General features: G+C 55.8%; 104 protein-coding genes, 1 pseudogene and 3 riboswitches (1 of these 108 only partly in view). Of the genes and pseudogenes, 77 read left to right on the top strand and 28 right to left on the bottom strand.

The features are described 5' to 3' along the window. Positions 1 to 54 precede the first annotated feature (54 nt). Positions 55 to 1,467, top strand: a complete 1,413-nt coding sequence (ltrA, locus tag JD108_RS16090) for a group II intron reverse transcriptase/maturase (RefSeq protein ID WP_198826346.1) — start codon at positions 55 to 57, stop codon at positions 1,465 to 1,467. 113 nt (positions 1,468 to 1,580) lie between these two features. On the opposite strand, the pseudogene JD108_RS16085 reads toward ltrA (JD108_RS16090), so the two are convergent. From JD108_RS16085 to csaB, 3 genes and pseudogenes are all read right to left on the bottom strand, one after another. Beyond that, positions 1,581 to 2,090: pseudogene (locus tag JD108_RS16085) on the bottom strand (GyrI-like domain-containing protein); the annotation flags it as partial. A 186-nt stretch (positions 2,091 to 2,276) separates the two neighbouring features. Continuing rightward, entirely contained in the window at positions 2,277 to 3,128 is an 852-nt protein-coding gene (locus JD108_RS16080; protein WP_198827031.1) for a class I SAM-dependent methyltransferase, read from the bottom strand. A gap of 72 nt (positions 3,129 to 3,200) precedes the next feature. Beyond that, positions 3,201 to 4,304: a polysaccharide pyruvyl transferase CsaB gene (gene csaB / locus JD108_RS16075; protein WP_198827030.1), complete on the bottom strand. Its 1,104-nt coding sequence runs from the start codon at positions 4,302 to 4,304 to the stop codon at positions 3,201 to 3,203. A 317-nt stretch (positions 4,305 to 4,621) separates the two neighbouring features. On the opposite strand from csaB, the gene JD108_RS16070 reads away from it, so the two are divergent. The 12 genes from JD108_RS16070 to JD108_RS16015 all read left to right on the top strand — a co-directional run bounded on the left by JD108_RS16070 (position 4,622) and on the right by JD108_RS16015 (position 18,107). Continuing rightward, positions 4,622 to 5,554 (top strand): 50S ribosomal protein L11 methyltransferase, encoded by a 933-nt coding sequence (locus tag JD108_RS16070; RefSeq protein WP_198827029.1) that lies wholly within the window; start codon positions 4,622 to 4,624, stop codon positions 5,552 to 5,554. An 84-nt stretch (positions 5,555 to 5,638) separates the two neighbouring features. Continuing rightward, complete coding sequence (locus JD108_RS16065; RefSeq protein WP_198827028.1) at positions 5,639 to 6,814, top strand: thiolase family protein; 1,176 nt, start codon at positions 5,639 to 5,641, stop codon at positions 6,812 to 6,814. Between the two features lie 116 nt (positions 6,815 to 6,930). Continuing rightward, positions 6,931 to 7,932, top strand: coding sequence for an LCP family protein (locus JD108_RS16060; protein ID WP_198827027.1), 1,002 nt, complete (start codon positions 6,931 to 6,933; stop codon positions 7,930 to 7,932). Positions 7,933 to 8,137: 205 nt separating this feature from the next. Further along, positions 8,138 to 9,853, top strand: a complete 1,716-nt coding sequence (locus tag JD108_RS16055; protein ID WP_198827026.1) for a long-chain-fatty-acid--CoA ligase — start codon at positions 8,138 to 8,140, stop codon at positions 9,851 to 9,853. A 152-nt stretch (positions 9,854 to 10,005) separates the two neighbouring features. Then, positions 10,006 to 10,593 (top strand): fatty acid metabolism transcriptional regulator FadR, encoded by a 588-nt coding sequence (locus tag JD108_RS16050; protein ID WP_198827025.1) that lies wholly within the window; start codon positions 10,006 to 10,008, stop codon positions 10,591 to 10,593. A gap of 116 nt (positions 10,594 to 10,709) precedes the next feature. Beyond that, positions 10,710 to 11,483, top strand: coding sequence for an enoyl-CoA hydratase (locus tag JD108_RS16045; RefSeq protein WP_198827024.1), 774 nt, complete (start codon positions 10,710 to 10,712; stop codon positions 11,481 to 11,483). Positions 11,484 to 11,531: 48 nt separating this feature from the next. Further along, positions 11,532 to 12,299: an electron transfer flavoprotein subunit beta/FixA family protein gene (locus JD108_RS16040; RefSeq protein ID WP_198827023.1), complete on the top strand. Its 768-nt coding sequence runs from the start codon at positions 11,532 to 11,534 to the stop codon at positions 12,297 to 12,299. Between the two features lie 19 nt (positions 12,300 to 12,318). Next, a complete protein-coding gene (locus JD108_RS16035; protein WP_198827022.1) occupies positions 12,319 to 13,278 on the top strand; it encodes an electron transfer flavoprotein subunit alpha/FixB family protein in 960 nt (319 codons plus the stop codon). A gap of 192 nt (positions 13,279 to 13,470) precedes the next feature. Beyond that, complete coding sequence (trxA, locus tag JD108_RS16030; RefSeq protein ID WP_267459280.1) at positions 13,471 to 13,920, top strand: thioredoxin; 450 nt, start codon at positions 13,471 to 13,473, stop codon at positions 13,918 to 13,920. A 359-nt stretch (positions 13,921 to 14,279) separates the two neighbouring features. Beyond that, positions 14,280 to 14,540, top strand: coding sequence for a DUF2164 domain-containing protein (locus JD108_RS16025; protein WP_198827021.1), 261 nt, complete (start codon positions 14,280 to 14,282; stop codon positions 14,538 to 14,540). A gap of 30 nt (positions 14,541 to 14,570) precedes the next feature. Beyond that, positions 14,571 to 16,352, top strand: a complete 1,782-nt coding sequence (gene uvrC / locus JD108_RS16020; protein WP_198827020.1) for an excinuclease ABC subunit UvrC — start codon at positions 14,571 to 14,573, stop codon at positions 16,350 to 16,352. 110 nt (positions 16,353 to 16,462) lie between these two features. Continuing rightward, positions 16,463 to 16,650, top strand: a riboswitch (Lysine riboswitch). A 215-nt stretch (positions 16,651 to 16,865) separates the two neighbouring features. Further along, a complete protein-coding gene (locus JD108_RS16015; protein WP_198827019.1) occupies positions 16,866 to 18,107 on the top strand; it encodes an aspartate kinase in 1,242 nt (413 codons plus the stop codon). A 209-nt stretch (positions 18,108 to 18,316) separates the two neighbouring features. Here the strand turns inward: JD108_RS16015 and JD108_RS16010 are convergent, their stop codons facing one another. Further along, on the bottom strand, positions 18,317 to 18,760 hold the full coding sequence (locus JD108_RS16010; protein WP_198827018.1) for a DUF2507 domain-containing protein: 444 nt from the start codon (positions 18,758 to 18,760) through the stop codon (positions 18,317 to 18,319). A 398-nt stretch (positions 18,761 to 19,158) separates the two neighbouring features. Between JD108_RS16010 and JD108_RS16005 the strand changes: the two genes are divergently transcribed. The 9 genes from JD108_RS16005 to JD108_RS15965 all read left to right on the top strand — a co-directional run bounded on the left by JD108_RS16005 (position 19,159) and on the right by JD108_RS15965 (position 29,826). Further along, complete coding sequence (locus tag JD108_RS16005) at positions 19,159 to 19,770, top strand: succinate dehydrogenase cytochrome b558 subunit (protein WP_198827017.1); 612 nt, start codon at positions 19,159 to 19,161, stop codon at positions 19,768 to 19,770. 18 nt (positions 19,771 to 19,788) lie between these two features. Further along, positions 19,789 to 21,549: a succinate dehydrogenase flavoprotein subunit gene (sdhA, locus tag JD108_RS16000; protein ID WP_198827016.1), complete on the top strand. Its 1,761-nt coding sequence runs from the start codon at positions 19,789 to 19,791 to the stop codon at positions 21,547 to 21,549. A gap of 18 nt (positions 21,550 to 21,567) precedes the next feature. Then, entirely contained in the window at positions 21,568 to 22,317 is a 750-nt protein-coding gene (gene sdhB, locus JD108_RS15995) for a succinate dehydrogenase iron-sulfur subunit (protein ID WP_198827015.1), read from the top strand. A 321-nt stretch (positions 22,318 to 22,638) separates the two neighbouring features. Then, complete coding sequence (locus JD108_RS22705) at positions 22,639 to 26,403, top strand: S8 family serine peptidase (protein WP_198827014.1); 3,765 nt, start codon at positions 22,639 to 22,641, stop codon at positions 26,401 to 26,403. 158 nt (positions 26,404 to 26,561) lie between these two features. Further along, positions 26,562 to 26,840, top strand: coding sequence for a hypothetical protein (locus JD108_RS15985; protein ID WP_228728441.1), 279 nt, complete (start codon positions 26,562 to 26,564; stop codon positions 26,838 to 26,840). 88 nt (positions 26,841 to 26,928) lie between these two features. After that, on the top strand, positions 26,929 to 27,387 hold the full coding sequence (locus JD108_RS15980) for a chemotaxis protein CheX (protein ID WP_198827013.1): 459 nt from the start codon (positions 26,929 to 26,931) through the stop codon (positions 27,385 to 27,387). Between the two features lie 215 nt (positions 27,388 to 27,602). After that, on the top strand, positions 27,603 to 28,466 hold the full coding sequence (locus JD108_RS15975) for an ABC transporter permease subunit (RefSeq protein WP_228728170.1): 864 nt from the start codon (positions 27,603 to 27,605) through the stop codon (positions 28,464 to 28,466). Between the two features lie 36 nt (positions 28,467 to 28,502). Then, positions 28,503 to 29,429, top strand: a complete 927-nt coding sequence (locus tag JD108_RS15970) for an ABC transporter permease (RefSeq protein WP_198827012.1) — start codon at positions 28,503 to 28,505, stop codon at positions 29,427 to 29,429. Positions 29,430 to 29,604: 175 nt separating this feature from the next. Then, positions 29,605 to 29,826, top strand: a complete 222-nt coding sequence (locus tag JD108_RS15965) for a helix-turn-helix domain-containing protein (RefSeq protein ID WP_003387736.1) — start codon at positions 29,605 to 29,607, stop codon at positions 29,824 to 29,826. A gap of 65 nt (positions 29,827 to 29,891) precedes the next feature. Here the strand turns inward: JD108_RS15965 and JD108_RS22700 are convergent, their stop codons facing one another. Both JD108_RS22700 and JD108_RS15955 read right to left on the bottom strand, forming a co-directional pair. After that, positions 29,892 to 30,386, bottom strand: a complete 495-nt coding sequence (locus JD108_RS22700; RefSeq protein ID WP_323958379.1) for a hypothetical protein — start codon at positions 30,384 to 30,386, stop codon at positions 29,892 to 29,894. 224 nt (positions 30,387 to 30,610) lie between these two features. Continuing rightward, positions 30,611 to 30,967, bottom strand: a complete 357-nt coding sequence (locus JD108_RS15955) for a group I truncated hemoglobin (RefSeq protein ID WP_198827011.1) — start codon at positions 30,965 to 30,967, stop codon at positions 30,611 to 30,613. Between the two features lie 512 nt (positions 30,968 to 31,479). Then, a riboswitch (cyclic di-GMP riboswitch) is annotated at positions 31,480 to 31,572 on the top strand. Positions 31,573 to 31,675: 103 nt separating this feature from the next. Here JD108_RS15955 and JD108_RS15950 point away from each other — a divergent pair. Both JD108_RS15950 and JD108_RS15945 read left to right on the top strand, forming a co-directional pair. Further along, the gene (locus tag JD108_RS15950) at positions 31,676 to 33,328 is read left to right on the top strand and encodes a methyl-accepting chemotaxis protein (RefSeq protein ID WP_198827010.1); all 1,653 of its coding nucleotides are present in this window, start codon (positions 31,676 to 31,678) and stop codon (positions 33,326 to 33,328) included. 50 nt (positions 33,329 to 33,378) lie between these two features. Continuing rightward, positions 33,379 to 34,362, top strand: coding sequence for an HD-GYP domain-containing protein (locus JD108_RS15945; RefSeq protein WP_198827009.1), 984 nt, complete (start codon positions 33,379 to 33,381; stop codon positions 34,360 to 34,362). 54 nt (positions 34,363 to 34,416) lie between these two features. On the opposite strand, the gene JD108_RS15940 is transcribed toward JD108_RS15945, so the two are convergent. The 3 genes from JD108_RS15940 to JD108_RS15930 all read right to left on the bottom strand — a co-directional run bounded on the left by JD108_RS15940 (position 34,417) and on the right by JD108_RS15930 (position 35,571). Then, positions 34,417 to 34,626 (bottom strand): hypothetical protein, encoded by a 210-nt coding sequence (locus JD108_RS15940; RefSeq protein ID WP_198827008.1) that lies wholly within the window; start codon positions 34,624 to 34,626, stop codon positions 34,417 to 34,419. Between the two features lie 40 nt (positions 34,627 to 34,666). Beyond that, the gene (locus JD108_RS15935) at positions 34,667 to 35,260 is read right to left on the bottom strand and encodes a DUF421 domain-containing protein (protein WP_198827007.1); all 594 of its coding nucleotides are present in this window, start codon (positions 35,258 to 35,260) and stop codon (positions 34,667 to 34,669) included. A gap of 143 nt (positions 35,261 to 35,403) precedes the next feature. After that, the gene (locus JD108_RS15930) at positions 35,404 to 35,571 is read right to left on the bottom strand and encodes a hypothetical protein (protein ID WP_198827006.1); all 168 of its coding nucleotides are present in this window, start codon (positions 35,569 to 35,571) and stop codon (positions 35,404 to 35,406) included. A gap of 170 nt (positions 35,572 to 35,741) precedes the next feature. Between JD108_RS15930 and cysK the strand changes: the two genes are divergently transcribed. The 3 genes from cysK to JD108_RS15915 all read left to right on the top strand — a co-directional run bounded on the left by cysK (position 35,742) and on the right by JD108_RS15915 (position 39,984). Beyond that, positions 35,742 to 36,656 carry a cysteine synthase A gene (cysK, locus tag JD108_RS15925; RefSeq protein WP_198827005.1) on the top strand — a complete coding sequence of 305 codons (915 nt, stop codon included), beginning with the start codon at positions 35,742 to 35,744 and terminating at the stop codon, positions 36,654 to 36,656. Positions 36,657 to 36,862: 206 nt separating this feature from the next. After that, positions 36,863 to 38,518 (top strand): M20/M25/M40 family metallo-hydrolase, encoded by a 1,656-nt coding sequence (locus JD108_RS15920; RefSeq protein WP_198827004.1) that lies wholly within the window; start codon positions 36,863 to 36,865, stop codon positions 38,516 to 38,518. Between the two features lie 161 nt (positions 38,519 to 38,679). Then, complete coding sequence (locus JD108_RS15915; RefSeq protein WP_198827003.1) at positions 38,680 to 39,984, top strand: IS91 family transposase; 1,305 nt, start codon at positions 38,680 to 38,682, stop codon at positions 39,982 to 39,984. Positions 39,985 to 40,266: 282 nt separating this feature from the next. On the opposite strand, the gene gerQ is transcribed toward JD108_RS15915, so the two are convergent. From gerQ to JD108_RS15900, 3 genes are all read right to left on the bottom strand, one after another. Then, positions 40,267 to 40,704, bottom strand: coding sequence for a spore coat protein GerQ (gerQ, locus tag JD108_RS15910; RefSeq protein WP_198827002.1), 438 nt, complete (start codon positions 40,702 to 40,704; stop codon positions 40,267 to 40,269). A gap of 53 nt (positions 40,705 to 40,757) precedes the next feature. Beyond that, the gene (locus JD108_RS15905; RefSeq protein WP_198827001.1) at positions 40,758 to 41,180 is read right to left on the bottom strand and encodes a cell wall hydrolase; all 423 of its coding nucleotides are present in this window, start codon (positions 41,178 to 41,180) and stop codon (positions 40,758 to 40,760) included. A 131-nt stretch (positions 41,181 to 41,311) separates the two neighbouring features. Further along, positions 41,312 to 41,881 (bottom strand): YqaA family protein, encoded by a 570-nt coding sequence (locus JD108_RS15900; RefSeq protein WP_198827000.1) that lies wholly within the window; start codon positions 41,879 to 41,881, stop codon positions 41,312 to 41,314. Positions 41,882 to 42,107: 226 nt separating this feature from the next. Between JD108_RS15900 and JD108_RS15895 the strand changes: the two genes are divergently transcribed. The 5 genes from JD108_RS15895 to thrS all read left to right on the top strand — a co-directional run bounded on the left by JD108_RS15895 (position 42,108) and on the right by thrS (position 48,101). Next, entirely contained in the window at positions 42,108 to 43,172 is a 1,065-nt protein-coding gene (locus JD108_RS15895) for a spore coat protein (RefSeq protein WP_198826999.1), read from the top strand. 78 nt (positions 43,173 to 43,250) lie between these two features. Continuing rightward, the gene (locus JD108_RS15890) at positions 43,251 to 43,472 is read left to right on the top strand and encodes a hypothetical protein (RefSeq protein ID WP_198826998.1); all 222 of its coding nucleotides are present in this window, start codon (positions 43,251 to 43,253) and stop codon (positions 43,470 to 43,472) included. 139 nt (positions 43,473 to 43,611) lie between these two features. Next, positions 43,612 to 44,718 carry a cyclic dehypoxanthinyl futalosine synthase gene (mqnC, locus tag JD108_RS15885; RefSeq protein ID WP_198826997.1) on the top strand — a complete coding sequence of 369 codons (1,107 nt, stop codon included), beginning with the start codon at positions 43,612 to 43,614 and terminating at the stop codon, positions 44,716 to 44,718. Between the two features lie 164 nt (positions 44,719 to 44,882). Next, the gene (ytxC, locus tag JD108_RS15880; protein ID WP_198826996.1) at positions 44,883 to 45,800 is read left to right on the top strand and encodes a putative sporulation protein YtxC; all 918 of its coding nucleotides are present in this window, start codon (positions 44,883 to 44,885) and stop codon (positions 45,798 to 45,800) included. Positions 45,801 to 46,187: 387 nt separating this feature from the next. Continuing rightward, complete coding sequence (gene thrS, locus JD108_RS15875) at positions 46,188 to 48,101, top strand: threonine--tRNA ligase (protein WP_198826995.1); 1,914 nt, start codon at positions 46,188 to 46,190, stop codon at positions 48,099 to 48,101. Positions 48,102 to 48,222: 121 nt separating this feature from the next. On the opposite strand, the gene JD108_RS15870 is transcribed toward thrS, so the two are convergent. From JD108_RS15870 to JD108_RS15850, 5 genes are read right to left on the bottom strand one after another with little or no spacing between them, the layout of a single operon-like run. Then, on the bottom strand, positions 48,223 to 49,260 hold the full coding sequence (locus tag JD108_RS15870) for a ThiF family adenylyltransferase (RefSeq protein ID WP_198826994.1): 1,038 nt from the start codon (positions 49,258 to 49,260) through the stop codon (positions 48,223 to 48,225). Positions 49,261 to 49,313: 53 nt separating this feature from the next. Next, on the bottom strand, positions 49,314 to 50,054 hold the full coding sequence (locus JD108_RS15865) for an ABC transporter ATP-binding protein (protein WP_198826993.1): 741 nt from the start codon (positions 50,052 to 50,054) through the stop codon (positions 49,314 to 49,316). A 4-nt stretch (positions 50,055 to 50,058) separates the two neighbouring features. Further along, a complete protein-coding gene (locus JD108_RS15860) occupies positions 50,059 to 50,724 on the bottom strand; it encodes an ABC transporter permease (protein WP_198826992.1) in 666 nt (221 codons plus the stop codon). Between the two features lie 12 nt (positions 50,725 to 50,736). After that, on the bottom strand, positions 50,737 to 51,672 hold the full coding sequence (locus JD108_RS15855) for an ABC transporter substrate-binding protein (protein ID WP_228728169.1): 936 nt from the start codon (positions 51,670 to 51,672) through the stop codon (positions 50,737 to 50,739). 40 nt (positions 51,673 to 51,712) lie between these two features. Continuing rightward, entirely contained in the window at positions 51,713 to 52,642 is a 930-nt protein-coding gene (locus JD108_RS15850; protein WP_198826991.1) for a helix-turn-helix transcriptional regulator, read from the bottom strand. 251 nt (positions 52,643 to 52,893) lie between these two features. Between JD108_RS15850 and JD108_RS15845 the strand changes: the two genes are divergently transcribed. Beyond that, positions 52,894 to 54,702 (top strand): aldehyde ferredoxin oxidoreductase family protein, encoded by a 1,809-nt coding sequence (locus JD108_RS15845; RefSeq protein WP_198826990.1) that lies wholly within the window; start codon positions 52,894 to 52,896, stop codon positions 54,700 to 54,702. Between the two features lie 94 nt (positions 54,703 to 54,796). On the opposite strand, the gene JD108_RS15840 is transcribed toward JD108_RS15845, so the two are convergent. Both JD108_RS15840 and JD108_RS15835 read right to left on the bottom strand, forming a co-directional pair. Further along, positions 54,797 to 55,105, bottom strand: coding sequence for a MoaD-like domain-containing protein (locus tag JD108_RS15840; RefSeq protein WP_198826989.1), 309 nt, complete (start codon positions 55,103 to 55,105; stop codon positions 54,797 to 54,799). Position 55,106: 1 nt separating this feature from the next. After that, the gene (locus tag JD108_RS15835; protein ID WP_198826988.1) at positions 55,107 to 55,382 is read right to left on the bottom strand and encodes a ubiquitin-like small modifier protein 1; all 276 of its coding nucleotides are present in this window, start codon (positions 55,380 to 55,382) and stop codon (positions 55,107 to 55,109) included. A gap of 79 nt (positions 55,383 to 55,461) precedes the next feature. On the opposite strand from JD108_RS15835, the gene JD108_RS15830 reads away from it, so the two are divergent. From JD108_RS15830 to moaA, 3 genes are read left to right on the top strand one after another with little or no spacing between them, the layout of a single operon-like run. Further along, positions 55,462 to 56,694 (top strand): molybdopterin molybdotransferase MoeA, encoded by a 1,233-nt coding sequence (locus tag JD108_RS15830; protein WP_198826987.1) that lies wholly within the window; start codon positions 55,462 to 55,464, stop codon positions 56,692 to 56,694. Between the two features lie 58 nt (positions 56,695 to 56,752). Next, positions 56,753 to 58,675, top strand: a complete 1,923-nt coding sequence (locus JD108_RS15825; protein WP_198826986.1) for a molybdopterin biosynthesis protein — start codon at positions 56,753 to 56,755, stop codon at positions 58,673 to 58,675. 45 nt (positions 58,676 to 58,720) lie between these two features. After that, positions 58,721 to 59,689 carry a GTP 3',8-cyclase MoaA gene (moaA, locus tag JD108_RS15820; RefSeq protein ID WP_323958378.1) on the top strand — a complete coding sequence of 323 codons (969 nt, stop codon included), beginning with the start codon at positions 58,721 to 58,723 and terminating at the stop codon, positions 59,687 to 59,689. Here moaA and JD108_RS15815 read toward each other — a convergent pair. Both JD108_RS15815 and JD108_RS15810 read right to left on the bottom strand, forming a co-directional pair. Then, positions 59,595 to 60,776, bottom strand: a complete 1,182-nt coding sequence (locus tag JD108_RS15815; protein WP_198826985.1) for an MFS transporter — start codon at positions 60,774 to 60,776, stop codon at positions 59,595 to 59,597. The genes moaA and JD108_RS15815 overlap by 95 nt on opposite strands. Positions 60,777 to 60,889: 113 nt before the next feature. Continuing rightward, positions 60,890 to 61,648: a TrmB family transcriptional regulator gene (locus tag JD108_RS15810; protein WP_198826984.1), complete on the bottom strand. Its 759-nt coding sequence runs from the start codon at positions 61,646 to 61,648 to the stop codon at positions 60,890 to 60,892. Positions 61,649 to 61,965: 317 nt separating this feature from the next. Between JD108_RS15810 and JD108_RS15805 the strand changes: the two genes are divergently transcribed. Further along, positions 61,966 to 63,018, top strand: a complete 1,053-nt coding sequence (locus tag JD108_RS15805) for a phosphodiester glycosidase family protein (protein WP_198826983.1) — start codon at positions 61,966 to 61,968, stop codon at positions 63,016 to 63,018. Positions 63,019 to 63,292: 274 nt separating this feature from the next. On the opposite strand, the gene JD108_RS15800 is transcribed toward JD108_RS15805, so the two are convergent. Beyond that, a complete protein-coding gene (locus JD108_RS15800; RefSeq protein WP_198826982.1) occupies positions 63,293 to 64,642 on the bottom strand; it encodes an alanine/glycine:cation symporter family protein in 1,350 nt (449 codons plus the stop codon). 172 nt (positions 64,643 to 64,814) lie between these two features. Further along, positions 64,815 to 64,927: riboswitch (glycine riboswitch) on the bottom strand. A gap of 324 nt (positions 64,928 to 65,251) precedes the next feature. Here JD108_RS15800 and JD108_RS15795 point away from each other — a divergent pair. From JD108_RS15795 to JD108_RS15735, 13 genes are all read left to right on the top strand, one after another. Continuing rightward, positions 65,252 to 66,082 carry an electron transfer flavoprotein subunit beta/FixA family protein gene (locus JD108_RS15795; protein ID WP_198826981.1) on the top strand — a complete coding sequence of 277 codons (831 nt, stop codon included), beginning with the start codon at positions 65,252 to 65,254 and terminating at the stop codon, positions 66,080 to 66,082. Then, a complete protein-coding gene (locus tag JD108_RS15790; RefSeq protein ID WP_198826980.1) occupies positions 66,079 to 67,110 on the top strand; it encodes an electron transfer flavoprotein subunit alpha/FixB family protein in 1,032 nt (343 codons plus the stop codon). The genes JD108_RS15795 and JD108_RS15790 overlap by 4 nt, the downstream gene beginning before the upstream one ends. Continuing rightward, positions 67,094 to 68,389, top strand: coding sequence for an FAD-dependent oxidoreductase (locus JD108_RS15785; RefSeq protein WP_198826979.1), 1,296 nt, complete (start codon positions 67,094 to 67,096; stop codon positions 68,387 to 68,389). The genes JD108_RS15790 and JD108_RS15785 overlap by 17 nt, the downstream gene beginning before the upstream one ends. Further along, positions 68,371 to 68,697, top strand: a complete 327-nt coding sequence (locus JD108_RS15780) for a ferredoxin family protein (RefSeq protein WP_198826978.1) — start codon at positions 68,371 to 68,373, stop codon at positions 68,695 to 68,697. The genes JD108_RS15785 and JD108_RS15780 overlap by 19 nt, the downstream gene beginning before the upstream one ends. Positions 68,698 to 68,710: 13 nt before the next feature. Continuing rightward, on the top strand, positions 68,711 to 68,857 hold the full coding sequence (locus JD108_RS15775) for a hypothetical protein (protein WP_198826977.1): 147 nt from the start codon (positions 68,711 to 68,713) through the stop codon (positions 68,855 to 68,857). 272 nt (positions 68,858 to 69,129) lie between these two features. Then, the gene (locus JD108_RS15770; RefSeq protein WP_198826976.1) at positions 69,130 to 70,155 is read left to right on the top strand and encodes an asparaginase; all 1,026 of its coding nucleotides are present in this window, start codon (positions 69,130 to 69,132) and stop codon (positions 70,153 to 70,155) included. A 69-nt stretch (positions 70,156 to 70,224) separates the two neighbouring features. After that, positions 70,225 to 71,883, top strand: coding sequence for a peptide ABC transporter substrate-binding protein (locus JD108_RS15765; protein WP_198826975.1), 1,659 nt, complete (start codon positions 70,225 to 70,227; stop codon positions 71,881 to 71,883). Positions 71,884 to 71,954: 71 nt separating this feature from the next. Continuing rightward, positions 71,955 to 74,033, top strand: a complete 2,079-nt coding sequence (locus JD108_RS15760) for a sigma-54 interaction domain-containing protein (RefSeq protein ID WP_198826974.1) — start codon at positions 71,955 to 71,957, stop codon at positions 74,031 to 74,033. Continuing rightward, on the top strand, positions 74,030 to 75,463 hold the full coding sequence (gene pepV, locus JD108_RS15755) for a dipeptidase PepV (protein WP_198826973.1): 1,434 nt from the start codon (positions 74,030 to 74,032) through the stop codon (positions 75,461 to 75,463). The genes JD108_RS15760 and pepV overlap by 4 nt, the downstream gene beginning before the upstream one ends. Before the next feature lie 18 nt (positions 75,464 to 75,481). After that, positions 75,482 to 76,414, top strand: a complete 933-nt coding sequence (locus tag JD108_RS15750; protein ID WP_198826972.1) for an ABC transporter permease — start codon at positions 75,482 to 75,484, stop codon at positions 76,412 to 76,414. A gap of 3 nt (positions 76,415 to 76,417) precedes the next feature. Beyond that, positions 76,418 to 77,362: an ABC transporter permease gene (locus tag JD108_RS15745; RefSeq protein WP_198826971.1), complete on the top strand. Its 945-nt coding sequence runs from the start codon at positions 76,418 to 76,420 to the stop codon at positions 77,360 to 77,362. A gap of 20 nt (positions 77,363 to 77,382) precedes the next feature. Further along, a complete protein-coding gene (locus JD108_RS15740; RefSeq protein ID WP_198826970.1) occupies positions 77,383 to 78,405 on the top strand; it encodes an ABC transporter ATP-binding protein in 1,023 nt (340 codons plus the stop codon). Continuing rightward, positions 78,402 to 79,349, top strand: a complete 948-nt coding sequence (locus tag JD108_RS15735) for an ABC transporter ATP-binding protein (protein ID WP_198826969.1) — start codon at positions 78,402 to 78,404, stop codon at positions 79,347 to 79,349. The genes JD108_RS15740 and JD108_RS15735 overlap by 4 nt, the downstream gene beginning before the upstream one ends. Here JD108_RS15735 and JD108_RS15730 read toward each other — a convergent pair. Continuing rightward, entirely contained in the window at positions 79,340 to 79,723 is a 384-nt protein-coding gene (locus JD108_RS15730; protein ID WP_198826968.1) for a DUF3899 domain-containing protein, read from the bottom strand. The two genes, JD108_RS15735 and JD108_RS15730, sit on opposite strands and share 10 nt — an antisense overlap. A gap of 156 nt (positions 79,724 to 79,879) precedes the next feature. Next, positions 79,880 to 80,866 (bottom strand): superoxide dismutase, encoded by a 987-nt coding sequence (locus tag JD108_RS15725; protein ID WP_198826967.1) that lies wholly within the window; start codon positions 80,864 to 80,866, stop codon positions 79,880 to 79,882. A gap of 237 nt (positions 80,867 to 81,103) precedes the next feature. Here JD108_RS15725 and murI point away from each other — a divergent pair, with 237 nt between their 5' ends. The 12 genes from murI to JD108_RS15665 all read left to right on the top strand — a co-directional run bounded on the left by murI (position 81,104) and on the right by JD108_RS15665 (position 95,329). Further along, positions 81,104 to 81,916 (top strand): glutamate racemase, encoded by an 813-nt coding sequence (gene murI / locus JD108_RS15720; RefSeq protein ID WP_198826966.1) that lies wholly within the window; start codon positions 81,104 to 81,106, stop codon positions 81,914 to 81,916. Between the two features lie 135 nt (positions 81,917 to 82,051). Further along, a complete protein-coding gene (locus tag JD108_RS15715) occupies positions 82,052 to 83,107 on the top strand; it encodes a GerMN domain-containing protein (protein WP_198826965.1) in 1,056 nt (351 codons plus the stop codon). Between the two features lie 200 nt (positions 83,108 to 83,307). Further along, positions 83,308 to 84,084, top strand: a complete 777-nt coding sequence (gene rph / locus JD108_RS15710) for a ribonuclease PH (protein WP_198826964.1) — start codon at positions 83,308 to 83,310, stop codon at positions 84,082 to 84,084. Then, on the top strand, positions 84,077 to 84,679 hold the full coding sequence (locus tag JD108_RS15705; RefSeq protein ID WP_198826963.1) for an XTP/dITP diphosphatase: 603 nt from the start codon (positions 84,077 to 84,079) through the stop codon (positions 84,677 to 84,679). Before rph ends, JD108_RS15705 begins: the two co-directional genes overlap by 8 nt. Positions 84,680 to 84,715: 36 nt before the next feature. Then, positions 84,716 to 85,240, top strand: a complete 525-nt coding sequence (locus JD108_RS15700) for a YfcE family phosphodiesterase (RefSeq protein ID WP_198826962.1) — start codon at positions 84,716 to 84,718, stop codon at positions 85,238 to 85,240. A 134-nt stretch (positions 85,241 to 85,374) separates the two neighbouring features. Continuing rightward, positions 85,375 to 86,667 carry a trigger factor gene (gene tig, locus JD108_RS15695; protein ID WP_198826961.1) on the top strand — a complete coding sequence of 431 codons (1,293 nt, stop codon included), beginning with the start codon at positions 85,375 to 85,377 and terminating at the stop codon, positions 86,665 to 86,667. A 158-nt stretch (positions 86,668 to 86,825) separates the two neighbouring features. Continuing rightward, positions 86,826 to 87,401: an ATP-dependent Clp endopeptidase proteolytic subunit ClpP gene (gene clpP, locus JD108_RS15690; protein ID WP_198826960.1), complete on the top strand. Its 576-nt coding sequence runs from the start codon at positions 86,826 to 86,828 to the stop codon at positions 87,399 to 87,401. 28 nt (positions 87,402 to 87,429) lie between these two features. Next, the gene (gene clpX / locus JD108_RS15685) at positions 87,430 to 88,695 is read left to right on the top strand and encodes an ATP-dependent protease ATP-binding subunit ClpX (RefSeq protein WP_198826959.1); all 1,266 of its coding nucleotides are present in this window, start codon (positions 87,430 to 87,432) and stop codon (positions 88,693 to 88,695) included. Positions 88,696 to 88,976: 281 nt separating this feature from the next. Next, positions 88,977 to 90,674: an ATP-dependent protease LonB gene (gene lonB / locus JD108_RS15680; protein WP_198826958.1), complete on the top strand. Its 1,698-nt coding sequence runs from the start codon at positions 88,977 to 88,979 to the stop codon at positions 90,672 to 90,674. A 267-nt stretch (positions 90,675 to 90,941) separates the two neighbouring features. Next, positions 90,942 to 93,278: an endopeptidase La gene (gene lon / locus JD108_RS15675; protein ID WP_198826957.1), complete on the top strand. Its 2,337-nt coding sequence runs from the start codon at positions 90,942 to 90,944 to the stop codon at positions 93,276 to 93,278. Continuing rightward, positions 93,275 to 93,925, top strand: coding sequence for a ribosome biogenesis GTP-binding protein YihA/YsxC (yihA, locus tag JD108_RS15670; RefSeq protein WP_198826956.1), 651 nt, complete (start codon positions 93,275 to 93,277; stop codon positions 93,923 to 93,925). Before lon ends, yihA begins: the two co-directional genes overlap by 4 nt. 51 nt (positions 93,926 to 93,976) lie before the next feature. Continuing rightward, positions 93,977 to 95,329, top strand: coding sequence for a protein O-GlcNAcase (locus tag JD108_RS15665; RefSeq protein WP_198826955.1), 1,353 nt, complete (start codon positions 93,977 to 93,979; stop codon positions 95,327 to 95,329). Positions 95,330 to 95,519: 190 nt separating this feature from the next. Here JD108_RS15665 and JD108_RS15660 read toward each other — a convergent pair whose 3' ends face one another. Beyond that, positions 95,520 to 96,461, bottom strand: coding sequence for a DMT family transporter (locus JD108_RS15660; protein WP_323958377.1), 942 nt, complete (start codon positions 96,459 to 96,461; stop codon positions 95,520 to 95,522). 221 nt (positions 96,462 to 96,682) lie between these two features. On the opposite strand from JD108_RS15660, the gene JD108_RS15655 reads away from it, so the two are divergent. The 7 genes from JD108_RS15655 (at position 96,683) to hemL (ending at position 104,712) form a co-directional block, all read left to right on the top strand. Next, complete coding sequence (locus JD108_RS15655; RefSeq protein WP_198826954.1) at positions 96,683 to 98,299, top strand: methyl-accepting chemotaxis protein; 1,617 nt, start codon at positions 96,683 to 96,685, stop codon at positions 98,297 to 98,299. Positions 98,300 to 98,461: 162 nt separating this feature from the next. Further along, on the top strand, positions 98,462 to 99,823 hold the full coding sequence (hemA, locus tag JD108_RS15650; RefSeq protein WP_198826953.1) for a glutamyl-tRNA reductase: 1,362 nt from the start codon (positions 98,462 to 98,464) through the stop codon (positions 99,821 to 99,823). A gap of 30 nt (positions 99,824 to 99,853) precedes the next feature. Next, positions 99,854 to 100,672: a cytochrome C assembly family protein gene (locus tag JD108_RS15645; protein ID WP_198826952.1), complete on the top strand. Its 819-nt coding sequence runs from the start codon at positions 99,854 to 99,856 to the stop codon at positions 100,670 to 100,672. Between the two features lie 25 nt (positions 100,673 to 100,697). Then, positions 100,698 to 101,642, top strand: a complete 945-nt coding sequence (hemC, locus tag JD108_RS15640; protein ID WP_198826951.1) for a hydroxymethylbilane synthase — start codon at positions 100,698 to 100,700, stop codon at positions 101,640 to 101,642. Then, positions 101,639 to 102,460: a uroporphyrinogen-III synthase gene (locus JD108_RS15635; RefSeq protein ID WP_198826950.1), complete on the top strand. Its 822-nt coding sequence runs from the start codon at positions 101,639 to 101,641 to the stop codon at positions 102,458 to 102,460. Before hemC ends, JD108_RS15635 begins: the two co-directional genes overlap by 4 nt. Further along, a complete protein-coding gene (gene hemB, locus JD108_RS15630) occupies positions 102,444 to 103,421 on the top strand; it encodes a porphobilinogen synthase (RefSeq protein WP_198826949.1) in 978 nt (325 codons plus the stop codon). The genes JD108_RS15635 and hemB overlap by 17 nt, the downstream gene beginning before the upstream one ends. 4 nt (positions 103,422 to 103,425) lie before the next feature. Beyond that, positions 103,426 to 104,712: a glutamate-1-semialdehyde 2,1-aminomutase gene (gene hemL, locus JD108_RS15625; RefSeq protein ID WP_198826948.1), complete on the top strand. Its 1,287-nt coding sequence runs from the start codon at positions 103,426 to 103,428 to the stop codon at positions 104,710 to 104,712. 121 nt (positions 104,713 to 104,833) lie between these two features. On the opposite strand, the gene JD108_RS15620 is transcribed toward hemL, so the two are convergent. Then, positions 104,834 to 105,754, bottom strand: coding sequence for a DMT family transporter (locus tag JD108_RS15620; RefSeq protein ID WP_198826947.1), 921 nt, complete (start codon positions 105,752 to 105,754; stop codon positions 104,834 to 104,836). Positions 105,755 to 105,867: 113 nt separating this feature from the next. Here JD108_RS15620 and JD108_RS15615 point away from each other — a divergent pair, with 113 nt between their 5' ends. Further along, the gene (locus tag JD108_RS15615) at positions 105,868 to 107,298 is read left to right on the top strand and encodes an aminotransferase-like domain-containing protein (RefSeq protein ID WP_198826946.1); all 1,431 of its coding nucleotides are present in this window, start codon (positions 105,868 to 105,870) and stop codon (positions 107,296 to 107,298) included. Positions 107,299 to 107,387: 89 nt separating this feature from the next. Here JD108_RS15615 and ltrA (JD108_RS15610) read toward each other — a convergent pair whose 3' ends face one another. Beyond that, positions 107,388 to 108,731, bottom strand: a complete 1,344-nt coding sequence (ltrA, locus tag JD108_RS15610) for a group II intron reverse transcriptase/maturase (RefSeq protein WP_198826945.1) — start codon at positions 108,729 to 108,731, stop codon at positions 107,388 to 107,390. Positions 108,732 to 109,299: 568 nt separating this feature from the next. After that, positions 109,300 to 110,181 (bottom strand): hypothetical protein, encoded by an 882-nt coding sequence (locus JD108_RS15605; protein ID WP_198826944.1) that lies wholly within the window; start codon positions 110,179 to 110,181, stop codon positions 109,300 to 109,302. Positions 110,182 to 110,505: 324 nt separating this feature from the next. On the opposite strand from JD108_RS15605, the gene JD108_RS15600 reads away from it, so the two are divergent. The 7 genes from JD108_RS15600 to JD108_RS15575 all read left to right on the top strand — a co-directional run. Then, complete coding sequence (locus JD108_RS15600) at positions 110,506 to 110,988, top strand: GyrI-like domain-containing protein (RefSeq protein WP_198826943.1); 483 nt, start codon at positions 110,506 to 110,508, stop codon at positions 110,986 to 110,988. 95 nt (positions 110,989 to 111,083) lie between these two features. Continuing rightward, the gene (locus tag JD108_RS22395) at positions 111,084 to 111,614 is read left to right on the top strand and encodes an alpha/beta fold hydrolase (protein WP_228728168.1); all 531 of its coding nucleotides are present in this window, start codon (positions 111,084 to 111,086) and stop codon (positions 111,612 to 111,614) included. Further along, positions 111,611 to 111,889 (top strand): alpha/beta fold hydrolase, encoded by a 279-nt coding sequence (locus JD108_RS22390; RefSeq protein ID WP_228728167.1) that lies wholly within the window; start codon positions 111,611 to 111,613, stop codon positions 111,887 to 111,889. Before JD108_RS22395 ends, JD108_RS22390 begins: the two co-directional genes overlap by 4 nt. 86 nt (positions 111,890 to 111,975) lie before the next feature. Beyond that, positions 111,976 to 113,853, top strand: coding sequence for a bifunctional metallophosphatase/5'-nucleotidase (locus tag JD108_RS15590; RefSeq protein ID WP_198826942.1), 1,878 nt, complete (start codon positions 111,976 to 111,978; stop codon positions 113,851 to 113,853). A 166-nt stretch (positions 113,854 to 114,019) separates the two neighbouring features. Next, the gene (locus JD108_RS15585; RefSeq protein WP_198826941.1) at positions 114,020 to 114,340 is read left to right on the top strand and encodes a PadR family transcriptional regulator; all 321 of its coding nucleotides are present in this window, start codon (positions 114,020 to 114,022) and stop codon (positions 114,338 to 114,340) included. Then, positions 114,337 to 114,888, top strand: coding sequence for an HAAS signaling domain-containing protein (locus JD108_RS15580; RefSeq protein WP_198826940.1), 552 nt, complete (start codon positions 114,337 to 114,339; stop codon positions 114,886 to 114,888). The genes JD108_RS15585 and JD108_RS15580 overlap by 4 nt, the downstream gene beginning before the upstream one ends. A gap of 1 nt (position 114,889) precedes the next feature. Beyond that, a protein-coding gene (locus tag JD108_RS15575; protein ID WP_198826939.1) for a DUF4097 family beta strand repeat-containing protein crosses the window boundary here: on the top strand, positions 114,890 to 115,343 show its 5' portion. The gene runs 419 nt beyond the window's last position; only the first 454 of its 873 coding nucleotides appear in the window; its start codon is at positions 114,890 to 114,892; its stop codon lies off the right edge, out of view.

Below are 115,343 nucleotides of genomic sequence, written 5' to 3'. Positions count from 1 at the left end.
CCTCGAGCAGTCGACGGCTTGAGGGAAGGGCTGAACCTTAGGAGGTGGTCGTCAATGAATGTTACCGAAACAGGAGATAAGGGCAGCCAACTTCCAACGGAAGGCTCACCGCAAAAGAATAGTGCGGAACACGAAGGATATGCGGGAGTGCACGTTCCTGAGAGGATAGCTGAAACCGACGACACCAACGCAAACGAGTCGAAGGAAAGGTTACTTGAGAAAATCATAAGCAGAGACAATTTGAACGAAGCGTTCAAAAGAGTCAAAGCGAATAAAGGTTCACACGGAATCGACGGGATGGGCGTAGATGAACTTCTACAATATCTCAAAGAAAACGGTGAAACCATCAAGGAACAAATCCTGGCGGGCAGATATCGCCCAAATCCCGTTCGAAGGGTAGAAATCCCAAAAGAGAACGGAAAGAAAAGAAACCTGGGCATCCCAACGGTGGTTGATCGAGTAATCCAGCAGGCAATTGCACAAATGCTCACGCCGATCTATGAGCAACAGTTCTCGGACAACAGCTTCGGGTTCCGACCCAAACGAAGTGCCCACCAAGCCATAAGGCGCAGCCAGCAATATATTCAGGAAGGCTACCGCTATGTTGTGGATATGGATCTAGAGAAATACTTTGACACCGTCAACCAAAGCAAGCTCATTGAAGTACTCTCAAGAACGATTAAGGACGGACGAGTCATTTCACTAATTCATAAATATCTTCGGGCAGGAGTTGTCGTGAAGCACAAGTTTGAGGAAACAGAAGTCGGCGTACCGCAGGGCGGGAATCTGAGTCCAATTCTCAGTAATATCATGCTGAATGAGTTGGACAAGGAGCTGGAGAAGAGAGGACACAAGTTTGTGCGATACGCAGATGATTTACTCATCTTCTGCAAGAGCAGACGAAGTGCCGAACGGACACTAACCAACATTCTCCCCTACATTGAAAAGAAGCTGTTCCTAAAAGTAAATCGGGAGAAAACCGTGGTGGACCTAGCCATTCGAGTGAAGTTTCTGGGATTCTCATTCTACAACCAACGAGGGCAAGTGAAAGTCCGCATCCATCCCAAATCCATCGCCAAAATGAAAACAAGAGTGAAGGAACTAACCGCAAGAAGCAATGGCATGGGAAATGAAGAGAGAGCCGAAAGGCTCAGACGCTATATCATGGGATGGGTCAACTACTTCAAGATTGCGGATATGAAGAACCTGCTCCAAACAACGGATGAATGGATGAGAAGAAGGATTCGAATGATCTACTGGAAACAATGGAAACGAATAAGGACAAAATTCGAAAAGCTGATCTCGTTTGGAATCCCAAAGTTCAAGGCATGGGAATACGCAAATACAAGAAAGAGCTACTGGAGAATCTCCAATAGCCCCATCCTCGCGAAAGCCCTCGATAACAACACCATTAAAGGCCTCGGATTTCTTTTCTTCTCAGATTATTATCGACAAGTGACTGCGTGAACTAAGGAACCGCCGTATACCGAACGGTACGTACGGTGGTGTGGGAGGTCGGCTACTCAACTAATGGGTAGCCCCCTACCCGATTTTTCTTGGTCTGTCCTGCGCCTGGCTGCCTACGCGCCTTTTCGCTTCGTGACCGGTATCCAGATTTCGCTCGCAAACGTCGGCGAGCTGATGTCTTTCTGTTCATTCCACAAGATTTCCGGCCCGTCCGCCAGCTCGTAGCCAAAGGAGGGGAACCATTCGGCGAAGATGCGTCCCCAGATGTTTTGCAGCGTGTCCGGAAACGGTCCGACCGCTGTGAATACAGCCCAGGTAGAGGCCCGGACCTCGAGCGATGCCAGATGATCGGGGCATGCCTTGGTTGTCGCCGCTCCGATGTAATGATCGAGCTGGCCATTGTCCAGCCGGCCCTCGGAAAAGTTGACGGACGCACTGATCAGTCCGCGCGGCTCCACATTCGAAAGCTGCTTGAACTCGCGGATCGCCTCTTCATTCAATCCTTGCCACATCTTCGCAATCTCGGGATTGACCCCATGGTAAATCAAAGGGACCCTTTTCATGATCCCCACGATCCGAAAAGCCTCTTTTTCCACGATCCGATAATTCATTTCCTGACCTCCCGTCTGTTTACAACATAGCAGAAAGGAAATGTCTCCATCCGACAATGCTTGCACGTTTTTGCAGGGTGAGCGCATCCTGCCCGGAAGCCTGCAGCTCTCTTTTGTTCGTGCGGCGATCCGATAAAAAAGTCTCCCGCTTCTCATGGAAAAGGGGGAGACTGCTGCATACGCTGACGTGGAATATCCTTATGCTCTTTTTTGATACACGCAGACCACCATTTTGACGAAAAACTCGCGCAGGATCGGCAGCTTGGCGAGTCCCGCGGTGATCTCCCGCAGCGGCACCTCGCGCTGGTAGACGGCGGGATGCTGGACGCCTTGCTGAATGCGCCGGAAGCGCTTGATCGTCATCTGATTGATATAGGCGATCGTGTCGCGGCCATCCGGGGTTTTGCCAAAGCGGAAGGAGATCCGGTCCTGGCCGTCCGGCAGGTCGCGAACCAGCTCCTTGTAGGCGTCGATCAATGCCTGTTCGGAGAAAAAGGCATGCACCCACGGAATCCCGATTGCATCCGAGAGATGGGCCCCGTAGGGATGGTAGTAGGGCGGAAAATTGATGTAGAGATGGCCGCCGGGCTTCAGGACGCGGAAGCATTCTTCCAGGGTCTTCTCCGGCCGATCCACATGCTCCATCGCATCATTCATGATGATCGTGTCAAACATGTCGTCGGCAAATGGCAGCTCGGCAGAGTCGGCTGTCAGGAAGCGGACGCGGTCCGCCAGGCCTTTTTCGCGGGCAAAGGCATTGCCTTCCTCCGCGTAGTGCGGCACGATGTCGATCCCGATCATTTCCTTCGGGCCGTAGGTGCCGTAGTAGCACGTCTTTCCGCCGCCGCCGCAGCCGATGTCCAGCACCGTTTTGTCACGGAACATCTGCTCCTGGGTGTGGTAATCCAGAAAAAACTGAATCGTCTGCTCCCCTTTTTGAAACTGCCACTCCGTGTAGCTCATCCGGCCGTCATTAGCCAGGTTGAAAGGGTGCACCGGCAGCGGAAAAAAACGGTTGAGACGGAGCAAAAGTTGAGAGGATAGAGACATGGGAGAGTCCTCCTTTCGGGCATTCGGACAAAAGGAGCCCTGCTGTGACCATACATCCCGGCAGGGCTCTTCTTATTTCTTTCGATGCAGAGCCTGAAGCACCAGCTCGCTGCTTTTCGCAGCTTCCCGGGACAGGGTGAGCGAGTGCTCCCGGATAATCGCTTTCTCCTGATTCAGCCGGGCGATGCGTTCCTCCAGCAATGGAAGCAGGCGCGACTCCTCCAGCTGCGTGATGTGTCCTGCGCTCGGCATGCCGGCACGTTCGACAAAACGGTCGATTTTGGGATCGTAGGAGATGCCGGTAAACGGCGTTTGCAGCATGCAGGCCAGGATAAGAGAATGGAGCCGCATGCCGACGACGTAATCGCACTGTTTCAGCACGGACATGATATCGTGAAAGGTGACGGCTTCGTCCAGCAGCTGGGCGCCTGGCCTGTCCATCATGCCGATGATCTCGCGGGAAGGAGCGAGATCGCTGGGAAAGTGCATGGGCAAAAACAGCACATTCCACCCTTTGGCGATAAACAGGTCGGAAGCGCGCGCGATCACCTTTTTAAAGGCTTGCTCCTGTTTCCAATCACGGACCGAGATCGCGACCAACGGCTTGCTCAAATCAGCAAACAAGCCTTGCAAGAGCTCGCGTCCCCGCTCATTGGACACATCGTCGGGCGAGATGGTCATGGCGGGATCGGCCGTCACGTAGATGGGGGCTTTGGTTACCCCGCAGGCTTGAAAATCATCGCCGGACTCGAAATCGCGAACCGTGATGATGTCTACGCGATTCACGACTTGCTTGATCAGCGTGCGGCTGATCGGTTTGAGAATCGGGCCGAAGCCTTGCGCGTAGAAGACGACTGGCTTGCCCAGCATTTTGGCGATAGTCACGATTCCCAGATAGTAGAGAACACTGCGCGGACTGGTGACGTCCTGCATCAGCGTCCCGCCGCCCATCACCAGCATGTCGCTTTTCATCAGCTCGCGCACGATGACCGGGAGGCTCCAGCGATTGTACGCCGGGATCCCAAACAGGGAAGTTGTCCGCTCAGGCTGATTGGACAACACGGCCAGAGAGATATTCGGTTGTTCCCGCCTCAGCGCGCTGATAATGCCGTAGAGGACCACATCGTCTCCGGCATTGTTGAAACCGTAATACCCGGAGATGAGTATACGCGACATGGAGTGAACCTTCTTTCTATATCAAACGTACAGGAAAAACACATTCTCAAGTATAATCGAGTAAACGAGGGGAAGTAAAGCCGCCTTAGAACAGATAGAGGAAGCCGGCGGCAAACATCCCGATGCCCAGAATGATCAAGGCGATCATGACCGCGAGCAAGCCTTTGTTTTTGCGTCGGCGATAGAAAAATTCATCAAACATTTGATACCTCCAGAGTGGAAATGAGTCCATTATTGTATCATATCATTAAAGTCCTGTTTCTGGCTATTTTCAGAGACAAGAGAAAACGAGAGATAAAGGAGATCGCTATCAGGGAATGGAACGGACATGGATAAAGTATACATTGCTGGTAGACCGCGACATCGAAGAGACATTCGTCGGCGAGGTGCTGGAATCGCCGTACACGCTGGGCTGGGTCGAGCCGCAGATCGAGATATTGACCACGGAAAACGGATACGACTACGCCGAAAATACGGAGGGGCCGGTCATCGTCTACCTGTTTGAACCGATACAGGACAGCCGGGAGGAGCACGAAGCCAGGCTGCGGGCGTACATCGGCCCGTGGGGCGAAGCCGTGAGCGTGGACCAGGCGGAAGCGGTAGCCGAAGAACATGATTCCTGGCGGGAAGAATTTCGCGAGGTCCGGGTGGGAGACTGGTGGATCGCGCCCTCCTGGACGATGAGCGAGGAGTTGCAGCAGGCGGACAATGTGCTGTGGATCGATCCGGGGGCCGCTTTCGGAACCGGCTACCACGGGACGACACAGGATATTTTGAAGCTGCTCCAGGAGTGGACGCCGCGCGGCAAGCGCGTGCTGGATATCGGCGCGGGCTCGGGCATCCTCTCGCTGTTCTGCGTCAAAAACGGAGCGGCGAAGCCGGTCTGGGCCGTAGACATCAATCCGCAGAGCGACTACCAGATCCGCGTGAACGGAGCCAATAACCAGCTCGCCGATGAGGATGTCCGGATCTTGATCGGGGACGCATCCGATCCCGCGGTCCAGGCCGCCTTGCCCGCAGAGGTAGACCTGATCCTGCTCAATATCGGCGGAGACGAAGACGTGGAGATGCTGCCCGTCGTAGACAAACATCTCGCCAGGGAAGGCCAGGTGATTCTCTCCGGGATCGTCGAGTGGAACCGCGATCACGTCGTGGCCGCCTACGAGCGTGCCGGCTTTTCGCTGGTTGCGGAAAAAAGGAGCGACGAGTGGGTCACAGTCTACATGGAAAGAGGCGAGGTTTTGGCCTGACTGCAACACTTATCACACTTGTAACAGCTTTGTGTCAAAATGGTGGGGAAGCCAGATAGACATTTCCTGAGGAGGAGAAAGCGAATGGAGCAGGTAGTGATTGTAGGTGCCGGGCGTACCCCGATCGGTACGTTTGGCGGTGCATTGAAAGATGTAAGCGCTCGCAAATTGGCCGAGACGGTCATCAAGGGTGTCATCAGCAAGGCGAACCTCGACCCATCGCAAGTCAATGAAGTCATCCTGGGGAATTGTATTCAGCGCTCGGACGAACCCAATATCGCGCGCGTCGCTGCGCTGGATGCCGGTCTGGGAAAAGAAGTGACCGGCTTTACGGTGCAGCGCCAATGTGCATCCGGGATGCAGGCGATTGCCAGCGGGGCCGCGCAAATCATGCTGGGGGAATCGGAAGTCGTCATCGCGGGCGGGGTGGAGAGCATGAGCAATGCCCCTTACGTCTTGAAAAATGCCCGCTGGGGAAAAAGGCTGACACACGGAGAGATGACCGACAGCATGTGGGAGCTTTTGACCGATCCGCATCACGGCATCCTGATGGGCGAGACAGCGGAGCGCCTGGTGGACCGCTATGGCATCACCCGGGAAGAGCAGGATGAAATCGCGCTGCGCAGCCAGCAGAATGCGATCCGGGCGATCGACCAAGGCTTTTTCCGCGAAGAGATCATTCCGGTGTCGGTAAAAAAGCGGGGCGGAGACGTCCTCGTCGATACCGACGAGCATCCGAGGCGGGATGTGACGCTGGAAGCGCTGGCTAAGCTGAAGCCGGGCTTCCGCGGGAATGGAACCGTCACGCCGGGCAATTCCTCGGGACTCAATGACGGCGCATCGGCCGTGATCCTGATGAGCGAGCGCAAGGCGAAGGAAGCGGGGCACACGGCGCTGGGGAGAATCGTCTCCTACGCCTGGGCCGGCGTCGAGCCTGATCTGATGGGCTACGGGCCGGTTCCGGCAGTGAAAAAAGCCCTGGCCAAGGCAGGCCTTACGCTAGCGGACATCGATCTGATCGAAGTGAATGAAGCCTTTGCCGCCCAGTATCTGGCGGTGGAAAAGCTGCTCGAACTGCCGCGCGAGATCACCAATGTGAACGGGAGCGGAGTGGCGCTCGGCCATCCGGTCGGGTCGACAGGCTGCCGCATCGTCGTCACGATGCTGCACGAGATGCACCGCAGACAATCGCGATACGGGCTGGCCTCTCTCTGTGTCGGCGGCGGTATGGGAATGGCCATGATTATCGAGCGGATCTAGGCGAAAAGTGCCCATGCCGGTTTAAAAGCGGCGCCCCCTGTTAAAAATGAGAAGCAAGTCCCCATCTGAGCCTGGCAAAGATGGGGTTTTTTCTTACCTCAAGGGGGGCGACATCGATGAATCTCTTTTCTTTTTTCCGTACATACAAAAAGCGCTTGCTCGGGTATGCGCTTTTTTGCCTCGTGACATTTGCGATCGCATCCATCGGCATGACCGTTTATCAGGTGAAACAGATGACCGGGGAGTGGTACGCTCCACTCGAAGCCACAGATGCCAAGCCGGACGTCACCAGCCTGCGGCCGGCATCCGGATCGGCGCCGCTGGAACTGCTCGCCGGAAGCAAGCCGCTCCAGCCCTTTTCGCTGCTGGTGCTGGGCATCGACAGTCGAGACGGCGAACGGGCCCGCTCGGATACGATCATGCTGGCTGCCGTCCACCCGGAAAAACAGCGTGTCTACCTGCTGTCGATCCCCAGGGACACGTACATGGAGATCCCGGGATATGGCCATGACAAGCTGAACCACGCGATGGCCTACGGGGGCCCCAAATTGGTAAAGGAGTCCCTGGAGGGCTTTCTCGATGTCCGGATCGACCGCTACCTCACGATCGATTTTGACGGGTTCCGCAAAGTGGTGGATGCGCTCGGAGGAGTTCCGATCGACGTCAAAAAGAAGATGAAGTACACAGACACAAGCGACGACACCTATATCGATCTCTCGCCGGGTCTGCAGACGCTCAGCGGCGATCAGGCGCTGGATTACGCCCGCTACCGAAAGAGCGATACCGGACGGGAGGACAGCGATTACGAGCGGATTAAACGGCAGCAGGAGCTCGTTCAGGCATTGGCCGAAAAAGGGACATCGGCAGAGGCGTTTGCCAAGGCCTTTACGCTGATGGAGATCCTGGGCGATCACGTCCGCACGGATTTGACCGAAAGAGAGATCGCCTCGCTCCTGCTCTCCTACAGCGATCCCACGCCCAATACGATCCGCTCGGACACGCTCACCGGGGCGGACGAGAGGATCTGGCATCACGATGTGCTCGGCTGGTATCACCTGGTCCCTGAGCAGGAGCGCGGACGCGTCAGACAGGAGATAGGAAAGGAACTGGCTCCGTAAATGCAGGGAGGAGTCATGGATCGAGGGGGAGATGTGCCCGGGACGACCCGGAGGCATCTCCTGTTATTCTTTTCGAAAATATGAACAGAAAATGCAATTTTTGTTGGAAAATTAACTATCTTTCGAATAGAATGGAGGTGGAAGAGGTTATGAATGTGTATCGTACGGGAGAGGTAAGGTCAATATGGGAATGGAGGAATTGTCCATGTCTATTGCCAAGCCTTGGATTGCCAGTTACCCGCCCGAAACTGCACCGTCACTGGAATACCCCCGTGTTCCGCTGACGCATTTTCTGGAAGAAGCGGCGGCAGAGTTTCCCGATCATCACGCCCTCTATTTTATGGGGAAACGAATCACCTACCGTGAGCTGTTGACCATGTCCTACCAGTTTGCCAACGCCTTGCTCAGACGAGGAATCAAAAAGGGAGACCGGGTGGCCATCATGCTGCCAAACTGTCCGCAGGCGGTGATCTCCTATTACGGTGCCTTGTTTGCCGGGGCTACGGTCGTCATGACCAATCCGCTCTATACGGAGCGGGAGCTGATTCACCAGTTAAACGACTCCGGTGCGGAAACGATCATCACAGTCGATCTGTTGTACAAGCGCGTCACGCAGGTCAGACCCTCCACGCCTCTGAAACGTCTGATTATTACGAGTATTGGCGATTTTCTACCGCTTGTGAAAAGCTGGCTATACCCCCTCGTCCAATGGAAACAAGGCCAGAAACCGCAAGTCGTCTACAGCAGCGATGTGGAGGCTTTTCTTGCCGTCTTAAAAGAAAGCGCTGTCACGCCGGTCAAACCCGATATCGACCCCGAAAACGATCTGGCTCTGCTGCAGTATACGGGCGGAACGACAGGCGTAGCCAAGGGCGTCATGCTGACTCATCTGAATCTGATCGCCAATGCCCTGCAGTGCCGTGCGGTCCTGTACAAATGCCAGCGCGGCAGGGAGCGGATACTGGGCGTGCTTCCTCTGTTTCACGTCTACGGCATGACTACGGTCATGAATCAGGGTATCTCGATCGCGGCGGAACTGATTTTGGTGCCCAAATTTAACGTCAAGGAGATCCTGGGTCTCATCGACAAGACCAAGCCCACCCTGTTCCCCGGCGCTCCCACGATGTACATCGGACTGATCAATCATCCTGATCTCGCCAAATACGATTTGAAATCGATAGAAGCTTGCGTCAGCGGCTCTGCCCCTCTTCCTGTGGAAGTGCAAAACCGGTTCGAGGAGCTGACCGGCGGCAAGCTGGTGGAAGGCTACGGACTGACCGAGGCTTCCCCGGTAACCCACTCCAACCCCATCTGGGGAAGGCGGATAAACGGCAGCATTGGTTTGCCCTGGCCGGATACAGACTGCAAAATCGTGGATCCCGCGACCGGCGAAGAACTCCCGAACGGGGAGATCGGCGAGCTGGCTGTGCGCGGCCCGCAAGTCATGCTGGGCTATTGGAACCGGCCGGAGGAGACGGCCGCCGTCCTGCGCGATGGATGGCTGTTGACAGGCGACATGGCGTACATGGACGAACAAGGCTATTTTTACATTGTGGACCGCAAGAAGGACATGATTATTGCCGGAGGCTTCAACATCTACCCGCGCGAAGTGGAGGAGGTTCTCTTTGAGCATCCAGCCATTCAGGAGGCGGCGGTCATCGGCGTCCCTGACCCGTATCGCGGCGAGACCGTGAAGGCCTTTGTGGTATTCAAGCAGGGACAGGAGGTCAGCCAGAGCGACCTGGATGAGCATTGCCGCAAGCGTCTGGCCGCCTATAAAATCCCGCGTCTCTACGAAGTCCGCACCGAACTGCCAAAGACGATGGTCGGCAAAGTCTTGCGCCGCCAGCTACAGGAAGAGGAAAAAGCGCGGCGCGAGCAGACAGAAGAAGTCAATCAGGAACAGGAAAAAACGAGCTGAAAGTACGATGAGGCCCTCCTTTTTGGAAGGGCTTTTTCTTTGCGCTGGAGCAACTCACCAACGGGGATTGACAGGACAAGGCAACTGTCATAAACTGTTTGTGAATGAATGGTCATTCAGTACAGAACTTGCTGATCAACGTGGAGGGTAACATGGCGAAAAAAACGGGGGAAAAGTATCAAGCCATTATTGATGCGGCTGTTCGCGTCATTGCTCGGCAGGGCTATCACAACGCCCAGGTATCGAGAATAGCAAAAGAGGCGAAGGTAGCGGACGGCACCATCTACCTCTACTTTGAGAACAAGGATGACATCCTCATCTCGCTTTTCAACGAGAAGATGGGGGCTTTTATCGAACAAGGCCGAGGGCGCCTGGCAGAGGCGACGTCCATCGAGCAAAAATTGTACATCCTGGTGCACGCTCATCTGAGTCAGCTTTCTCGCGATCCGGAGCTGGCAAAGGTGACGCAGATCGAACTGCGTCAGTCCAATCCGGAAATCAGCGAGGGCATCGGTGCCGTGATGAAGCTCTACTTCAATTTGATTGAAGAGCTGCTCAGAGAAGGCATCGAAGCCGGGGTTTTCCGCCCTGACATCGATGTGAGGCTGGCGCGAAAAATGATTTTTGGCACGCTGGATGAAGTAACCACGTCCTGGGTCATGAAACAATGCAAATACGACCTGCTTTCGCATGTTGATCCCATTCATAACCTCTTCCAATTCGGTTTGATGGGCAAATAAGAAAAGAAAACGCTTTTGTTGATAGAGTCCGTTTGTTACAATGAGGAGAGAGCAAGACTGAGCGTTCGCTCAGAAATGAGTAACCCTTCCGTGGGAAAAGGTAGAGGGGGAGAAGCATGTATTCTCATTGGAATGTGCAAAGAGAAGATCGGATCGCGGTCGTCAGCATCAACCGGCCACCGGCCAACGCTCTGAGCCAGGAGACCTTGAAGGAACTGAACGCGCTTTTGGATGAGCTGGAGAACGACTCCCAGGTAAAGGTGATCGTCCTCACCGGAGAAGGCCGCTTTTTCATCGCCGGCGCGGACATCAAGGAATTTACCCAGCTCGAGCCGCAAGACGCAGAGGCGATGGCGCGGGCCGGGCAGAAAACATTCGACCGCCTGGAGACTTATCCAAAGCCGATTATCGCGGCGATCAACGGCGCATGCCTCGGAGGCGGGCTGGAGCTCGCGCTGTCCTGCCACATCAGGCTGGCGGCTCCCGAGGCGAAGCTGGGCTTGCCTGAGCTGAATCTCGGTCTGATTCCCGGCTATGGAGGCACACAGCGACTGCCGCGCCTGGTCGGTCGGGGGAGGGCGACACAGATGATCCTGACCTCCGAGATGATCGGCGGGGAAGAAGCGCTGCGCCTCGGTCTGGTGGAAGCGGTCTATCCGCTCGACCAGCTGGTGGACAAAGCAAAGGAACTGGCCCTCGCGATATCGCAGAAGAGCGCCGCTACCTTGCGACTCGCCCTCGAAGCGATCCACACGGGAGTCATTGACGGCCTCACTGCCGGACTTGAGCAGGAGGCGAAGCTGTTTGGGCAGGCATTCGCTACAGAAGACATGAAAGAAGGGGTTTCCGCCTTTTTGGAAAAACGGAAGCCGGAATTCTCGGACCGCTAATACGGAGTGCCTGGCAAGGCTCCCTAGTCACGATGAGGAGGTATTCTTGTGAATATTCTGGTTGTCATGAAGTCCACCTTTGATACAGAAGAAAAAATCGTCATCCAGGACGGCAAAATCCAGGAGGACGGCGTTGAATTCATCATCAACCCATACGACGAGTATGCGATCGAGGAAGCCATCAAGCTGAAGGAAGAGCATGGCGGCGAGGTGACGGTGATCTCCATCGGTCCGGATCGCGTCGAGAAAGAGCTGCGCACTGCCCTGGCGATGGGGGCGGACAAAGCCATTTTGGTCGATGACGAGTCGCTGTTCGGCGATGAGTACACGACGGCCAAGGTGCTGGCTGCCGTGGCGAAAAAAGTGGGCTTTGACATCATCCTCGGCGGACAGATGGCAGTCGACTCCGGCGCAGGTCAGGGCGGTCCGCGCCTGGCCGAGGAGCTCGGGATCAACCATGTGTCCACAGCCGTCAAACTGGAGGTAAACGGTACGTCGGTTCGCGTAGAGCGCGACGTCGAAGGGGATATGGAAGTAGTAGAAACCAGCCTGCCTGTGCTGGTGACGGCGCAGCAAGGGCTGAACGAGCCGCGCTACCCTTCTTTGCCCGGGATCATGAAGGCGAAGAAAAAGCCGCTGGATCGCCTGTCGGCAGACGATTTGGGCATCTCTGCCGCAGAGGCGGCTCCGAAAACGGTGGTGGTGGACCAGACGCTTCCGCCGAAAAAAGAAGCAGGCCGCATCCTTTCCGGAGAGATCCCTGCTCAAGTTTCCGAACTGGTCCAATTGCTGCGCAATGAAGCGAAGGTAATCTAAGCGAGAGGGAGAGAAGAACATGAAAAAAGTGCTGGTAATTGCAGAAGTACGTGACGGACAATTGCGCAACGTCTCTCTGGAAGCGCTCGCTGCAGCAGGGACTTTGGCGGAAGGCGGAGAAGTCGTGGCTGCCCTGCTGGGACCGGATACCGCGCAGCACGCCGCTGTGCTCGGTCAGCATGGAGCGGGCACCGTCTATGTGGCTGACCATGCGGATCTGGCGCAGTACACGCCGGATGCGTATGCGCAGGCTCTGAAACAACTGATCGAATTCGCCAATCCGGATGCCGTCGTGCTGGGCCATACGGCAATCGGCCGCGATGTGGCGCCGCGTGTAGCCGCCCGCCTGGGGCTGGGCCTCATCTCGGATGTCACCGGGATCGAAGCAGGACCGGTCTTCGTGCGTCCGATCTACGCAGGCAAGGCGTTCCAAAAGCGCCGGTTTGAAGAAGGCAAGCTGATGATCACGATTCGTCCGAACAACATCGCTGCCGGCGAAGCAGATGCAGGTAAAACGGCGACAGTGGTTCCGTTCGAGGCAGAGATCAAGGATCTTCGCTCGATCGTCCGCGAAGTGGTCCGCAAAACCAGCGGCAAGGTAGACTTGTCCGAGGCCAAGGTGATCATCGCGGGTGGACGCGGCGTGAAGAGCGCCGAGGGCTTCCAGCCGCTGAATGAGCTGGCGGACGTGCTGGGCGCGGCCGTTGGCGCATCGCGCGGAGCATGCGACGCCGACTATTGCGATTACTCCATGCAGATCGGCCAAACCGGCAAAGTGGTCACGCCTGACCTGTACATCGCGTGCGGCATCTCCGGCGCGATCCAGCACCTGGCCGGCATGTCCAACTCCAAAGTGATCGTCGCCATCAACAAAGATCCGGAAGCGCCGATCTTCCAGGTCGCGGACTACGGCATCGTCGGAGATCTGTTTGAAGTCGTTCCGCTCCTCACTGCTGAATTTAAAAAGGTGCTGGTATAACGCAAGCACATTTGCCAAGATACGCCGACCGGGCCCATAGAGTGTGCCCTGGCTACGTACGGGCGAACCGGCATGATAACGAACAGCCTTGCTTTTACGTCGGCAAGGCTGTATTTTTATGCCTCATCCGCGGCTCTCTTTTGCCTGGCAGTTATGGTTTTCTCGCGCCTTCCCGGAAAAAAAGCGTAGGAAATGGAACTTCGGACACAATATACTTTGACATGTCAGAAAGTGTCGCCCGGCGTAGTCATTTTATGCGGAGGATGGTATACTGATTGGCGTGTGGAACCTTTTTCCGTACCGAATTTAAGGAGGTTATATTCCATGGCAATCGTGAATGCAACGGATCAGACATTTTCCCAGGAAGTAGAACAAGGCGGTACTGTCCTGGTTGACTTCTGGGCTCCTTGGTGCGGCCCTTGCAAAATGATCGCACCTGTGCTGGAGCAAATCGACAGCGAAGTGGGCAGCAAGCTCAAAATCGTCAAAGTAAACGTCGATGACAATCCGGAATCCGCAGGTCGTTTTGGCGTCATGTCCATCCCGACCCTGATCGTGTTCAAAGATGGCCAGCCTGTGGACAAAGTGATCGGCTTCCAACCGAAGGAAGCGCTCATGGGTACTGTGGGCAAACATCTGTAAGGATAGGCTCGCTACTTCATATTGCAGGTCAAAAGCAGCATTCGCTTTCATCACGAGCGGGTGCTGCTTTTTCTTTTCGCTGCGTCTACGTAAACACGCTCTCCTCGAAAATTCCAGACGTCTCGTCCCGTTCCCCGTACGCACTGGCGACAGATTCCGTCGAGTTTTCCGCAAAAACATGGTAACATGAAGAATAGAACGTACATTCTCGGTGAACGATTCCAGGCTGCGAGAACCCGCAGCGAGAAGCGAAGAGTGCTCGGTACACCTGTTTCACGAAAGATCCAGTCACCGTCGTCTGTGCCGGGAAAGAAAAGAGAGGACATCCCAATACGGACAATCGGAGAGGGGTTAGGCAGATGAAAATGAGAAAATTTCCACGGGAGCAAAGGGAGTACATCATCAGCCAGATACAGCAATACTTCCAAGAAGAGCGGGGCGAAGAGCTGGGGCATCTGGCAGCCGAGCAGATGCTGGACTTTTTTTTGAAAACGCTCGGACCCGTCGTGTACAATCAAGCGGTGGACGATTGCCGCAAGCTGATGCTGGAGCGGATGAGCGCTTTGGAGGATGAGCTGTATTCCCTGGAACAGCCGCTCATGCCGTACGGCGGCAGGTAATTTTTAACGATACAGAAGGAGGGAGCAGCCGTGCAAAGCTCCTTGAAAGACAAGCTAGCCGTCCTGCCGGAAAAACCAGGCTGCTACCTGATGAAGAACAAAGAGGGCGACATCATATACGTGGGCAAGGCCAAGGTGCTGAAAAACCGCGTGCGCTCCTATTTCACTGGAAGTCATGACGGCAAGACGCAGCTTTTGGTCAGCGAGATTGCCGATTTTGAATACATCGTCGTCGCATCGCCGATCGAAGCGCTGATTCTGGAGTGCAATCTGATCAAGAAGCATAATCCCCGCTACAACGTCAGATTGATGGACGACAAAACCTATCCGTATATCAAGATCACCAACGAAGCGCATCCGCGGCTGGAGATCACGCGCAAAGTGCTGAAGGACAAAGCGCGTTATTTCGGCCCGTATCCGAATGCGGGAGCGGCTTCCGAGGTGAAAAAACTGCTGGATCGCCTGTATCCGCTGCGCAAATGCAAAACGATGCCCAAGCAGGTCTGCCTCTATTACCACCTCGGCCAGTGCTTGGCGCCGTGCGTATATGACGTGGATGCAGAGGAAAATCAGCGGTTGGTCGAGGAGATCGCCCGTTTTCTCGACGGCGGCCACGAAGAGATGAAAAAACAGCTGACCGCGAAAATGGAGCAGGCGGCCGAGCAGATGGAATTCGAGCGGGCCAAGGAGTACCGCGACCAGATTCGCAGCATCGAAGCCGTCATGGAAAAGCAAAAGATCACGCTGGCAGACACGGTGGACCGGGACATCATCGGCTTTTCCGCGGAAAAGGGCTGGATGTGCGTGCAGGTCTTCTATATGCGGCAGGGAAAAATGATCGAGCGCGACACGACCTCTTTTCCCTATTACGGCGGCGAGAAAGAAGACTTTATGTCGTACGTGAGCCAGTTCTATTACGACAAGCAAAATGTGCTGCCGCGTGAGATCCTGCTCCCCGAAGAGAGCGATCCGGAGCTTCTGTCGGAGTGGCTGGGGATCAAGGTGCATGCGCCAAAGCGGGGGAAAAAGCGCGAGCTGGTGCAGATGGCCTGTGAAAATGCGCGGATTTCCCTGGAGGAGAAATTCGCGTTGATGTCCAAAGACGATGCCCGGACAATCCAGGCTGTACACAACCTGGGACATATTCTCGGCATCGGCACGCCGCATCGGATCGAAGCCTTTGACAACTCCAACATCCAGGGCGCGGAGCCGGTGTCAGCCATGGTGGTCTTCACGGATGGGCGGCCGGACAAAAAAGAGTACCGCAAATTCAAGATCAAAACGGTCGAAGGCCCTGATGACTACGGCTCCATGCGGGAAGTCATCCGCCGCCGCTACACCCGCCTGCTCAAGGAAAACCAGCCGCTGCCCGATCTGATCGTCATCGACGGCGGCAAGGGCCAGATCAGCGCGGCCATGGATGTGCTGGAAAATGAGCTGGGCCTGTATATTCCCGTCTGCGGGCTGGCCAAGGACGACAAACACAAGACGGCGCAGCTGCTCTATGGAAACCCGCCCGAGCCGGTCGAACTAAAGCGGGACAGCTACGAGTTTTATCTGCTTCAGCGCGTGCAGGATGAGGTACACCGCTTTGCCATCACGTTCCACAGGCAGTCGCGCACCAAGACGCTGCTCACCTCCCAGCTGGACGAGATTCCGGGAATTGGGGAAAAGCGGCGCAAGCTCCTGTTCCAGCATTTTGGCTCGCTCAAAAAGATGAGAGAGGCCACGGTAGAGGATTTCCGGCAGTTGGGCATCGGCGACAAATTGGCCCGGGAGATCATCGCCAAACTCCGAAAGATGGATCTGTAATTCACAGTCCTGAGCCTTTTTAACGAATGATCAAAATACTGTTTGAACAACAGTGGCAAGCGTGATATAATCCCTTTCAAACAGAATACTGTAACCTCACTTCCCCAATGGAGTGAGGTAGAGGCGCGAAAACCATGAGTACCACCCCGAGATCGGGAATCGTTGAAGGGCTGTGGAAAGGGGGATTCGCCGAAGTACAAAGAGAGACCCGCTCTCTTTTGTGCTGGGCCTGTGTTGAACAAATACAGGACTGTCATCTGGCCAATGCCCGATTGCCAGATGGAGAGCTATCTCACGAGTCTGCGTGCATGATTGTCAGGGTGTGTCTTTTTCTGTGTATCTGCACATGGATGACTCGCGTAGTCCAGGGAAGGAGGAACCGATCTTGTCTATACATGAGTAGGCAGCGGCAGGTGTATTCCTCGTCGCTGCCTTTTTTCATTGGAATATGCGCAACCGAAGAGAAAGACCTGTCGATGCAGATGTATATATGGAAAAAGGGAGAGAAGCCGCATGGGTTTGATCGTGCAGAAATATGGAGGTACCTCTGTTGGTACCGTTGAACGCATTTTTCGAGTAGCCGACCGGATTGTTGAAAATAAAGAAGCGGGCCATGACATGGTGATTGTCGTATCCGCCATGGGTAAATCCACAGACGTGCTGGTGGATATGGCAAAGCAAATTTCCCCGTATCCGTCGGAGCGAGAAATGGATATGCTCCTGGCCACAGGGGAACAGGTATCCATCGCCCTACTGTCGATGGCGCTGCATCAAAGAGGCTACGACGCTATCTCGCTGACGGGCTGGCAAGCGGGAGTCGTAACGGAATCGATTCACGGCAGAGCCCGGATCAAAGAGATTCAGACAGAGCGAATCCAGCGCGAACTAGCCCGGGGACGCGTCGTCATCGTGGCAGGTTTTCAGGGAGTCAGTGACGAAGGGGAAATTACCACGCTGGGCCGCGGCGGTTCCGACACCTCCGCAGTGGCGCTCGCAGCGGGCCTGAACGCCGAGAGATGCGAGATTTTTACGGATGTCGCAGGCGTCTTCACAGCCGATCCGCGCGTCGTTCCCGCTGCACAGAAGCTGGACAGCATCTCTTATGACGAAATGCTTGAGCTCGCCAATCTCGGGGCGGGTGTCCTGCACCCCCGCTCGGTCGAAGCGGCGAAAAAATATCAGGTGCGGCTCGTGGTCCGCTCCAGCTTTACCACAGAAGAAGGTACGTATGTAGAGGAGGTTCCCCAGATGGAAACAGGAAGAGTAGTAAGCGGAGTCGCCCATGATGAAGACGTGGCGAAGGTGACGGTCGTGGGCATGCCGGCCCGGGTAGGAACCTTGTCCCGCCTCTTTCACACGCTGGCGGACAATCAGGTGAATGTGGATATTATCATCCAAAGCTCCTACGACGCCGACGTCACCAATATTTCCTTCACCGTGGCAGGCAGCGACCTGCATAAAGCCCTGGATACGCTGGCCGCCAATCAATCCGAACTGGGCTTTGCCAAAGTGGACCATGAAGAAGGCTTGACGAAGGTCTCCATCGTCGGTGCGGGCATGGTGAACAATCCGGGCGTAGCAGCGGAGATGTTCCGCGTCCTGGCCGAGCAGGAGATTACGATCAAAATGGTCTCCACCTCGGACATCAAGGTCTCTTGCGTGATTCCGGCGGCGCTCACCGAATTGGCCGTTCGCAGCCTGCATACGGCCTATGGCTTGGACGCCAGCACCGAGGCGATCGTCCACAGCATATAACATAAGGGAGAGGGAGCTCTGCACCGGGGCGGAGCTCTCCTGCCATCTTTGATTGCTCTCCCCTCTTGCCCACGCGAAAATGGGTGAGAGGGGTTCCGCATGTGTGCGGCCATGCGCGGCCATGCCGGTCATGCGTTCCAGCGAGGCCAAGAAGGGCCATGCGAGGCAAAGCAGGGCAAGCGAAAAGGATAGCCTGCGGAGGGGCGCGCTCAATACGTCAGCGTGATCAAGACGCTCCTCTTCTCCTCCACTTCCATCCGCACCTCTGCCTCCCGTCCCAACCAGCGATGGAAGGCGCCGGCGATGATTCCGCACTCGAGCGCCAGCGAGCGAAGCAGTCTCTCGGGAGGCATGTACAGATAGGCGGTGTGCATCAGCCGGTAGCGATAGCGCTTCTCCCCCTCTTCCAGGACGTCGAGCTGCCCCAGTCCCAGCCGGATAAAGGGCATGACGACGCCGGATGCGGATTGGATGGGGATCTTTCGGCCGATATCCTTTCCCAGCCAGTGCAGGATGGCCTGCTCGCTCTCGCCGAGCAGGGCGCGCGTAATCTGCTCGCGGAAAAGGTGGTAGCCCAGATAGGGCATGTGAATGCGTTCGATGTCGGCAGCGACGCGCGACGGGAGCAGCGCGTCCAATTGGTCCTCTTTCACCGGGATGCCTCCTTTCCCATCCAGATGGACGAGAGCTCGTCTCACAAGAAGAGAGGCAAACGACATCTGGCAGGGCTCTGTTCAATTTTGAGATTTGGTAAAAGATTATGAGAAAGAAAGAGTTCTTATGACAGAATGATAGAAATCCCGCGATTTTTTTATTGCATTCCAAAAATAGAATAAGTCTATTTAACTGGCTTGACGCTCCATAAAGACAGGAGTACAATTGGTTTTGGTCAACGTTTTGCCCAACTTTTTTCCGTATTCCGACACAATCTGCCAAAGAGCTGGGTGAAAGTCGCCTTCGACTATGTGTAACCCTGCCGGCAATGGGTTAGGATAGTGGGGAAAAGCTCTATGAAAAGGACGCGACATATAACTGAAAGGGGGACCATCTTATGGCGAAAGGCCATAGCTTTTTGAGTCACAAGCTGCATTCTTTACTTGGTTTGTTCCCAATCGGGCTGTATCTGCTGTTTCACCTGACGGCCAACTATCAAGCGACAAGAGGACCTGAGGCGTTCAACCAAGTCGTTGGTATGATCGAACACGTACCGTTCTTGATCGTCGTCGAATTCATCTTTATCTACATTCCCATCCTGTTTCACGCTGTGTACGGGATCTACATTGCTTTTCAGGCAAAGCACAATGTAGGCAATTACAGCTATGCGCGGAACCAAATGTTCCTGTGGCAGCGCTTGACAGGAATTATTACGCTGATTTTTATCGCGTGGCACGTCTATGAAACACGCATCCAAAAGGCTCTCGGCGCTGAAGTCAACTTTGACATGATGGCCGACATCCTGAGCAATCCGGTGATGGTAGTCTTCTACTCCATCGGGATTCTGAGCACGGTATTCCACTTTTCCAACGGTCTGTGGTCGTTTTTGGTTCACTGGGGCATTACCGTTGGTCCGCGTTCCCAACGCGTAGCTACTTACGTTACTATGGGCATTTTCGTTATTGTTTCGTTCATCGGCCTCCGTGCGATGGCAGCGTTTATTCAATAGGGATAGGGGGACTCATACATGGCAAAAGGTAAACTGATCATAGTCGGTGGTGGTTTGGCCGGCTTGATGGCTACCATTAAAGCAGCAGAAAAAGGCGTTCCCGTCGAGTTGTTCTCCCTGGTTCCGGTGAAGCGATCTCACTCCGTCTGTGCGCAGGGTGGAATCAACGGTGCCGTTAACACAAAAGGGGAAGGCGACTCCACTTGGGAGCATTTTGATGATACGGTTTACGGCGGAGACTTCCTGGCGAACCAGCCGCCTGTAAAAGCGATGTGTGACGCCGCGCCAGGCATTATCTACATGCTGGACCGGATGGGCGTCATGTTCAACCGTACGCCGGAGGGACTCTTGGACTTCCGCCGCTTCGGGGGAACCAAGCACCACCGTACCGCATTTGCGGGAGCGACGACAGGGCAGCAGCTGCTGTACGCGCTGGACGAGCAAGTCCGCCGCTTTGAAGCGGAAGGTCTCGTCACCAAATACGAATACTGGGATTTCCTCGGCGTCGTATTGGACGACAAGGGTGCCTGTAAGGGGATTACCGCCCAAAACCTGCGCTCCTCGGAAATCAAATCCTTCCGCGCAGATGCCGTTATTTTGGCAACGGGCGGACCGGGGATCATCTTTGGTAAATCCACCAACTCCATCATCAATACCGGTACGGCCGCATCTGCTGCGTACCAGCAGGGCGTCATCTATGCGAACGGCGAAATGATCCAGATTCACCCGACGGCGATTCCTGGCGACGACAAGCTGCGCCTGATGTCCGAATCTGCCCGCGGTGAAGGCGGACGCGTCTGGACCTACAAAGACGGGAAGCCGTGGTACTTCCTCGAAGAAAAATATCCGGCCTACGGAAACCTGGTGCCGCGCGATATTGCGACGCGGGAAATCTTCCACGTCTGCGTAGACTTGAAGCTGGGCATCAACGGCGAGAACATGGTGTATCTCGACCTGTCCCACAAGGATCCAAAAGAATTGGATGTCAAACTGGGCGGTATCATCGAGATTTACGAGAAGTTCGTTGGGGATGACCCGCGTAAAGTTCCAATGAAAATCTTCCCGGCTGTTCACTATTCCATGGGCGGCATGTGGGTAGACTATAACCAAATGACCAATATCCCTGGCCTGTTCGCAGCAGGTGAGTGCGATTACTCCCAGCACGGTGCCAACCGTCTCGGCGCGAACTCCCTCCTGTCCGCAATCTACGGCGGGATGGTGGCAGGACCAAAAGCAATCGAGTATATCAACGGCCTGGACGAATCCGCCGAGGATCTCTCCTCTGCGCTGTTTGACAGCTTCGCCAAGGAGCAGCAAGACAAGTACGACGCTATCCTGAAAATGGACGGCACCGAGAACGCCTACCTGCTCCACAAGGAACTGGGCGAGTGGATGACCGATAACGTCACCGTCGTGCGCTACAACGACCGTCTGCAAAAAACGGATGAGAAGATCCAAGAGCTGATGGAGCGTTACAAGAACATCAACATCAACGACACAAGCAAATGGAGCAACTCCGGCGCTTCCTTTACGCGTCATCTGTGGAACATGCTGGTGCTCGCCCGCGTGATTACCCTGGGTGCTTTGAACCGCAACGAGAGCCGCGGCGCTCACTACAAGCCGGAATTCCCAGAGCGCGATGACGAAAACTTCATGAAGACCACTATGGCGAAGTACAATCCAGAGACGACCGCGCCAGAAATCTACTATGAAGAGATCGATGTTTCTCTGATTCCGCCGCGCAAGCGTGACTATACGTCTGACAAGAAGAAGAAGTAAGAGGGGAGGGAACTGATCATGGCAGAAAAGCTTATTCACCTGAAAATCACCCGTCAAGACAGCCCTGACAGCGCTCCGTATGTGGAAGAATTTAAAATTCCGTACCGTCCGAACATGAACGTGATCGGTGCGTTGATGGAGATCCAGCGCAACCCTGTAAACGCCCAAGGACAAAAGACAACGCCGGTCAACTGGGAGTCCAACTGTCTGGAGGAAGTGTGCGGCGCTTGTTCCATGGTGATCAATGGCAAGCCCCGTCAGGCATGTTCTGCTCTGATTGACAAGCTGGAGCAGCCGATCCGTTTGGCCCCGATGAGCACTTTCCCGGTTCAGCGTGACCTCTCGATCGACCGCAGCCGTATGTTTGATGCCCTGAAGCGCGTCAAAGCATGGATTCCGATCGACGGTACTCACGATCTGGGACCAGGTCCGCGCATGCCGGAAGTGGATCGCCAATGGGCGTACGAGCTGTCCAAGTGCATGACGTGCGGCGTATGCCTGGAAGCATGCCCGAACGTGAACCAAAAGACAGACTTTATCGGACCTTTTGCGATCTCCCAGGTGCGTCTGTTCAACCAGCATCCGACAGGTGCGATGAACAAGCACGAGCGTCTGGAAGCACTGATGGAAGACGGCGGCATCCAGGATTGCGGAAACTCGCAAAACTGCGTGCAGTCCTGCCCGAAAGGCATTCCGCTCACCACGTCCATCGCGCATATGAACAAAGAAACAACCAAATACGCCGTGAAGCGTTTCTTCTTCTCCTAAGCGAGCGGCTGACCAAAAGCGTGCATACCGTAACTGCGGTGGCACGCTTTTTATATAGGGGAGGAACGGGGCTGCAGCGAGAAGAAGCATGTTTCCCTGCTTAGCTCCGGGCTCCGCCCCGCTGGTGGGCAAGACTGTCCGCTCTCGCGGAGGGCCGCTGTGGAGCGGACAGTGAATCATCCATGTGGGCGGAGAACGGAGCCTAGCATGGGAACGTGCTTCTCCTCGCTGAAGCCACGTTTTATGTACCTTTTTCGAATACGGGCCTCCCTTCCATGGAAGACTTATGTTATTGGATGTTTTTCTGGAAGGAGGCAAACGATGAAAAAACAGCTATTGTCTATCGGGTTATCGTTGGTTTTGCTTCCGTCTACGACGGCGGGTACATGGGCTCCGAAGGGAGGCGCGCCCGATGTCGTCAGTGCGAATCTGCTGCAGCAGGCCCGGGAGGACTTGCACGTGGTCCGCGGAGAAGTGGGAGGGCCCGTCCGATCGGGCGCGAGCGGAGGCGGCGTCCAGTCAGCCTCTGCGGATGAATGGACCCGGGCCGATCATGTGCTGCTGGGCGAACAGGTCACCGGGACGCCCACATCGGCTCTCGAGATGATCGAGGCGACCAAGGCCTGGCAGGAAGGGGGCGTCAAAGGTGAGGGAATGCTGGTCTCCGTCATCGATACGGGGATCAATGCGAAGCATCCTGATCTCCCCGCACCCAAAGACAAACGGGCCGCTGAGCAAAAATCAGGGTCGACGCAAAAAGTGCTTCCCGGCTACAACTGGGCCGACCGGAATCAAGTGACGGTGGATGTCGGCGAATCGCAGCACGGCATCCATGTGGCCGGAATCGTCGCCGCGAATGGCAAGCTGAAGGGAGTGGCTCCCGAGGCGCAGCTGCTCAGTCAGAAGGTGTTCAGCAACTACCAGGGGGAAGTCCCGGGACTCAGCGAATCGATCTTGTTTGCAATCAATGATTCCATCGCGAAAAAGGCAGACGTCATCAACCTCAGCCTGGGGTCGTCGGCCGGATACGTGGATGAGACGAATACAGAGCAGTACGCGATCAAGCGGGCAGTGGACAATGGCGTGATCGTGGTCGCGGCTGCCGGAAATGACGCCTACTTTGGCAGCGACAAAGTAAAAGCCCAGAACCCGGACGTCTCGATGATCGGCTCGCCGGGCCTGGCGCCGGACGCGCTTTCCGTCGCTTCCGTCAATGCGACAACGCTGGCAGGCTACAGCTTTCAGGTGGACGGAGTCGAGGGCGTGGACCGGGTCGTCTATCTGCATGCACATGCGGGCAATGGTCAGGCGCTCAATCCTGTGCAAGCCCTGATCAAGACGTATGAGCTGATCTACATGGGCAAAGGGAAAAAGGAGGATTACAACCTGTCGGCCAAGGGAAAGATCGTGCTCTTGGAGCGGGGCGACATCTCTTTCGACGAGAAGCTGCGCAACGCCAAGGAGGCCGGTGCTGCCGGGGCGATCATCTATAACAACCAGCCCGGACCGCTGATCATTTCCGCAGAGACGACCTCCACCCTGCCGGCCGTCTCCATCCTGAAGCAGATGGGGGAACAGCTGGCACAGGCTTTGAAGAAAGGGAAAAAGGTTCAGGTGAACTTCGACGGCAGGTATGCGCAGAACCCGATGCCGTATCCGGAGGGGGGCACCGTCTCGGCCTTCACTTCCTGGGGGCCGACGCCCGATCTGCAATTCAAGCCGGAAATCGCCGCACCCGGCGGGGGCATCCTGTCGCTGGTGAGAGAGAATGATTATGCCGTCAAAAGCGGAACCTCGATGGCAACGCCGCATGTGGCCGGCGGAATGGCGCTCTTGAAGCAGGCGTATTTGAAGCAAGGCCGAAAGCTCTCCGGAAGAGAGCTGGTCGAGACCCTGAAGGCGGCAGCGATGAACACGGCCCAGCCCGTATTGGAGCCGCAAAAAGCGACCGAAGCGGCCAGCGGAAAGAAAAAGAGCGGGCTGCCCTATAGCCCCCGCGTGCAAGGGGCGGGCTTGATGCAAATCGCCAAGGCGATGAAAACGCCCAGCATCGTGACAGACGCCAAGGGAAAAGCGGGGGTGTCCCTCGGTGAAATCAAAGAGACCGCATCGTTTTCCCTGTTTGTCGAGAACAAATTCGGCAAAAAGCCGGTCACGTACCGCATCCGTGACGAATTTGGCGTGCTGACAGACAAACGGGAGAACGGTATCAATACGTTGTCGGCTACGGTGCTGCCGGGGGCCTTCCTGCGCTTTTCGACGCAAGAGGTGACCGTCAAGCCGGGACAGCGCGCGGAAGTCAAAGTGATGCTGCAGCTGCCGCGCAATGCGCCCCGCAATATTTTTGCCGAGGGCTATGTCGCTCTCCAGCCAACGGACAGCGACATTCCGACTCTGCGCGTGCCGTATTACGGTTTTTACGGCAACTGGGATGAGCCCCGCGTGATGGATCAGCCGATGTGGGAGGACGACAGCCAGGAGCATCGGACAGGCGTCAAAACAACCTGGTATCACGACAAGGAAAATGACAAATGGAAGTATCGCGATTATCTCGGCGTGACCGGCGTGACGGAAGACGGGAAGGTCCAGGTGGATCCCGAAAAAATCGCGTTTTCTCCGAATGGGGATGGACATTACGATGTAGCGGCGCCGTCCGTCACCTTTTTGCGCAATGCCCGTCAGGTGATGGTGGATGTCGTCGACAAGAACGGCACGCTGATCCGCTCCCTGTCCCGCGGCGAAAAGATCAGCAAGTTCGACCAATCCAAGCTGGGCACGGCCTACTACTACACGGAGCGGGAAGAGTGGAGCTGGGACGGCAAGCGTTTCAACCCGGAGAAAGGGGTCTACGAGACTGTCCCCGACGGCAGCTATCAATTCATCATCCGGGCCCGCATCGACAATCGCCGGGCGAACTGGCACACCCTGACGCTGCCCGTAAAGGTCGATACCAAAGCGCCCGCCGTCACCGCCTCTCTCTCCGGCAACAAGGTGCAGTGGAGCAGCCGGGACAAAGACATTCAGGGCTATCTGCTGTATGTCGACGGCAAAAAAGTAGGCGGCCCCTATTCTGCCAGCGTCACCAGCACATTTGTCAGCCAGCCTGACAAGCGCATCTCGGTGGTGGCATATGATTACGCCGGCAACATCAGTGTCGCGCATATCCACGGCAAGAGCGATGTCGTGCCCCCGTTTGTCAAATTCCCCAATGACCTCTACTCCTCCGTGCTGATATCGGCTCAGCCCGATGTGGCGATCGCGGGACGAATTGCGGGCGAGGATATGCTGGACCGGGTGCGGCTCCTGATTCAGAAAAAGCCGATCCCGGTCGAGACGGACGGCTCCTTCCAAACGATCCTGAAGCTGCCGGAGGGGCTGAATTACGTCACCTACCAGGCACAGGATATGTACGGCAACACCAGGCAGTTTACCCAGCGGGTCATCGTCGATACGACGCCGCCCCAGCTGCAATTCATGAATGACGGGACGGAGGAGGTCTACTTTGACCAGGCCACCAAGCGCATGCTGGTTCCGGTGCGCTTTAGCTACCGCGATCAGACCTACAAGGGGCAGGCCAGCGTCAACGGGCAGATCATCTCCAGCTGGGAGGAGGATCAGCTGGAAAAAGTGGTGCAGAAAAACCTGTCGCAGCGGTTAACCCTGCATCACGGAGAAAACCGGATCCTGCTGGAGGGGAAGGATGGGGCAGGCAATGAGGCTTCTCTGGTGGTGTACGCCTATGTCGATGCGCAAGCCGGATCGATCGTGATGCATCACGGAGAGCAGCGCTATACCTATCAGGCGAAGCCGCTTCCGGCCCCCGTCCTGAAATTTGACGAAAAGAGCAAGGAAGCCCATGCAGGAGAGAGCATCCTGATATCGGGAAGGGTGCAAGCGCCCGGCACCGTGCTGATGCATCTCGATTACGGGCAGCAGCATCTTCCCGTCGATGTGAACGACCAGGGACAATTCCGTGTCTTGGTCGACGACATCAAGGAAGGCAAGCAAAAAGTCTCGGTGGTCGCCGTCGATGCATTGGGGCGGGAAGCCAAGGCTGAAATGGTGATTGTGGGCAAAAAGCGATAGTTAAAAGCGAGGGTGCCGGATCGGCATCCTCTTCTCGTTACGGGAGGTTGTCCATGTTTTATCACGGGATAAATTGGGTATATGTACGGAAGGAGTACCCCCTGCTCTCCCCGCGCCGAAATGTATCGCGAAAGCATGCGGAGCAGCTGGCGGACAGGATGCATTTGTTGGAGCAGTTCGGCATTGAGCCGGTGCATTTGCTCGAGGACGGACCGGATTACCCGGCGGAGCGCTGCATCGCGGAATGCCTGGCCTTTGGAGATACGGTCTTTGCGTTTGACAACATCAGCCATCCCTACTGGCAATTAAGTTGTCACGAAATAGGAGTAGAGGTGCTTGACCTGCGCACATGCAGGCGTATTTTCACCAGAAATCCCGGTGTCCAGACAGGAGATTTGTTTCCTGTGGTACCTTTGGTTTCGATCCAAAGTCCTTGATATTTTTCGACAACTCCTTGTCTCTGCCAATTTTCGACATTATAATGGGCCCATGGGGAGAATTCTGCACGGGAAGGAAGGAACAAAGATGAAAGTCCAGTACCTCAATCCGTTTCTGGATTCCGCTTCCTTGGTTATTGCGCAGCTGTGCAACGTCACGATCCAACGGGGAGAAATGGAAACGACCGAATGGTACTATCGGGACGACCATACCTGGATTCGCGTCGGCATGACCGGACAGTTGGAAGGGGATGTCTTTTTCGGCCTGCAAAATGACCTGGCCCTGCGGCTGGTGTCCGCGATGATGGGAGGCTTTCCCGTCAATGAGCTGGATGAAATGGGGAAGAGCGCCATCTCCGAACTCGGGAATATGATTTCGGGAAATGCCAGCACGATCCTGTACAATCAGGGAATCGTCATCGATATTACACCGCCGCAATTTATCCATACCCCCGAAGGCATCTGGGTCTCGCGGCCAGCGTATACCGTTCCGCTCGATCTAAGCGATATGGGGCGGATGGAGATACAGGTCGTCGTAGGCAAGTAGACCGGCAGCACAGCCATCATGGCCAAACAGGAAAACAGCCGCAAGGGATGAAACAGCGCTCTGCATGGACAGAACGCTTTTTTCTTTTTTCTCCAGAATAGATTGGCGCTGGCACACAAGTGCGAATTATAAAAAAAGATAAAATTTTTTTGATTGTTCTGGCTGTTTTTTTCCAGATCGTGTATTGTTTGAGATAGTAAGGGGGGAATGAATCTTTGTCGTATATCAAGCAGCTAATCGGGATGTTTTTCCTCGTCGTGATTGTCTGCGGCGGTCCGTTCATGCTGTACTCCGTAAAAGAAGAGGTGCATTTTTCACCCGAAAACGTGGTAACCCGCACAGCTTATCTGCTCTCACAGATCGGTGAGGGCTCGCTCGGCACTTATTTTTCGGGGAACAGTGAACGGAGCATCGCTGAGGATATCGTTCCCTTTGCCATACAATCCTTTAAATTGATGTTTTGGAGTGTCCTGATCGCCGTCGTGGCCAGCCTGTTGTTTGGGCTGTTCCTGCAGCGCTTTTCCGCTGTCCGCCTGTTCCAGCGCGTGCTGAATCTGCTATCCACCATTCCTGATTTTGTCCTCATCATGTTATCCGTGATGGCCGCGATTCAGTTTTACAAGTGGACAGACATCCGCATCATTACCTTGTCCCCTACGAGCGATACCAACAATCTGTGGTTTCCGCTGACGATGCTGGCGATCGGTCCGACGATCTTTCTGATGAGAGTGATCAGTCTGAAGTACGAGCAGATCGGCGGGGAGGACTACATCAAGACGGCATTGGCCAAAGGGATGGGCATCTGGCATATTCTCGTGCACCACGTCTACAAGAATGTGAAGCCCTTTCTCGTGGCGGACCTGAAGAAAACAGTCGCCATCACCGTTGCCAATCTATTCGTTGTGGAATATCTGCTGAACGTCGTCGGCTTGACCCGGTTTGTCTTCACCAAGAACGGCCCCTTCCAGTTCAATGCGGCCGTCATGGGTCTGATCAGCATCATCCTGCTGTCGATTTTGGTCTATTCTCTCATCCGGGCGATCTTGTCCGTATTTGAACGGATCGCGGTCTATAAATAAGTACCACGAAGCAAGCAAAAAAGAGTGAGGTTTACCATGCAGACACTTCGCAGAAATCCGTCCCTCTGGCTCGGTGCCATGATGGTCATGTTCCTGATCGTGCTGGGAATCATCGGCCCGTTCGTGGCACCGTACGAACCGGATTTTCAGGAAAAATTGAAGACCGTGGAAGTGGATGGCAAAAGCGTCATCATCTCCCCGCCGCTGCCCCCCTCTGCGGAGCATTGGCTGGGCACGGACAAGTGGGGCTACGACATGCTGAGCAAGCTGCTGTATGGAGCGCCCTATACGATTTTCGTCACGATGGCAGCCGCGGTCTGCCGTCTGTTGATCGGCGGCGTGATCGGACTGTATATCGGGATTCAGGACAAGCCCCAGAAGTGGTGGCTGTCGATTGAAAATGCCTGGGGATACATGCCGATCTTTATCCCGGTCTATTTTTTGCTGGTGGGGATCAGCATTAATCCGGAGCTCTCCATTTCCAAGCTGGTGACGCTGTTCGTCGTGCTGGTCGCCATTCTGGGGGCGCCGAGCGTCGCTTCCTCCATCCGGCAAAAAACCGAGCAGATTAAGGAGACGCAGTATGTGCTGGCGGCCACCTCCCTCGGGGCGGGGCGGGAACAGATCATCTTCCGCCACATTTTGCCCCAGCTCAAAGAGCAGTTCATCCTGATCGCCGTCACCGAGATGGTGTCCGTCATGACTCTAATGGGCCTCCTGGGGATGTTTGACCTGTTCGTCGGCGGCACCATCATGACGTTTGATCCGGTGATCTTTCACTCCATCACCAACGAGTGGGCGGGCCTGCTGGGATCGTACAGGGGCTTTGTCTTCAGCAACAACATCCGGATCTTTCTGATTCCGCTCGGCGCCTTCATCTTGGCGATCAGCTCCTTTTCGCTGCTCGCCAAGGGTCTACGCGACCGCTTCCAGGAGACGTATAACCGAACACCCTATATTTAACGCAAAAGAGGGCTGCCCTCTCGGAACCCCTCGCCCAAATATTGAATAGGATGTATGGCAAAAGCCTAAAATCCCCGTAATTCCGGCACCACCACCCACCCCCCTACATAGGATAAGGTGACTCTGTAATCCCTCAACCTTGTTCCTGTAGAGCCCACAAGGAGGGGTGGCACGATTGAAGGGTAGCGACCAAACCAAGCCGTTGTTGACAAATCGAGAAAGAGAAGTGTTTGAACTCTTGGTCCAGGATAAGACAACAAAAGAGATTGCCGGACAACTCTTCATCAGTGAAAAAACCGTACGCAATCACATTAGCAACGTCATGCAAAAATTAGGTGTAAAAGGTCGATCTCAAGCAGTAGTCGAACTCGTTCGACTTGGTGAGTTGGAGATTTGAACCCAGTCCACACAACCCTCCCTTGTCTTCCCTTGCGATGGGAGGGAGGATTTTTTTTGCACCATTCAATAACGGCGACAACTGCATACGTCTAACTGGTCCAAATATGGGGGCGCCTGTTCGCAAAACGAGGGTGCCCCCCATTCTTTTCGTCGAGAGAGGTGCCAGGCCCCCAGGGGGATCGCAAAATGAACCGGCGTTCCTTGCCGTAAAAAAAGGCCACCTGTGGAAGCGGCCCACTTGTAGCGATCTCGATACAACCAGAGCAGATAAGCTTCCAGCAGAAAGACAAGGACTGCCAGCGGCAGCAGGGACGGGTCCACAAACAGATGGAAAAACAGAATATTGACGACGATCGGGGCCAAGACCGCCAAGGTAGCGGGGGTATAGCGGTTGGCTACTAGCAACAGCCCACAGATGAGTTCCACCGATTTTTCCAGCACCAGCAGATAGCCTGTTAACAACTCCATCGCCTTGGGGCTCGTGGGAAAGACAGGCTCATAGCCGAGGATGACCACCCAGCCGTTAAAGCCGGCACCCAGGAAAATGAGGGACAACAAAAGACGTGGTACATGCAGCCGCAGAATGTGCAGATCACACACCTCCAATTATGATCAGGCAACCGCGTACGGCTTCCTGCCATCGCCCATCGGCGAGAGGATAAAAAAATCGAGCCTACACCCAAATGGTACTACAACATTCCAAAAACAAGAAGCTGCGAAAATAACGGTCGTAAAAAAAGAAAAAAAGCCCTGAAAGGGGCCTGTAAAGAGGGATAGCGGATTTACTTGTACAAAATATCTTTCCGCAAGGCGTTTACCTTCTCCAATGCATCGCGGATGTCTTCCTCCTGTACGCCGAAGTGTCTGAGAGCTGCTTGCAAATGTGCGACAATCGCATCGAAGTGAACCGGCTGCAAATTCATCCCTTTATGGGCCGCGGCCATGGACTGGCCCGAATACTGATTGGGCCCCCCTAAGGCGTAGCTGATGAATTTGGTTTGATGCTTCCGCTGCTTTTCCATATCCGTGTTTGCAAAAAAATGATTCACGGTCTCATCTGCCAAAACCAATTCGTAAAAATAATCGACCACCTTTGAAATGGTTTCTTCGCCGCCGTATTTTTCGTAGAATGTCTCCATATTGAACCTCCTCGGCATAAGAACTACAGCTTAGTTCTTCCACCAGGAAAGCAAGTTTATGAAGGGGATGGACGATACGGTCCGTCACTCTTTCTATCCGACACTCTTTTCATAATGAATCAACGAATGTACATAGCGGCAGATGCATTGCGGGTCTCGCCGCTTTTTGTCGTGCGCCCTTCTCTCCCGTTATGCAAATGGGTATGTTTCCGGCAGACAGCGGGGGAAAATGAGGAGGGGCACAGAGGCGGAAGTTATCCATATCCACAAAGTATGTGACGGAGATGAGGTATGGTGATTGTCGTGAATTGTCGAATGCCGGTATTCGCGCGTATTATCGGATCGTAGGTCTAATTTATCAGCAAAATCAGATTCTTGTAGCAATTTTGGTTCATATCAGTTGCCCAAGGGTTTCCAATGCTGGGAATACCGTCTTGTTTTTTCGACAAATAACGATTATGATTGTCGTAAATACGTCGAATTTTATATGTTTATTTTCCAACCAATTTCATATCGAAAAAGGGCAAATCCATTGAAAGATGGAGACGCAAAGCTAGAGGGGCTAATATGCGAATTACGTTGCATGATGCCAGCCAGTTGCCGACAGAGTTGTCTTTGTTTTTTTCTGTGCGCGGGTCCCCTTTTGTCTAAAAAGGGGATTTCTTGTTTGCAGAAAAAGAAAATAGAGAAAGAGAAGGGGTGTTTTTCATGGCTGTGCTTTTGGGAATAACGAGTTTTGTCTCTTCTTCTTACCTCGTTAAAATTAATGAGGCAGACACCGATCTGATTGAAAGAAGAACGGTTATCTTAACGAATATTCTTCGGGTCCAAGTGGAAATAGCGAAAGAAAGCGAGCAGCTGCGGGGATATTTGCTTGCCCAGGAGCAGGAATACCTAAGCGAATTGCAGTCTTCGTATGATCTGATCGCCAACTTGATGGCGGACACGCGGGAACTGGCTCAAATCGAAGCATTTGAGAACAAATTAACCGAACTGGACGAGCTGAACCAACGATATAAACTGAGAGCCGACCATCTCTTGAATATGGTTCAATCGCAACAGCCCGCACAGGAAATAACCGACTATTACCGGTCAGAGGTACTCCCCTTGGGCAAACAACTGGATGCGACGGTAGAAGCTCTGGCCGAGGAACAGCTTCAGATCATGAACGAAGAAAGCAAGAAAAATACGGGATTGGTCAGAAGCGCAATTTCCACGGTATCCTTCCTCAGTGTGATTGCCGTGATCCTCGCAATTTTGATCGGACTGGTGATTTCGCGCCTGATCTCGAAGCCGATCGTTAAAATGGCGGCCATCGCGGAGCAAATCGCACAGGGCGATCTGACCTCAGAACCCTTTCAGGTGAAAAATAAAGATGAAATCGGCAATTTGGTCAAATCGTTTAATCAGATGACGGACAATCTGCGCAGCCTGGTAGGACAGATACGGATCACCTCCGAGCAGGTAGCCGCTTCCTCCGAAGAGTTGACGGCGAGTGCGGAACAATCCAGCCAAGCAGCGGAAATTATCGCGAAGACGGTCCAGGAAGTGACGGCAAACGCCGAGATGCAGTCCCGGAGCGTTAGCGAGAGCGGACAGACGATCCAAGAGATGTCGGTGGGTGTACAGCAAATCGCCATGAGCGCCCAATTGACCTCTTCCCTGTCCGTCCAGGCATCGCAAAAAGCATCGGAGGGGAATCAAGCGATCCAGCAAACGGTGAAACAGATGGATTCCATCCACCAGACGATGAATCAACTCTCGCAGGCAGTGGCCGAGATGGAAGAACAATCGCAGGAAATCGAACGCGTCGCAGAAGTGATCACCGGGATCGCTTCGCAAACCAATCTGCTGGCGCTCAATGCGGCCATCGAAGCGGCCCGGGCAGGCGAACAGGGGCGGGGCTTCGCGGTGGTGGCGGATGAAGTGCGAAAACTGGCGGAGCAATCTTCAGAATCGGCAGGTCAGATCGCTCAATTGGTGTCCACGATCAAAAATCGGACGCAGACTGTCGTGGAATCGATGGAGGTAGGCGTAAGCGAGGTGGACGCAGGGATCCGCGTCGTACATACCGCCGGCGAGCTGTTCGATGATATCAGGCGCAACATCGACGAGGTGTCTCAACAGGTTCAGGAAATCTCCGCCGCTTCCCAGCAGATTTCCGCCGGGACAGGACAGGTCGTGCTTTCAATCGAGGAGATTGAAGAAGGAGCTAAAACGGTGGCGGCCGAATCGCAGAACGTGGCTGCGTTTACCGAAGAGCAATTGGCATCGATGGAGGAAATCACTGCTTCCGCTTCCTCCCTCTCCCGCATGGCCGAAGAGCTGCAACTTGTCGTCGGGAAATTTAGAGTTTCCTAAGGTTTTCTTTGATTCACTGGCTTCTATGTCTTATTTCTAAAAGGAGCGCCATGGTTCCATTTCAGAAAAAAAGCTATTGGCAAAAATTGCAGCAATATCGCTTGCCTCTTGCTCTCATTTTTTTCCTTCTTCTTTGCACGACGGTATGGATCGACGGGTATCTTTATCCCGGATCGAATTTGATCGGTTTGTATCTGCTGAATTTTGTTCTGGCCGGCATTGTTTTCTGGAGAAGCATGGCCCTGCAAATGATTTCCGCGGCCCTGCTGACTTGCTTTTACTATTATTTTGCGCCATTCCGCTCTCCGCACATCAGCGTCATTTTCTTTAACGGGCTCACGTATCTTTTGGCGACATTATCGATCTCCTATGCCATCCGCTATCACAGAAGGGAAAAGGAAAACACCCTGAATCTGACTCTCGTACTGGCCAAATCACTGGATGCGCGGGACAAGTACACGGCGTTTCACTCGGAAAATGTTGCGATGTACGCCTATCGCATCGCCAAAGAGATGGGGCTTTCCCAGAAAAGCTGTGAACGCATCTACCTGGGAGGGCTCCTGCACGACATCGGAAAAATCGGGGTCCCCGAATCGATCCTGACCAAGCCTTCCAAGCTGACGGAGGAGGAATACGCGATCGTCAAGCAACATCCGTCGATTGGCTACGAGATGGTCAAGCATATTTCACTGTTTCGGAACAACGGCGTTCTCGACGCCATCCTCTACCATCATGAGCGCTATGACGGAAAAGGGTATCCCAAGGGCTTGGCTGGCGAGGAGATTCCCCAGGTAGCGCGCATCATGGCGATCGCGGATTCCTTTGATGCGATGACATCCAGGCGGGGCTATCGCGCGCAGACGGATATCCATTATGCGGTAAGGGAAATCCGGAAGAACAAAGGGACACAATTTGATCCGGTGATCGCCGATGTATTTTTGCAAATCGTCGAGAGGGAAGGGGAGGATATCCTCTCCCGCCGTGAGGAAACGGTTCGTTTGCCGAACCAAGACAAGGGCACCCATCTGCGTTGAGAGGGTGCCCTTGTGCAAGGGGGAGCGATTGGGGGAAGATCCCCCGCGTCGTTGTCAGCGTACATCATTTTCATGTACCATCGGATTCGAGCCGCTGTTTTTGGCTTCCTTCGCCAGCGTTTGCAGGCTGTTCAGGATACTGGTCATTCGGTTCACGTCATCTTGCAGCTCGTCGGGGGAGTTAACCCGTTGTTTCATCCCCTGTGCAAGTCCTTCTAACTGTTCCGCCAATCTGTGAACCAAGCCGACGTCAAATGATGCCATTGTAATGTTCCCCCCTTTCCGTAGGAGCTCGGCCGCGGAATTACTGCAGGTTCTGGGGCGGCGGTGCGGCGTGGCCGCGGACCAGCTCCGTAAACAGATCATCCGCTGCGCCTGGTTTGGCTGCGTGCTCGGGAAACCTGGTTTCGAGGAGCTTCATCAGCTGCTGAATGTCCTCCTTCGTGGCGGGCTGCTTCTCCGGCTTCAGCTGGTAGCCCAGGCTGCCGCTTGCCTCCAGGGTCGCGTATTCCACATCCTCGATGCGGGCGATTCCCGCCTGCCTCAGTCTCATCTCCAGCTTGTCCGCCGTGAGACGCAGCTTGCGCATGTTGGTGTGGTGCAACTGTCCATTCTCTATCACGACCACTGATTTGCCGCTGATCAATGTTTCCAGTCCATCCACTTTCATTTCTGCGTATTCCATGAGGATCATCATCAGGATGAGAACGGCTGCCAAGACAAGGGTCGTCCAGTAGCCATGGCCGCTAATCGGTTGAATCAGCAGCGTGCCGATGCCGATCATCACAATGACTTGCGCGATCGTCATCTGGGCGATGGACTTTCTCCCTCCGATCCTCAGGAGCAGCGTCCCAATCAGGATGATCCCGACCGCCTTCCAGACAAGTGTCCAATCCATGTGCAACCTCCCGCTGCCAACATATGCTGCACGAATAGTTTGTCCCGACCCGGGATATAGCAAACAGAGAACCGGTGTAGAACGGGGGTTATGCGCATCTGGGTAACTCCAGACAAAAAAAACGCGCCGAAGCGCGCATGTCTTTAGATATGATGATTGTGCTGGTCTATCTGATGCAATGTCTGATGGGCGATCGCGTCGTCCATCGGTTGCTTTGCTCCAAACTCGTCTTTTTGGCGAAGACTGTTCATTCCGGTAAAGCACCAGGCCACGCCAACCAATAAAACAATGCCGCCAAGCAAGTACAGCATGAGATCACTCCTCTCGACCGCTGATACCTTTAGAATAACATAAGTGGTAAAAAAAGTATTCCGTTTCCCGTGAAAAGTGTGATTGGCCTGAAAAAACCGCTCGTCTGCCATTTGAATCTGTAGTATTCTTAGTGTAATACTAAACATTAATTCCTGCCGAGGAGGCGCCTATGAACGTCTACCAGCACATCACCGAATGCATCGGAAATACGCCCATCGTCCGGCTTAACCGCATCGTTCCTGAGGGAGCGGCGGAGGTCTATGTCAAGTTGGAGATGTACAATCCTTCGCGCAGCGTCAAAGACCGCGCTGCCTATAACATGATCGTGACCGCTGAGGCAGAGGGGCTGATCAAGCCGGGTGACACGATCATCGAGCCGACCAGCGGCAACACGGGGATCGGTCTGGCCATGAATGCGGCGGCCAAGGGATACAGAGCCATTCTCGTCATGCCGGACAACATGTCCAAAGAACGGATCAATCTGCTCAAGGCGTACGGGGCAGAAGTCGTGCTCACGCCGAGCGAGCAGCGCATGCCGGGCGCCATCGCCAAAGCGGTGGAGCTGCAAAAGGAGATTCCCGGCAGTTTTATTCCGCAGCAATTTGAGAATCACGCCAATCCCGGTATTCATCGCGTGACGACCGCTCGCGAGATATGGCAGCAGATGGAAGGCAAACTGGACGCTTTTATCGCAACGGCGGGTACAGGCGGGACCATTACCGGTACGGGAGAGGCCCTGCGGGAAAAACTGCCGGGGCTGTACATCGGAGTGGTGGAGCCCAAGGGCTCTCCCGTACTCTCCGGGGGCAAGCCGGGCCCGCATAAGCTGGTCGGGACCAGTCCTGGCTTCGTGCCGCCGATACTGAACACAGGGATCTACGATGAAATTATGCAGATTGAAGACGAGGAAGCCCTCTCCACCATGCGCGCGCTGGCGGCCAAAGAAGGCATACTGGTCGGTCCGTCCTCCGGTGCGGCTGTTTTTGCTGCGATCCGGGTCGCACGGAAGCTGGGCACGGGGAAAAGGGTCGTGTGCATTGCGCCTGACACGGGCGAGCGCTATTTGAGCATGAATTTTTTCTGAGTCAAGTTTGCCGAAAAAGCCTCCCGCTCTCCGTTGGGACAGGGGAGGTTTCTGCTGGGAATTTTATTAATATTGAAAAAACATGCGCATCCGGGCAGGAGGCTGCTTGCGCCTGACGAATGGGTAAGGGGGGAGAAATAGCCCAGATTGATCAAAGGGCGATGACCCTGTACCAAGACCGATCGTACCCTGGGAGGAGAATACAGATGTTGTCCTGTCGAGAAGACGTACTTCGCATCACGGATGAACTGGTTCAGGTAGAAAGTGTCGTCAATACGCCGGGCGAGATTGATGTCGCCCGCGCCTTGCATCAACGTTTGGCAGCGCTGCCGTATTTTCAAAAGCATCCGGAGAGCCTGCTTTTGTCCCGGACTGTCGACGATGAAGTCGAGCGCTACAATGTTCTGGCTTTTGTCAAAGGAACCAAGGACCCCGCAAACAACCGCACGGTGATTTTGATGGGGCATATCGATACGGTAGGGATTGAGGATTACGGCCATCTGAAGGAGAAAGCCTGTCACCCGCAGGAACTGATGAAAGCGCTTCAGCATGAGCCGCTGCCGCCCCTGGTCAAAGAGCAGCTTGAATCCGGGGAATGGCATTTTGGACGGGGCGCGCTGGACATGAAGAGCGGGGTAGCCAGCCATGTGTACCTGCTCAGCTATTACGCCGAGCATCCCGAAGAGCTGGCGGGAAATCTGGTCATGCTTGCGGAGTGCGACGAGGAGGACAGCTCTCACGGCGTTCTCTCCGGCTTAAAGGATCTGAAGCGCTGGAGAGAGGAGCATGGCTTTGAGTACATCGCGCTGATCAATTCCGATTTCGTCGCGCCGCTCTATGAGGGGGATGTAAATCGGTACATCTACAAAGGGACGATCGGCAAGCTGCTGCCTTCCTTCTATATTACCGGCGCGGAGACGCATGTGGGCTCCTGCTTTGAAGGGCTCGACCCCAATTTTCTCGCGGCCGAGCTGACGCGGCAGATCAGCTACAATCCCGAGCTCTGCGATGAAGCGATGGGCGAAATCCCGGTTCCGCCCGTATCCTTGAAGCAGACCGACTTGAAGCCGTCCTACACCGTGCAGACAGCGCTCTCCGCCTATGTCTACTACAACTTTTTCACCGTCTCCTGGTCGCCGAAAGAAGTGCTGGAGAAGCTGAAGGTGCAGGCGGAAATCGCCTTTGCGAACGCTCTGCAAAGCCTCAACGACCGCTATCGCGCGTATCGGGAGCGCTGCGGCGAGGTGTATCTGCCGCTGCCCTGGAAGCCGCGCGTGATGATTTACGAGGAGATGAACCGCCAGTTGCGCGAGGAGCATGGGGCGCGTTTTGAGGAGCATATGAAGGCTTTCAAAGAGAAGCTCCTGTCGGACAAATCCCTCGATACGCGCATGTTTGCTGCCCGCGTGGTCGAAGAAGAGTGGACCTGGATGAAGGATAAAAGTCCGGCCATGATTCTGTTCTACTCCTCTCTCTATTCGCCTGCGATCGAAATCAGCGGCAAAGACGAGCGGGAGGTGCAGCTTCTGGAAGCGCTGGAGGAAGCCGTCGCGACAGTCCAGCCAAGCTACGAGCATCCGATCGTCACGAAGAACTTCTTCCCGTACATCTGCGACATGAGCATGGTGGCGCTTCGCGACGATGAAGAGGCGATTCGCGCGGTCAGCGATAACAACCCCGGCTGGGGGACGAAGCACTACGTCAACTATCAGGACATTCGCGAGCTGAATGTCCCGGCGATCAACATCGGCCCGTATGGCTACGATGCGCATAAAAAGTACGAGCGGATGGAAATCAAATTCTCGGCGGAAATTGTGCCGACGGTGACGAACCACGTCATTCAGCGGCTGATCGGCGGGTAAATGGGATTCAAGAGAAAGAGCTCCGGAGACAGCGTCTCTCGGAGCTTTTTTGTAATATCGGAAAGTATATAATTTTAGGGCGTGAGCCCCTTTATTTTAATATCGGAAAGTATATAATTTTAGGGCGTGAGCCCCTTTATTTGTTTTGGTAAAATTAAGATATGGAGACGAACATTCTTAAACAAATTTTTATGGAACACTGGCAACCTTTTGTAAAAAAGTATGACAAGCGAATTCGACCTTCGGTTCTGAAGGAAGTCGAGAAGTTTTTGAACTGCGGTGACCCGAAGAAAGGGTTTAAGCTGCTAGTTTGTGAGGGTTGCCACAAAACGAAAAGAATTCCTTTCCGTTGCAAAGGACGATTTTGTACAACCTGCTCTTGCGGTGAAACCGAAGAATGGAGCCGAATCATGAGCGAAGAGGTGTTACAAGTAAATCATCGTCATGTCATTTTTACAATTGACGAAGGATTACGGGATATTTTTCGAAGGCATCGTGCGATGCTAAAAGAATTTATGGATGAAGCGGTTCGAGTAGTTCAAAAATGGTTTGAAGAGAAATTGAAAGTTACCCCAGGAATTATTGCTGGATTACATACATTTGGCTCGCGTTTAAACTTTAACCCCCATGTACACATGCTAGTTACCATGGGTGGAATGAAGAAAAATGGGGAATGGAAAACCTACGATTACATTCCTTTTGAGATGTTACGAAAGCAATGGCAAACCGTTGTACTTAAACTCATTCGCAGATCATTGAACGCAAAAGACTTAAAACAAGTTCAGCCATTACTTCAAAAAGCCTATTCCGCAAATGGAGAAGGCTTTTATGTGCATGCCCCAAAACAGAAAGGTAATGTGAAAGTTCAAATTGGTTACATCGGTCGATATTTTCGTCGACCAGCTATTGGTCTAAATCGTATTGAGCAGTACGATGGAAATACCGTAACCTTCCGATACCATGACAAAACAAATGGACAAGAAAAGCGCGAAACAGTAAGTGTTGAGGAATTTATCGGACGTCTTATTAGCCATATACCTGATGGGCAGTTTAAAATGATACGGCATTATGGGATCTACGCAAGAAGAAGTAAAAAAATTGCTAAACAAAAGATATCTATTTGGCAACAAGAGATGCAAAGAAAAATTGTTCAAATTAAACGGTACCTGACGCGTAGGAAGTGGAATCAACGGATAAAGGATCAAACGGGAAAAGACCCACTCGTCTGCTCTCGCTGTCAGTGTTACTATGAATACAAGGGAGAAGTCTGCCTAAAAGATGGAACCCTTGTTATTAAGCATGCTCTTTGTCGTCAATCACGAGCGTGTCTGGAAGGGATGATTGAAGATCTCACAGGTGTCAAAAAAGAAAAAGGCAAAGAAAAATCGCAAAGCACTCCTGGAAAGTTTCCGAAGGAAACAAGAGAGGAACGAGGTCGTCAAATATGTTTGTTTAATGTGTCATGAGACAGAGGAAATTCCATTAAGCGTAGTTCGCGATTTCGATGCGATGGATGATGGCGACCCGACTGTTCCACCTCAATTTGGATGTGAGTATTGCGGAAATCCTATGTACCCTGAGTATTATAAAGGCTTGCATGGATATGAATACAAACTTTCGGATATCCTCTAACGCCAAAAGGCCCGGAGCTTCTCTCCGGGTTTTCTTATATAGAATGAAAAAACACCTCCCGGAATCGTGTGATCAAACGATTTGCTGGAGGTGTTTTCGTTTTCGCCGATGCGTTCTTAGCGGGTGCCGAAAGCCAAGGAAGGCGGAATGTAATTCAGCTCTTCGTCGGCGGTGATGTAATCCGTATTGACCATCAGCAAGAGAAAACGCTTGCCCGTCTGCGGGTCACTGAGGATGATGTGGTCCCGTCCCGCTGTCTCCAGCACGCCGCGGAAAATCTTCGCGTTCCACTGCGTGTTGTTCTCGAAGGTTTGGTAGACGGTGATCACTTTGCCGCGGTTGAGGCGGAGGATGTTCTCGATGTAGGACTCCTCTACCACCTGTCCGGGCGCCAGGGGAGTGCCGGGAATCATCGAGCCGCTCGGCTGCATCGGCGTGACTTGCTGCGTGCCGGGCATTCCGGGCTGACCCATCTGGAATGGAAAGGTCGAGGACGGATACATCTCTGTGTAGGGGTAGGCCGTATACGGATTATAAGGCATTTGCTGACTCATGATGAACTCTCTCCTTTTTTTGTCTTGCAAGCACCATCAACAAACAAAGCCAATCAGTAGACGCGGGGACAATCCTGGGGAGTGGGGACGAAGAAGCAGTGGGCCTTGTATCGTCCGGAGTTTCTTTGGTTGAACCATTGTGCGGGACAGTTGCCGCTCGGCCGGAAGAACCAGAGCGCATTCGAGGCGGGATGCTGCCTTTCCCCTTTAATGACCCTTCGTGCCAGGCGCCGCTCTTTGTCTCTTGCGCGCTGATAAAAGTACGACTTATGCACCGCTTCATACCCGCCGGGGGATTGGAACACCATCTGCCGCATCGTCCGAATCCCGCGAAAATCCAGACAGTTGGACAGAATGCGGTTGACGCCGACGTTTCCCACCATGAGCATGCCTAAATCTCCTTCTCCCTCCGCTTCCGCCCGGATTAAACGGGCCAACATGTCGACATCTCTGGAGTTTGCCTTGATGACGGCCATCGCTTCACCTCCTCCGAAAACTCACACTTCCAATATATTGAGGGTTCTGCAATAGGTGAATGTCCACGAAAGAAAACGCGCCCGGGAGAAGTGATCCGCTCCCGGGCGCGTTGCTCTCTTTTATTCCGCAGTCATGCCAGCTTTTTCTTTTTTCGCTTATTCCAGATGAACCAGGCAATTGCAACGATTGCCCCGATACCCAGAACGCTGATCTCCAGGTACTCGTCGAGCAGCACTTTGGCGTGTTTGCCGTAGAGATGAAACAAGACGCCGATCAGATAAAATTTGATTCCGCGGCCCAAAATGGCGAACAGCATGAGCTTGGTCAGCGAGTAATTAAAGACACCGCTGAGGATGGTAAAGACCTTGAACGGAATCGGGGTGAACGCGCCGATCAAGACGGCCGTATCCCCGTTTTTATCGAATTGTTCCGTCGCGAGCGCCGTCCATTTTTCCGGAAGAATCTTTTTCAGAATCGGTTTGCCCAGCCATTTTCCCAGTATGTAACCCATCGGCGCTCCCAAAATCGAGCCGGTAAAGGCTATGGTCGCATAGCGCAGGGCGGAAGAGGGGTCGATCAGGCTCATCGCGATCTGCAGGAAAAACGGGGGAACCGGGACGATAAACGAGTCCAGAAAAGAAAGTCCAAACAGGCCCCAAATTCCGTATTGCATAAAGGCTTGCGTGATTTGTTCAAACATGAGCGTCTCCTCAATTGAATTATCCTTGACCTTCTTTCCATTATACAGGAAAGCGGGTGGTTTCTGTAGTTCTATATATGCCTTGTACGAGGGGATATGTCTGGTACTACGTTTGGCGGCGAAAAGAGTTACAGCCTTCCGGGCAAATTCGCAGGGGAGCTTGCTTCTATTTGCCAGAAAAAAGGGACATACTGTTAGAGATTTTGAAAAAGGAGGAATCGATTCGATGCAACCCCACGTGTACGGCGCTCACGAAGTGATGGAGCTGCACGAAATCTTGAACGGGGCCGTAGATGCGATCAATACAGCGCAATTGTACGCGCCTTATGCCCGGGATCCCGAATTGGTGCAGCTTCTTCGCCACCAACTGCAATTTATGGAGACGGAATACAACAGCATGGTCCAGACCATCCGCGGACTGGGAGCCGGTGAAGGTTTGCCGTATCGCCCGATCAGCTCGCCGGGAGCAAATGCGTCAGCGATGCCGCCTGCCCCGCAAGCTGCCCACCCGACGCCATCCGCCCAGCAGCCCAATACCCATCCGAACCAGATGGATGATCGCGACGTCTCCTCCGCTATGCTGGGGCTGCATAAGTCGGGAGCGGTATTTAAAATGGCGGCAGCACTGGAAGCGGCTCATCCCCAGATACGCAGCATGCTCCTGCAAAGCGCGGTCAATTGTGCAAATCAAGCCTATGAGACGTGGAATTACATGAAGCGCAAGGGCTACTACCCGCTGGTAGCGATGCCGGAGAGTGTCAATGCCCAGCTGCTGAAAGGGTATCAACCCACCGCTGGGATGGCACCAGGGGCGATACAGCAGATGGCTCCGGGAGCAGTCACTCCGTCTGTCCAGCAGAACGGCACGCTGTTTACCAATTCCGTGGAGCCGGAGGGGCCGCTCGCCAGGCATTCGTCCATGCTTCCAGGGATGGCGGTGCCGGGGGCAGCCCTCCAACAGCCCCAGCTGACTCAACAGCCTCAGCTGACCCAACAGCCTCAGCTGACCCAACAGCCGCAGCTGACCCAACAGCCTGCGCAGCTGACCCAGCAGCCGATGCAGGCATCCCCACTATCGATGCAGCCGCCGCCGGTCAATGCCAGCCAGATTTTTTCCTCGCCGCAGTACCGCCAGGAGCACTACGGGGGCGGGGACGAGCTGGGGATGGCAGCCGAGCCGGAAGCGACGATGGCCTCCGAGACCTATGGCTCGGCCAGCGTGCCGCCCGCGAGTGACAGCAAGCAGAAAGGCGGACGCAAAAAGAGCGCAGCCGATCCTGCCAGCGGGTAAAAAGTCTGCCGTGTGCATTGACGCTGGGAAAGATTGTCTACTACTATAGAGGTACAGACCACATGGGGGAGGTACCGGATGAAAACACTGGGATCGGGGAAAGTCACCTTCTATGCGCCAAATGGTACGGCGCTGGAGTTCAAAGGGGAAATCGACGTGCGGGGAGATCGGGTATCGGTTACGGAGATTATTTACTTCAACGGCAAACCAAACGGAGCCCGCGAGATGAATCTGCCGCTCGGGCAGTCCGTCATCTATTGGGACCCGGAAGTCTATGAGGAAATCGGTTTCGAAGCATAAACGTGAGATGCGAGAGCAAAGCAGTCTTGCCGCCGGCAGGGCTGCTTTCTGCTTCCCGGGGAGCCTGCAGGGGTTCTATCCCGGCTGCTTTTATGATACGATGAAGCGTGGACGACATGTTGCGAGGGAAGTGATCCTTTTGATCGATCATATTTTGGAACGAGCCTTGGCGGGAGAACGCCTGGGACTGGAAGACGGGTTGGAGCTGTTTGCCAGCAATGAACTGGAAAAGCTGGGCCATTACGCCAATCTCGTCATGCAAAAATGGCATCCGGAGCCGATTACGACGTTCGTCATCGGGCGAAATGTCAATTATACCAACGTATGCGATACGTATTGCCGATTCTGCGCTTTTTACAGGCCGCCCGGATCGAAAGAGGGCTACGTCCTGTCCAATGAAGAGATTTACCAAAAAATTCAGGAGACCGTCGACGTCGGAGGTACGGAGATATTGATGCAGGGCGGGACCAATCCGGATCTGCCGCTTGACTATTACCTCGAATTGTTGCGCGGCATCAAGCAGCGGTTTCCACAGATCACGATGCACTCGTTTTCCACGGCGGAAGTCAAAAAGATGGCGGACGTCTCCGGACTTCCGATCGAGGAAGTGCTGCGCCAGTTGAAACAGGCCGGCCTTGATTCCCTGCCGGGAGCAGGGGGAGAGATTCTCGACGATCGGACGCGGCGAAAAATTTCCCGTCTGAAAGGCTCCTGGAAAGAGTGGATCGATATCCAAAAAGCGGCCCACCGCGCCGGCTTGCCGGGAACAGCGACGATGGTGATCGGCTTTGGCGAGGAGATGGAGGAGCGGGTGCTCTCTCTCATGCGCATACGCGAAGCGCAGGATGAGACGGGCGGCTTTACCGCCTTCATCACCTGGACGTTCCAGCCGGACAACACCAATATGAAAGCAGTCAACAACACGCCCGAGGAGTATCTGAAAACGCTGGCGATTGCCCGGCTGATGCTGGACAACATCCCCAACTTCCAATCCTCCTGGGTGACCATGGGGCCGGAGATCGGGAAGCTGTCGCTCAGCTACGGGGCCAATGACTTCGGCTCCACGATGATGGAGGAAAATGTCGTGTCGGCAGCCAAATGCGCCTATAAGGTAAATACCAACCTGATCCTGCAATTGATCAGGGAGGCGGGGAAAATCCCGGCACAGCGAAACACCAAGTACGAGATCCTGCGCGTCTTCCAGGAAGGCGAGCAGGCCGAAGTGGACTTTGTGATGCAAAATTAACCAGTTGCACCATGCCCAGAGAAAAGAAAAACGTACACGGCGCCGCTCGCAGGCGTCGTGTTTTTATTTGCCCTGCAACCTTCCCGCTCTTTCCATCCGTTTAAAAGTATATCGCCCCTGGTGGGACATATACTGTAACTACATTGCGGATTGGGGGGATCAAGATGCAAGTGTACGCCCTGTTATTTGAAAATATCCCTGCTCATTGTGATGCGTTTCGCTCCATTTTGGGGGACTTGACGGAGCGGGTCAAGACCGATCCGGTATGCATTACATATGAGGAATACGAGCAGGGTGACTATAGATTGTTCCGCTTCCAGAGCTGGTGCCGCGAAGAGTACAACGCGGAGACGATCGACTGGGCGCGGGCGTTTATCGCATTGGCAGTGGCCGAGTGGGTCCTCCGCGTCAAAGAGCCGGAAGTCATGGAAGAGATGGCAGCCGACTTGATGGAGGCGGAGCTGCTCGAAGAGGAGTGGCCGTCTGTCCTCCCGTTTATCCATCGGCTCTGTCTGGAACAAGATTTCACCGAAAGTGCCCTGCACATGTCGACGAGGAAAGCGAAGGTCTACCGAAAGGTCTTTGACTACTTCGAAGACGAGCGGCAGTTAAACGTGCTCGGTTTTGTCCGCTTTCGGCTGCAGGAGCACTGGAATGACCTGTTCGAACTGGTGGAGACCGGTCTGGACGACTATCTGGAGGATCAGCAGTACCAGGAATTCGTGGACCTCCTGCGTTACTTCGTCGCGGATCAGGAGACGAAGCAGGAAGTGGTGCACGTCGTTCCTAGTGTGGACAAACCTTTCCATCTCTATGACAAACAGGGGAATCGAATCTTTCTGGAGCAGCTGGATGCGATCCTGTGCGTAGAGGAGCAGCGCTGCCGGGAAGAGGATTATCTGGTCAGTGCCCTGGTCACGCTGGCGCCGGAGCGGATCATCCTTCATCTGGGCGAGGACAGGCTCCCGTTGATCCAGACCGTGAGAAGCATTTTCGAAGCGCGGACGGTCACCTGTCATTCCTGCTCCCTTTGCCTGTCGGGCAGACGCATACTTGACGGGAACAAACCGACTCCTTTATAATACGAAAAACAACTCCACACGGAAAATACAATGAGAAGGACATGAAGAATGCTGTCGCAGCTTCAGAGAGGCGGGTCACAGGCTGGAAGCCCGCTGCATGCAGGTATTGCTTTACCCCCTTCGAGTAGCCGCCGGGAACGAACAGAGCGGAGTCTCTTCCCTCTGCAGTATCGGCGAGCCGGTTTACACCGTTATTTGGATCAAAGCGTTCTGCCTTGATCTCTTCTCCGCCCGCGGCCCGGCATGGCCTGGCGCACAGCAGCAGAGGAGAGAGGCAGTTCACAAGGGTGGTACCGCGGGTAACAAGCACTCGTCCCTTTGGGGATGCAGTGCTTTTTTGATTTCCCTGAAATGAAAAAAACTGAAACTGGAAAGGAAGTATGGCTTGTGGCACAAATTCATGTGACTTTTCCCGACGGCGCCGTCCGTCCCTATGAAGCAGGCGTCTCCATCGAAGAAATCGCCGGCTCCATCAGCTCCAGCCTGAAGAAAAAGGCGGTAGCCGGAAAAATAAACGGCAAGGTCGTCGATCTCTATACGCCAGTCGAGGAGGATGCCGCTGTCGAAATCGTGACGCTGGACTCCGCCGACGGTCTGGAAGTCTATCGGCACAGCACCGCTCACCTGCTGGCCCAGGCAGTCAAGCGACTGTACGGCAAAGAGGTGAGACTGGGAATCGGCCCTGTCATCGAAGACGGCTTCTACTACGATATGGACATCCCGGCAGCACTCACGCCGGACGACCTCCCCAAAATCGAAGCCGAGATGGAAAAAATCATCAAGCAGGACCTGCCGATCCGCCGCAAAGAGGTAAGCCGCGAAGAAGCGCTGGCCATGTTCTCCGAGCTGAACGATCATCTGAAGCTGGAGCTGATCCGCGATCTGCCAGAGGATGCAGTCATCACCATCTATGAGCAGGGTGAATTTTTCGACCTGTGCCGCGGCCCGCATCTGCCGTCTACCGGCTATATCAAGGCCTTCAAGCTGATGAGCGTAGCCGGCGCATACTGGCGCGGCAAGTCGGAGAACCAGGTATTGCAGCGCGTATACGGCACAGCCTGGCCGAAAAAAGCGGAGCTGGACGAGTACCTGCATTTCATCGAAGAAGCGAAAAAACGGGATCACCGCAAATTGGGCAAAGAGCTGGAGCTGTTCATGTTCTCCGAAGAAGCGCCCGGCATGCCTTTCTTCCTGCCGCACGGCTTCACTGTCCGCAACGAGCTGGAACAGTTCTCCCGCCGCTTGCAGCAGCTCGCCCATTACACAGAGGTGCGCACGCCGTTTATCATGAATCAGCGTCTCTGGCTCCAGTCCGGCCACTGGGATCACTATCATGAAAACATGTACTTCTCCGAGGTGGACGACACCACGTATGCGCTCAAGCCGATGAACTGTCCGGGCCATATGCTGATTTACAAAAACAAAATGCACTCTTACCGGGACCTGCCGATCCGCTATTCCGAATTCGGCCAGGTGCACCGCCACGAATACTCCGGCGCGCTGAACGGCTTGCTCCGGGTGCGCACTTTCTGCCAGGACGATGCCCACGTCTTCGTGCGTCCTGACCAGATCGAGAGCGAAATCAAAAACATGATCCAACTGATCGACCGGATCTACAAGGTGTTTGGCTTCGAGTACAGTGTCGCATTGTCCACGCGTCCCGAAGACTCGATGGGTTCCGACGAGCTGTGGGAGATCGCCGAAACCTCGCTGAAAAACGTGTTGGAGCAGGCTGGCATGCCGTATGAGATCAAGGAGGGAGACGGCGCCTTCTACGGTCCGAAGATCGACTTCCAGATCACAGACGCGCTGAAGCGCCGCCACCAATGCGGCACCATCCAGCTCGACTTCCAGATGCCGGAGAAGTTCGACCTGAGCTATGTCGGCCAGGACAACGAAAAGCACCGCCCGGTCGTTCTGCACCGCGCGATGTACGGTTCGATGGAGCGCTTTATCGGCATCCTGATCGAGCACTACGCAGGCGCGTTCCCGGTTTGGCTCACGCCGGTGCAGGTGCGCCTGATGACCATCAACGAGGTTCATGTGGAGTATGCGCAAAAAGTGAAGGAACAAATGGAGCAGGCGGGCATTCGCGTAGAACTGGATGCGCGCAACGAAAAAATCGGCTACAAAATCCGCGAAGCGCAAGTGCAAAAAATCCCGTACATGCTGGTCATCGGGGAAAACGAAGTGGCAGAGGGCACCCTCTCCGTACGCAAGCGCGGTGTGGGTGACGAAGGCGCCATGACCGTGGCGGCCTTCCTCGACAAGATCCAAAAAGAGATTGCCGAGATGAAATAAAACGGGTTACTCCGTTTGGGTGTTAGATCAAAAAAAGAGAAAGGTGCTGTCCGCAAATAGCCGGACAGCACCTTTTTTGATTGCAGCTTCGCCTGATTGGACTTCTCTGTTTTTCCTGAGCTTAATGTCCCACATACCTGGCGTACAAGATCCGGGCCACGCCGATGTCATCCGTTCCCTGTACGAGCACCCGTCCATCTTTGAAAAAGACAAGCGTATAATCGTCCGCGTGAAAGCGGAGCAAAAACGGATTTTTTTCCACGCGTCCGATGCGCTGAAACCTCTCGGCCAGCTGCTCCAGATCGACCGTTCGCGGATGTGTCGGACTGATTTGCACCGTGTCCCTGCCGCAGAGCGTAGCGAAATCCTCCGTCTCCGCATCTCCGCTGTCCAGGTAGCTGAAGCTCCTCTTCGCGCAGGCGGGACAGTTGGGGTTTTTTCCCTCGCGGATATCCATCTGCAGCTGATCATTGTGCCAGATGTCGAACTGCTCCAGGTGGGGATTCAGCCTGTCTTCGGCACCGACAAGCAATTTCAAGCCTTCGGTGGCCTGGTAGGAGGCGACGAGATGGACGGCGGGGCCGATGACGCCGACCGTGTCGCAGGTCTCGCCCCGGCCGGCCGGCGCGTGAGGGAAGAGGCAGCGGAAGCAAGGGGTGATGCCCGGCCGGATGACGGCAAACATGCCTCTCGCGCTGACCACGCCGCCATAGACCCAGGGGATCTGATGCTTGACGGCCACGTCGTTGATCAGATACCGGACCTGGAAATTATCCGTGCCGTCGAGGATCAGGTCGGCGTCGGCGAGCAAGGACTCGGCATTGACCGGCCCGAGGTCGGCGATCACGCCTTCGATCGTGATGCCGGAATTGACGGCCTGCAATTTTTGCGTCGCGGCCACGGCTTTCGGCAGATGCTGGCGGGCATCTTCCTCATCGTAAAGCATCTGCCTCTGAAGATTGCTTTCCTCGACAAAATCGCGGTCGATCAACCGCACATGTCCCACTCCGGCGCGGACCATGTGATTGGCCAGCACCGTTCCGAGTGCGCCCATGCCGACGATGACAGCTTTCTTTTGTCCGAGCCGCTCCTGACCCTCCCTGCCGATCGGGGCGAATCGTATCTGCCGGGAATAGCGTTGCTTTTGATCCGGATTCATGGGTTCCCCTCTTTTCCGCTTTCAATCGCATTTGATCTCGGGCCAATCACTTGTCAGTAAATCATCCGGCCGCAGAGGAAGTCATCCAGTTCGCTGGTTTGCGGCTGTGCGAAGAAAGCCTCCGTCTCCCCGCGCTCCACGATGCTTCCCTTATGGATAAACAGACAATGGTCGGTCAGACGCCGGGCCTGCTGCAAATTATGCGTCACAATCAATACGGTGGTTTGCCGCTCTTGATGAATCGCTTGAATCACGCGCTCGAAAATGGCGATGTGGTATGGATCGAGGTTGGCTGTCGGTTCGTCGAGAAAAAGCAGGTCGGGCTGATAGACGAGCACGCGGGCGAGAGCGATCCGCTGCGCCTCTCCTCCAGACAGGGTATGCGCCCGCTGGGTAGCCGTATGCTCCAGCTCTACCAGACGGAGCGCTTCGCCGACCCGCGTCTGGATCTCCTCGCGAGCCATGCCGCGGTAGCGCAGGCCGAGCGCCACATTGTCAAAAACGGTGGCGTCAAACATCGTCGGCTTTTGCTGCACATAGCCGATTCTGCGCTGCAGCGAAAGGCCGCCGGCATGCGTGAGGGACGGCAGATGGATGTTCTCGCCGAAAACGTTCAACCAGCCGGCCGCCGGTCTCTCCAACAGGCTCAGCACGCGCAGCAGCGTGCTTTTTCCAGAGCCGCTGGGACCGACGATCCCGTAGATTTTGCCGCGGTTAAAAGACGCCTTTTCTACATGCAGCACTGTTTTTCCTGCAAAGGCTACTTGCAGGTGCTCAAGCTCCAGGTATGCCATGTCGTCATCTCCGCCCGTTGTTTTTTAATTGTTGGAGCACTCCCGAGACGAGGAAGCTGTTAAACAAAAAGCTGATCAACAAGAGCACCAGGCCGAGCTGCAGTCCGGCACTGAAGTTGCCCATTCTCGTCTCCAGAATGATCGCGGTCGTCATGACGCGGGTGTGATGCTCGATATTTCCCCCCACCAGCATCACGGCGCCCACTTCGGAGATCGCTCGTCCATAGGCGGCCGCCACTCCCGCCCAGATGCCTTTGCGCGCTTCGCGGATGATCGTGGCGACCAGCTGCCAGGGGCTGGCCCCGAGGCTCTTGGCTGTTTCCCAGTATGCTCGCTCCTTGGAATGGACAGCCGACATGGTCAGGCCGGCGAGGATGGGAGTGACCAGCACGAACTGAGCGATGACCATCGCCTCCGGGGTGAACAGAAGGCCGAGGGAGCCGAGCGGGCCGTAGCGGGAGAGCAGCAGGTAGACGAGTACGCCTACCAGTACCGGAGGCAGTCCCATGCAGGTGTAGATCAGGATGACGGCGAGACGTTTTCCCGGGAAAGAATACAGGCCGAGAAAGGCACCCAGAGGGATGCCCGCGCACGCGCCGAGCAGGATGGCAGTAGTCGTCACCTTCAGGGAGAGCCAGATGATCTCCCATACCTCAGGAGTCATATGCATGCGGCGGGGCTCCTAGCGCTTCTGTGCCGCAGGGACAAACAGCCCTTTGCCGTATTTGTCCACGCCAAACTCGCCGATTCGTTTCTGCCCCTCCGCTCCGACGAAGAACTGGATCAGCTTTTCCGCTTCTGCCGGCTTTGCCGTCGATTTGACCTGGATGATGCCGTACGGGTTCAAAAGCGATTGGTCCCCCTGCATGAGGACCTGCAGATTCATTTTCCGCGACAGAAAGGTGGCTTCATCCGTCAGGGTATAGGCGCCTTTTTCATCCGCCATTTGCAGGGTAGCGCCCATTCCCTGGCCCGAGGAGAGATACCAGTCGCCCTCAGGCGTGATCCCCGCCTCTTTCCAGATGCTCTTCTCTTTTTTGTCCGTGCCGGAATCGTCGCCGCGAGAGATGAACAGCGCCTGGCTCCGAGCGATGGCGGCGAAGGCCTCGGCAGCTTTTTTGGCGGATTTGACTCCCGCCGGATCCTGCTCGGGACCGACGATGTAAAACTGGTTGTACATGACATCGTGGGCATTGATCCCGAAGCCTTTGGAGACGAATTCGTCTTCCGCCTTGCGCGAATGGACGAGGACGACATCCGCATTGCCGTCTTCTCCCAGTTTGATTGCCTGGCCGGTGCCGACCGCAATCACTTTTACCTTGATCCCGGTACTTTGCTCAAAATGCGGCAGCAGGGCATCCAGCAAGCCGGAGTCCTGCGTGCTGGTCGTGGTCGCCAGGACGATCTCCTGGCCGGCTGATGATGCGTTCGCGCCGGTTTGCGCGGATGGATTGGCGTCACCTGTCGGCGGCGCCTCTCCCGCAGCAGCAGACTGGGGTGCGTTGCCCTGAGCGGAGGGGGAGGTGGCTGCGGGGCCGACCGATGCCGTCGAACAGGCGGCGAGAAACAAGCTCAAGAGAATCACCATACAGGTAAACAGGGAACGGTTGCGATGCATCTCACTCATCTCCTTTGAAATCAGCTTGAAAAGAATATCCTCACGTGCGGTCGATGATTTTTCCGGTGGAAGCGATCCCGTAGCCGCCGAGAGCCACTACTTGCTGCTTGAAAGCCGGATCGCGGAGCACCTCCAGAAATACGCGAAAGCGCTCCTGGTTTAGCAGTCTGGCCGGGATCACCAGATCGTAGCGCTCCTCCTGCACCGGGTAAAAATCTAGCCCCAGCCCTCTGGCGGCGCTCTCGATCCCCAGCGCGGCGTCGGCTTCTCCGCGCAGCACGGCCGAGGCGAGCTCGTAATGGGTGCTCACCTCTCGCTCGTAGCCGGGAATGCTCTCGGCAGAGAGGCCCGCTTGCCGGAGCTTGAAGTCGAGCAAGACCCGCGTCCCCGAGCCGCGCTGACGATTGACGATGCGATGCCGGCCCGACAGGAACTCCTCCCAGCTGGTAATCAGCCGCGGATTGCCCGTCGGCACGATAAAGCCCTGCCAACGGCTGACCAGATTGACGACAGCCACTTGCTCATTGGGCAGCATCGAACGGATATACGGCAGATTGTACTCGCCCGTCATCTGATCCAGCAGATGACAGCCCGCCATATCGACCCGCCCCTTGTACAGCTCGATCAGTCCGTCCATGCTTCCGGAATAGGCCGGAAACAGCGTGATCCCCCGCTTTCCCAGGGCCCGGCTGAGCAGGTCGAGCGAAAGATCATGGCTGCCGGCAAAGTAGATTTCCAGCTGCGTTTTCCCGCTGTCAGGCGGGACGGCGCCGCTGCGAATCGGAGCCGAAACATCTTGCGTCGATTTGTGCTGGCGCATGAATTGGTCCAGATCGGCGCGAAGAATGCGGAGGGCTCGTCCAATTTTAGCTGCGGGCAGCTCCTTTCGCTTGATCATTTCATAGACCGTGTACTTGGACAGTTTTAATACCGAAGCGACCTCCTCCGGTGTCAGGTACGCCCTTTCCATGACACCCCCCCTTTTCATCCGCATAATTTGGTTTCGTTTGGTTTTGTTGGGAATCGTTTGGCATGATTTGGTTAAAACTAACATACTTGAGGAAGGATTCGATTGGCAAGAGATTCGACCGAAAAAATAATCGAAAAATTTATAATTTTGCCGATGCATTGCAGGTCTAGCGGGAGGAGATCCCACATAAAAGTCGAACTAGGTGAATATTGTTTGAATTCAACAATATGGGAAAAAGGGGGACGTACGCGATGAACCTGGGAGGTTTTAAAAACCGCGAAATTTTGGTCGATCTCTCCTCCGGAGCCGTTGATTATCGGGAAATCAATGAGGAATTGGCCAAGAAGTATATCGGCGGCCGCGGGCTGGGAGTGAAATACGTCTACGACAACGGGCCGCAGGTGGAACCGTTTTCCGAAGAGAACATCCTCTGTGTCATGACGGGACCGGTGACGGGCTCCCGTTCGGCGATGAGCGGCCGCCTCTGCATGGTGACCAAATCTCCGCTGACCAACACCGTGACGGACTCGCACATGGGCGGATGGTCGGCAGCGCGGCTGAAGTGGGCCGGCATCGACAACGTCATTATCAAAGGAAAGAGCGATCGCCCGGTTTACCTCTACATCGAAAACGGCCAGGGCGAGTTGCGTGACGCCAGCGACCTCTGGGGACAGGGTACCCGCGCGACGGTCAAAGCCATGCAGGAGCGCTACGGCAAAGAAGACCTGAGTGTGATCTGCATCGGACAAGCGGGAGAAAATCTGATTCGCTACGCGGGCTTTATGAACGAGAATGACCGGGCTGCCGGCCGGGGCGGCACTGGGGCGGTCGCAGGCAGCAAAAAGCTGAAAGCGATCGTAATCAAGGCGGCGCAAAAAGGGAACATGCCGACGCCAGCGCAGGATGAAGAGTATAAACAAGCCAACCAGAAAGCGCTCAAGGCGATTATGGAAGGCGGCCTGACGGCACCGAAAAAAGGCGGCCTCTCTGTCTACGGCACCAACGTCCTCACCAATATCATCAACGAAGTGGGCGCACTTCCCGCGATGAACTCCAAGTTCTCGCACTGGGAGGGAGCCGAGGGCCACAGCGGCGAGACGGTCAATGCCACTCTGCTGGTTGCGGACAACACCTGCCACGCTTGTCCGGTAGCCTGCAAAAAGGAAGTGGAAGTGAAGGAAGGCAAGTACAAGACCCGCGTCGAAAGTTTTGAGTACGAGTCCGGCTGGGCGCTCGGGGCAAACTGCGGACTGGGTGATGCGGCGGCCATCTCCTACATCATCAATCTCTGCAACGAGCACGGGATGGATACGATCGAGCTCGGAAATACGCTCTCCTGTATGATGGAGGCCTATGAGCGCGGCTTGACCGAGGAGCGGATCGATTGGGGCGATGCCGACCGGATGATCGAACTGACCGAGATGCTCGTCTTCCGCCGGGGCATCGGCGATGTTCTCGCCGAGGGAACAGCGCGCGCGGCCAAGTATTTCGGCGACGAAAATCTGGCCATGGTCGTCAAGGGGCAAGCGATTCCGGCCTACGATCCGCGCGGCATCCAAGGCATCGGGCTGGGCTATGCCACCAGCAACCGGGGAGCCTGCCATTTGCGCGGCTATACGGTCGCGAGCGAGATCGCGGGCATTCCGATGCCGACCGACCGCCTGCAGCCAGAAGGAAAAGGCGAGCTGCTGAAGGTATTCCAAGACCTCTTGGCGTTCTCCGATTCGATGAATATCTGCAAATTCTCCTCCTTCTCGGAAAACGCCGAGAACTACGCGGAGCAGTATTCCGCCATGACGGGCGTGCCGGTTACAGCCGATGACGTCATGAAAATCGGCGAGCGCATCTACAATCTGGAGCGCCACTACAACAATCTGGCTGGCTTTGACAAGCGGGAAGACGACTACCTGCCGAAGCGCTTTACGGAAGAGGCGGCGACCGGCAACAGCGCTGGACACGTCAGCCGGATGGATATCATGCTGGATGAATATTACCAGGTGCGCGGCTGGGTAGATGGCGTCGTGCCGGAGGAAAAACTGAAAGAGCTCGGCATCGCGTAAATGCCAACGAAAAAAAGGTGGAGACCTCATCCACCTTTTTCCCGCTCTTTTGCTTCTTGTTTCGATCGTTTACCGGCAGAGTGGCTGCGGGCGGTCAGCCTCCGACGCGAAGCACTTTTACGCGAAATTGCTTGAGCACGGGGGCCAGGCGCTCCTCTTCTTCCGCCCGAAAGCGGATAAACACAGCCTGGACGTGAAAGCGGGAGGTGATGCTGACTGTCTCCTCCCGCAGCACGTCCGCCTCCCAGCCCTCGCCTCTGATGGTGAGAGGGAGCGTATCGCTGAGCGCTTTACCGGCCCGATCTACGGCAGCATCTCCAGGAGGCGCGCCGCCGCACTCGATGAGATACGTGACCAGATGGGAGAGGGGAATGCCGCGCAGCTCCAGTGTTTCTTCGATCATGTCAGCCTCCTGCCACAGGAGGGAACAGCGCAAACTGATCATCTTCCTGCACTTCTGTCTCCAGCCCCTCAGCGTGAATGACGTTGCGTCCGTTGAGGAAGACGTGTACGAATGGTTTGAGTGTTCGCTCCGGTGTGAAGACCTCATCTTCCAACGCAGGATACATACGGATCAGCGTCTCAAGAATGTCGATGACCCGATTTCCGTTATCCGTAGGCACTTCCACCGACTTGGCATCGCAGATTTCACGGAAATTGGCAAATACCTTTACTCTCATATCGGAATTTTCTCCTTTTTCTTACTTATTATAGTCGAAGTAGTGAGCAAGCTGCATACTGAAAAAGAGGGAGGCAGACATGAAATTTTTCAAAGTAAAAACCGTCTCTGAAACCTTGTCCATCATCGCCGAACAATTCCATCCCTTCCGCCCTCCGATCAAGCTGCCGATCACCGAGGCATGCGGCATGGTGCTGGCGGAAGACGTGATCTCCGGCGAGCAGGTTCCCCATTTTGCCCGTTCGACCGTAGACGGCTTTGCCGTGAGGGCGCAGGATACCTACGGGGCCTCCGATTCCTTGCCCGCCTTTCTGGACATTACCAGTCGGATCGAAATGGGGCGGGCGGCACAGGTGCTTCTGAAGGAGGGACAGGCTCAGGCCATTCCCACGGGCGGCATGCTTCCGGCAGGCGCGGACAGCGTGGTGATGATTGAGCATGTCGAAGAGATCGGCGAGCTGTTAAATGTGTACCGGCAGGTCGCGCCCGGCGAGAATGTCATCCGCGCCGGGGATGATGTGGAGCGCGGGGAGCTGGTCATGTCGGCCGGCCACCGGCTGCGTCCGCAGGATTTGGGCGTCTTGTCCGCCATCGGCAGAACAGAGGTGCAGGTATTTCCCCGGCCCACGATCGGGATCCTCTCCACCGGCGATGAAGTCGTGCCGACGGAGAAAAAAGAACTGGCGCCCGGTGAAGTGCGGGATATCAACAGCGTGACTGTCGGCGCCATCGCCCAGCAGCACGGCGCCATCGTCATCCAGGGGGGCATCGTCCGGGATGATTACGAGCTGTTTGCCGCAAGGGCACGGGAGCTGTTTGCCCAAGTGGATGTTCTCATCCTGTCCGGGGGCAGTTCGGTGGGCACGAGGGACTTTACGGTGCAAGTGATGCAGTCCCTGGGAGAGCCCGGCGTCCTCGTGCACGGTGTCGCTACCAAGCCGGGCAAGCCGACGATTCTCGCCAAGGCGGGAGATAAGCCGGTGATGGGCTTGCCCGGCCACCCCGTATCCGCGCAGATCATGTTTCAGCTTTTGGCAGTTCCGCTATTGGAGAGATTGCAGGGAGTCCGCGCCCGTCAGACGGATGTGCGGCTGTCTGCCAAGCTGTCGCGCAACGTCGCTTCGGCAGTAGGGCGGACCGACTACATCCGGGTCAAGCTGGAGGAGCGGGCAGACGGCTTGTGGGCGATCCCCGTCTTCGGCAAGTCGGGGTTGATCTCTACGCTGGTGGAGAGCGAGGGAATCGCGGAGATCCCCGAGAATAAAGAGGGTGTGCTGGAAGGCGAGACGGTGAAGGTATACCTGATCCAATAAACGCTATCCCATCCCCTGTCCAACCACCCATGATAGAAAACATTCGCAGGAGGAAAGCATGCGGAAAATCTACTTGGAAGATACCCCGCTCGGAGAAGCGCAGGAGAAAATCAAACAGCGGGTTCATTTTTCACCCAAAACCGAAGTGATTCCCACAGCCGAGGCCCTGGGGCGGGTCACGGCTGAGCCGATCTACGCCAAAGTCTCCATGCCCAACTACCACGCTTCCGCGATGGACGGCATCGCTGTCAAAGCGGAGAAAACCTACGCGGCCCATGAGCAGCATCCGGTTCATCTGAAGCGGGGCGAGGATTATATAGAGGTAGACACGGGCGATCCGATCCCGGATGGGTTTGACGCCGTGATCATGATCGAGCATGTGCATCAGGTAGACGAGGAGACGATCGAAATCCTGGAGGCGGCAGCTCCCTGGCAGCATATTCGCCCGATCGGCGAGGATGTCGTCGTCGGCGAGGTCATCGTCCCCGCGAGGCACAAGCTGCGTCCGGTCGATCTGGGAGCGCTGCTGGCGGGAGGCATCGTGAGCGTGCCTGTCTTCCGGAAGCCGAGGGTCGTCATCATTCCCACCGGTTCGGAGCTGATCCCGCCGTCGGAGCATGTGGCCGAAGGGGAGATTATCGAGTTTAACGGCACCGTCTTTGCCGCATACTTGCGGGAGTGGGGAGCAGAGCCGATCCTGCGCGGCATCGTAGCGGACGACTACGCCCTGATCCGCGAGGCGCTGCGGGAAGCCGTGCAGGAGGCCGACCTGGTGCTCCTCAATGCCGGATCATCCGCGGGACGGGAGGATTTTACCGTCCACGTGGTGGAAGAGCTGGGAGAGGTGCTCACTCACGGCGTTGCGACCCGCCCCGGCAAGCCGGTGGTCGTCGGCATCGTCGAGGGCAAGCCGGTGATCGGCCTGCCGGGCTACCCAGTCTCCGCCTACTTAAATCTGGAATGGTTTGCCCGTTCGCTCATTCACCATTATTATGGAAGCATGGAGCCGGAGCGGCCGCGGATCGAAGCGACCATCGGCAGGCGCATCGTCTCCGTCATGGGCGCAGAGGATTTTATCCGCATGACCGTCGGCTGCATTGATGGAAAATACATTGCCAATCCCCTGACCCGCGCAGCGGGCGTCACGATGTCGATGGTTCGGGCGGACGGCCTATTGCGCATCCCGCCCGGCCATCTGGGCTACGAGCAGGGAGAGACGGCTCAGATCGAACTGTACCGCCCGCTGGAGCAGATTCACCATACGATCGTGGCGACCGGCAGCCATGACCTGACGATGGACGTGCTGGATATGCTGCTCCGTAAGTCCCGTCCCGACCGCTTCCTCGTCTCTTCCCACGTCGGGAGCATGGGCGGAATCATGGCGATTCAAAAAGGCGAGGCCCATATCGCCGGCATCCATCTGTTTGATGAGAGCAGCGGCACCTACAATCAGCCGTTTGTGGAGAAATACCTTCGCGGCCAGGATGTGGCGCTCGTGCAGCTGGTCTACCGCCAGCAGGGCTGGATCGTGAAAAAAGGCAATCCGCTGGGGATCAGGACGGTTGCGGATTTGGCCCAGCCCGGCGTCACCTACATCAATCGGCAGCGGGGCGCAGGGACCCGGCTTTTGCTCGATTACCTGCTGGGGCAGGAGGGCATCGACAGGGAAGCGATCTACGGCTATACACGCGAGGCCGTCTCTCATTTGAGCGTCGCTGCCGCGGTAGCAGGCGGTACGGCAGATGTCGGACTGGGCATCTACTCCGCGGCCAAGGCGATGAATCTGGATTTCATTCCTGTCGCCGAAGAGCGGTATGATCTGTTGATGCGCGGCTCGTTTTTCCGCAGCCGGGAAGGAGAGCAGCTGCTGGAATGCATCCGCTCCCCGCAGTTTGCCCAGGAAGTAGAGCGGCTGGGGGGCTATCATTGTCGAGATTCAGGCAGTATTCTATATTTGTCGCCCCATCCCTGGCCGGTTTGATCGGTTGGCCAGCGGAAGCATCGGGGAAAAAAGGAGTGGTCAGCGATGGAAAAGCAAGTGTTTGATTCACAAAAACGTCCTCTCCGTGATTTGCGCATCTCTGTGACAGACAAATGCAATTTTCGCTGCCAATATTGCATGCCCGCCGAAATATTCGGGCCGGACTATCCGTTTTTGCCGCAGCACAAGCTGCTTTCCTTTGAAGAAATTACGAGATTGACCGGAATCTTTACTTCGCTGGGCGTGGAAAAAATCCGCATCACCGGCGGCGAGCCTTTGATGCGGCGGAATCTGGCCGACCTGATCCGCATGATTCGCCAAGTGGACGGCGTCCGGGATATCGCGATGACCACGAACGGCTCTCTGCTTGCGAGGCACGCCGAAGAGCTGAAAGCGGCCGGACTGGACCGGGTGACCGTGAGCCTGGACAGCTTGGACGATGAGCGCTTCGGGCGGATCAACGGCAGGGGCTACCGGGTGGAGCAGATCCTGGAGGGGATCGAAGCCGCCGCCGCCGCCGGACTTGGCGTCAAGATCAATATGGTCGTGCAGCGCGGTGTCAACGACCAGGACATCCTGCCGATGGCCCGCTATTTTCGGGAAAAAGGGCATATCCTCCGCTTCATCGAATTCATGGATGTGGGCAACAGCAACGGCTGGAAGCTGGATCAGGTGGTCCCGTCGCGGGAAATCATCCGGATGATTCACGCCGAGATGCCGCTGGAACCAGTGAATCCCAATTATTACGGCGAGGTCGCTTCCCGCTACCGCTATGCCGGTACGGAGCAGGAAATCGGTCTGATCTCTTCTGTGACGCAGGCGTTTTGTTCCGTCGCTCGGAATGGAACGAATGGTTCCGGCCCGCATCTGAGCGACAAAAGGCTTCGCCAAAAAGCATGCCGAGGCCGGGTATTCTCTGTCAGGATTGAATCGGCGTGCCAGCCTGGATTGCGGATTTTCCGCCCACCGGACGGGATATGGAGTAGATGGCACAAGCCAGCGACAGCAGAATGAAGACGGCGCCGACCCAAGCATTGTACTGGACGGATGCCTTCTCGACCACGACCCCTCCGATGGCCGAGCCCATGGCGATCCCCATGTGCAGGACGGAGGTGTTTAGCCCGAGCTGGATGTCCGAGGTGCCCGGCGCCGACTGAATCAGGTAGTTTTGCTGAGCGGGCGAAATGGCCCAGCTGAGTCCGCTCCACAGCACCATCGCGACGAGGAACACGTAGAGGGAAGCGGTCGTGAACGGGAGAGAAGCCATGATCACGGCAAAGCTGGAGATGATCAGCAGCATCGCTCTCGTCGGCCCCCATTTATCCGCGATCCAGCCGCCGATTCCGCCTCCCGCCACCGCCGCCAGTCCAAAGAGCAGGTAGACGAAACTGAGCCAGCCGGCATTCAGATGCATGGTGGTTTGAAGAAACGGAGTGAAATACGCGTACAGGGTCAAATGGCCCGTCAGCATGAACATGGAGATCAATTGGGCACTGACGATTTTGCTGTCTTTCAGCGAAGCGAGCTGTACGCGCAGGGGAATGACGGGCGGTGTCTGCACCGGCTGCAGCCATTTGCCAAGACAGAGCATCGCCAGCAGGCTAAGTCCGGCGATCAACCAGAACGGTGCCCGCCAGCCGTACGCATTGCCCAGGGCCATGCCGAGCGGAACACCCAGCACGAGGGAGCCGCTGATCCCCATGTAGATGATTCCCAGGGCTCTGCCGCGGTAGGCCGGCTCCACCAGCTGCGTGGTGATCGAGATCGACAACACGGTCAGCAAGGCGCCGCAAGAAGCGGAGAGGATGCGCGCCACCATCAGGACGGCGTAAGACGGACTGAGAGCGGCCAGCACATTGCTGAGAAAAAAGCCGAACAGGGCCATCAGATACAAAGGTTTTCGGGCGATATGCCGCGTGAAATGCATCAGGATGGGTGCCGAGATCGAAAACGACAGGGAAAACGCCGTGATCAGCTGCCCGGCAGCACTGAGGGGAATATCCAGGTCGGCCGTGATCAGATTCAGGGTACCGCCGACAATCAGCTCCACGGTTCCGACCACAAAGGTAGCAATTGCAAGAATAAAGACGCGCGGATTCACAAAAAGGAGCTCCTTTCCAGCAAAATAGCAAAACGGTTACCACTACGATGGTAACCGTTTTTGTCATCACAAACAAGAAAAAAATGCAGCCTCCTGCTCTTTCCCCGCCCTTGTTAGTAGCGCAGCCGGATCAGCATCTGCCGTACTTCCTCATCGCCCAAAAGGAGGTCGTAATGCTTTTGCGTGATGCGGGCCAAGGCTACATCGTGATAAAAGAAGTCGGCGAAAAATTTGACGAAGGGCTGAGCGCGCGTCTGAATCGCCTGCCAATCGCCGTCCTCCTCCCCGGCAAAAATGATCTCCTCCTGATCGGCGACGATGAGCAGGTAGCGTTCCAGACCCTCATGCTCTTCGGCGGGGAGCATCTCATGGACGCGGGACAATTGGCTCTCCAGCTTCCCGACGACCAGCGCTTCCACCTCTATGCCTTCCCGTTCCCTTTCCTCCAGGAGCGGGAGATAAGTCAGAAAATCGTCATTCCACGCGGAGATGCGGATCGACCTCGCTGCATGCCGGATTAACTGCATGCTTTGCGCCTGGATCGAAGACGCGATCTTCAAATTCCAGATCCGGTCATCCCGCACTTTTTTGCTGGCCAGCGATGATTTCAGCGTCTCCACATTCTGCTGAAACTGGGCCGTCAGCTTGTCGACCAAACTGTTCAACGGGAGCGCCGTGTACCATTTTTTCTTGTCCGAGACCGAATCGAGCACCAGTCCTTTGTCCACCAAGCGGCTAAGCACTTCGTAGATTTTTGCTTTGGGCACGCCCGAATGCTTGACGACCATCGCGGCATCCATCGGGGCGTCGCTGGCTGCCAAGGTCTCGTATACTTTGCTTTCATAATAGGAGAATCCGAAAGTTTCCAACATGTGTTTTAGCCTCCAACAGTCCTGGTAGTGAGAAGCGCCCGTCCTTTGCTGGTCTGTTTTTTCATTATACACAGTTTCCGGCCGGTTTGTCGGTCTGATGCGGGCGAAGGGAGCAAGAGTTAGCCTTTTGACAAGCAGGATTTTCCAAATGGTTGCGCTAAGTATAGGGGGAACCGAGATGCTGCCGGGCTAGAGTGGGTGCCGTGATCGTGCAGATGAGATGATAGCGTAGATAGCCAGGATAGGGTAGATGCTGTAATAGAGCAAATGCGATGAATGATAGGACGAACGGAGGCAGAGACAGGAAGATGAGAAAAATGACGAAGAAACCCATATGGCTGACGATCCTGCTGGCATGCACGCTGCTGAGCTTTCCTGCCGAAAGCGAAGCGCTGCAGACACAGGCGCAGACGATTACCATTTCGACAGGCAAAAAAGCGGTGCGATGGATCTCCTACCACCCGTCCGAAGGCGTGGAGCTGAGACCGGCCATCGCCCAGAACAAGATCGGCATGACCGAAGAGCTGGCCTCCATGGCGAAAAGGCATCAGGCGCTGGCGGCAATCAACGGGACGTATTTCAATCCCTATGATGCCAAAGACCTGCAGCCGATGGGAGGAATCGTGATCAACGGCGCACTGGCCCACATCCGGGGTGGAGCGGAATGGCTGGGGATCAAGCCGAACGGCGAAATCGCCTTTACACCCAATAGCGGCACGCCGATCACGCTCCATTTTGTGCAGAGCGACCAAAACAAGTTGACGCAGACCGCCTGGTTTTTGAATCACCTGCCGACGACACCGGAAGAAACCGTTGTATTCACGCCGTTGTTCCGCTCGCAGACGCTGGAGCTGCCAGGCTTTTCCTTTGTCATCGTCGATCAGGGAAAGGTAACGGCGGTCGTCCGGGACAAAGCGGTGATTCCGGCCAAAGGCTTCGTCGTCGCGGCCGGGCCACAGGCGCGGTTTCGCACTGGCGTTGTGAAAGTGGGGGATCAGGCAAGCTATGCGCTGGATTGGCCGGCAGAGCTGCAGGGCTCCCAGCATATGATCAGCGTCGGCCCCAAGCTGGTGACGGAGGGGAAGCTGGACGTGAGGCTGGAGGCATTCAGCGAAGCAAAAATCACCAGCCAAAAGGGACAGCGCAGCTTCATCGGTAAAAAGCAGGACCAGACAGTCGTGATGGGCACCGTCCCTGGCGTCACCATGCATGAGCTGGCGGAGATTGCCCAAAAGCTGGGGCTGGTGGAAGCGATGAACCTCGACGGAGGCGCCTCATCGGGATTGTACTACCAGGGCAAATACCTGACAAAAACAGGGCGGCCGCTCAGCAACGCGCTCGTCCTCGTGAAGCGAAGCCCGCAGAAATAGACGGGATATTCTCCCGCGGGCAGGAAGGCGGGAAAACAAAAAAGGCGCTGGGAACGAGGTTTTCGTCCCAGCGCCTTTCTTGAGAGCGGACAGTCTACCATCAACATGCTTCCACTCCCCACAGCTGCGATTTGTATCTCTATGCTAGCGCCAAGAGGCTTGGTGCAGCCACTTTTTCTAACGTGATCGCGGTTCCGTCGCATGTTTGCATGACGCGGCAATCTTTGCCATCAAAAAGCGATCTTCCCGTCCCCGGCAAATTTGCCATCCGCTGCTATTTTTGCAGCTCCACCCGGCTGTCCAGGTAGCGTCTGGTCTCCGCCACGACGACGCCGGAGAGGCCGATCAGACCGATCAGGTTCGGGATCGCCATCATGCCGTTCATGATGTCGGACAGGGTCCAGACCAAATCCAGCTTGAGCGTGGCCCCGACCGCTACCATGACGACCCAGACGAATCGGTAATAGCGGGCCGACCCTTTGCCAAAGAGGTATTCAAAGCATTTTTCGCCGTAGTAGGCCCAGCCAAGAATCGTCGAATAGGCAAACAAGATGATCGCCACGGCCAGGATATAGCTGCCGGCCTGACCGAAGACGCTCTGGAAGGCGTAGGTCGTCGCCTCCACGCCAGACATGCCGGTCGTCCAGGCGCCGGTGGTTACCAGGGCGAGACCGGTAATCGAGCAGACGATGATCGTATCGATAAATGTCCCGGTCATCGACACGAGCGCCTGTTTGGCCGGTTCATCGGTTTTGGCGGCGGCGGCAGCGATCGGCGCGCTTCCGAGACCCGCTTCATTGGAGAATACTCCGCGGGCCACCCCTTTTTGAATCGCCATCGCGACAGTCGCTCCCAAAAAGCCGCCCGCTGCCGAGGTGCCGGTGAATGCGCCGGAGATAATCTGCGCCAGGGCGTGCGGCACCTGATCGATATGGACAAAGACGATAATGATTCCGGCAACGATATAGAAGAGCGCCATGAAGGGCACCATCACGCCTGTGACCTGCCCGATTTTTTTCACGCCGCCGAGAATGACAAAAGCCGTAAACGCGGCCAGGATGAGACCGGTAGCCAGCGGAGGGATCGAAAAGTTCAACTGCACGGCTTCCGCGACAGAGTGGGATTGCACCATATTCCCGATCCCAAACGAAGCCATCGTGCCAAACAGGGCGAAGAGCACAGCCAGCCACTTTTGTTTCAGCCCTTTTTCCAGATAGTACATCGGCCCGCCCGCAAAGGTGCCGTCAGCCTGCCGAATCCGGTACTTCACCGCGAGGATCGCTTCCGCATATTTAGTCGCCATGCCAAACAAAGCGGTAATCCACATCCAGAACAAGGCGCCGGGTCCGCCGACGGCCACGGCTGTCGCCACCCCTGCGATATTCCCCATCCCGATCGTCGCCGCGAGAGCAGTCATCAACGCCTGAAAGTGATTGATATCCCCTGCCTCTGAATGTTCCTGCTTTTTGGAAAACGCGAGTCGCAGCGCGTACCACAGCTTGCGAAACTGCAGGCCGCGCAAGCGAATCGTCAGCATCACGCCGGTGCCGACGAGCAGGATTAACGTCGGCAATCCCCACACGAAGTCATTCACCACTTGCAACAAGTCCATCAGCGAATCCATTCCAGTTTCCCCCTCGATGATTCGGTATAAAAAGAAAAACATCTCATCGGCGATGAAATGTTCTCTGGGAGTGGGTCACGGGTCGCAGGGCCGCATGCTATGCGCAAAAATCACAAAGAGACGGATATTCCATTTGTTTGTGAAACAAATAGAACTCTCCTTGTGAATAGGCTGCGTCCACTCTGTCCTTTTACCTGAGAGATTATTCGCAGATGCGAATTTGCTCCTTCGGTGCCCGTTTCCTCTTCTTTCCTAAAAAGAGGGAGTCTCTCCAGAGGCTCGTCCCCATGCAGTTTTACTTGTTTCCAAGACCTGAGAGTTTCGGGTGGAATCCCTTGCCCCGTCGGTAGACTTTCGTCTTCTCCTGAATGGTTCATCCGAACAGTATCTGATTTATAAATCAATTATAGGGATAGTGAATGGCATGTCAATGTAAAATTCTTCTCTGGCGAAGCGGCCGCATTTCTTCTTGGTCTATTCGACATGGCCGTGCAATACGTTATATCAATGAGGAACATGTCGCCCGAAAGTGTCGTGCCAAAGTGAGACAACCTGTGCGGGACCCCGTTATAACGATACCTCGCCGGGCTTTTAGGGGGGATTTTATCCATGCTGCACATCGTCGCCTGCATCAAACAGGTGCCGGACACCAAAATCATCAAGATGAACCCGCGAACCAATACCATGGATCGTTCCAGCGCGCCGGCCATCCTCAATCCATACGATGCGCATGCTGTCGAGGAAGCCGTTCGTCTGAAGAAAAGGTACGGCGGCACCGTGTCCGTCCTGACCATGGGACCGCCGCCCGCTGTCAAAGCGATCCGCAAATGCATCGAGATCGGCGCGGACGAGGGCTATATGATTACGGACCGGGCCTTTGCCGGTGCCGATACGCTGGCCACCAGCTACGCGCTGACCAAGGCGCTGGAGAAGATCGCCAAGGAAAAGCCGATCGACCTCATCATCTGCGGCAAGATGACCATTGACGGCGATACGGGTCAGGTCGGACCGGGAATCGCCCGGAGGCTGGACATCCCTCCGCTGACCAGCGTGAAAAAAGTCGTGGAGGTAAACAAGGAGAGGGGATACACCGTCGTCCACCGCAAACTGGAGGACGGCTACGAAGTGATTCAGTCCACCCTGCCCTGCCTGTTCTCCGTGGAAAAGGAGATCAATGAGGTGCCCCATTCGCCGCTGCCCAACATGATCCGGGCCGCCAGCTTTCAGCCGGTGATCTGGTCGGTGAACGATCTGGAGGATGTCGACCGGACGCTGCTCGGGCTCAAAGGCTCACCGACGATCGTCGCCAAGGTATGGCCGCCGGAAAAACCCAAGGGCGGCGAGCTGCTGCAGGGCTCTCCCGCCGAACAGGTAAACCGTCTGATGGAGATTCTGCTTAAGAGACGTGAGCTATTCGCCGGGAAGGAGGCACAGAGATGAGTCTGGAGGAGTACAAAGGAGTATGGGTATTTTTGGAGCACCGGGACGGACAGATCGTGCCGGTCTCGCTGGAGCTGTTGGGAGCGGGCCGCCAGCTCGCGGACAAAAGAGGTGTACCGCTAGCCGGAATCCTGATTGGCGATCGCGTCCGCCCTCTCTGTGAGACTGCCTTTCAGTACGGGGCGGATCAGGTCTACCTGTACGACGATCCGATATTTGCCGACTACCGGACCGAATCGTACATGCGGGCCGTCATCGCTTGTGTGCAAAAGCACAAGCCGGAAACCATTCTCTACGGCGCCACCTCCACGGGCAAGGATCTGGCCAGCGCTGTCGCGACCGACCTGGAAACCGGCCTCACCGCCGATACGACCATGCTGGATGTCGAGCAGGAGACGGGCCTTTTGCAGGCGAGCCGGCCAGCCTTCGGGGGCAATATCATGGCGACGATTCTGTGTAAAAAGCACCGGCCGCAAATGGCCACCGTGCGGCCAAAAGTGATGAAAGCGCTGCCGCCCGACCCGGAGAGAAGAGGCGAAATCATCGCCGAATCCCTGCCGCTGCGGGAACAAGACATCCGCACCAAAGTGCTGAAAATCATTCGGGAGACCCAGTCCAAGGTCCGCTTGGACGAAGCGGACATCATCGTCGCAGGCGGCAAAGGGCTGGGCAGCAAGGAAGGCTTTCAGCTGATGCACCGCTTTGCGGAAGCGATCGGAGCCACGGTTGGCGCGAGCCGCGATGCGGTCGAGGCGGGCTGGATCGACCACGCGCACCAGGTAGGGCAGACCGGCGTGACCGTGACGCCGAAGATTTACTTTGCCATCGGCATCTCCGGGGCGATCCAGCATCTGGTCGGCATGCAGAATTCCGGGCTGATTATCGCGATTAACAAAGACCCGCAGGCACCTATTTTCCAATCCTGCCACTACGGCATCGTCGGCGACGCATTCGAGATCGTCCCCCTGCTGATCGAAGCCTTCCAGTCGGCTGTGGGCAAGGAGGTACAATATGGCGGAAACATTTGACGTAATCGTCGTGGGAGCGGGACCGGCCGGGACATCCTGCGCCTATACCCTGGCAAAAGCGGGCGTAAATGTCCTGCTCCTGGAGCGGGGTGAGTACCCGGGCTCCAAAAACGTGATGGGCGGCGTCCTCTACCGCAAGATGCTGGAGGATATCATCCCGGGCTTTTACAAGGAAGCGCCGGTCGAGCGGCACATCGTCGAACAGCGGTTCATGATGCTGGACGAACAGTCGGCTGTCACCTTCAGCTACAAGGGGCTGGAGTGGGCCGAGGAGCCCTACAACAACTTTACCGTCCTCCGGGCCAAATTCGACCAGTGGTTCGCCGACAAGGCGGTAGAAGCCGGAGCGCTCTTGGTGAATGAAACCGTCGTCACCGAATGCCTGGTGGAAAACGGAAAGGTCGTGGGCGTGCGAACGGATCGTCCTGACGGCGATTTGTTTGCCGATGTGGTGGTGCTGGCGGACGGGGTCAACTCACTTCTGGCCAAATCGCTCGGCTTCCACAAAGAGTTTCGCCCGGACGAGGTGGCGCTGGCGGTGATGGAGGTGCTGAAGCTGGACCGGAAAATCATCGAGGACCGCTTCAGTCTGGAGGGAGATCAGGGCTGTACGTTTGAAATTTTCGGAGATTCGACCAAAGGCATCCTCGGAACGGCTTGGCTCTACACCAACAAGGACAGCCTCAACATCGGAGTCGGGGCGATGCTGTCGGGGCTGATCAAAAACAAGATCCGTCCGCATCAGCTCCTCGACTACGTAAAGACTCACCCGATCATCCGTCCGTATATCCAGGGGACCGAGCAGCAGGAATACCTGGCGCATCTGATCCCGGAGGGCGGCTACCGCTCCATGCCAAAGGTAGTGGGCGACGGCGTGATCGTCGTCGGCGACGCGGCCCAGCTGGTCAATGCCATTCACCGCGAAGGCTCCAATATGGCGATGACCTCCGGGGTGCTGGCGGCGGAGGCGATCCTGGATGCCAGGGAAGCGGAAGACTTTTCCGCCGCCCAGCTGGACGCATACCGCCGCAAGCTGCTGGACGGCTTTGTCGGCCAGGATCTGAAGAAGTACAAGGATGCGACCCATCATTTCGAAAAATACCCGCATTACTTTGAAAAGTACATCCCGCTGATGAACAGAGCAGCCAGCCAGATGTTTACGGTGGATGGCAGCTCCAAGTGGGAGAAGCAGAAGAAAATATGGAACGAGCTCGGCTCAGCGAAAGAGAAGTGGAAAATGGCCCGCGATCTGATGCAGGCATGGAGAGTGATGAAGTGATGAAGGAGCTGCGCAAAGAACTGCCAAAAGGCCAGTCCATCGAGGAAAAGCAGTATCTGGTGCGCTTCAAGGCAGATACGCAGTCGCATCTGCACGTACTGGATGCCGATGTGTGCGCGACCAAATGCCCCGACAAGCTGTGTACGATCTTTTGCCCGGCCGAAGTGTACAAGTGGGAAGAGGTGCGAATGCATGTGGGATACGAGGGATGTCACGAATGCGGAAGCTGCCGGATCGGTTGCCCGTATGAAAACATCAAGTGGGAATACCCGAAAGGCGGACACGGCATCATCTTCAGACTGGGGTAGCGGGCGATGGCAGATGTATAGGGTCGGAGACATCGTCGTCTATGCGCGGGACGGTGCGCGGGGCATCATCATGGAAATACAGGGCGAGCTATGCCAGGTCATGTGGGAGGATACGTTTGTCAGTTGGGAAAAACTGGAGAACCTGAAAAGAGCAGAATAGAAGAATAGGTGCCCCCTTTCCGTACAGTCACGGAAAAGGGGGTTGATTTTTGTTTATAATATATTATTTTAGTTATTTTAAACAAAAGGGTTCACCTATTCGTAATATTAGGATAACCTATTCATAAACAGAGATGTCGAACGGACAAGCCTGGATGGGTGGGAAAATAGCGAAAATTCGCCGTTTTTGCAAATGTGGCCACAGTTGGCATGAAAGTTGCTTTTGAACTCAGGCATAGCAAGTCCACATCTTACACCAAAAGGAGATTCGTTATGAACCTGGTAGCCAACGTATACCGGGGGGATGCCGTAGAAAGCACGCACCTCGGTCATGTAGCTGTCGTCGACGCAAACGGAAACTTGCTTTATTCCTATGGCGATCCCCAACGGCAGACCTTTGCTCGTTCCAGTATGAAGCCGCTTCAGGCCATCCCGATCATCGAGACTGGGACGGCGGACCGGTACGGACTGGAGCCGGCAGACCTGTCCCTCTGCTGCGCTTCCCACAGCGGAGAGCCGCGGCACCGTTCCCGGGCGATGGAGATGCTGATCCGCGCCGGACAACCGGAGGAAACGCTGCAATGCGGAACCCATGTGCCCCGGGACGAGGAGAGCTACAAGGAATTGATCCGCGCGGGTAAGCCGCTCACTCCCGTCTACAGCAACTGCTCCGGCAAGCACTCGGGGATGATCGCCACAGCCGTCCACATGGGGGAGGACGTCGCCACGTATCATCTGCCGGAACACCCGGTGCAACAGCGCATTCTCGAAGTCGTCAGCGATCTGACTTCCTATCCGAAAGAAGAGATCGTGCTGGGTACGGACGGATGCGGCGTTCCGGTACACCGCTTGCCGCTGGCCAACTACGCGTGGGCGTACGCCAAGATGGCTAAACCCGAAGTGATCGATAACCCGCTTCGCCGCGAGGCCGTCGTGCGAATCACAGACGCCATGATTGCCCATCCCGAGATGGTTGGCGGAAACAAACGCTACTGTACGGATCTGATGATCGCGTTTGAAGGCCGAATTTTTGGCAAGGCGGGAGCGGAATCCGTCTACTGTCTCGGCGATCGCCAGACGGGGATCGGCATCGCTGTCAAGATCGAGGACGGCGGTCCGCGGGCGATTTACGCAGTGGTCAATGAAGTGCTGCGCCAGCTCGGCATCGGTACAGAGGGACCGCTCGCGAAATTAGCGGAGTACACCAATCCGGTTGTGACAAACATGAGCGGTACGGTGGTCGGACGGATTGAAACACGGTTTGCCCTGGAGCGGCAACAAGCTTCACTGCGTGTGTAAAAGGCTCATAGACTATGAAGCCATTTATGCAAATAGACATACTGTTCAAAGAAAAAGGGGGAAGTACCAATGAAATTGCGTAATGGATGGAAAGTGCTGGGAACTTCTGCGCTTTTGCTGTCACTCGTCTTGGCTGGCTGCGGCCAGTCTGCGACACCTTCTCAGCCAGGGCAGCAGCCGTCGGCGGGAGAAACACAAGGCCAAGCGGATCCGACGGCCCTGCTTCGTTTGAATCTGAAAACAGAACCGCCTTCTCTCGACCCGCCAAAAGGGTTTGACAGCACCTCCAACGAAGTGCTGAACGCGACCATGGAAGGCTTGGCCCGACTGGACAGCGACCACAAGCCGCAGCCGGCCATGGCCGAAAAATGGGAGATCAGCGAAGACGGCAAAACCTATATATTTACTCTCCGCGACAGCAAATGGTCGAATGGAGACCCTGTTACTGCCCATGACTTCGAATACGCGTTCAAGCGGATTGTCGATCCCAAAAACGCATTCCCGTCCGCATTTCTCGCCTATTACATCGAAGGCGCCGAAAAGTTCAACAAGGGCGAAGGCACAGCTGATGACGTGAAGGTAAAGGCGATTGACGACAAGACCCTGGAAGTTCAGCTGAGATCGCCTGCGGGCTTCTTCCTGCACATCCTGACCCAGCCGACGTTCTTCCCGGTGAACAAAAAAGTGGTGGAGAGCAACCCCAATTTTGCCGCAGAAGCAGCTACCCTGGTCAGCAATGGGCCATTCAAAATCACGGAATGGGTGCATGACCAATCCGTCAAAGCCGAGGTCAACGAAGGCTACTGGGACAAAGACTCGATTAAATACGCGGGCATCCATTGGGTGATGGTCAATGACGAGAATACCCAATACCAGATGTACAAAACAGGTCAGCTCGACATGATCCAAACCGTGCCGAATGACATGAAGAAGCAACTGATCGATGCTGGCGAAGCCAAGGTAGAGCCGGAAGCGGCCATCTACTACTATCGCATGAACGTGAAGATGGAGCCGTTCCAAAACGCCAACATCCGCAAAGCGTTCGCGCTGGCGATCGACCGCAAAGCCCTGATCGACAACGTCGCCCAAGGCAACCAGCTGCCGGCGCTCGCGCACATCCCGGTCGGCTTCCCGGAACCGGATGGACGCGATTTCCGTGAAGTCGGTGGCGACTTCATCAAGGACAATGATGTGGAAACCGCAAAGGAATTGCTGAAAAAAGGGATGGAAGAGGAAGGCTACACCACGCTTCCGCCTGTCACCTTGACTTACAACACCAGCGATGCGCATAAGCAGATCGCGCAAGTTCTGCAAGAGATGTACAAGAAAAACCTCGGCGTCGATGTCAAGCTGGAAAACAAGGAATGGAAAGTATTCCTGGAAGAGCAGCGCGGCCGCCAGCTGCAAATGTCCCGTTCCACCATCCCTGCTGACTACGGCGACCCGCTCAACTACCTCGAGCTGTTCGTCACCGATCATCCGGGCAACCGCATCAACTACAGCAACAAAGAATACGATGCGCTGGTAGAGAAAATCCGCCAGACGGCAGATGAAAAAGAGCGCTTCCAGCTGATGCACGACGCAGAGAAGATGTTCATGGACGACATGCCGCTTGTGCCGATCTACTTCAATACTAAAGTGTTTATGGACCAGCCGAACGTCAAGGGCATCCTCCGTCACCCGGTAGGCACGCTTGACTTCAAATGGGCAGAGATTTTGAAAAAATAGGAAGTCGGAAAAGGCTTCGCCAGGCAATGTGGCGAAGCCCCCTTTTCTAATACGTCATGGAGCGGGTAACGATGGAAAAAAAGACGGTAACCTTTGTCGCGCAAATGGATGAATTTTTGCAATCCGTGGTCAGCCAGTGCCATGAGCTCGGGGTCTCGCAAGATTTTCACATTGAGGGAAGACGGGTCGATCAACTGCCCTACCGCCCCATCGCAGAAGGCTCGTTGGTCGTCCTCTCGACAAAGCGGATCTACAGCCAGGTGGAGCCGTATTTGCCGCCGGGCTCGAAAACGATCGTGGCGAAGCGGATGCTCCCTTATCACAGCTTGCGGGAGATGCTGGAGATTCCCCCCGGAGTCAAGGTGCTGCTGGTGAGCGATACCGCCGAAACGGCGGAGGAGACGATCCAACTGCTGATTGCTTCCGGGATGGACTTCGAGCTGTATCCCTATTACCCCGGTGCTTATCTGCCGCCCGATATCGAGATCGCGGTCACCCCCGGAGAATCGGAGCATGTGCCCTCGTCGATACGCAAGGTAGTGGACATCGGCTTTCGGATCATCGATCTGTCCACGTGGCTGGAGATTTATGCGCACTTTGACAATGACCATTTCCACAAAGTGACCGCTCGTGCCGTGCAATCCCTCATCTACATCACGAAAGAACTGAACAATGAAATTATCCATGCCCGCCTGCTGCAAATGTATCTGGAAGGGATCGTCAACCGGATTGAGGACGCGGTGATCGCCCTGGATGAGCAAGAGGTGATCCGGTTCATCAATCAGAAGGCGATCGATACACTTCATCTGCCCGGCCTCGGCGTACAGGGGGAGAAGGCTGCCGAGTGCCTCCCCGAAGACTTTATCGAAACGGTGCGGGAATGCGGCGAGAATGAAGAACAGCTGGTGGATTGGGGAGGACGGACCTTCTTTTTCCGCAAGATGCACATCATCATGGAGGGGCGCTACCTCGGGAGCCTGCTGCTGTTTCGGAAAGCGGCGGAGATCGAAAAGATGGAGCATGATTACCGCATCCGCCTGTACAGCAAAGGATTGGTCGCCAAGTACAGCTTTGACGACATCCACGGCAAGAGCCCTTCTTTTCAAAAAGTGATCCAGCTCGCGAAAAAAATGTCGCGAAGCAATTCGACGATTCTCCTGCTCGGCGAAACGGGTACGGGAAAAGAGCTCCTGGCCCAAGCGATTCACAACGCATCGCCGCGAAAGCGGGAGCCGTTCGTCGGGGTGAACTTCGCAGCCATCTCCGAATCGCTGCTGGAGAGCGAGCTGTTTGGCTATGAAGAGGGCGCTTTTACAGGCGCGAGAAAGGGCGGCCATATCGGCTGGTTTGAGCTGGCCCACAAAGGCACGATCTTTCTCGACGAGATTGGAGACGCGAGCGGGGCGATACAAAATCGGCTGCTGCGTGTTCTGCAAGAGAGGCAGATCATGCGCGTAGGCGGCAACAAGGTCATCCCCGTCGACATCCGGGTCGTGGCCGCCACCAATCAGGACCTACAGCAGATGGTCAAAGAGGGAAAATTTCGGGCAGACCTCTACTACCGTCTGAACATTTTGCCGATTCATTTGCCGCCGCTGCGAAAGCGGGTGGAAGACATCCCCTGGCTGGCAGACGAATTTATCCGGCATTACTGCCTGGACTTGAGACGCCCTCCCTTTACCCTGTCGGGCGAAGCCCTGAAGGCGATGCAGGAGTACGATTGGCCGGGAAACATCCGCGAACTGGAAAATGTCGTGGAGTACCTGGCGCACGTCGTAGAGGAAGAGGTGCATGTGCATCATCTGCCATTTTTGCAGGAAAATCAGGAACTGGTAGTGGCGGCTGAAGAGTATCGCGAGGATTGTATCGCGCTCTGTCAAGAGTACGAAAGGCGCGGCTTTTTGCCGGAGATGACGGCCATCCTGCAAGAGCTGTCCATCGCGGGCGGCGGCAGGTACGCCTTGCAGGAGCAGCTGCGCGCGCGGGGATTCAACCTGTCGACACAGCAGCTGCGCTACCGTTTCAAATTACTGCAGCAAGACGAACTGATCTACGTCGGAAAAGGACGGCAAGGCAGCGCGATCTCCCCGCAGGGGGAAGCGTTCCTGGCCTATTGTCATCATGCGAAGGCAAGGGAGGGGAAGAGATGAGCGTAAATTGGAGCGAGAGGGCAAATGCGCAGCGGGAGGCTTATTTGGCCAAGCTGGTGCCCTTTTTGGGGATAAACAGCATCGAAGATATGAGTACCGCCGCAGCGGGAAAGCCCTTCGGCGAAGGTGTGGCCCAAGCTCTGGCATACATGCTGGAGCTGGGGGCTGCGGACGGTTTTGCGACCAAAAACCTGGACGGCTATGCCGGTTACATCGAGTACGGCGAGGGAGCCGAGGAGATCGGCGTCCTCGTTCACGTCGATGTGGTGACCGTGGGCGAGGGCTGGACCACGCCGCCGTTTGAGCCGAACATTCGAAACGGCCGCATCTATGCGCGCGGCGCGATCGACGACAAGGGGCCGGCACTGGCCGCCTACTACGCGCTGAAGCTGTTGAAAGCGTCGGGACTGCCGGTCTCCAAGCGGATCCGGCTGATTATCGGCACGGATGAGGAGAGCGGCTGGCTCTGCATGCGCCATTACGAAAAGGTGGAGAAGCTGCCGGAAATCGGATTTTCGCCGGATGCGTCCTTCCCGATGATTCACGCGGAGAAAGGGCAGATCAATCCGACGCTGGCCATCCCTTACGCGCAAGCCGGCGAGCCAGGGGTCCACTGGAGCCTGCTCTCGTTTGAAGCGGGCGATCAGGGGAACAGCGTGCCTGAGAGGGCGACGGCTATCGTATCGCTTCCGCAGACAGCGGATGGGGCACAGCTGCTTCGCGAACTGGGCCCAAGCTGGCAGGAGCATCTCGACCGCCACGAAGCGACGGGGGAGATCAGCCGCTTGCCGGACGGAGAGCTGCGTTTTTCCGTAAAAGGAAAGACCGCGCACGGGATGGAGCCGTATCGGGGACGAAACGCAGGGACGATCGCAGCAAGCTATCTCCGGCAGTTCCCGTTCCAGGGTTCGGATCAGCGCTTTCTCTCTTTGTTGTCCGATGTGCTGCACGAGGATCACTGGGGCGAAAAACTGGGGCTTGCTTGCGAGGACGAGGTATCCGGCCGTTTGACCGTCAATGCCGGCATCCTCAGCTATAACCGCGAAAATGGCGGTACGGTTCGCTTGAATATTCGCTATCCAGCCACCATTGAGCCGGAATTGTACGTAGAGAAGCTGCAGCGGCGAGCAGAAGAATGGAAGCTGGAGATCACGTCTCTTCGAACTTCCCGCGCTCACTATGTACCTGAGGATCATCCGGTTATTCAGACGCTGTCCCGCGTCTACACCCGGCATACCGGCGAAGAGGCCGTCCTGCTCTCGTCCGGAGGCGCCACCTATGCGAAAACCTTGAAGGCGGGCGTCGCTTTCGGCCCACTCTTTCCCGGGCAGCCCTCCCTAGCTCATCTGACCGATGAGTACGCCGAGATTGACGACCTTCTCCGGGCGATGGCCATTTATGCAGAGGCCATGTATGAACTTGCGAAATAACATCACGGAGGTTGAGCCATGTCCCATTACCTCGTAAAGCGCGTCCTGATGATGCTGTTAACCCTCTGGATCATTGTGACGCTGACCTTTTCTCTTATGCACTCGATTCCCGGCGACCCGTTTGCCTCTGAATCGGATCAGCTGCCCGAGCAAATTCTCGCCAATTTGCGGGCCAAATACAATCTGGACGAGCCCTTGCCCATCCAGTACGTGCTCTATTTGAAAAACCTGATCATGCTCGACCTCGGACCGTCGATCAAGTCCGATACGCGCGGCGTCAACGATATGATCGCCGACGGATTTTCCGCCTCCGCGACCTTGGGGCTGCAAGCGATTGCGATCGCGCTGTTCTTCGGCATTCTCTTTGGAATTATCGCCGCTCTGAACCGCAATAAATGGCTGGATTACATAGCCATGGCCATGGCTGTTCTCGGCGTCGCGATTCCCAGCTTTATCATGGCGCCGCTCTTGATCAATCTCTTTGCGATCAAGCTGCCGCTGTTTCCGGTCGCCACCTGGGGTACCTGGATGCACACCGTCCTGCCTTCGCTGGCCCTCGCTTTCGGTCCGCTGGCGATCATCACGCGCTACATGCGCGCCAGCATGATTGAAGTGATGAATCAAAACTACATTCGCACGGCGGAGGCAAAGGGTGTGCCGACCTTCCAACTGGTCGTGAAGCACGGCATCCGCAATGCGATCCTGCCTGTCGTCACTTTCCTCGGGCCGTTGATCGCGTCGCTCATCACGGGCACCTTCGTGGTGGAGAAGATCTTTGCTGTTCCGGGGATCGGCAAATACTTCGTGGATGGCATCTTCAACCGGGATTATCCGGTTATCTTAGGCACTACGATCTTTTACAGCTCGATTTTGATCGTCACCATTTTCTTGATCGACATCGCCTACACCCTGATCGACCCGAGAATTAAGCTGACGAACAAGGAGGGATAGCCAATGGAGATGGAACAACGCATCGATCCGCTGTTCAGGCCGCTGCAAAAACAGACGGAGGCGCATAACATAACGGTTCGTCCCAGTCTGACGAACGGACAAATGGTGCTGCGGAAATTAATCAAAAACAAGCTGGCGATGCTCGGCTTCGCCATCATCGTGCTCTTGGTTGCGATGGCGATCATCGGTCCCCATTTGGTGCCGTACAGTCCGTCTGACCAGAGCCTGCTGACGAAAAACAAGCCGATCTCATCGGAGCATTGGTTCGGGACGGACGAGCTGGGACGCGACATGTTCGCCCGCACTTGGGCGGGTGCGCGCATCTCCCTGACCATCGGCGTCGTCGCTGCGCTCATCGACCTGATCATCGGAGTGACCGTCGGCGGCATCGCCGGCTACATGGCCGGCAAAGGCAAGCGCGGCGAGCGAATCGACACGATCATCATGCGCGTGATCGAAGTGCTGTATGGTTTGCCGTACCTTTTGGTCGTCATCCTGTTGATGGTCGTGATGGAGCCGGGCATCCTGACGATTATTATCGCCTTGTCGGCCACCGGCTGGACGGGGATGGCCCGACTGGTGCGCGGCCAGATTCTCCAGTTGAAGAATCAGGAATTTATCCTGGCTTCGCAGGTGCTGGGGGCCAAATTTTCCCGCATTCTGTTCAAGCACCTGATTCCCAACACGATCGGCGTCATTATCGTCAATCTTACCTTTACCATCCCGTCAGCGATCTTCGCGGAATCCTTCCTCAGCTTTCTCGGCCTCGGGGTACAGGCGCCGTCCGCGAGCTGGGGGACGATGACCAACGATGCGCTGGGCGTCATCTTGACAGGTGACTGGTGGCGCCTCTTTTTCCCGGGCCTGATGATCTCATTGACGATGTTTGCCTTTAACGTATTTGGCGACGGGTTGCAGGATGCACTCGATCCGCGCCTGCGCGACTAGCCTGGGAGGAGGAAAACGCAATGGAAAAACATCTGCTTACAATCGACAACTTGAAAGTGAACTTTAAGACATACGGCGGCGAAGTCCAGGCTGTGCGCGGCGTCTCCTTTCATGTGGACAAGGGAGAGACGCTGGCGATCGTCGGCGAGAGCGGCTGCGGCAAGAGCGTCACGGCGCAGGCGATCATGGGCCTGATTCCCAATCCCCCCGGCCGGATCGTAGACGGCAAAATCGTGTTCGAAGAGAGAGAAATCACGCATTTGAGCAAACAGGAGTGGAGACAGATCCGCGGCTCCAAGATCGGCATGGTGTTTCAGGACCCGATGACGGCTCTCAATCCGACGATGAAGGTGGGGGCCCAGATCATAGAGGGCTTCGTCCGCAATCACCAGGTGACCCGGGAGGAAGCGCAGAAACGAGCGATCGAAATGCTCCGCCTGGTGGGGATTCCCGATCCGGAAAAACGGGTGGATCAGTACCCGCACCAATTCAGCGGCGGGATGCGGCAGCGCGTCGTCATTGCGATCGCACTCGCATGCCAGCCGCAGCTGGTGATCGCAGATGAGCCGACGACCGCGCTGGACGTTACGATCCAGGCGCAAATCCTCGACCTGCTGAAACGGTTGCAGGAAGAGCAGGAGCTCTCAGTCGTGATCATTACCCATGACCTGGGCGTGGTGGCGGAGATCGCTCACCGCATGGTGGTCATGTACGCTGGGATGGTTGTGGAGACGGGCAAGGTCGAGGATGTATTTGCAGCTCCCCGCCATCCGTACACCTGGGGGCTGATGCGCTCTCTGCCCCGGATCGACGGTGAAGAGAAGCAGCGGCTCGTGCCGATCGACGGCGCGCCGCCGGATCTCTTTGATCCACCCAAAGGCTGTCCCTTTGCCGCGCGCTGCGACTGGGCGATGGAGATCTGCAACCAGCAGATGCCGGAAAACAACGCTTTTGAGGACGGCCATCAGGCAGCCTGCTGGCTGCACGATTCGCGGGCGCCGCGCATACCTGATCTGGTTGCAGCTGGGAGGCAGGAAGCATGAGAGAGAGCTTGGTCGAAGTAAAGAACCTGAAAAAGCATTTTCAACTGGGGGGCGACCTCGTCTTAAAAGCGGTCGACGGTGTGACTTTTTCCATTCAAAAAGGAGAGACGCTGGGGCTGGTAGGAGAGAGCGGCTGCGGGAAGTCCACCTTGGGACGGACGATCATTCGCTTGTACGAAAATACGGATGGCGAAGTGCTGTTCAAGGGAAAGAACGTCCACCGGCTGAAAGGAAAGGATTCCAACCAGTTTCACCGCGACGTGCAGATGATTTTCCAGGACCCGCAGGCCAGCTTGAATCCGCGCCTGACCGTGGAGGACATCATCGCCGAAGGGTTGGACATACACGGTCTTAGCAGAGGGAGCCGCCGCGAGCGCGTCGCTGAGCTGCTCGACCTGGTCGGACTCAGGAAGGAGCACGCGCAGCGTTTTCCCCATGAGTTCAGCGGCGGGCAGCGGCAGCGGATCGGCATCGCCCGCGCTCTGGCGGTAGAGCCGGAATTTATTATTGCCGACGAGCCGATTTCCGCTCTCGATGTGTCGATCCAGGCGCAAGTCGTCAATTTGCTGGAAGACTTGCAGGCAGAGCGAGGTTTGACCTACCTGTTCATCGCTCATGACTTGTCCATGGTCAAGCATATTTCGACCCGCATCGGGGTGATGTACCTCGGCAAGCTCGTGGAATTGGCCGCGAGCAGCGAGCTCTACAAACAGCCGCTGCATCCCTATACGCAAGCGCTCCTCTCGTCCGTTCCCGTCCCCGATCCGACCGCACAGCGGGAGCGGATCATCCTGCAGGGGGACCTGCCGAGCCCGGCGAACAAGCCGAGCGGCTGCGGCTTTCGCACCCGCTGTCCGAAGGCGACAGAGCGATGTGCGCTGGAAGAGCCGGTGTGGAAAGAAGTGGAGGCAGGCCACTGGGTAGCCTGCCACCTTTACGATTGAGCGAGATAGAGACAGGTTAGCGCCAACGAAAAAAACAAGAGGGCAGCTCCTGTCCGGAGAGACAGAGACGTGATCAAGCGGATCAGCGTCTCTGTCTTTTTTTTCAGGACCGGGTCACTTTCCTGAAACCAGTCGCTCTCCATCGCACGGGGTCTTTTGAACAGCATCTGCTTGAGCTGTTTGAAGCCCTGAGCGAAGACGCTGAAAAATCCGGAGCGCAGCACCAGGGCGATGCTGCCCAGCATAAGGAGAAACAGCCCGATCAAAAAGCTTTGGTTGATCAGCACCAGGAGCAGCTGCGAAGGAAGCAGGAGGAAGGCGGCCAGCGCCAGAAGCAGTGGAGCCAGGAGAATGTATGCGAGTCGTATGCCCATGGGGCGATCCACGTCCTTTGTTCCGGTGCAGACAGGCTGTGCGTGCGGCACTAGATTCCCGGTGTGCCAGCCGCAACGAGACTCTCGCTGTCTGAGCGAATAGATTCTACTCTGACTGTACCGCAAATAGAGCCTGTTGCCAACGGCGGGCCGCAATTAATACGGCTGCCAGCGCAGTTTTCGGGCCTGCTGAAAACGCTCCTCCACATGCGGCCAGTTGACCAGCTCCCACCAGTTTTTGACGTACGCGGCCCGGTCGTTTTGATAGGAGAGGAAATAGGCGTGCTCCCATACATCCAGGACAAGCAGCGGGATCACATCCCACTGTGACAGATTCTGGTGTTTTTCGGCCTGCAAAATCTCCAGATGCTGCGCACGCGGCGCCCAGACCAGAATGGCCCAGCCGGGTCCTTCCACCTTCTCGGCCGCTTGGGAGAAATGGGCCTGAAAGGCAGCAAACGAACCATAATCCCGCGCGATCTGCCTGCCGATGTCGCCGGACGGCTCGCCGCCCCCCTTCGGACTCATCGACTGCCAGAATATCGTGTGCAAATAGTGGCCAGCCCCGTTAAAGGCCAGCTCCCGCTCCCAATGGCGGATCAGTTCGAAGTTGCCGGTGGATCGCGCCTCTGCCAGCTTCTGCTCCGCACGGTTGAGGTCTTCGACGTATTTGCGATGCAGCTTCTCGTAATGGATGCGCATCGTTTCCGCATCAATATGCGGCTGCAAGGCGTCATAGCTGTAGGGCAGCGGGGGCAGGGTATGCTTCCCGATGGGAACAGGGCGGCTGACGGGGACGGGCACAGGTGCCGATGCTGCCGCCGGTTGGCGCGCGGGGACAGCGATCGGCTCCTTTGTCTCCTGTGCCTTCTGCTCATCCTGCTCCCTGTATTGAATCAGGCGCAAGAACTGATGAAACTGCTCCTGAATGGCCTCCGCTTTTGCCACGAGTGCCGGAATGGCCGTTTCATCCCGCGATTTTTTGAGTGATTGTGCGCTGCGGCCGATCTGTATGAAGGCTTCCTCAAATTTGTGCATATGGCTCTCCAGCTCGCGGTTGAAACGATGCTGGCGGCGAAGCTCTTCGATCCATTGAATTCCCCATTGACTCCAGTTGGAGAGGTGGCGGGTATATTCCTGCAATGCGATTCCTCCTCTGCCTGCAATCTACCTCTACAGCCTATGAAAGCAGCCCAGAGGATGTGCGGCATTCGCGGAGTACATGACAAATCTGCCCTGCATATCGTAGTAGCACACCCAGCCTGGTGAATGCCTGATAAAAATATGGACGTCATGTTGGTCCCGGCAGAAGGGGGGACGATGTGCGGGGAAAGTGGTATCCTGTAACGTAGGGACATTCCAACAGGGGAGAAACCAACGATGAACAATATGGAGCCGATTGCCATTATCGATTCAGGTGTGGGCGGACTGACGGTCGCCAGGGAAGTGATGCGGAAACTGCCGCTTGCGCCCATTTTGTATTTTGGGGACAATGCCCGCTGTCCATATGGATCCAAGCCGCCCGAAGAGATACGGGCCTGTACTTTTCAGATGATTGAATTTGTCTCGGCATTTCCGCTTCAAGCCTTGGTCATCGCTTGCAATACCGCCACGGCTGTCGTTCTGGAAGAAGCGAAAAACGTCCTGCCCTATCCGGTCATCGGGGTGATCGAGCCGGGAGCGCGGGCAGCGCTGGCCGCGACGAAAAACGGGCGAATCGGGGTAATAGGCACCGAGACGACGATACGAACCGGAGCCTATGAAGCCGCGATCAAGAGATTGAGCCCCGCAGCCGATGTGGTCGGGCTGGCTTGCCCTGCCTTCGTCCCTCTCGTCGAGAGAAATGGGCAGCATGCCGAGCAAGCGAGGCAGGAAGTGAGCCGGACGCTGTCCGTCTTGCGCGATTGTCAGCTGGATACGCTGATTTTGGGATGTACGCATTACCCGCTGCTGGCACCGCTCATTCAGGAGGCGATGGGGGCCGAGGTGCAATTGATCAGCTCCGCGGAAGAGACGGCAAGCGAATTGGCCGGCTTGATCGGAAGCAGCCCGCTTGCAGGGGAGCAGACATCGCCGCGGCACCGGTTTTTTACCAGCGGCGATGCGGAGCATTTCCAGCAAATCGCCGAGGAGTGGCTGGGAGCTTCGATCCGGGTGGAAACCCAATCGCTGGAAGGTCAGTTCCAATCCTAAACGACGAATAACAGGTTCTTTTTCGCAGGGGTCACTTGCGAAAGGGAACCTTTTTCTTTTCGGACAAACAACGCATAAACGGTGGCCATGCTCGTATACATGATAGTACAAAGTGTCTGGAGGAGGCTGGAGAACATGAAATTACGAGGCATCGGCAAAATGACGGCAGTGGTCGGGTTCAGCGCCTTTCTGCTATCCGGTTGCGGGCTGTTTGGGCCGGAAAAGGAAGCGACTAGCATCGATCCGCCGCCGCAATCCGAAGTGGCAGTAGAGACCCCTGATGCCCCGTCCTCTGACGCTGTGGCCGGAGAGCCTGTAGCGGCGACGCAGGGTTCGGCGGACCGAACCGTCTATCTCCTGGATGCCAATGGATATGTCGTTCCGGTATCGCTGACGTTGCCCAAGGAAGAAGGAGTGGCCAAACAGGTACTCAGCTACATGGTCAAGGGCGGCCCAGTGGAAAGCATGCTGCCCAGCGGCTTTTCCGCCGTGCTGCCGAAAGGGACAGAGGTAAAGGGACTGGTGATCAAAGAAGGAGTAGCGACGGTTGACTTCTCCAAGGAGTTCCGCAAATACGACGAGAAGCAGGAAAAGAAGATCATCGACGCCGTCACGCGGGCCCTCACTGAGTTTAGCAACGTCAAAAGCGTTCAGATCTGGGTAAACGGCACGCCGCTGTCGGAGATGCCGGCCAGCAGCACGCCCCTCTCTTTGCTCGACCGCAATCAGGGGATTAATCTGGAGCTCGCCCAAGGCGCCATGCCAGGCAATACGACCGCGGTCACGGTCTATTTTCAGGGGCAGCTCGATGACAAGCGAACCTATTTCGTTCCCGTGACGAGACTGGTGCCGGAAACAGACAACGTGGCCAAGGCGACTGTCGAGGAATTGATCAAAGGGCCGAAGGAGGGCTCGCCGCTGTTCAGCTCTCTCCTGCGCACGACCAAAATTCTCGATGTCCGGCAGGAGAAAGACCTGGTGACCGTCAATCTGAGCGATGATATCCTGAAGTACGACGAGGGCAGAGAGGCGAGTCCGGAGGCGCTGGAGTCGCTGGTACTGTCACTTGCGGACAGCACAGGGGCGAGGAATGTCCAGCTGCTGGTAGAAGGGAAGCCGCTCACCAGCGGAAGCTATGATTTTACCAAGCCGGTCAGCCGCCCGCTGCAAATCAACTCGCTGCAATTCTGAGGACCCATTGTCAGATGACTACCCACGCCTTGTGATCCGGCGTGGTTTTATTTTACGGTCGAAAGTTAGGCACGCAAGCAATAACCCGCCCCCCGGTTTCGTCCGCTGTGCACCTTAAGCCCGCTGGCAGAGTGGCAACTGCTTTGGCGGGTCTGTTATAATGGGCGGAGTTGATGAAAGCAAACTAGGAGGAACATGGAATGAGACATGATGGCCGTACCCATGACCAACTGCGTCCGGTCAAGATTACGCGGGGTTACATCAAGCACGCCGAAGGATCATGCCTGATCGAAGTAGGGGACACCAAGGTCATATGCACGGCGACACTGGAAGATCGCGTGCCCCCCTTTATGCGCGGCGGCGGCAAGGGATGGATTACAGCCGAGTACGCCATGCTTCCTCGCGCTACGGAGTCGCGCAATCCTCGCGAGTCTTCCAAAGGGAAGGTAGCGGGCAGAACGATGGAGATCCAACGCCTGATCGGCCGTGCCCTGCGCTCCGTCGTCCAGCTGGAAGCGATGGGAGAGCGGACGATCTGGATCGACTGCGATGTGATCCAGGCGGATGGCGGCACACGCACGGCTTCGATTACCGGCGCGTATGTGGCGATGGTGGAAGCGATGGACAAACTGGTGAAGAACGGTACCTGGAAACAGCTGCCGCTGACGGATATGCTCGCCGCTACCTCGGTCGGCATCATCGAGGGAGAGACGTTGCTCGACCTCAACTACAAGGAAGATTCGAGCGCGACGGTAGATATGAATGTCGTGATGACGGGACAGGGCAAATTCGTCGAGCTGCAGGGGACGGGCGAAGAGGCGCCTTTTTCGATGGAACAGCTGCAAGAGATGCTCGCGCTCGCCAAAAAAGGCGTGGAACAGTTATTTGCCGCCCAGAGAGACTCCCTGCATGATGTGACGCTGAGCTTTGCCGGCAGCGAGCCGCAGGTGCAAGTGACGGAGGAAAACCATGTCTGAACAAAGAAAAGTTGTGCTGGCTACGCGAAACAAGGGAAAAGTAAAGGAGTTTAACAAGCTCTTTGCACAGCTCGGCTGGGAAGGGATCAGTCTCGATGAATTTGAGGGGGTTCCCGAAGTCGTAGAGGACGGAGATACATTCGAGGCCAATGCCGTGAAAAAGGCAAGAGAAATTTCTACATACCTGGGAATGCCTGCCGTAGGCGATGATTCCGGACTGGAGGTAGACGCGCTGGGCGGCCGTCCCGGCGTCTACTCCGCCCGCTATGCCGGCGAAGGGGCAACCGATGAAGCCAATTGGCGCAAATTGCTGGGAGAGCTGGCCGATGTGCCGGCAGAAAAACGCACAGCCCGGTTTCGCTGCGTACTTGCCCTGGTAGAGCCGGGACGCGATCCGATCATCGCGGCAGGCTTCTGCGAAGGCGTGATCGCCGAGGAGCCGCGCGGAACCAACGGCTTCGGCTACGATCCGGTTTTCTATCTGCCGCAACAGGGGAAGTCCATGGCGGAGCTTTCGCCGGAGGAGAAGAACCAGATCAGTCACCGGGCCATGGCGATGCAAAATCTGCTTTCTGCCCTGAAGTCAAACAGCTGAAACATAGCTTCTTTTTTAAGAGGAGAGTGAGGGATAGTGGGCATTCTCATCCTGAGCGATTCCCACGGACTGGTTGGCGAAGTAAAAGAGGCAGTCGAGCGGCATCGGGCAGAAGCGATTTTCCACTGCGGAGACTTCTGCGTAGACCCTGGGCGCGACCCTTTTTCCCGGATGCTGCTGGTGACGGGCAACTGCGACTCTCCTTCCGACGTGCCCACAGAGCGGCAGACGGCCTGGAAGGGACTGCGCATCCTGCAGACGCACGGCCATCTCTACGGAGTGAAAAAGTCGCTGCTGCGCCTGCATTACCGTGCCGAAGAGACGGGAGCCAACGTCGTGTTGTTCGGCCATTCCCATGTTCCCGGTTGTACGGTGGAGCGGAATATCCTGTTCCTGAACCCGGGGAGCTTGCAGCTTCCCCGCGGCTATGATCTGCCCACGTATGTCTATTTGGAGCAGACCGAGGCTAAAGAGGAGGGCGTCACCGTTCAAGTGACCTATTTTGACCACCGCGGAAACGTGGCACCGCGGCTCGGGGGAACTTTTTTCCTGCGGAGCTGACTTCTTGAAATACGATGAATATATGCTATACTTAAATGGTTATAATGGCTAGAATTGCATCGCTCTGTCCAGCAAGTCCTGCCTGAGACGACAGACGATGTTTCTGTGGATCCAATCTAGGAGGGGAAGTTTACGTGGCAGTAAAATGGGAAAAGTTAGAGAATAACCAGGGAGTCCTGACGGTTGAAGTAGATGCTTCGCAAGTAGATACAGCACTGGATCAGGCTTTCAAAAAAGTTTCGAAACAGGTGAATGTACCGGGCTTCCGCAAGGGAAAAGTTCCGCGCAAGATGTTTGAAGCGCGTTTTGGCGTAGAATCGCTCTATCAGGATGCTTTGGACATCATTCTCCCAAGCGCATACGGACAAGCTGTTCGTGAAGCGGGCATCGAGCCTGTCGACCGTCCGGAAGTGGACGTAGAGCAAATGGAAAAAGGCAAAAACCTGATCTTCAAGGCGACGGTTACCGTGAAGCCGGAAGTGAAGCTGGGCGATTACAAAAACCTGACCATCGAACCGAAAGAGTTCGCGGTATCTGACGAAGACGTAGAGGCAGAACTGAAGCGCATGCAAGAGCGCCATGCCGAGCTGGTAGCGGTCGAAGAAGGCGCTGCCCAAAGCGGCGACATCGTCATGATCGACTTTGAAGGCTTCCAAGACGGCGTAGCCTTTGAAGGCGGCAAGGCGGAAGACTACTCTTTGGAACTGGGCTCCGGCACGTTCATCGCCGGTTTTGAAGAGCAAGTAATCGGCATGAACATCGGCAAGGAAAAAGAGATTCAGGTAACCTTCCCGGAAGAGTACCACTCTCCGAATCTCGCAGGCAAAGAAGCTGTCTTCAAAGTGAAGCTGAACAGCCTCAAGCGCAAAAATCTGCCTGCGTTGGACGACGAGTTTGCCAAAGACGTAAGCGAGTTCGACACGCTGGATGAGCTGAAAGCCGATCTCAAGAAAAAGCTGGAAGAAAAAGCCGCTCAGGACAAAGAGCAGTACGTTCGCGAGCAGCTGGTGCTGAAAGCGGCTGAGAATGCAGAAATCGACATCCCGGCTGTCATGATCGAGCACGAACTGGATCAAATGGTGCAAGAGTTCGGTCAGCGCCTGCAATTCCAAGGCCTGACTCTCGACCTGTACTATCAATTCTCCGGTATTGATGAAAGCCAGCTCCGCGACCAGCTTCGTCCGGACGCGACCTCCCGCGTGCGCACCTCTCTGGTGCTCGAAGCGATCGGCAAAGCGGAAAACATCGAGGTAGCCGACGAAGACGTAACCGCCGAACTGGAAAAACTGGCTGGCGTATACGGTCGTCCTGCGGATGAGCTGCGCAAAATCTTTACGGCGCAAGACGGATTGGCTGCACTTCGCCGCGACGTTCAAACTCGCAAAACAGTTGATTTCCTGGTTGCAGAAAGCAAAGTTAGTGCATAATCTTAGGAAGACCGTATGATGGTTCAGAGCGATCTTGCTCCTGGACAGAGGGAATACAAGGCACGATTTCCATCGTGCCTTGTTTTTCAACCGTGCGTCTTTCACCAAGCAGGCGATGCCTGCCACTACCTCTTTGAGCGCAGAGGAGGAAAATACATATGTTAATCCCTATGGTTATTGAACAAACCAACCGCGGAGAGCGCGCATACGATATCTATTCGCGGCTCTTGAAAGACCGGATTATTTTTCTCGGAAGCGAAATTGACGATGAAGTGGCCAATGCCATCGTCGCCCAACTGTTGTTTTTGCAGGCTGAGGATGCGGACAAAGATATTCATCTGTACATAAACTCGCCAGGAGGCTCCGTTACCGCCGGCCTTGCCATCTATGACACGATGCAGTTCATCAAGCCTGATGTGTCCACGATTTGCATCGGCATGGCGGCCAGTATGGGGGCTGTGCTCCTCGCCGCAGGCGCCAAAGGGAAGCGCTTTGCCCTGCCCAACAGCGAAGTGATGATTCACCAGCCGCTGGGCGGCGTCCGCGGTCAGGCGGAAGACATTCGCATTCACACCGAATGGATTTTGAAAACCAAGCGGCAGCTGAACCAGATCCTCGCTGAACGCTCTGGTCAGTCATACGAGCGAGTGGCCCAAGACACCGATCGAGACAATTTCATGAGCGCAGAGGAAGCCAAAGCCTACGGTTTGATCGACGCCATTATTGAACGGTAAAACTGACCCGATGTGAGGTGATACGCGCATGTTTAAATTTAACGATGATAAAGGCCAGCTGAAATGCTCGTTCTGCGGCAAATCGCAGGAGCAAGTGAGAAAGCTGGTTGCCGGTCCCGGCGTATACATTTGTGACGAGTGCATCGAGCTTTGCAACGAGATCGTGCAGGAAGAGCTGGGCACCGAAGAAGAAATCGACATGAAAGAAATTCCCAAGCCGATGGAGATCCGTCAGATTCTGGACGATTATGTGATTGGTCAGGACCTGGCGAAAAAATCCCTGGCTGTAGCGGTATACAACCACTATAAGCGGATCAATTCCGGAGCCAAGATCGAGGATGTAGAGCTGCAAAAATCGAACATCCTGCTGATCGGGCCGACCGGTAGCGGGAAGACCCTGCTGGCCCAGACGCTGGCGCGGATTCTCAACGTTCCCTTTGCCATCGCGGATGCCACATCGCTGACGGAAGCGGGGTATGTGGGAGAAGACGTCGAGAACATCCTTTTGAAGCTGATCCAGGCCGCCGACTACGACGTGGAAAAAGCCGAAAAAGGCATCATCTACATCGACGAGATCGACAAGGTGGCCCGCAAGTCGGAAAATCCTTCGATCACGCGGGATGTATCCGGTGAAGGAGTGCAGCAGGCGCTGCTGAAAATCCTCGAGGGAACGGTGGCCAGCGTGCCGCCGCAAGGGGGACGCAAGCATCCGCACCAGGAATTTATCCAGATCGATACCTCCAATATCTTGTTTATCTGCGGCGGAGCTTTTGATGGCGTCGAACAGATCATCAAACGCCGTCTGGGTAAAAAAGTGATTGGATTCGGTACAGAAGTGAATGAAGGAATCAAAGGCGACCTGAAGCAAGGAGAATACCTGAAATACGTGTTGCCGGAAGACCTGCTCAAGTTCGGTCTGATTCCGGAGTTTGTCGGCCGTCTGCCTGTTCTGGCTACGCTGGAGCCGCTGGACGAAGCGACGCTGATCAAAATCCTCACGGAGCCAAAGAACGCGCTGGTCAAACAATTCCAGAAGCTGATGAGTCTCGACAACGTCGAGCTTGAGTTCGATGCTGGTGCATTGAGCCAGATCGCCAAAGAAGCGATCAAGCGAAATACAGGCGCCCGCGGTCTGAGGGCCATCATCGAGCAGATCATGCTGGATATGATGTACGAACTGCCGTCTCGCGAGGACGTCAGCAAATGCGTCATCACGGAAGAAACGGTGCGCGACAAAGTAAAGCCAAAGCTGCTGACCAAGGAAGGTCAGGATCGCAAGCATGAAAGTGCATAAGGGATTCCGTTGAAAAATCAACCACCTCTTTCGAGAGGTGGTTTTTTGATTGTAGCCACAATGAATTCAGGCCACGGGCCACGCAACCAAGATGAATTCCAACCAGCTGCCACGCAGCCACGATCAACAAGGGTGAACCCGGTTTCAAGTTTACTCCCAACTATGGCAGGCAATACTACAGACTATAGTTCAAGAGACGCCAACGATAGCCTGTTTTGGTGGCCACACACGCCACAGACAGTCTTCAAAATAGCTGCCGGTGCGCATGGGAGGGACTGCGGATGAACTATACCACATTGGTGATTGCCTGCATTGAAGTCATTGTAGCGATAATCATAGGGACCTATTTCTGGAAGCTGCTGAGAGCTCAACGGACGACCAAGACGTCCACTGACAAGGAATCGCGAAAAGACATGGACCAGTTGCGGCGGATGCGCATGATCGCCTTGACAGAGCCCTTGTCGGAGAAGACCCGGCCAGCCGCGCTGGAGGAGATCGTCGGACAGGAGGACGGATTGCGGGCGCTGCGTGCCGCTTTGTGCGGCCCCAATCCCCAGCATGTGATCATCTACGGCCCGCCGGGCGTGGGCAAGACCGCAGCCGCCAGGGTCGTACTGGAAGAGGCAAAGAAGAACAGCTTGTCACCCTTTTCGAGCGACGCCAAATTCGTGGAGATCGATGCGACGATCGCCCGTTTTGACGAGCGGGGGATCGCAGACCCGCTGATCGGCTCCGTTCACGACCCCATTTACCAAGGAGCGGGATCGCTGGGGCAGGCAGGTGTTCCGCAGCCAAAGCCGGGAGCGGTCACCAAAGCGCATGGGGGCGTACTGTTTCTGGATGAGATCGGCGAGCTTCACCCCGTTCAAATGAACAAGCTGCTCAAAGTGCTGGAAGACCGCAAAGTGATCCTGGAAAGTGCGTATTACAGCGAAGATAATACGCAGATCCCTGCACATATTCATGAAATTTTCAAGTACGGCCTGCCGGCAGATTTCCGCCTGGTAGGGGCTACTACGCGAATGCCGGAGGAATTGCCGGCCGCCCTCCGCTCCCGCTGCCTGGAGATCTTTTTCCGCCCGTTAAAGGCGGCGGAGGTGGGCAGCATCGTCAGAACGGCAGTGGCCAAGATGGACATGACGGCGGAAGAGGAAGCCGTGCGCGTGATCGAGCGCTACGCCACCAACGGGCGCGAAGCGATCAACACCGTGCAGATCGCAGCCGGCATCGCCTTGACCGAAAAAAGAAAATTCATCCAGTCCTCGGACGTGGAGTGGGTGGTCCACAGCAGCCAAAAATCGCCGAGGCAGGAAAAGCAGGTCCACTCCGCTCCGCAGATCGGTCTTGTGAACGGGCTTGCCGTCTACGGCCCCAACATGGGCAGTGTCATGGAACTGGAGGTGACGGCCATTCCGGCAGCCGTGCCGGGTAACGGACGGGTGATCACGACGGGACTGGCCGAGGAAGAGGAAATCGGCAGCCGCAGCCGGACGATTCGGCGCAAATCCATGGCCAAGGGTTCGATCGACAACGTGCTGACGGTCCTCCATCACTTGGGCGTCCAGCCTTTTGACTACGATCTGCACATCAATTTTCCGGGCGGGGTTCCCGTGGACGGTCCGTCAGCCGGCATCGCCATCGCCACAGCGGTGTACTCGGCCATCCGCAAAATCCCCGTCGACAATCTGGTCGCCATGACCGGCGAGGTAAGCATTCACGGAAAAGTAAAGCCGGTGGGCGGCGTGGTCGCCAAGGTGGAAGCCGCGCGGGCTGCCGGGGCTGTGCGTGTGCTGATTCCGGAGGAAAACTGGCAGTCGATTTTCGCCAACATGGAAGGAATCGAAGTTATCCCGGTTTCGACCGTGCAGGAGGTCCTGGAGCTGGCCATGCACGGCGCCGCCGAACCGGAGGTGGAGGCGACCGGATTTACCTTGCAGCTGCCCACAGAGGACCTGGCTTCCTCCCCCCTCTCCTTGTAAGGTGTGCAGCAGGCAGAAATTAGACATCGGATTCTGTTTACGCTACAATGATAAGAAGCTTCGGCTCTCTCCCAAAAGCAGGGAGGGACCGAGTGTCACTGCGCGACCCAAAACGGCTGTTCCTGGGCCGTTTTTGCTTGTACGATTGCATGAGATTTCTTTTGCAAAGGCGGCAGGATCCGGCTTTCCCCAGCGCAGGGGAACCGGTTCCCGCTTTTAAAAAAAATGACTGCAAAGACTGTTCAGATCAAGGAGAGGTGCATAAGCTTGGGCGATCGTTCCGGTAAACGAGAGATTCCACTCCTCCCGCTGCGCGGATTGCTTGTGTATCCATCGATGGTGCTGCATCTGGATGTGGGACGGGAAAAATCCGTCCGCGCATTGGAGCAGGCCATGGTGGACGACAACAAGATCCTGCTTGCGACCCAGGAGGAAGTCCATATAGAAGAACCAGAGGCCGACCAGATCTACACGGTAGGGACGGTAGCACGCGTCAAACAAATGCTGAAGCTCCCCAATGGAACGATTCGGGTGCTGGTGGAAGGCCTGCAGCGGGCCAGAATCGAGAAGTATCTGCAAGAAGAAGAGTATTTTCAGGTCGAGATTAGCTACCTGGAAGAACAGCATACCCATCCAAACGAAGTGGAGGCGCTGATGCGCGCCGTACTTAGCCACTTTGAGCAATTTATCAAGCTGTCCAAAAAAGTTTCCCCGGAAACGCTTACCTCTGTCAGCGACATCGAGGAGCCAGGCAGGCTGGCCGATGTCATTGCCTCCCATTTGCCGCTGAAAATGCGCGACAAACAGGAGATTTTGGAGACTGTCAACATCAAGGAGCGCCTGGAAATTCTGCTCGATATCCTGAACAACGAGCGCGAGGTGCTGGAGCTGGAGCGCAAAATCAGCGGCCGCGTGAAAAAGCAGATGGAGCGCACCCAGAAAGAGTACTATCTGCGGGAACAGATGAAAGCGATCCAAAAAGAGCTGGGGGAAAAGGATGGCCGGCAGGGCGAGGTCGACGAGCTGCGCGCTCAGCTCGACAAATCCGATGCACCCGAGCGGATCAAGAAGAAGATCGAGAAAGAGCTGGATCGACTGGAGAAAATGCCGTCCACCTCTGCAGAGGGATCGGTGATTCGCACCTATATCGATACGCTTTTGGCCTTGCCCTGGACGAGAAAGACCGTAGACAATCTCGACATCAAGCATGCCGAAGACATCCTGAACGAAGATCACTACGGATTGGAAAAGCCAAAAGAGCGGGTGCTGGAGTACCTCGCCGTGCAAAAGCTGGTAAATTCCATGCGCGGTCCGATTCTCTGCCTGGTCGGTCCCCCGGGGGTGGGAAAAACGTCCCTGGCTCGTTCCATCGCCCGCGCGCTGGAGCGCGAGTTCGTCCGCATCTCCCTCGGCGGGGTGCGTGACGAAGCGGAGATTCGCGGCCATCGCCGCACCTATGTCGGCGCTCTGCCCGGCCGGATCATTCAGGGGATGAAGCAAGCGGGCACGATCAATCCCGTCTTCCTCCTGGATGAGATCGACAAGCTGGCCTCCGATTTCCGCGGAGACCCGGCGTCGGCCCTGCTCGAAGTGCTGGACCCGAACCAGAATGACAAGTTCAGCGACCACTATATCGAAGAGACCTACGATTTGACCAATGTCATGTTTATCACGACGGCCAACAGCCTGCATACGATCCCCCGTCCGCTCCTGGACCGGATGGAAGTGATCACGATTTCGGGCTATACCGAGCTGGAGAAGCTGAACATCATGCGCGGCTACCTGTTGCCCAAGCAGATGGAGGATCACGGTCTCGGCAAGGATAAGCTGCAAGTTCAGGAAGAGGCGATGCTGAAGGTGATTCGCCAGTACACCCGCGAGGCGGGCGTGCGCAACCTGAACCGGGAAGCGGCCAATATCTGCCGGAAAGCCGCCAAGCTGATCGTCAGCGGGGAGAAAAAGCGCGTCGTCGTCACAGCCAAGACGATCGAAAGCCTGCTGGGCAAACCGCGCTTCCGCTATGGACTGGCGGAAAAAGAAAATCAGGTCGGTTCGGTGACAGGTCTCGCCTGGACCGAAGCAGGCGGCGACACCCTCAATATCGAAGTCACCATCCTGCCGGGCAAAGGCAAGCTGACACTGACGGGACAGCTCGGCGATGTGATGAAAGAGTCGGCTCAGGCTGCTTTCAGCTACATCCGCTCGCGAGCTGCCGAGTGGAAGATCGACCCCGATTTCCATGAGAAGAACGACATCCACATCCACGTGCCGGAAGGGGCCATCCCGAAAGACGGTCCATCCGCCGGCATTACGATGGCGACGGCGCTCGTCTCCGCTTTGACGGGTATCCCCGTGCGAAAGGAAGTGGGGATGACCGGGGAGATTACGCTGCGCGGCCGGGTGCTCCCGATCGGCGGCCTGAAGGAAAAATCCCTGTCCGCTCACCGGGCGGGCTTGACGACCGTCATTTTGCCCAAAGACAACGAAAAAGACATTGACGACATTCCGGAAAGTGTGCGGAACGACTTGAAATTTATTCCGGTCGAACATCTGGATGAAGTGCTGCGCCACGCGCTGGTAAAGATGGCGGGTGAATCTTCATGAAAATCACCTCTGCCGAATTCATAACCAGCGCCGTCGGACCCAGTCAATACCCGACGGACGGCCTGCCTGAGATCGCTCTGGTAGGCCGCTCCAATGTGGGAAAATCTTCGCTTCTCAACAAAATGATGAACCGCAAAGGGTTGGCGAGGACCAGCCAAAAGCCGGGCAAAACCCAGACGCTCAACTATTTTCAGGTAAACAAGATGCTCTATTTCGTCGATTTCCCGGGCTACGGCTATGCCAAGGTCTCCAAATCGATCAAAGGGCAATGGGGAAAAATGATCGAGTCTTACCTGAAAAATCGGAAGGAATTGCGCTTTATCATTCAACTGGTAGATATTCGCCACGCTCCCAGCAAAGATGACGTCGCCATGTACGAGTGGTGCAAGGAAATCGGAATTCCGACGGTGGTCGTGGCGACCAAGGGCGATAAAATTGCCAGAGGCCGCTGGCTGCAGCATACCAAAGTGATCCGGGAGCATCTGAAGCTCCGCGGCGACGACTCGATCCTGATCTTCTCCTCGGAAACCGGTCAGGGGCGGGATGAGCTGTGGTCCGAGATCAAAAGGCGCCTCTACGAACACGAGGAGCAGAAGCAGGATGCCATCGCTTCCGCCAAGGAGACAGCGGAACAACCACAAGAATAGCCGTGCTACACCCGCATTCAGAGACGGCGAAACGGGAAAGGAGGCCCCTGTGTGACGAGTCGCGAACACTTTCCCATACGCGGTGTCATCGAAGGCTTCTACGGCAAGCCGTGGACGCATGCTGAACGGCTGGACATGATCCGCTTTCTGGCCAGGCACCAATTCAATGCGTACTTCTACGCCCCGAAAGACGATCCGTATCTGAGAGAGAGATGGCAGGAGCCCCATCCTCCCGCAGAGCTGGAAAACATCGATGCGCTGATACAGGCAGCGGGTGCGGAGGGGCTCTCCTTTTACTACTGTCTGAGTCCCGGTTTAAACATGGAGTATTCCAAAAAGGAGCATGCCGACATCCTCACGTCCAAGTACAAAGCGATGTACGATCGCGGGGTGAGGTGCTTTGCCCTGCAGTTTGACGACATTCCGCTGGAGCTGCTGCATGGGGAGGACCTTCGGCAGTTTGACACGCTGGCTGACGCTCATGCAGCTTCGGCGCTTCGCTTGTGGGAGGAGATGGGCACCTGGTCAGAGCCCGTCAGTCTGGTGCTCTGCCCGACCCAGTACCACGGTCTCGGCAACGAGCCCTACATCACCAGGCTGGGGCGTCTGCTGCCGCCGGAAATTGCCCTTTTCTGGACGGGCCGATTCGTCTGTTCGCCGTTCTTGACCGAGGGCGACGCGATTCGCTTCCGGGAATATACCGGACACCGGCCGCTGTACTGGGACAACTATCCCGTCAACGACTTGGCGATGGCGCGTGAGCTGCATATCGGACCGCTCCGACATCGCGACCCGGGCTTGGGCCAATTGTCTGCCGGCTATGTAGCCAATGCGATGGAATGGGCGGAGAGTTCCAAGATTCCCTTGATCACGATCGCGGACTATCTGCGCGACCCGTACGGCTACGACCCGACGAAGTCGTGGCGGCGGGCGATTGAGGAAGTGGCGGGGACGGAGGATGCGGATGCCCTGCTTCGCTTTGCGGATAATGTGCAGAGCTCCTTTTTGCATGAAACCGAATCGCCCGCGCTGCTGGAGTCCTTTATGCAGTTCCGCTTTCACTTTCAGTACGGCAGCAGGGAGCAAGCGATCCGCAAGCTGGGTCTGATGTTTTCCGAGATGGAGGAGACGGCCAACCATCTGCTCCATAAAATGAAGAATCGAAAGCTGTCCAAAGAAATTGGCCAATGGGTGGAAAAGTACCGCCACTGGGCCAAAGTGGGACAGACGGCGACGGCCCTGATCGAAGCGGGGACGAGCGGCCGCCTCCCGCAAGCCGCCTATCACCTGCTGCGCCTGAAGCAGTGGCTGAAGCGGACGGAGCGCTTGCCGCAGAAGGTGTGCGGACAGGTGATGAGCCTGTTCGTCGAGGCGCTTCTGCAGGAAGTAAAGAAAACGACCTGACAAATCCCGTATGCCAAGCGCTTGGCATCGAAAAAGGAGCATGCTCTCGTGACAGAGGCATGCTCCTTTTTCCGTGACTGCCGCAATTCCGTGACTGCCGCAATTCCGTGACTGCCGCAATTCCGTGACCGCCGCATTTCAGTGACCGTCGGTTTCTATGGCAACCGCTTTTGCGGGCAATCCTTTCGCTTTACGTCGAATCTTTTCGTTCCCGCTGCGCCTGCTTCTTCGCCATCCACAGCTTCACCCACTCGGCAATCGGCATCTCCGCCATAATCATCCCGAAGAAGATCAGGAATCCGCCGAATATCTGCCGCCCCGTCAAGATTTCATGAATCCAGAGGTACGAGGTGACGGCGGCAAAGACGGGCTCCAGCGCAAAGATTAAGGCGACGCGGGTCGTCGTCGTCTGCTTTTGCAGGGCCGTCTGGGCCAGGAACGCCAGCGCTGTGGCAAAAATGGAGGTGATCACGAGACCGCGGGCGACCTCCGGGATGAGCAGGACCTGCGGATCCAGGGCACGCCGCCAGTCTTCAAACAGGATCGCATAGGCCCAGCTCATCACGGCTACCGTCCCCAGCTGCACGATCGCCAGCGGCAGGGCGGGAAAAATCGGCGAGTATTTGCCGGTAATGACGATTTGCATCGCAAAGCAAATCGCGCAGCCAAATACCATGATATCTCCGATGTTGAACCCCAGCGTCTGGTTCAGCGTGAGCAGGTACAGGCCGACAGCGGCCAGGATGACCCCGACAATGGCCGAGGGCTTTACCCGATCCCGCAGGATCAGAAACGAAAAGAGCGGCACGAGCACCACGGACAGACCGGTGATAAACCCCGCTTTGGAAGGGGTGGTATACATCAGGCCGACCGTCTGCAGCCCGTACCCCAGACAAAGCCAGAAGCCAATCAGACAGCCTGCCTTCAGCAGAGGGGCGCTCCACTCGCGCCATTGCTGGCGATAAAACAGCAGTTGGATCGCAAGCAGGAACAGTGCGGCGATGGAAAAGCGAACGGCATTAAAGGCGTTCGGCGGAAGTTCATTGATCGCCTGTTGCACGACGAGGAACGTAGCACCCCAAATAAAAGCGATCAAAAACAGCGTTGTATCTGCCATCCACTGCTTTTTCAAAATGTCTTCTCTCCCTCCAACGTCATCAGACTATTTCCAACGTTCAGATGATCATGCAAGCATGATACGAGAAACAGGCGATGAAAGCAAGATAAAACGCAGGAAAAGAGGAGAAAAGCGGAGGGGGCTTGGCTTTTGGAAAGAAATGTCGGAAAATATAGAAAACTACTTCCTATCAGAGGAAATATTGCCCAGTATATGAGAAAAAGGGGGACGCATTGATGAAGCAAAAGCTGCCGGGTACAAGCAAAACAAGACGAGCCGAGAGAAAAGCGAAAATAATGGCCGAACAGGTTGCCGAACTGCTGGGTAAGAGTCATCTGGATGAGGTCCGCGAAACCGTTCGTCAGCTGTTCGACGAGCATCTGAGCCACCGGGAGTATTTTGTCATCGTGGATGAAACCGGATATAGCCACATTCATACCAATCGCCTCAGAGAGGGAATGATCTTTTTAGATGAAGTGGGGAAAAGGGCAGCGGCTGCAAAAGAGGCATTGTCTCAGTTGTACCTCCGGGATACGGGCGAGTGGCTGCTGGACACGGCTGTGCCGATCGGCAATTGCCAGGGGAAGCGTTACGTCCTGCGGATGGGTACGATTCTGCACCGGCCATTTCTCGGCCCGGTTCTGTTCGGTCTCAGCACGGTGCCGTCTGTCTGCGGGCTGATCACGGGGTATGTGATGGACCTTCCGTGGCAAGTGATGCTCACATGGGCGGGCGTCTCGCTGTTCGTCGGGATGACCGGGGGGTTCTTCATCCACCGGGCGATGCGTATGACGTTCCGCGAGTGGCGCGAGGTGACCCGGGCGGTTTCGGCTGGCGATCTGACGAAGATGGTCAGCACGTCAGCGCGAAACGAATTCCATCAGATGGGCCTGGAAATGAATAAAATGGCCTTGGGTCTGCAGCATATCGTCAAAGAGATCGCCGCCACGTCACAAGTGACGGGCGAAATCAGCCGGAAGCAGGCAGTCCAGTCCAAAGACTTGGCGGATACCTTTGACGAGCTCGGCGGAATGATGGGCGCCTTTCAACGCGGCAGTCAGCAGCAGGGGCAGGCACTGTCCAAAGCGGTACAGCGCTTGTCCGACATGACGGTCATGCTGGAGGGGATGAAAGCGGCCCTGCAGCGGGCGAGAGAGATGAGTGACAGCGCCGCCCAGACGACGGAGCGGGGGACGGCCTCCGTCGATGCGGCCTCCCGGCAGGTCAGCCAGGCAGAGGCTGGCATGGCCAAATCGGCCGAGGCGATTCGGCTGCTGACGGCCAAGATGGAGGAGATCAGCCAACAGGTGTCGGCGATCACCAAAATCGCCCGGCAGACCAATACGCTCGCGCTCAATGCCTCGATCGAGGCGGCCCGCGCGGGTGAGCATGGCCGAGGGTTTTCCGTCGTAGCCGGCGAAATCAGGCACCTCGCGGAGGAGACGGGCAGGTTCGCGGAGAATATCTTGGCTGTGACGGGAGCCGTGCAGCAAGACGTGGTAGCCTGCGCAAATGAGGTGGACAGTCAACTGGGCGAGCTCAAGACCTCTACGCGATACGTTCAGGAAGCAGGGGAAGCGATTCGCCATCTGCAGGTCGTGGTTGATCAGAACAAAAGCATGTCGCTGGAAAATGCGGAGCTGGCCGAACTGTTGGTCCGCCACTGCCAAGAGATTAGCCAAACCCTGCAGGATGTGGAGGCGATCGCCGAGGAGTTTGCCGCCAGTGTGACCGAAGCCGCCTGTGCGGTCGAGACGCAGACAGAGGGCGTCCATCTTCTGGCCGGAGTGGCCGAAGAGCTGGCCGCCAAAACAGACGCGCTGGAGCGGATCACCACTCGCTTCCGCATCTGACAGATCAGAGGCATGTCCCGGCCATTCTCGCGTCTACTCTCGCAAAAGTGTCATCCGTTAATAAACTTTTCACAATTACGTCTGACCCCTTTCGGACATAATGATATAATGAGAGTGAATTTTACACAGAGCCGGCTGGCATTGTATTACCGGGGGGACGTTATGGATATCCTTGTACTGGGTCTTAACTACAAAACGGCACCTGTCGAAATACGCGAGAAGTTTACTTTCAGCGATGACGGGACGACGCGGGCTCTTTATCTACTCTCCCAGACGAAGAGCATTGCAGAATGCGTGATTCTCGGCACCTGTAACCGGACCGAAGTCTACGTAGTCTGCGATCAGCTGAACGTCGGACGGGATTACACTCTCCGTTTCTTGGCGGAGTGGTTTGGCGTGAGCAAGGAAGCCTTTAAAGAGCATTTATATATAAAAGGAAACGAACAGGCGATTGAGCATCTGTTCCGCGTCTCCTGCGGGATGGATTCGATGGTCATGGGCGAGACGCAGATTCTCGGCCAGGTCCGGGATGCATTTACGCTGGCGCAGCAGCAAAAAGCGACGGGAACAGTCTTCAACATGCTGTTCAAGCAGGCGATCACCTTCGCCAAGCGGGCGCATACGGAGACAGCGATCGGACAAAATGCCGTGTCGGTGAGCTACGCGGCGATCGAACTGGGCAAGAAAATCTTCGGTTCATTCGCCGGCAAAGAGGTGCTGATCGTCGGGGCCGGAAAAATGAGCGAACTGACGGCAAAGCATCTGCATGCCAACGGTTCGGGTCATGTTCGCGTGGCCAACAGGACACTGGAGCGGGCACAGCTGCTCGCAGAGAAGTTCCAGGGGGACGCCTGTACGATGGAGCAGCTCTCCCAGGCGCTGCTCACCGCAGACATCGTCATCAGCTCCACCGGGGCTGCGGGCTATGTGATCACCAAGGAGCAGCTTCTGCCGATCATGAAGCAGCGCAGGCACCGTCCGCTGTTCATGATCGATATCGCGGTGCCGCGCGATCTGGATCCAAGCCTGCACGATCTTGAAAACGTCTATCTTTACGATATTGACGATCTGGAAGGAATCGTCGCCAGCAATCTCGAGGAGCGCTCCCGAGAGGCTGAGCGCTTGGAAGTCATGATTGCCGAAGAGATCGTCGCATTCACGACCTGGTACCAGACGCTTGGCGTCGCGCCGCTGATCGCGGCCCTGCGGGAAAAAGCGCTCGACATTCACAGCGAGGGCATGCGCAAGATCGAAAACAAGCTGCAGCATCTAACCGAAAAAGAACGGCATATCATCCGCAAAACGACCAAAGGCATGATCAATCAATTATTGCATGATCCGGTCGTTCGCCTAAAAGAAATGGCTGCCAAGCAGGATGCTTCCGACGTGTTGGACATGTTCTCCACGATTTTCGCACTCGAAGAGATTCTGGATCGGACGGAGCGGGAAGCGAATTGGGAAAAGGAAAAGGCAAAACAATCCTCCCTTCGCGAGCAGGTCATGGCGTCTCGCGTCCCCAAGTAGATACCGATAGAGAAAGAGAGGAGAGAGTACATGGCCGATGTGAGATGGATCTATGATTTGACGATCTTTCTCTACGCTGCAAGTGTTCTCTTCTATTTTAACGACTTCTTGCAAAGCAACCGGAAAGTCAATCGACTGGCTTTCGGGTTGCTTGCTGTCGTTTGGGCCTTGCAAACCGTATTTTTTGTGTCGCAGCTGGTGGCCAAAAACTACTTTCCCGTGGTCACGCTGTTTGAGACGCTGTTTTTCTATTCATGGGTTTTGGTGACGCTGTCCTTGGTCATCAACTATGTTTTTCGCATCGACCTATTGGTGTTTTTTACGAATGTGATCGGTTTCATCGTGCTGGTGCTCTCCATGTTTTTGCCGGAGACGCCCCTGCACGTCGTATCGGGCCCGCTCACCTCGGAGCTGTTGCTCGTTCACATCACCCTGGCCATGTTCAGCTACGGCGCTTTTTCGCTCTCGATGATCTTTTCCGCGATGTACCTCGTGCAGCACCACATGCTCAAAGCCAAGCGCTGGACACCCATGCTCCGGCGGCTGCCCAGCCTGGACCGGCTGGAATCGTACGCATACCGGATGAACATGATGGGGGTTCCGATGCTGCTGTTGGCGATACTGGTAGGGATTATCTGGGGAAAGCTGGTTTTGCCCGAAAAGTTCTGGCTGGACGCAAAAGTGCTGTTGTCGATTGGCGTGCTGCTTACGTATTCCTTCTGGCTCTATAAGCGCTTTAGCGACACCTGGCAGCTGCGAAGCCTGGCTCTTCTGAATCTGGCCGGATTTGCGCTTGTGCTGATCAACTTCTTGGCGACAGATGTTTCAAAATTTCACAATTGGCTGTAACCGACAGCTTTGTTAGGAGGCTACCATGGGTAACTGGAAGGTAGGGACACGCCGCAGCATGCTGGCGCTGACCCAGACGAATTGGGTCATCGATCAACTGAAGCAACTGGATCGCGAGGCAACTTTTGAACGGCATGAGATCGTGACCAAAGGAGACCGCATCCTCGATGTGACGCTCTCGAAAGTGGGCGGCAAAGGACTGTTTGTCAAAGAAATCGAGCAATCCTTGCTGGACGGCGAGACTGACTTTGCCGTACACAGCCTGAAGGATATGCCGGCGGAATTGCCGGAGGGCCTGGTCATCGGGGCGATCCCGAAGCGAGTGGACCCGCGCGATGTGCTTCTTTCCAAAGAAGGCAAAACGCTGGATGAGCTGCCGCAGGGTGCCTTGATCGGGACCAGCAGCTTGCGCCGTTCGGCACAGCTTTTGGCCTATCGTCCCGACCTGCGCATCGAGTCGATTCGCGGCAATATTGACACGCGCATCCGCAAGCTGAACGAAGGCAATTTTGACGCGATTGTACTGGCTGCAGCCGGCTTGGAGCGGGTCAATTGGGACGGGACGATCAGCCAGTTCCTGCCCATCGACATCAGCTTGCCAGCAGTGGGACAAGGGGCTCTGGCGATCGAATGCCGGGCTGACGATGAAGAAACCTTGAATCTCTTGCGTAAATTTGATCACCTGCCGACGCGGCTCGCCGTAACGGCGGAGCGCAGCTTCCTGCATCGGCTGGAGGGCGGCTGCCAGGTGCCGATCGGCGCTTACGCGACCGTAGCCGAAGGAGAGGACGGAGAGGGTACCCTGATTACCTTGACCGGGATGGTGGCGACGCCGGACGGCACGCAGGTATTCAAGAAGACGGCACAGGGAACTGATCCCGCAGCGCTTGGACTGCAAGTGGCCGATGTCTTGGCGGAAGAAGGGGCCGCAGAGGTGCTGGAGCGCGTGAAAAAGGAGAATCAAGCATGATTCACCCGGAAGAAGGGGCGCATGTGAAGCCGCTAGCGGGCATACGCATGATGGTGACCCGCTCGCGGCAGCAGGCGGGAGAGCTGATTACGCAGCTGGAGGCGCTCGGCGGAGAGGCGTATGCCTTTCCCCTGATCAAAATGGTGCCGCCGCGTGACACCAGTCCTTTGGATAAGGCCATCTTCCAGTTGGCTGATTACGATTGGGTGATGTTTACCAGCGTCAACGGGGTTCGTTTTTTTCTGGAGCGGATGAGAGCGCTACAGGTTCCTTTTGAGCGGCTGACCGCCCGTCTGGCAGCTGTCGGACCCAAGACGGCGGCGGAGCTGACCAAGCACGGCTGGAAGGTGGATCTGATTCCATCCGACTACGTCGCGGAGGGGATGTTGGTCAGTTTAAAAGAGGAGCTGAAGCCGGGCGAGCGCGTACTTTTGCCTCGGGCCGACATCGCCCGCAAGCTGCTCCCCGAGGAGCTTAGCCGCATGGGGATGGAGGTCGCTGAGGTGGATGTGTACCAGACCGTCATCGACGGCGAGCAGGCGCCGGAAGCAGCGGAGTATCTTAGCCAGGGCAGGATCGACGTCATTGCGTTTACCAGCTCTTCCACGGTTTCTTATTTTCTGGAGGCGATGGCCCCCTATGGAGGAGCCGCGCTGCTGGGAAATGTCCGCATCGCCTGCATCGGCCCGATTACGGCGCAGACGGCAAAAGCCCACGGGCTGCATCCGGACATCGTGGCAGAGGAGTATACCGTAGAAGGTTTGATGGAAGCACTGATTATCTATTGGGGAGGGAAAGCAGATGGCCGGCACTTTTGACCGTCATCGCCGGTTGCGCTCCAGTGCAGCGATGCGCAACCTGGTTCGCGAAAACCACGTACGCGTGGAGGATCTGATTTATCCGTTGTTTGTCGTGGAAGGGACGAATATCAAAGAAGAGATACCGTCCATGCCGGGCGTATATCACTTTTCTCTGGATCGTCTGAAAGAAGAGATGGAGGAAATCGCGGCTCTGGGCATCCAGTCGGTCCTGATGTTCGGCGTTCCGGAGCACAAGGATTACTGCGGCTCCGAGGCCTATAATGACGAGGCCATCACCCAGCGGGCGATCCGCCAGATCAAGGCAGACCACCCGGAGATGATCGTGATCGCCGACACCTGTCTGTGCCAGTACACCGACCACGGCCACTGCGGCGTTTTGCAAGAGGGCCAGGTGGACAACGACGAAACCCTGAAGCTGCTGGCGGCGGCGGCGGTCTCGCAAGCGAAAGCGGGCGCTGACATCATCGCTCCCTCCAACATGATGGACGGCTTCGTAGCGGCGATTCGCCAGGGGTTGGATGAAGCGGGCTTTGCGCATATTCCGATCATGTCGTACGCAGTCAAATACGCCTCCTCTTTCTATGGACCGTTCCGCGAGGCGGCCCATTCCACCCCGCAATCGGGCGACCGCAAGACGTATCAGATGGACCCGGCCAATGCGCGGGAGGGACTGCGGGAAGCGGCCTCGGACGTGGCCGAAGGCGCCGACTTTTTGATGGTCAAACCGGGTCTGGCGTTTATGGATATGGTGCTCAGACTGCGCGAAAACTTCAACTTGCCGCTGGTGGTATACAACGTCAGTGCCGAATACTCGATGGTCAAAGCGGCCGCGGCAAATGGCTGGATCGACGAAGAGAGAATCGTCATGGAAACGCTGGTCGGCTTCAAGCGTGCAGGTGCCGATCTGATCATTACCTATCACGCAAAAGATGTGGCAAAATGGCTGCGAGGTGAATAAAGCGATGAAAATGGATCAATCGACCCGCATGTTTCAAGAAGCGCAGCAGTACATACCGGGCGGCGTAAACAGCCCGGTGCGGGCATTCAAGAGCGTCGGCGGCAATCCGGTGTACATCGCCCGCGGAGAAGGCTCCCGCATCACGGATGTGGACGGCAACAGCTATATCGACTACATCGGCTCCTGGGGCCCGCTGATTCTGGGCCATGCGCACCCCAAGGTGCTGGCCGCGATTCAGGAAACGGCCCAGCTTGGCACCAGCTTCGGTGCCCCGACGGAGCGGGAGACGGAAATGGCCAAGCTGGTCTGCGAGATCGTTCCCTCTGTCGAAGTCGTGCGGATGGTCAACTCGGGAACAGAAGCGACGATGAGCGCGCTTCGGCTCGCCCGCGGCTACACCAAGCGCAACAAAATCATGAAGTTCGAAGGCTGCTACCACGGCCATGCGGACAGCTTGCTGATCAAAGCGGGCTCCGGTGTGGCGACGCTGGGTCTGCCTGACAGCCCGGGCGTGCCGGAAGCTACGGCAGTCAACACCATCACAGTGCCGTACAACGATCTGGACAGCGTCAAGCTGGCCTTTGAAAACTATGGAGCGGATCTGGCGGCAGTCATCGTGGAACCGATCGCTGGCAACATGGGGGTCGTCCCGCCGCAGCCAGGCTTCTTGGAAGCGCTGCGCGAGATCACGAAGCAATACGGCACCTTGCTCATTTTTGATGAAGTGATGACGGGCTTCCGTGTGGCCCGCGGCGGTGCGCAGGAACTGTACGGCATCACGCCTGACCTGACGACGATGGGCAAAGTGATCGGCGGCGGTCTGCCCGTAGGCGCGTACGGCGGAAAGCGGGAAATCATGCAGCAGATCGCACCTGCGGGTCCGATCTACCAGGCGGGGACACTCTCGGGCAATCCGCTGGCGATGGCCGCCGGAATGACCACGCTTGAGCAGTTGGGACAGCCGGGCGCATACGAAAGGCTGGAGGCACTCTCGGCCCGCCTGGGCGAGGGGCTGGCGGACAATGCGCGCAAGCTGGGCATTCCGCACACATTGAACCGCGTCGGCTCCATGGTCTGCCTGTTCTTCACCGAGACCCCCGTCATCGACTACGAGACGGCGAAAACCTCCGATCTGGAGCGGTTCTCCGCCTATTTCCGCAACCTCCTGGAAGAAGGCGTCATGATTCCGCCTTCTCAATTCGAAGGCATGTTCGTCTCGCTCGCTCACACAGAAGAGGATATCGAACGGACGATTACGGCCAGCTACAACGCGATGAAAAAACTGAAGTAATATGGATGCGAAGCAAAAAAGCCCCGAACAGGGCTTTTTTTGCGTGATCGCGTTCCTACGGTTATTTTTTTACGCTTTTGGCCGATTCGCAGAGCCAAAATTGCAAGGCAAATTTGCTACATTATCCTGCCAGTTCCGGGGCTTTTCGCTGCCTTGGGAACAACTGCCTGAGGGAGTCAAGATTGATGATGACGATACCGGTAATCGTCGTCAGCGCACCTGCTGCCATGACCCAGGAAATGTGCTCCTGATACAGCCAGCTCCCGAGGCCCATGGCAATCACGGGTGAGAGATAGAGCCAGGTCGAAGGGAAGACGGGATTCGTCTTGGCGACCAGCCAGTAAAAAAGGGTATGACCCACCATCGAGCCGATCACGATCAGATAGAGGAGAGACCCGGCGGCGGCGGGAGTGAGCATCGCCTCCGGACGGAACTCCTCCGTGAAAAGCGAGAGCACCAGCAGTATTCCTCCGCCGTACATCATCTGCGCTGCATTGAGCGCGATCGGGGATGCATCGCTGAAGCGGCGAATGACCTTTTTGGAATACAGGGCGCCGGAAGCGTAGAACAGTTCGCCGAGCAAGATGGCCGCGCTGCCCATCAACCACAACAGGCTGACGGTTATGGAGACTTGGGGGAATACCAGCAGGATCACGCCGGCAAAGCCAATCAGGCACCCGAGCAGCGCTTTGCCGTGAATCTTTTCCCGCAGGACCGCCGTCTGGATCAGCAAAATCATCATCGGACCGGTAGCCGATAGAATCGCTGCCGCTCCCGAAGTGACATGCTGCTCAGCCCAGTACAGGGTAGAAAATGTACCAAACGTAAGGCAGAGCCCCGTGATCGCCATTTCCTTTTGCAGCAAGAGGGAAAAAGAAGCCCGCTTCTTCCAAACCATCCACAGGAAGAGGACGAGCCCCGCCAGGAAAAAGCGGATACCCGCGGAAAAAAAGGGAGGAGCCCCTGCATCAATCCCGATTTTGATCGCCAGAAATGTCGTGCCGAACACCAGGCACATGATTGCGTAGTTGATGATGACCATGCGTAACGCCTCCTTGGCATCATCTTACCGAGTGGCATGCAGAACAGATGGTGACAGACAGAACAGATTGGGGAGATTTGGTGTATGATGGTGACTAAGGGGGCGAAGCGAAGATGGAAAGCATGATGGGGCATGGCACCTCAGCGAAGCCATTGTCTGAGCAGGTATACAGCTATCTATGGACGCGCATTCAGCGGGGAGAGTGGCGGGAGCACCAGAAACTCCCCTCGGTTCGCACGCTGGCAGCCGAACTGGATGTCCATCGCTTGACCGTATTCAAGGCCTATCAGCGGCTAAAGGACGAAAAGAAAGTGTACGTCAAAGACAAATCCGGCTACTATGTCCATCCGGGCGGCCGGCTGCCCTTTGATGATCTCGAGTACCCGATCGTCTCTTCCTATGTGCAGAACAGCCATCTCTCGGAGATTCACCGCGTACCGGCTGCCTATCAGTTCTCCTATGCCCTGCTCGATCCCAACCTGTTGCCGAATCGCTACTTCTCGGCGTATGTTAAGGATATTTTTGACCGCTACCCGAAAGTGCTCGGCACCTATTCCACGGTCCAAGGCGATGAGGAACTGCGGGAGGCGCTGGCCGGTTTTTTTGCCCGGCATCATCGCCTTCACCTCCCGGCCGATAGCATCTTGATCACGACCGGTTCACAGCAAGCGATTGATCTGATCGCACGCGTGCTGGTCCAGCCGATGGACGCTGTGCTCATCGAGCGTCCCACCTACAGCGCCGCGATTGATATCTTCCGGCAGCAGGGGGCCCAGCTACTCCCTGTCGAGATCCATCCCTTTGGCTATGACCTGGAGCAGATCGAGTCGTATATGAAGCGATACAAGCCGCGGCTTTTTTACCTCAATCCCACGTTTCACAATCCGACGGGCTACACCGTCCCGGCCATCCAGCGCAAGCAGCTGGTCGAGCTAGCCGAGCGTTACCGCTGTTTTCTGATTGAGGATGATCCCTTTCACGACATCTATTTTGCCCAGCAGCCTCCCGCGCCGCTGTACAGCTACAGCACGGAAGGCTACGCCGCCTATATTCGCAGCTTCAGCAAGTACGTCGCGCCCGGCCTCCGGATCGCCGCTGTCTGCATGCAGCCTGCCCTGATGAAGCATCTCTTGGCCGTCAAATCGCTGGCCGATAACGGCAGTCCGCTCTTGAACCAGAAAATATTCTTGCACTACTTCACTTCGGACCGTCTGGTGCAGCATATGGAAAAGCTGCGCATCGCTCTCAATGTGCGTAAATCGATCATGGAAGAGGAGATGTCGACCACCACCTGGAAATGGAAAAGTCCGGAGGGCGGATTTAATCTCTGGGTCAAGCTGCCGGACACCGTGCCGATGGATGTTCTCCTCGCCGAGAGCATCGAGCAGTCGATCTCCTTTGTCCCCGGCGCGATCTGCGATCCGCTGAAAGAATCCAGGTCCTGGATGCGTCTCAGCTACTCCTACATCAACGAAAAGCAGCTGCGCGACGGCATGCGGCTGCTTATCCAGCTGGCTGGGCAGCTCGAGGGCAGAAATTCATAGTAGAGTAGAGAACTGAAACTTTTGGGCGACCATATGGTCGCCTTACTCATTTCAGCTCCCCCTCATCAAACCGTACGTGAGGTTTTCCCTCATACGGCTTTCCGATGCTCTTCTTTCTTTGGCATTCGGTAGTCCTCTCCGGCAAGTTTCACCAATGATCCCCGTGTGGCTTTCATTACCTCCCCGACCCTGGAATGCTTGTTTCGCACATTCCTTTTCTTGTTAACGAATAGCGTCAGCCTTTCTATTACATACCAATCAATTCTGTTTAACCATCTTGCTGCTATAGTTGAAATTGAATAGTAGTTCTTGAATCCCTTAAGCTTTCGATTAAGCCCTTGTACCACCTCATGCAGCGGCCAGTACAACTTGCTGCGCGGTTCGGTGTACATCTTAATTTTCCGTCTCATTTCTTTCATTGCTTTCTTGCTTGGAATATGTGACATGACATATATCCTTTTTCCACCTTTAATGAGAACGGGAAATTTTCGATGATGAAAACCGAGGAAGTCAAAGCCTGCGGTGTTGTCCCAGATATTGATCAATCGAGACTTTTCCTTGCTAAGAGTCAGGTCAAGTTTGCTCATAATGGCCTTTATAACCTGAATGCTTTCCAAGGCATCCTTTTTCGTCTTGCACATGACCACGAAATCATCGGCGTATCGAACTAATTTGCCAAGATGAGAAAATTGTTTCTCCCAGATTGTATCCATGTAGTTGAGGTAAATGTTCGCAAGCAGCGGCGAAATTACTCCTCCTTGCGGAGTTCCCCAATCCGTTTCATGGAACTGTACACCTTCCATGACACCTGCTTGCAGCCATTTTCGAATCAGTTTTAGTACTCTGCGGTCCGAAATCCTTTGCTCAACCAGTTTCATCAGCTTCTCCTGATTGATGTTGTCAAAGTACCCCTTGATGTCTACATCAACTACCCAATATGCCTGTTTGCTCGCTTTTCTGATTTGTGCAATCGCCTGGTGGGCATTTCGTTTCGGTCGGAATCCATATGAGCAATCTTTAAAGTCCGCCTCGAAAATTGGCTCAATGACCATTTTGGTTGCCATTTGGACAACTCGATCTCGTATCGTCGGGATGCCAAGCGGTCTTTGCTTCCCATCCGCTTTTGGAATGTACGTGCGTCGAACTGGTGCCGGATGGTACCGTTTTCTCTTTAGGTCGAGGTAGATTTCATTGAGGAATTTACTCTCTCCGTATTCATGTACAATTCTTTCGATTGTCTGTCCGTCCACTCCGCCGCTTCCTTTGTTGGCACGCACTCTGCGCCATGCTTCGGCGAGGATGTCAGGACGATACACCTTGTCATACAGAGCATGAAATCGCCGTTTTGGATTTTCCTTGGCACAAAGATATAGGGTTGTCCAAAGTTGTCGAGCTTTTGCATCGGTGTAGTTAGCAAGTTTACTTGCATTCACTCACTCTTACCTCCTTTCAACCCGTGAACAAAGCAGGGCTCCTTTCCTCCATGGAGTTTTGTTGTCTCCACTTCTCTGGTACTATGAGCCCCTCCGACTCCCTCTCTGCCGTCCACCACTTCCCTTACGGTTATAGGTTTCCGCTTTACACTCCGACGGAGTGTGCAAAGTAGGGTCTCCCCAGTTCCGTTCCTTACTTTCTCAGCATACCGTTCCCCTTACCCCGAGAGGTTCTTGAGTGCTGCGATCCAAGTTCTACACACCTTCCGTGGCCTTCGCCCACTTCCCCCAGGCTCGGCTCCTCCTTGTCCATCTTACAATGGTCTTTCTTAACGAGGGGCAGGATTCACTTTATGTTACGGTCTGCTGATTTGCTTGCACCCTTTCGGGTTACTTTGTCACAGGGCTTCAACCTTAGGATCACTCCACCAGTTGCCTGTCAGCTACGAGGCGACTTGGCTCTTACCTCGGTTGGACTTTCACCAACTAGCAATTAACGGCTTGCTGGGCACGCGCGAAGCGAAAAACTCCGCCAGATCGTTGGCGGAGTTTTTTCAGGTGCGTTCCTCTACTCTTTCAGACTGCTCCAGTACTCGTAGGAGTGAATCGCTACGCCGGCAAAAGAGGGGCTGTCCCCCAGAAGCTGATGCAGCTTGGCCAGCTCGTCCTCCATCCTCGTCCGGCCTTCTTCGTAAAACGTGACGAAATCACCTTCGCTGCTCGCTTTGGTCTCCACGGCAACCACGATCTTTTTTCCCAGCCGTTCAGCGATCTCCAGCTCTTGCGGGACCAGGGCCGAAATGCTGTTGGGGCCTTCTGCCTTATCGCGGTAGGCCATGACGGCGACGTGGTCATGCGCTGCGATCAGCCGCTCGGCTACAGAGATGGAGGGCTGGTCCGGCAGCGGATACTTGTCCAGCCAGAACGGAATATCGGCGCCGAGGTGAAGATCGGGAGCCTGTGCCTGGAGGTAGCTGGTGTAGGCATCCACATTGGCCATCCACTGGCGGATGACACTGGCCTGGTCGGTCTTCCACTCGGGCAAGGTATGCGGCTCGATATCCAGATGAATGCCGGAGATAGCGGCTTCCGCACCGACGCTCTGGTTGTAGCGGACCACCCAGCTGATGAGCGAGTGGATCTCCTCCCGCCCGCGCTCCAGCCCCCAGCTCGCCTTTCCGCCCAAAGCATGCACCTCTATGCCCATCTCGCGCGCCTGTTTGACAAAAGATTGATAGTAGGCGGGCCTGAGCGTGGTGTCAATTTTGAGGTAGAGCAAATTGACGCCCTGCTTGGCGGTGAAGGAGAGAATCTGGTTAGGCTGCGAGGCGGTCTGGTAGGTCTGCCACAGCCAGGTCGCTCTCACCGGTTTTTCCGCAGTGGAGAAGCCGGACAAAAGAACAGCGGGAAGCATGAGAAAAAAGAGTGCAGTGCGAGATACAAATGCCATGTTGTCATCCTCCTGTCGTCATCGGGCCAAACCCTGAGCACCGGGTACTCCTTACTCATATCGGAGGGCCGGATTGCGTGAATAAGGGTCAATCGGGAAACGCGGCAAAAAGGGGTAAAACCGACTAAGACTGCGGGAAAACAAACGGACCAAACCGGGACAGAAGCGCGGGATTCGCCCGAGTCCGTCCAACTTTCCGCTCAATAGGTAAGTGGTTCTCCTTTCGGCGCGTTTCTATTCGCTGATAGCGAAAGAAGGAGATCGAATCGACAGCGTAGTATGATAACAAAAAAAGGGAAAAACAAAAGGAGGGACAGGCCAGCCATGAGTGGGAACATCGTTCAAATGCCGCAAATGCTGTTGGTGGGTATGAGTTATTCCGGCGAGTTTCAGACGCTGGGCGTAGAGATGCCCAAGCTGTGGGAGATTTTCTGGGAGAGAGCAGGAGAGATCGGCCATCTGAAAAGTGCTCTACCGGTCTATGGCGTAAGCGATGAGAGCAGGGTGGGCTCCTATCGCATCTACACGGAGTATTTGGCCGTAGAGGTAAAGAAGGTAGACACCATCCCGGTGGGCATGGTCGGATTCACCATCCCCGCCAGGCGGTATGCACAGTTTACGCACCAGGGACCGATGGAACAGGTCCAATCCTCGTATCGGGATGCCTTTGCCTGGCTGCGTCAAGAGGGGCTGGAGCTGGACGAGCACGCCTTCAGGCTGGAGCGCTACGACGATCGCTATCTCCCGCCCCGCCATGCCGCCGACAGGCCGGAAAATGCGTACGACATCCTGCTTCCTTTGCGGTAGAGAGAAGAATAAAAAACGAGATGCCGGCAGCACCCGCAAATCCCTTCATCCGGAAAAAAGTTTGGACACCACAGAATGGAAAGGAAGAGTGAAAGATGGATCGAGAACCGACGATGAAAACCGCTTTATTGCCCAATGGCGTGACACTCGCCTATCAGGAGGCGGGGAGTGGGGATGCGCTCTGCCTGGTGCACGGGTTTTGCGGCAGTTCCGCGTACTGGCAGCGGATAATCCCCCCATTGGCCCAGTCTCACCATGTGCTAGCGCCCGATTTGCGCGGGCATGGAAAAAGCTCGGTGCCGGAGGAGACCTACACGGTGGAGAAAATGGCTGAGGATCTGCTCCTTTTGTTGGATGAGGCCGGGATCCAAAAGGTCGCCCTGCTGGGCCATTCGCTCGGCGGCTATGTCGCCTTGGCCTTCGCGGAACGGTACCCGCACAGGCTGAGCGCGCTGGGACTGATCCACTCACCCCGTATTCCGATGACGAGGCGGCAAAGGCGAACCGGACCAAAGGAATGGAGAGCATCAGCCGCAACGGCATGGAACCGTTTATCAAGGCGCTGGTGCCCAAATTGTTTGCGCCAGACAGCGCCCACCGTCTGCCGGAAGAGTGGGAGCGGGTGAGGGAGATCGGACTCTTGACGCCGCCTGCCGGGGCGATTCGCACGCTGGAAGCGATGAGAGAGCGGCCGGACCGTCTGCCCGTCCTGCGGGAGCTAGCCTTGCCCATTCTGCTTGTCGCCGGGGAGGAAGACCAAATTATTGAGCCGGGAAAAACCTTTGTCATCGCCGGGCCTCGCGTAGAGCAGGTGCTGCTCGCCGACTGCGGACATATGGGGATGCTGGAGGATTCCGAGCGGATGGCCGAGGCGATTACGCAGTTTCTCTCCAAAATCTAGCAGGAAAACAACTGCTAGAATAGAATCTTTTGCTATAATTAGGGAGGTTTCTTTATTTTTCTACATAAATGGGAGGAGAAAGCGAAATGAAAAAAACGCGTCGCATCACCTTGACCGCTCTGGTTGCGGCAATTTGTTCCGCCCTGATGGCGAGCTCCGTCTTTGCAGCACCCTTGCATCCTGTTCAACACGTGGATTGGATGGTCAAAAAATCGATCGTCACGCCTGGGGCAAACGGGGATCTCGCTCTGGAGCGCAACGTGACATTGGCGGAAGCCGTAGTCGTGTTTGCCAAACTGAACGGCAGCAAAATTTCAGCTCCTACAGACAAGGGCTCTCACTGGTCCGCCCCGTACATGGCTTGGGCGAGAAATCAGGGGGCCATCGCCCAGGACGACTTTAAAAACCCGACCCAGACGGTCTCTTCCGCGAAGCTGATCGAGGTGGCGAAAAAGCTGGGGTATGAGCTGACGCTGGAAAACAAGGCGCAAGTGACGCGCGGCGACTTCTTCCAGGCGCTGGGAGAGGCTGCCACCACGCAGGTGACGATCGCCCACGCCAATGATGTGCATGGACACATCGTCGAAGACAAGAACCAAAAAGAGTTCGGCTATGCCAAAATTGCCACGCTGGTCAACGAATGGCGCAAAGAAAACGAAAACTTCCTGCTCCTTGACGCCGGCGACACGTTCCAGGGAACGGTCTATGTCAACCAGTTCCAAGGCGAGTCGGTCGTGCCGATTCTCAACCACTTGGGCTTCAATATGATGGCGGCCGGCAACCATGAATTCGATTTTGGCTACGAGCAGCTTCTGAAGCTGCGCGACATGCTGAAACACCCGATCGTGTCGGCAAACGTGATCAAGGAAGACGGCAAAGAACTGCTGACGCCCGTCTATAAAGTGGAGATCGGCGGCAAAACGTTTGCCATCTTCAGTATCGTGGCAGAAGACACGCCAATTTTGACGCATCCGGATAACGTAAAAGGACTCACCTTCAAAAATCCGGTGGAAGTAGCGAAAGCGCTCGTGCCGGAGTTGAAAAAGGAAGCGGACCACGTCATCGCCTTGACCCACGTCGGGGTGGAGGTAGACCGCGAAATTGCGAAAAACGTACCGGGCATCGACTTGATTATTGGCGGTCACTCCCACACCAAGCTGGATAAGCCGGAGATCGTCAACGGCACGTACATCCTGCAGGACTGGGAATACGGCAAATCGCTCGGCCGTGCGGATCTCTACTATCTGGACAAAGAACTGGTAGCGTTCAGCGGCGGTATCAAAGAGTATGACGAGAGCGTGCAAGCGGACCCCGAAGTCGAAAAAATGGTGCAAGAAATCACGCAAAAAATCGATGAAGTGATGAACGTCGTCATCGCCAAGTCGGAGGTCCCCCTGGATGGAGACCGATCACTGGTGCGGAAAAAGGAGACCAACGTCGGCAATCTCATCACGGACATCATGCTGGAGCGGACGAAGTCGATCAAAGGCTATGAAGCCGATGTAGCCCTGACCAATGCAGGCGGCATCCGCACGCAGCTCCCGGCCGGCGACATTACGAAGAAAGGTCTCTACACCCTCCTGCCGTTCCCGAACACCCTGGTGGTTGTTGAGGTGACAGGAGAAGAGTTGAAGCAGGCCCTGGAGAACGGCGTCGGCGGCGTAGAGAAAGGCGAAGGCCGTTTCGCGCAGATCAGCGGCATGTCCTTTACCTACAATCCAAACAAGCCGGCAGGCGAGCGCGTCATCGAAGTGAAGGTGGGCGGCCAGCCTCTCGACCTGAACAAGACCTACAAAGTCGCCACCAACGACTTCCTGGCCTCTGGCGGAGACGGGTATGTATCGCTGCAAAAGCCCGCTTTAAACACAGGGCTGACGCTGTACAGCATCGTCGAAGAAGAGCTGATCAAACGGAAAACCATCAATCCGCAAGTGGAAGGACGCATCGTCGAAGTAACTGAATAATGAATACCCGCACCACAGCCCTTTTCCCGCTTCCCAGGGAAAAGGGCTTCTATTTGCTTGCGGCCTCATTGTGACCCCCCCAATTTTGGTGAAACAATCAAAAATTTTACAAAGTACCTTGCAATGTATAATAGCTCTTTGGTAAGATCGCACAAGGTGATGCTCAGTGAACGTTCAATTCAAGAAGGGCGTATTGGAGCTGTGTGTGCTGGTGCTCGTCGCTCAGAAAGACAGATATGGTTATGAACTGGTGGCTACCATCTCAGAGAAGTTTCACATCGCGGAAGGAACCGTTTATCCCCTGCTCCGCAGGCTGACCATGGAAGGCTTTTTTACCGCTTATTTGGCTGAGTCGCCGGAAGGCCCGCCTCGCAAATACTATCAACTCACGGAAAAAGGGCGCACGTATATGAACGACCTCGTGCTGGAATGGAGAATTTTTGCCCGCGGGGTCAATGAAATCATTGAGGAGGGAATTGGTCTATGACGAGACGGGAGTTTATGGATGAACTCGACAGTCTTCTCCGCGAGCTGCCGGACAAAGAGCGTCTGGATATTTTGGCCGATTATACCGAGCATTTCCTGATCGGGCTGGAGAGAGGAAAAAGCGAGCAAGAGATCGCAGGCAGCCTCGGCAGTCCCAAAGCGCTCGCCCGGGAGATCCTGGCCGGGTACCGCATCCATCAGGCGCAGTCCAATGCATCGGTGCGTAATATGACGAGGGCGATTGTGGCTACGGTCAGTCTCGGATTTTTCAACCTTGCGTTTGTGCTCGGGCCGCTGCTGGCTCTTCTCGGGGTTCTCGTCGCGCTGTTCGTCGTCGCGATCTCGCTGTTTCTGGCACCGCTCGGATTTTTGCTGCAGTACGGCATCCCCGGCGTGTCTCACGAGCGGCTGATGCTGCTGTTCGCCAGTATGGCCACCTGCGGGCTCGGAGGCATGCTCGCCATCGGCATGGCGCGCTTCAGCGGATGGTTGTACCGTCAGTTTTTGCGCTATCTGCAGTTTAACGTCCGCATGATTAGGGGGAAGTAGCATGAGAAAAATCATGAACAGTCTGTTTGGTTTTTTCTGCCTTCTTTTTCTGGTGGGACTGATCGGACTAATCTGGCAATACAGCCAGCAACCGGATATGGGATTCCGGTTCGAGCAGGTTCGCGAGGAGCGTGCGATCACGATGCCGTTTACCGCCATTGAGCTGGAGACGGATACGGCTGATGTCGTCCTCAGCATCAGCAAGACGTCCCAGGCGAGCGCGAAAATGGTTGGCGAAGTCAGCAGCAGCCGCAAAGGGAAACAGGAGTTTATCACGGAAGTCACGCCGGACGGGACGCTGCACGTAAGTCTGAAAGAGCAGCAGCTTAACTACGTCGGGATTAAGCTGCCATTCAACAGTGATTTTGGAATGGGAAAGCTAGAGCTCCAGCTAACGCTTCCCGAACTAGTCTATGAACAAGTGGTTGCGAGAAGCGGGACCGGGGATATTCGCG

This window comes from Brevibacillus composti (genome assembly GCF_016406105.1).
Lineage (GTDB): Bacteria > Bacillota > Bacilli > Brevibacillales > Brevibacillaceae > Brevibacillus > Brevibacillus composti.
Note: the sequence above shows the minus strand (reverse complement) of the source record. Positions and strands in the feature narration are given on the sequence as shown.

Coding starts and splice junctions, on each gene's coding strand:
- ltrA (WP_198826346.1), top strand. CDS start 55: ATGAATGTTACCGAAACAGGAGATAAGGGCAGCCAACTTCCAACGGAA.
- JD108_RS15955 (WP_198827011.1), bottom strand. CDS start 30,967: ATGGAGACATTCTACGAAAAATACGGCGGCGAAGAAACCATTTCAAAG.
- JD108_RS15905 (WP_198827001.1), bottom strand. CDS start 41,180: ATGGCCGTCATCAAGGCAAACTCCAGAGATGTCGACATGTTGGCCCGT.
- JD108_RS16065 (WP_198827028.1), top strand. CDS start 5,639: ATGGAGCAGGTAGTGATTGTAGGTGCCGGGCGTACCCCGATCGGTACG.
- JD108_RS15790 (WP_198826980.1), top strand. CDS start 66,079: ATGAGTCTGGAGGAGTACAAAGGAGTATGGGTATTTTTGGAGCACCGG.
- JD108_RS15590 (WP_198826942.1), top strand. CDS start 111,976: ATGAAAAAAACGCGTCGCATCACCTTGACCGCTCTGGTTGCGGCAATT.
- rph (WP_198826964.1), top strand. CDS start 83,308: ATGAGACATGATGGCCGTACCCATGACCAACTGCGTCCGGTCAAGATT.
- JD108_RS15860 (WP_198826992.1), bottom strand. CDS start 50,724: ATGCATATGACTCCTGAGGTATGGGAGATCATCTGGCTCTCCCTGAAG.
- JD108_RS15735 (WP_198826969.1), top strand. CDS start 78,402: ATGAGAGAGAGCTTGGTCGAAGTAAAGAACCTGAAAAAGCATTTTCAA.
- JD108_RS15890 (WP_198826998.1), top strand. CDS start 43,251: ATGAAAACACTGGGATCGGGGAAAGTCACCTTCTATGCGCCAAATGGT.
- JD108_RS15615 (WP_198826946.1), top strand. CDS start 105,868: ATGGAAAGCATGATGGGGCATGGCACCTCAGCGAAGCCATTGTCTGAG.
- JD108_RS15985 (WP_228728441.1), top strand. CDS start 26,562: ATGCATTTGTTGGAGCAGTTCGGCATTGAGCCGGTGCATTTGCTCGAG.
- JD108_RS15950 (WP_198827010.1), top strand. CDS start 31,676: ATGGCTGTGCTTTTGGGAATAACGAGTTTTGTCTCTTCTTCTTACCTC.
- JD108_RS15980 (WP_198827013.1), top strand. CDS start 26,929: ATGAAAGTCCAGTACCTCAATCCGTTTCTGGATTCCGCTTCCTTGGTT.
- JD108_RS15895 (WP_198826999.1), top strand. CDS start 42,108: ATGCAACCCCACGTGTACGGCGCTCACGAAGTGATGGAGCTGCACGAA.
- JD108_RS15795 (WP_198826981.1), top strand. CDS start 65,252: ATGCTGCACATCGTCGCCTGCATCAAACAGGTGCCGGACACCAAAATC.
- JD108_RS15805 (WP_198826983.1), top strand. CDS start 61,966: ATGACGAAGAAACCCATATGGCTGACGATCCTGCTGGCATGCACGCTG.
- hemC (WP_198826951.1), top strand. CDS start 100,698: ATGGGTAACTGGAAGGTAGGGACACGCCGCAGCATGCTGGCGCTGACC.
- JD108_RS15605 (WP_198826944.1), bottom strand. CDS start 110,181: ATGGCATTTGTATCTCGCACTGCACTCTTTTTTCTCATGCTTCCCGCT.
- JD108_RS16035 (WP_198827022.1), top strand. CDS start 12,319: ATGAAAAAAGTGCTGGTAATTGCAGAAGTACGTGACGGACAATTGCGC.
- JD108_RS15760 (WP_198826974.1), top strand. CDS start 71,955: ATGGAAAAAAAGACGGTAACCTTTGTCGCGCAAATGGATGAATTTTTG.
- JD108_RS15835 (WP_198826988.1), bottom strand. CDS start 55,382: ATGAGAGTAAAGGTATTTGCCAATTTCCGTGAAATCTGCGATGCCAAG.
- yihA (WP_198826956.1), top strand. CDS start 93,275: ATGAAAATCACCTCTGCCGAATTCATAACCAGCGCCGTCGGACCCAGT.
- JD108_RS15935 (WP_198827007.1), bottom strand. CDS start 35,260: ATGGATTGGACACTTGTCTGGAAGGCGGTCGGGATCATCCTGATTGGG.
- JD108_RS15920 (WP_198827004.1), top strand. CDS start 36,863: ATGTTGTCCTGTCGAGAAGACGTACTTCGCATCACGGATGAACTGGTT.
- JD108_RS15940 (WP_198827008.1), bottom strand. CDS start 34,626: ATGGCATCATTTGACGTCGGCTTGGTTCACAGATTGGCGGAACAGTTA.
- JD108_RS15770 (WP_198826976.1), top strand. CDS start 69,130: ATGAACCTGGTAGCCAACGTATACCGGGGGGATGCCGTAGAAAGCACG.
- trxA (WP_267459280.1), top strand. CDS start 13,471: ATGGAACTTCGGACACAATATACTTTGACATGTCAGAAAGTGTCGCCC.
- JD108_RS15970 (WP_198827012.1), top strand. CDS start 28,503: ATGCAGACACTTCGCAGAAATCCGTCCCTCTGGCTCGGTGCCATGATG.
- JD108_RS15900 (WP_198827000.1), bottom strand. CDS start 41,881: ATGTTTGAACAAATCACGCAAGCCTTTATGCAATACGGAATTTGGGGC.
- JD108_RS22705 (WP_198827014.1), top strand. CDS start 22,639: ATGAAAAAACAGCTATTGTCTATCGGGTTATCGTTGGTTTTGCTTCCG.
- cysK (WP_198827005.1), top strand. CDS start 35,742: ATGAACGTCTACCAGCACATCACCGAATGCATCGGAAATACGCCCATC.
- sdhA (WP_198827016.1), top strand. CDS start 19,789: ATGGCAAAAGGTAAACTGATCATAGTCGGTGGTGGTTTGGCCGGCTTG.
- JD108_RS15800 (WP_198826982.1), bottom strand. CDS start 64,642: ATGGATTCGCTGATGGACTTGTTGCAAGTGGTGAATGACTTCGTGTGG.
- hemA (WP_198826953.1), top strand. CDS start 98,462: ATGGATATCCTTGTACTGGGTCTTAACTACAAAACGGCACCTGTCGAA.
- JD108_RS16045 (WP_198827024.1), top strand. CDS start 10,710: ATGTATTCTCATTGGAATGTGCAAAGAGAAGATCGGATCGCGGTCGTC.
- pepV (WP_198826973.1), top strand. CDS start 74,030: ATGAGCGTAAATTGGAGCGAGAGGGCAAATGCGCAGCGGGAGGCTTAT.
- murI (WP_198826966.1), top strand. CDS start 81,104: ATGAACAATATGGAGCCGATTGCCATTATCGATTCAGGTGTGGGCGGA.
- JD108_RS15655 (WP_198826954.1), top strand. CDS start 96,683: ATGAAGCAAAAGCTGCCGGGTACAAGCAAAACAAGACGAGCCGAGAGA.
- JD108_RS15705 (WP_198826963.1), top strand. CDS start 84,077: ATGTCTGAACAAAGAAAAGTTGTGCTGGCTACGCGAAACAAGGGAAAA.
- JD108_RS15715 (WP_198826965.1), top strand. CDS start 82,052: ATGAAATTACGAGGCATCGGCAAAATGACGGCAGTGGTCGGGTTCAGC.
- JD108_RS16060 (WP_198827027.1), top strand. CDS start 6,931: ATGAATCTCTTTTCTTTTTTCCGTACATACAAAAAGCGCTTGCTCGGG.
- gerQ (WP_198827002.1), bottom strand. CDS start 40,704: ATGAGTCAGCAAATGCCTTATAATCCGTATACGGCCTACCCCTACACA.
- hemB (WP_198826949.1), top strand. CDS start 102,444: ATGGCCGGCACTTTTGACCGTCATCGCCGGTTGCGCTCCAGTGCAGCG.
- JD108_RS15850 (WP_198826991.1), bottom strand. CDS start 52,642: ATGGAAAGGGCGTACCTGACACCGGAGGAGGTCGCTTCGGTATTAAAA.
- JD108_RS15825 (WP_198826986.1), top strand. CDS start 56,753: ATGCGGAAAATCTACTTGGAAGATACCCCGCTCGGAGAAGCGCAGGAG.
- ytxC (WP_198826996.1), top strand. CDS start 44,883: ATGCAAGTGTACGCCCTGTTATTTGAAAATATCCCTGCTCATTGTGAT.
- JD108_RS15870 (WP_198826994.1), bottom strand. CDS start 49,260: ATGAATCCGGATCAAAAGCAACGCTATTCCCGGCAGATACGATTCGCC.
- JD108_RS15730 (WP_198826968.1), bottom strand. CDS start 79,723: ATGGGCATACGACTCGCATACATTCTCCTGGCTCCACTGCTTCTGGCG.
- JD108_RS15775 (WP_198826977.1), top strand. CDS start 68,711: ATGTATAGGGTCGGAGACATCGTCGTCTATGCGCGGGACGGTGCGCGG.
- JD108_RS15620 (WP_198826947.1), bottom strand. CDS start 105,754: ATGGTCATCATCAACTACGCAATCATGTGCCTGGTGTTCGGCACGACA.
- JD108_RS15645 (WP_198826952.1), top strand. CDS start 99,854: ATGGCCGATGTGAGATGGATCTATGATTTGACGATCTTTCTCTACGCT.
- JD108_RS16005 (WP_198827017.1), top strand. CDS start 19,159: ATGGCGAAAGGCCATAGCTTTTTGAGTCACAAGCTGCATTCTTTACTT.
- JD108_RS22395 (WP_228728168.1), top strand. CDS start 111,084: ATGGATCGAGAACCGACGATGAAAACCGCTTTATTGCCCAATGGCGTG.
- JD108_RS15740 (WP_198826970.1), top strand. CDS start 77,383: ATGGAAAAACATCTGCTTACAATCGACAACTTGAAAGTGAACTTTAAG.
- csaB (WP_198827030.1), bottom strand. CDS start 4,304: ATGTCGCGTATACTCATCTCCGGGTATTACGGTTTCAACAATGCCGGA.
- JD108_RS15580 (WP_198826940.1), top strand. CDS start 114,337: ATGACGAGACGGGAGTTTATGGATGAACTCGACAGTCTTCTCCGCGAG.
- clpX (WP_198826959.1), top strand. CDS start 87,430: ATGTTTAAATTTAACGATGATAAAGGCCAGCTGAAATGCTCGTTCTGC.
- JD108_RS15865 (WP_198826993.1), bottom strand. CDS start 50,054: ATGGCATACCTGGAGCTTGAGCACCTGCAAGTAGCCTTTGCAGGAAAA.
- JD108_RS16080 (WP_198827031.1), bottom strand. CDS start 3,128: ATGTCTCTATCCTCTCAACTTTTGCTCCGTCTCAACCGTTTTTTTCCG.
- JD108_RS15945 (WP_198827009.1), top strand. CDS start 33,379: ATGGTTCCATTTCAGAAAAAAAGCTATTGGCAAAAATTGCAGCAATAT.
- JD108_RS15780 (WP_198826978.1), top strand. CDS start 68,371: ATGGAGAGTGATGAAGTGATGAAGGAGCTGCGCAAAGAACTGCCAAAA.
- JD108_RS15600 (WP_198826943.1), top strand. CDS start 110,506: ATGAGTGGGAACATCGTTCAAATGCCGCAAATGCTGTTGGTGGGTATG.
- JD108_RS15635 (WP_198826950.1), top strand. CDS start 101,639: ATGATTCACCCGGAAGAAGGGGCGCATGTGAAGCCGCTAGCGGGCATA.
- JD108_RS16050 (WP_198827025.1), top strand. CDS start 10,006: ATGGCGAAAAAAACGGGGGAAAAGTATCAAGCCATTATTGATGCGGCT.
- JD108_RS15845 (WP_198826990.1), top strand. CDS start 52,894: ATGAACCTGGGAGGTTTTAAAAACCGCGAAATTTTGGTCGATCTCTCC.
- JD108_RS15915 (WP_198827003.1), top strand. CDS start 38,680: ATGGAGACGAACATTCTTAAACAAATTTTTATGGAACACTGGCAACCT.
- JD108_RS15855 (WP_228728169.1), bottom strand. CDS start 51,672: ATGCATCGCAACCGTTCCCTGTTTACCTGTATGGTGATTCTCTTGAGC.
- JD108_RS15840 (WP_198826989.1), bottom strand. CDS start 55,105: ATGATCGAAGAAACACTGGAGCTGCGCGGCATTCCCCTCTCCCATCTG.
- JD108_RS15810 (WP_198826984.1), bottom strand. CDS start 61,648: ATGTTGGAAACTTTCGGATTCTCCTATTATGAAAGCAAAGTATACGAG.
- JD108_RS16055 (WP_198827026.1), top strand. CDS start 8,138: ATGTCTATTGCCAAGCCTTGGATTGCCAGTTACCCGCCCGAAACTGCA.
- JD108_RS15830 (WP_198826987.1), top strand. CDS start 55,462: ATGAAATTTTTCAAAGTAAAAACCGTCTCTGAAACCTTGTCCATCATC.
- JD108_RS15785 (WP_198826979.1), top strand. CDS start 67,094: ATGGCGGAAACATTTGACGTAATCGTCGTGGGAGCGGGACCGGCCGGG.
- JD108_RS15745 (WP_198826971.1), top strand. CDS start 76,418: ATGGAGATGGAACAACGCATCGATCCGCTGTTCAGGCCGCTGCAAAAA.
- JD108_RS16015 (WP_198827019.1), top strand. CDS start 16,866: ATGGGTTTGATCGTGCAGAAATATGGAGGTACCTCTGTTGGTACCGTT.
- JD108_RS16070 (WP_198827029.1), top strand. CDS start 4,622: ATGGAACGGACATGGATAAAGTATACATTGCTGGTAGACCGCGACATC.
- JD108_RS15750 (WP_198826972.1), top strand. CDS start 75,482: ATGTCCCATTACCTCGTAAAGCGCGTCCTGATGATGCTGTTAACCCTC.
- hemL (WP_198826948.1), top strand. CDS start 103,426: ATGAAAATGGATCAATCGACCCGCATGTTTCAAGAAGCGCAGCAGTAC.
- sdhB (WP_198827015.1), top strand. CDS start 21,568: ATGGCAGAAAAGCTTATTCACCTGAAAATCACCCGTCAAGACAGCCCT.
- clpP (WP_198826960.1), top strand. CDS start 86,826: ATGTTAATCCCTATGGTTATTGAACAAACCAACCGCGGAGAGCGCGCA.
- JD108_RS15765 (WP_198826975.1), top strand. CDS start 70,225: ATGAAATTGCGTAATGGATGGAAAGTGCTGGGAACTTCTGCGCTTTTG.
- JD108_RS15930 (WP_198827006.1), bottom strand. CDS start 35,571: ATGCTGTACTTGCTTGGCGGCATTGTTTTATTGGTTGGCGTGGCCTGG.
- lonB (WP_198826958.1), top strand. CDS start 88,977: ATGAACTATACCACATTGGTGATTGCCTGCATTGAAGTCATTGTAGCG.
- moaA (WP_323958378.1), top strand. CDS start 58,721: ATGGAAAAGCAAGTGTTTGATTCACAAAAACGTCCTCTCCGTGATTTG.
- JD108_RS16025 (WP_198827021.1), top strand. CDS start 14,280: ATGAAAATGAGAAAATTTCCACGGGAGCAAAGGGAGTACATCATCAGC.